This window comes from Streptomyces cadmiisoli (genome assembly GCF_003261055.1).
Lineage (GTDB): Bacteria > Actinomycetota > Actinomycetes > Streptomycetales > Streptomycetaceae > Streptomyces > Streptomyces cadmiisoli.
Map to the genome: position 1 here is coordinate 113038 of NZ_CP030074.1, position 115343 is coordinate 228380.

Annotated in this window: 99 protein-coding genes and 1 pseudogene (2 of these 100 only partly in view); 47 read left to right on the forward strand and 53 right to left on the reverse strand. The window is 71.3% G+C overall.

The window, feature by feature from the left end:
• The 7 genes from DN051_RS41365 to DN051_RS41395 all read right to left on the reverse strand — a co-directional run.
• On the reverse strand, positions 1-427 hold the 5' end (the start) of the coding sequence (locus DN051_RS41365) for a sensor histidine kinase (protein WP_112442981.1). The gene continues 1007 nt to the left of window position 1, outside the view; the window shows 427 of its 1434 coding nt (coding positions 1-427); it begins with the start codon at positions 425-427; its stop codon lies beyond the left edge, outside the window.
• On the reverse strand, positions 424-1089 hold the full coding sequence (locus DN051_RS41370) for a response regulator transcription factor (protein ID WP_112442983.1): 666 nt from the start codon (positions 1087-1089) through the stop codon (positions 424-426). The genes DN051_RS41365 and DN051_RS41370 overlap by 4 nt, the downstream gene beginning before the upstream one ends.
• Before the next feature lie 63 nt (positions 1090-1152).
• Complete coding sequence (locus DN051_RS41375; protein ID WP_053758815.1) at positions 1153-2355, reverse strand: ABC transporter permease; 1203 nt, start codon at positions 2353-2355, stop codon at positions 1153-1155.
• A complete protein-coding gene (locus tag DN051_RS41380; protein ID WP_112442985.1) occupies positions 2352-3101 on the reverse strand; it encodes an ABC transporter ATP-binding protein in 750 nt (249 codons plus the stop codon). Before DN051_RS41380 ends, DN051_RS41375 begins: the two co-directional genes overlap by 4 nt.
• Positions 3098-4204, reverse strand: coding sequence for an efflux RND transporter periplasmic adaptor subunit (locus DN051_RS41385; RefSeq protein WP_112442987.1), 1107 nt, complete (start codon positions 4202-4204; stop codon positions 3098-3100). The genes DN051_RS41380 and DN051_RS41385 overlap by 4 nt, the downstream gene beginning before the upstream one ends.
• Positions 4201-4782, reverse strand: a complete 582-nt coding sequence (locus DN051_RS41390) for a hypothetical protein (protein WP_112442989.1) — start codon at positions 4780-4782, stop codon at positions 4201-4203. Before DN051_RS41390 ends, DN051_RS41385 begins: the two co-directional genes overlap by 4 nt.
• A gap of 320 nt (positions 4783-5102) precedes the next feature.
• A complete protein-coding gene (locus DN051_RS41395; RefSeq protein ID WP_112442990.1) occupies positions 5103-5555 on the reverse strand; it encodes a hypothetical protein in 453 nt (150 codons plus the stop codon).
• 476 nt (positions 5556-6031) lie between these two features.
• Between DN051_RS41395 and DN051_RS41405 the strand changes: the two genes are divergently transcribed.
• A complete protein-coding gene (locus tag DN051_RS41405; RefSeq protein ID WP_162625167.1) occupies positions 6032-6967 on the forward strand; it encodes a hypothetical protein in 936 nt (311 codons plus the stop codon).
• Between the two features lie 72 nt (positions 6968-7039).
• Here DN051_RS41405 and DN051_RS41410 read toward each other — a convergent pair whose 3' ends face one another.
• The 5 genes from DN051_RS41410 to DN051_RS41430 form a co-directional block, all read right to left on the reverse strand.
• Entirely contained in the window at positions 7040-7708 is a 669-nt protein-coding gene (locus DN051_RS41410; RefSeq protein WP_053758809.1) for a DsbA family protein, read from the reverse strand.
• On the reverse strand, positions 7705-9837 hold the full coding sequence (locus tag DN051_RS41415) for a bifunctional copper resistance protein CopD/cytochrome c oxidase assembly protein (protein ID WP_112442993.1): 2133 nt from the start codon (positions 9835-9837) through the stop codon (positions 7705-7707). Before DN051_RS41415 ends, DN051_RS41410 begins: the two co-directional genes overlap by 4 nt.
• Positions 9827-10435, reverse strand: a complete 609-nt coding sequence (locus DN051_RS41420; RefSeq protein ID WP_112442994.1) for a copper resistance CopC family protein — start codon at positions 10433-10435, stop codon at positions 9827-9829. The genes DN051_RS41415 and DN051_RS41420 overlap by 11 nt, the downstream gene beginning before the upstream one ends.
• 87 nt (positions 10436-10522) lie before the next feature.
• The gene (locus tag DN051_RS41425; protein ID WP_053758806.1) at positions 10523-11191 is read right to left on the reverse strand and encodes a hypothetical protein; all 669 of its coding nucleotides are present in this window, start codon (positions 11189-11191) and stop codon (positions 10523-10525) included.
• 300 nt (positions 11192-11491) lie between these two features.
• Positions 11492-12061, reverse strand: coding sequence for an RICIN domain-containing protein (locus tag DN051_RS41430; protein ID WP_162625168.1), 570 nt, complete (start codon positions 12059-12061; stop codon positions 11492-11494).
• Between the two features lie 159 nt (positions 12062-12220).
• Here DN051_RS41430 and DN051_RS41435 point away from each other — a divergent pair, with 159 nt between their 5' ends.
• The 11 genes from DN051_RS41435 to DN051_RS41485 all read left to right on the forward strand — a co-directional run bounded on the left by DN051_RS41435 (position 12221) and on the right by DN051_RS41485 (position 21340).
• Positions 12221-13345 carry a sensor histidine kinase gene (locus DN051_RS41435; RefSeq protein WP_053758804.1) on the forward strand — a complete coding sequence of 375 codons (1125 nt, stop codon included), beginning with the start codon at positions 12221-12223 and terminating at the stop codon, positions 13343-13345.
• Positions 13342-13992 (forward strand): response regulator transcription factor, encoded by a 651-nt coding sequence (locus tag DN051_RS41440; protein ID WP_199315042.1) that lies wholly within the window; start codon positions 13342-13344, stop codon positions 13990-13992. The genes DN051_RS41435 and DN051_RS41440 overlap by 4 nt, the downstream gene beginning before the upstream one ends.
• 361 nt (positions 13993-14353) lie before the next feature.
• The gene (locus DN051_RS41445; protein ID WP_079000837.1) at positions 14354-14764 is read left to right on the forward strand and encodes a TM2 domain-containing protein; all 411 of its coding nucleotides are present in this window, start codon (positions 14354-14356) and stop codon (positions 14762-14764) included.
• On the forward strand, positions 14757-15173 hold the full coding sequence (locus DN051_RS41450) for a DUF2752 domain-containing protein (RefSeq protein WP_079000835.1): 417 nt from the start codon (positions 14757-14759) through the stop codon (positions 15171-15173). The genes DN051_RS41445 and DN051_RS41450 overlap by 8 nt, the downstream gene beginning before the upstream one ends.
• Positions 15174-15415: 242 nt before the next feature.
• Positions 15416-15676, forward strand: coding sequence for a TM2 domain-containing protein (locus DN051_RS41455; protein WP_053758802.1), 261 nt, complete (start codon positions 15416-15418; stop codon positions 15674-15676).
• Between the two features lie 464 nt (positions 15677-16140).
• Positions 16141-17301 carry an ATP-binding protein gene (locus tag DN051_RS41460; RefSeq protein WP_053758801.1) on the forward strand — a complete coding sequence of 387 codons (1161 nt, stop codon included), beginning with the start codon at positions 16141-16143 and terminating at the stop codon, positions 17299-17301.
• A complete protein-coding gene (locus DN051_RS41465) occupies positions 17298-17699 on the forward strand; it encodes a roadblock/LC7 domain-containing protein (RefSeq protein ID WP_053758800.1) in 402 nt (133 codons plus the stop codon). The genes DN051_RS41460 and DN051_RS41465 overlap by 4 nt, the downstream gene beginning before the upstream one ends.
• Complete coding sequence (locus DN051_RS41470) at positions 17696-18073, forward strand: DUF742 domain-containing protein (protein ID WP_053758799.1); 378 nt, start codon at positions 17696-17698, stop codon at positions 18071-18073. Before DN051_RS41465 ends, DN051_RS41470 begins: the two co-directional genes overlap by 4 nt.
• Positions 18048-18641 (forward strand): GTP-binding protein, encoded by a 594-nt coding sequence (locus DN051_RS41475; RefSeq protein ID WP_053758798.1) that lies wholly within the window; start codon positions 18048-18050, stop codon positions 18639-18641. The genes DN051_RS41470 and DN051_RS41475 overlap by 26 nt, the downstream gene beginning before the upstream one ends.
• A 17-nt stretch (positions 18642-18658) precedes the next feature.
• The gene (locus tag DN051_RS41480) at positions 18659-20005 is read left to right on the forward strand and encodes a cytochrome P450 (protein WP_112442997.1); all 1347 of its coding nucleotides are present in this window, start codon (positions 18659-18661) and stop codon (positions 20003-20005) included.
• Positions 20006-20212: 207 nt separating this feature from the next.
• Positions 20213-21340, forward strand: a complete 1128-nt coding sequence (locus DN051_RS41485) for a tryptophan dimethylallyltransferase family protein (protein WP_053758796.1) — start codon at positions 20213-20215, stop codon at positions 21338-21340.
• A 132-nt stretch (positions 21341-21472) separates the two neighbouring features.
• On the opposite strand, the gene DN051_RS41490 is transcribed toward DN051_RS41485, so the two are convergent.
• From DN051_RS41490 to DN051_RS41510, 5 genes and pseudogenes are all read right to left on the reverse strand, one after another.
• Positions 21473-22771, reverse strand: coding sequence for a flavin-containing monooxygenase (locus DN051_RS41490; protein WP_053758795.1), 1299 nt, complete (start codon positions 22769-22771; stop codon positions 21473-21475).
• Between the two features lie 299 nt (positions 22772-23070).
• Positions 23071-24474: a ParB/RepB/Spo0J family partition protein gene (locus DN051_RS47010; RefSeq protein WP_246041262.1), complete on the reverse strand. Its 1404-nt coding sequence runs from the start codon at positions 24472-24474 to the stop codon at positions 23071-23073.
• Entirely contained in the window at positions 24471-25733 is a 1263-nt protein-coding gene (locus DN051_RS41500) for a ParA family protein (protein ID WP_053758793.1), read from the reverse strand. The genes DN051_RS47010 and DN051_RS41500 overlap by 4 nt, the downstream gene beginning before the upstream one ends.
• A gap of 166 nt (positions 25734-25899) precedes the next feature.
• The gene (locus DN051_RS46040; protein ID WP_199315043.1) at positions 25900-26637 is read right to left on the reverse strand and encodes a hypothetical protein; all 738 of its coding nucleotides are present in this window, start codon (positions 26635-26637) and stop codon (positions 25900-25902) included.
• Positions 26638-27133: 496 nt separating this feature from the next.
• Positions 27134-28228 (reverse strand): annotated as a pseudogene (locus tag DN051_RS41510) (IS110 family RNA-guided transposase).
• 200 nt (positions 28229-28428) lie between these two features.
• Between DN051_RS41510 and DN051_RS41515 the strand changes: the two are divergent.
• Positions 28429-28932, forward strand: coding sequence for a hypothetical protein (locus DN051_RS41515; protein WP_112442998.1), 504 nt, complete (start codon positions 28429-28431; stop codon positions 28930-28932).
• 53 nt (positions 28933-28985) lie between these two features.
• On the opposite strand, the gene DN051_RS41520 is transcribed toward DN051_RS41515, so the two are convergent.
• Positions 28986-29144, reverse strand: coding sequence for a hypothetical protein (locus DN051_RS41520; protein ID WP_234388773.1), 159 nt, complete (start codon positions 29142-29144; stop codon positions 28986-28988).
• 1640 nt (positions 29145-30784) lie between these two features.
• Between DN051_RS41520 and DN051_RS41525 the strand changes: the two genes are divergently transcribed.
• From DN051_RS41525 to DN051_RS41535, 3 genes are read left to right on the forward strand one after another with little or no spacing between them, the layout of a single operon-like run.
• Positions 30785-31900, forward strand: a complete 1116-nt coding sequence (locus DN051_RS41525) for a bifunctional DNA primase/polymerase (protein ID WP_112443367.1) — start codon at positions 30785-30787, stop codon at positions 31898-31900.
• The gene (locus tag DN051_RS41530) at positions 31897-33417 is read left to right on the forward strand and encodes a DNA primase family protein (protein ID WP_053758789.1); all 1521 of its coding nucleotides are present in this window, start codon (positions 31897-31899) and stop codon (positions 33415-33417) included. The genes DN051_RS41525 and DN051_RS41530 overlap by 4 nt, the downstream gene beginning before the upstream one ends.
• Positions 33414-33815, forward strand: a complete 402-nt coding sequence (locus DN051_RS41535) for a DUF6009 family protein (RefSeq protein WP_112442999.1) — start codon at positions 33414-33416, stop codon at positions 33813-33815. Before DN051_RS41530 ends, DN051_RS41535 begins: the two co-directional genes overlap by 4 nt.
• A 331-nt stretch (positions 33816-34146) precedes the next feature.
• Here DN051_RS41535 and DN051_RS41540 read toward each other — a convergent pair whose 3' ends face one another.
• The gene (locus DN051_RS41540) at positions 34147-35346 is read right to left on the reverse strand and encodes a L,D-transpeptidase (RefSeq protein WP_112443000.1); all 1200 of its coding nucleotides are present in this window, start codon (positions 35344-35346) and stop codon (positions 34147-34149) included.
• 215 nt (positions 35347-35561) lie between these two features.
• Between DN051_RS41540 and DN051_RS41545 the strand changes: the two genes are divergently transcribed.
• Genes DN051_RS41545 through DN051_RS41565 form a run of 5 tightly spaced genes read left to right on the forward strand, consistent with a single transcriptional unit; the run spans position 35562 to position 41292 of the window.
• On the forward strand, positions 35562-36758 hold the full coding sequence (locus DN051_RS41545) for a lipid II:glycine glycyltransferase FemX (protein WP_112443001.1): 1197 nt from the start codon (positions 35562-35564) through the stop codon (positions 36756-36758).
• Positions 36755-38410, forward strand: a complete 1656-nt coding sequence (murJ, locus tag DN051_RS41550) for a murein biosynthesis integral membrane protein MurJ (protein ID WP_112443002.1) — start codon at positions 36755-36757, stop codon at positions 38408-38410. Before DN051_RS41545 ends, murJ begins: the two co-directional genes overlap by 4 nt.
• A 22-nt stretch (positions 38411-38432) precedes the next feature.
• Entirely contained in the window at positions 38433-39116 is a 684-nt protein-coding gene (locus tag DN051_RS41555) for a response regulator transcription factor (protein ID WP_112443003.1), read from the forward strand.
• Positions 39113-40690: an ATP-binding protein gene (locus tag DN051_RS41560; protein WP_420709164.1), complete on the forward strand. Its 1578-nt coding sequence runs from the start codon at positions 39113-39115 to the stop codon at positions 40688-40690. The genes DN051_RS41555 and DN051_RS41560 overlap by 4 nt, the downstream gene beginning before the upstream one ends.
• On the forward strand, positions 40687-41292 hold the full coding sequence (locus tag DN051_RS41565; protein ID WP_112443004.1) for a hypothetical protein: 606 nt from the start codon (positions 40687-40689) through the stop codon (positions 41290-41292). The genes DN051_RS41560 and DN051_RS41565 overlap by 4 nt, the downstream gene beginning before the upstream one ends.
• A gap of 31 nt (positions 41293-41323) precedes the next feature.
• Here DN051_RS41565 and DN051_RS41570 read toward each other — a convergent pair whose 3' ends face one another.
• The 3 genes from DN051_RS41570 to DN051_RS41580 form a co-directional block, all read right to left on the reverse strand.
• On the reverse strand, positions 41324-41731 hold the full coding sequence (locus tag DN051_RS41570; protein WP_053758782.1) for a DUF6009 family protein: 408 nt from the start codon (positions 41729-41731) through the stop codon (positions 41324-41326).
• A 227-nt stretch (positions 41732-41958) separates the two neighbouring features.
• On the reverse strand, positions 41959-43449 hold the full coding sequence (locus DN051_RS41575) for a DNA primase family protein (RefSeq protein ID WP_112443368.1): 1491 nt from the start codon (positions 43447-43449) through the stop codon (positions 41959-41961).
• 47 nt (positions 43450-43496) lie between these two features.
• On the reverse strand, positions 43497-44564 hold the full coding sequence (locus DN051_RS41580; RefSeq protein ID WP_425471815.1) for a bifunctional DNA primase/polymerase: 1068 nt from the start codon (positions 44562-44564) through the stop codon (positions 43497-43499).
• Positions 44565-46156: 1592 nt separating this feature from the next.
• On the opposite strand from DN051_RS41580, the gene DN051_RS41585 reads away from it, so the two are divergent.
• On the forward strand, positions 46157-47650 hold the full coding sequence (locus DN051_RS41585; RefSeq protein WP_162625169.1) for a cellulose binding domain-containing protein: 1494 nt from the start codon (positions 46157-46159) through the stop codon (positions 47648-47650).
• Between the two features lie 30 nt (positions 47651-47680).
• On the opposite strand, the gene DN051_RS41590 is transcribed toward DN051_RS41585, so the two are convergent.
• Together DN051_RS41590 and DN051_RS41595 are read right to left on the reverse strand one after the other, a co-directional pair.
• Positions 47681-48586: a DMT family transporter gene (locus tag DN051_RS41590; protein ID WP_112443006.1), complete on the reverse strand. Its 906-nt coding sequence runs from the start codon at positions 48584-48586 to the stop codon at positions 47681-47683.
• A 164-nt stretch (positions 48587-48750) separates the two neighbouring features.
• Positions 48751-50421: an ABC transporter substrate-binding protein gene (locus tag DN051_RS41595; RefSeq protein ID WP_053763233.1), complete on the reverse strand. Its 1671-nt coding sequence runs from the start codon at positions 50419-50421 to the stop codon at positions 48751-48753.
• 369 nt (positions 50422-50790) lie between these two features.
• Between DN051_RS41595 and DN051_RS41600 the strand changes: the two genes are divergently transcribed.
• Together DN051_RS41600 and DN051_RS41605 are read left to right on the forward strand one after the other, a co-directional pair.
• Positions 50791-51876 (forward strand): S-(hydroxymethyl)mycothiol dehydrogenase, encoded by a 1086-nt coding sequence (locus DN051_RS41600; RefSeq protein WP_112443007.1) that lies wholly within the window; start codon positions 50791-50793, stop codon positions 51874-51876.
• Positions 51873-52505, forward strand: a complete 633-nt coding sequence (locus tag DN051_RS41605; RefSeq protein ID WP_112443008.1) for an MBL fold metallo-hydrolase — start codon at positions 51873-51875, stop codon at positions 52503-52505. The genes DN051_RS41600 and DN051_RS41605 overlap by 4 nt, the downstream gene beginning before the upstream one ends.
• 136 nt (positions 52506-52641) lie before the next feature.
• Here the strand turns inward: DN051_RS41605 and DN051_RS41610 are convergent, their stop codons facing one another.
• Positions 52642-53256 (reverse strand): TetR/AcrR family transcriptional regulator, encoded by a 615-nt coding sequence (locus DN051_RS41610; RefSeq protein WP_063797408.1) that lies wholly within the window; start codon positions 53254-53256, stop codon positions 52642-52644.
• 929 nt (positions 53257-54185) lie between these two features.
• On the opposite strand from DN051_RS41610, the gene DN051_RS41615 reads away from it, so the two are divergent.
• Genes DN051_RS41615 through DN051_RS41630 form a run of 4 tightly spaced genes read left to right on the forward strand, consistent with a single transcriptional unit; the run spans position 54186 to position 57815 of the window.
• Positions 54186-55094 (forward strand): ABC transporter permease, encoded by a 909-nt coding sequence (locus DN051_RS41615; RefSeq protein WP_053763237.1) that lies wholly within the window; start codon positions 54186-54188, stop codon positions 55092-55094.
• Positions 55079-55999, forward strand: a complete 921-nt coding sequence (locus DN051_RS41620) for an ABC transporter permease (protein ID WP_199315044.1) — start codon at positions 55079-55081, stop codon at positions 55997-55999. The genes DN051_RS41615 and DN051_RS41620 overlap by 16 nt, the downstream gene beginning before the upstream one ends.
• Positions 55996-56994 carry an ABC transporter ATP-binding protein gene (locus tag DN051_RS41625; protein WP_199840437.1) on the forward strand — a complete coding sequence of 333 codons (999 nt, stop codon included), beginning with the start codon at positions 55996-55998 and terminating at the stop codon, positions 56992-56994. Before DN051_RS41620 ends, DN051_RS41625 begins: the two co-directional genes overlap by 4 nt.
• Positions 56991-57815: an ABC transporter ATP-binding protein gene (locus tag DN051_RS41630; RefSeq protein WP_112443009.1), complete on the forward strand. Its 825-nt coding sequence runs from the start codon at positions 56991-56993 to the stop codon at positions 57813-57815. The genes DN051_RS41625 and DN051_RS41630 overlap by 4 nt, the downstream gene beginning before the upstream one ends.
• Before the next feature lie 4 nt (positions 57816-57819).
• Here DN051_RS41630 and DN051_RS41635 read toward each other — a convergent pair whose 3' ends face one another.
• Positions 57820-58827, reverse strand: a complete 1008-nt coding sequence (locus DN051_RS41635; protein WP_112443010.1) for a lytic transglycosylase domain-containing protein — start codon at positions 58825-58827, stop codon at positions 57820-57822.
• 380 nt (positions 58828-59207) lie between these two features.
• Between DN051_RS41635 and DN051_RS41640 the strand changes: the two genes are divergently transcribed.
• From DN051_RS41640 to DN051_RS41650, 3 genes are all read left to right on the forward strand, one after another.
• On the forward strand, positions 59208-60590 hold the full coding sequence (locus tag DN051_RS41640; RefSeq protein ID WP_162625170.1) for a COG1470 family protein: 1383 nt from the start codon (positions 59208-59210) through the stop codon (positions 60588-60590).
• 43 nt (positions 60591-60633) lie between these two features.
• A complete protein-coding gene (locus DN051_RS41645; protein ID WP_112443012.1) occupies positions 60634-61029 on the forward strand; it encodes a PAAR domain-containing protein in 396 nt (131 codons plus the stop codon).
• A 367-nt stretch (positions 61030-61396) separates the two neighbouring features.
• Positions 61397-62866: a multicopper oxidase family protein gene (locus DN051_RS41650; protein ID WP_246041264.1), complete on the forward strand. Its 1470-nt coding sequence runs from the start codon at positions 61397-61399 to the stop codon at positions 62864-62866.
• A gap of 218 nt (positions 62867-63084) precedes the next feature.
• Here the strand turns inward: DN051_RS41650 and pepN are convergent, their stop codons facing one another.
• From pepN to DN051_RS41665, 3 genes are all read right to left on the reverse strand, one after another.
• Entirely contained in the window at positions 63085-65517 is a 2433-nt protein-coding gene (gene pepN, locus DN051_RS41655) for an aminopeptidase N (RefSeq protein WP_112443372.1), read from the reverse strand.
• A gap of 515 nt (positions 65518-66032) precedes the next feature.
• Positions 66033-66962: an aminoglycoside phosphotransferase family protein gene (locus tag DN051_RS41660; RefSeq protein ID WP_112443373.1), complete on the reverse strand. Its 930-nt coding sequence runs from the start codon at positions 66960-66962 to the stop codon at positions 66033-66035.
• 743 nt (positions 66963-67705) lie between these two features.
• Complete coding sequence (locus tag DN051_RS41665) at positions 67706-68305, reverse strand: hypothetical protein (protein ID WP_053763244.1); 600 nt, start codon at positions 68303-68305, stop codon at positions 67706-67708.
• A gap of 459 nt (positions 68306-68764) precedes the next feature.
• Here DN051_RS41665 and DN051_RS41670 point away from each other — a divergent pair, with 459 nt between their 5' ends.
• On the forward strand, positions 68765-69511 hold the full coding sequence (locus tag DN051_RS41670) for a hypothetical protein (RefSeq protein WP_079001887.1): 747 nt from the start codon (positions 68765-68767) through the stop codon (positions 69509-69511).
• 230 nt (positions 69512-69741) lie between these two features.
• Here the strand turns inward: DN051_RS41670 and DN051_RS41675 are convergent, their stop codons facing one another.
• From DN051_RS41675 to DN051_RS41695, 3 genes are all read right to left on the reverse strand, one after another.
• Entirely contained in the window at positions 69742-70242 is a 501-nt protein-coding gene (locus DN051_RS41675; RefSeq protein ID WP_053763246.1) for a YfbM family protein, read from the reverse strand.
• A 649-nt stretch (positions 70243-70891) separates the two neighbouring features.
• Positions 70892-71188 (reverse strand): hypothetical protein, encoded by a 297-nt coding sequence (locus tag DN051_RS41680; protein ID WP_112443374.1) that lies wholly within the window; start codon positions 71186-71188, stop codon positions 70892-70894.
• Positions 71189-71803: 615 nt separating this feature from the next.
• Positions 71804-72082, reverse strand: a complete 279-nt coding sequence (locus DN051_RS41695; protein ID WP_053763248.1) for a hypothetical protein — start codon at positions 72080-72082, stop codon at positions 71804-71806.
• Positions 72083-72161: 79 nt separating this feature from the next.
• Here DN051_RS41695 and DN051_RS41700 point away from each other — a divergent pair, with 79 nt between their 5' ends.
• A complete protein-coding gene (locus tag DN051_RS41700) occupies positions 72162-72917 on the forward strand; it encodes a GntR family transcriptional regulator (protein WP_112443013.1) in 756 nt (251 codons plus the stop codon).
• A gap of 241 nt (positions 72918-73158) precedes the next feature.
• Here DN051_RS41700 and DN051_RS41705 read toward each other — a convergent pair whose 3' ends face one another.
• The 17 genes from DN051_RS41705 to DN051_RS41780 all read right to left on the reverse strand — a co-directional run bounded on the left by DN051_RS41705 (position 73159) and on the right by DN051_RS41780 (position 90479).
• On the reverse strand, positions 73159-73509 hold the full coding sequence (locus tag DN051_RS41705; RefSeq protein WP_112443014.1) for a hypothetical protein: 351 nt from the start codon (positions 73507-73509) through the stop codon (positions 73159-73161).
• Positions 73510-74270: 761 nt separating this feature from the next.
• On the reverse strand, positions 74271-75152 hold the full coding sequence (locus tag DN051_RS41715) for an AraC family transcriptional regulator (RefSeq protein WP_162625171.1): 882 nt from the start codon (positions 75150-75152) through the stop codon (positions 74271-74273).
• 55 nt (positions 75153-75207) lie between these two features.
• Positions 75208-75573: a hypothetical protein gene (locus tag DN051_RS41720; RefSeq protein WP_053763252.1), complete on the reverse strand. Its 366-nt coding sequence runs from the start codon at positions 75571-75573 to the stop codon at positions 75208-75210.
• Between the two features lie 151 nt (positions 75574-75724).
• Positions 75725-76525 (reverse strand): NADase-type glycan-binding domain-containing protein, encoded by an 801-nt coding sequence (locus DN051_RS41725; RefSeq protein WP_112443016.1) that lies wholly within the window; start codon positions 76523-76525, stop codon positions 75725-75727.
• A 749-nt stretch (positions 76526-77274) separates the two neighbouring features.
• Entirely contained in the window at positions 77275-77625 is a 351-nt protein-coding gene (locus DN051_RS45560; protein WP_162625172.1) for a hypothetical protein, read from the reverse strand.
• 444 nt (positions 77626-78069) lie between these two features.
• Positions 78070-78609, reverse strand: a complete 540-nt coding sequence (locus DN051_RS41730; protein ID WP_053762948.1) for a phage tail protein — start codon at positions 78607-78609, stop codon at positions 78070-78072.
• The gene (locus DN051_RS41735; protein WP_281289083.1) at positions 78606-80561 is read right to left on the reverse strand and encodes a putative baseplate assembly protein; all 1956 of its coding nucleotides are present in this window, start codon (positions 80559-80561) and stop codon (positions 78606-78608) included. Before DN051_RS41735 ends, DN051_RS41730 begins: the two co-directional genes overlap by 4 nt.
• 3 nt (positions 80562-80564) lie before the next feature.
• A complete protein-coding gene (locus DN051_RS41740) occupies positions 80565-80993 on the reverse strand; it encodes a GPW/gp25 family protein (protein ID WP_053762949.1) in 429 nt (142 codons plus the stop codon).
• 20 nt (positions 80994-81013) lie between these two features.
• Positions 81014-82879 (reverse strand): VgrG-related protein, encoded by a 1866-nt coding sequence (locus tag DN051_RS41745; RefSeq protein ID WP_112443017.1) that lies wholly within the window; start codon positions 82877-82879, stop codon positions 81014-81016.
• Positions 82876-83508, reverse strand: a complete 633-nt coding sequence (locus DN051_RS41750; protein ID WP_053762951.1) for a CIS tube protein — start codon at positions 83506-83508, stop codon at positions 82876-82878. Before DN051_RS41750 ends, DN051_RS41745 begins: the two co-directional genes overlap by 4 nt.
• Entirely contained in the window at positions 83505-84107 is a 603-nt protein-coding gene (locus tag DN051_RS41755; RefSeq protein WP_112443018.1) for a phage tail protein, read from the reverse strand. The genes DN051_RS41750 and DN051_RS41755 overlap by 4 nt, the downstream gene beginning before the upstream one ends.
• 91 nt (positions 84108-84198) lie before the next feature.
• Positions 84199-84720, reverse strand: coding sequence for a phage tail protein (locus DN051_RS41760; protein ID WP_053762953.1), 522 nt, complete (start codon positions 84718-84720; stop codon positions 84199-84201).
• A gap of 41 nt (positions 84721-84761) precedes the next feature.
• Complete coding sequence (locus tag DN051_RS41765) at positions 84762-87791, reverse strand: hypothetical protein (protein WP_112443019.1); 3030 nt, start codon at positions 87789-87791, stop codon at positions 84762-84764.
• A gap of 39 nt (positions 87792-87830) precedes the next feature.
• Positions 87831-88010, reverse strand: coding sequence for a DUF6760 family protein (locus DN051_RS47640; RefSeq protein ID WP_420709233.1), 180 nt, complete (start codon positions 88008-88010; stop codon positions 87831-87833).
• Entirely contained in the window at positions 88004-88405 is a 402-nt protein-coding gene (locus DN051_RS41770; protein WP_053762955.1) for a hypothetical protein, read from the reverse strand. Before DN051_RS41770 ends, DN051_RS47640 begins: the two co-directional genes overlap by 7 nt.
• Complete coding sequence (locus tag DN051_RS41775; protein WP_053762956.1) at positions 88402-88833, reverse strand: phage tail protein; 432 nt, start codon at positions 88831-88833, stop codon at positions 88402-88404. Before DN051_RS41775 ends, DN051_RS41770 begins: the two co-directional genes overlap by 4 nt.
• Before the next feature lie 26 nt (positions 88834-88859).
• Complete coding sequence (locus tag DN051_RS41780) at positions 88860-90479, reverse strand: phage tail sheath family protein (RefSeq protein ID WP_053762957.1); 1620 nt, start codon at positions 90477-90479, stop codon at positions 88860-88862.
• A gap of 155 nt (positions 90480-90634) precedes the next feature.
• Between DN051_RS41780 and DN051_RS41785 the strand changes: the two genes are divergently transcribed.
• Positions 90635-91258: a Pvc16 family protein gene (locus DN051_RS41785; protein ID WP_159054266.1), complete on the forward strand. Its 624-nt coding sequence runs from the start codon at positions 90635-90637 to the stop codon at positions 91256-91258.
• 7 nt (positions 91259-91265) lie between these two features.
• Here DN051_RS41785 and DN051_RS41790 read toward each other — a convergent pair whose 3' ends face one another.
• On the reverse strand, positions 91266-91895 hold the full coding sequence (locus DN051_RS41790) for a helix-turn-helix transcriptional regulator (RefSeq protein WP_053762959.1): 630 nt from the start codon (positions 91893-91895) through the stop codon (positions 91266-91268).
• Between the two features lie 418 nt (positions 91896-92313).
• Here DN051_RS41790 and DN051_RS41795 point away from each other — a divergent pair, with 418 nt between their 5' ends.
• The 5 genes from DN051_RS41795 to DN051_RS41815 all read left to right on the forward strand — a co-directional run bounded on the left by DN051_RS41795 (position 92314) and on the right by DN051_RS41815 (position 99450).
• Positions 92314-93204, forward strand: coding sequence for a hypothetical protein (locus DN051_RS41795; protein ID WP_112443020.1), 891 nt, complete (start codon positions 92314-92316; stop codon positions 93202-93204).
• A gap of 232 nt (positions 93205-93436) precedes the next feature.
• A complete protein-coding gene (locus DN051_RS41800) occupies positions 93437-95002 on the forward strand; it encodes a phytoene desaturase family protein (protein ID WP_053762961.1) in 1566 nt (521 codons plus the stop codon).
• Positions 95003-95115: 113 nt separating this feature from the next.
• Complete coding sequence (locus DN051_RS41805; RefSeq protein ID WP_079001842.1) at positions 95116-96354, forward strand: metal-dependent hydrolase family protein; 1239 nt, start codon at positions 95116-95118, stop codon at positions 96352-96354.
• 573 nt (positions 96355-96927) lie between these two features.
• A complete protein-coding gene (locus DN051_RS41810; RefSeq protein WP_053762963.1) occupies positions 96928-97740 on the forward strand; it encodes a DeoR/GlpR family DNA-binding transcription regulator in 813 nt (270 codons plus the stop codon).
• Between the two features lie 270 nt (positions 97741-98010).
• Positions 98011-99450: a carbohydrate-binding protein gene (locus tag DN051_RS41815; protein WP_112443022.1), complete on the forward strand. Its 1440-nt coding sequence runs from the start codon at positions 98011-98013 to the stop codon at positions 99448-99450.
• A gap of 81 nt (positions 99451-99531) precedes the next feature.
• Here the strand turns inward: DN051_RS41815 and DN051_RS41820 are convergent, their stop codons facing one another.
• The 3 genes from DN051_RS41820 to solA all read right to left on the reverse strand — a co-directional run bounded on the left by DN051_RS41820 (position 99532) and on the right by solA (position 103182).
• Positions 99532-100659: an FAD-dependent oxidoreductase gene (locus tag DN051_RS41820; RefSeq protein WP_246041265.1), complete on the reverse strand. Its 1128-nt coding sequence runs from the start codon at positions 100657-100659 to the stop codon at positions 99532-99534.
• Positions 100647-101900, reverse strand: coding sequence for a Glu/Leu/Phe/Val dehydrogenase dimerization domain-containing protein (locus tag DN051_RS41825; protein WP_112443023.1), 1254 nt, complete (start codon positions 101898-101900; stop codon positions 100647-100649). Before DN051_RS41825 ends, DN051_RS41820 begins: the two co-directional genes overlap by 13 nt.
• A 100-nt stretch (positions 101901-102000) precedes the next feature.
• Positions 102001-103182, reverse strand: coding sequence for an N-methyl-L-tryptophan oxidase (gene solA / locus DN051_RS41830; protein ID WP_162625173.1), 1182 nt, complete (start codon positions 103180-103182; stop codon positions 102001-102003).
• Between the two features lie 483 nt (positions 103183-103665).
• Here solA and DN051_RS41835 point away from each other — a divergent pair, with 483 nt between their 5' ends.
• The 8 genes from DN051_RS41835 to DN051_RS41870 all read left to right on the forward strand — a co-directional run.
• A complete protein-coding gene (locus tag DN051_RS41835) occupies positions 103666-105849 on the forward strand; it encodes an acetate--CoA ligase family protein (protein ID WP_162625174.1) in 2184 nt (727 codons plus the stop codon).
• Positions 105846-106652: an SDR family oxidoreductase gene (locus DN051_RS41840; protein ID WP_112443025.1), complete on the forward strand. Its 807-nt coding sequence runs from the start codon at positions 105846-105848 to the stop codon at positions 106650-106652. The genes DN051_RS41835 and DN051_RS41840 overlap by 4 nt, the downstream gene beginning before the upstream one ends.
• Positions 106649-108244: a 5-guanidino-2-oxopentanoate decarboxylase gene (locus DN051_RS41845; protein WP_112443026.1), complete on the forward strand. Its 1596-nt coding sequence runs from the start codon at positions 106649-106651 to the stop codon at positions 108242-108244. The genes DN051_RS41840 and DN051_RS41845 overlap by 4 nt, the downstream gene beginning before the upstream one ends.
• A 12-nt stretch (positions 108245-108256) precedes the next feature.
• Complete coding sequence (locus DN051_RS41850) at positions 108257-109414, forward strand: acyl-CoA dehydrogenase family protein (protein ID WP_053762969.1); 1158 nt, start codon at positions 108257-108259, stop codon at positions 109412-109414.
• Positions 109415-109544: 130 nt separating this feature from the next.
• A complete protein-coding gene (locus DN051_RS41855; protein ID WP_112443027.1) occupies positions 109545-111854 on the forward strand; it encodes a helix-turn-helix domain-containing protein in 2310 nt (769 codons plus the stop codon).
• A 300-nt stretch (positions 111855-112154) separates the two neighbouring features.
• Positions 112155-113075, forward strand: coding sequence for a carbohydrate ABC transporter permease (locus tag DN051_RS41860; RefSeq protein ID WP_053762971.1), 921 nt, complete (start codon positions 112155-112157; stop codon positions 113073-113075).
• Positions 113075-114025: a carbohydrate ABC transporter permease gene (locus tag DN051_RS41865; RefSeq protein ID WP_053762972.1), complete on the forward strand. Its 951-nt coding sequence runs from the start codon at positions 113075-113077 to the stop codon at positions 114023-114025. The genes DN051_RS41860 and DN051_RS41865 overlap by 1 nt, the downstream gene beginning before the upstream one ends.
• 58 nt (positions 114026-114083) lie before the next feature.
• On the forward strand, positions 114084-115343 hold the 5' portion of the coding sequence (locus DN051_RS41870) for an ABC transporter substrate-binding protein (RefSeq protein WP_053762973.1). Its footprint extends 81 nt past the window's final position; 1260 of the gene's 1341 nt are visible here — the first part of the coding sequence; the start codon lies at positions 114084-114086; the stop codon falls past the right edge of the window.

Genomic DNA, 115343 nt, shown 5'->3' on the forward strand with positions numbered 1-115343 from the left:
GCAGGAAGTCGTCCTTGGTGGAGATCTCGTACGTCGCCGCCCAGCCGTCCGGGCCGATCTCGCCGGTGGGTGTCACCCCGCACAGCGAGATGTGCGCGCTGCCCTCGTCCCGCGCCATCAGCTTCCCGCGGAGGTTGCGGACGACCTCGCTCAGTGACGGATCGGCACAGTCCTTGCTGAGGGCCGCGCCCTTCATCGGGGGTGCCCAGGCGCTCGCCCCCTCTCCCAGTCCGATCCGCTCGGCGTTCAGCCCGCCGCCGTCGACGGACAGGCGTTCGCTGTAGACCGGGACGTAGGTCATGAACGCGTAGAGCAGCGCGATGAGGGTGCCCGCGACGACTGCCAGCAGGGCGCCGTAGGCGAGGGTCAGCCGGGTGCGCAGGGTGACGCGGGTCCGGGCGCCGGCCCTGGGGCGGACGCCCTTCACCGGGCCTGCGCCAGGTAGTAGCCGACACCGGTGACGGTGTGCAGCAGCGGCGGGTCACCGAGCTTGCGGCGCAGGGTGGAGATCGTGATCCGCACGGCGTTGGTGAACGGGTCGGTGTGCTCGTCCCACGCCTTCTCCAGCAGCGTCTCGGAGCTGACCACTCCCCCGTCGGCCGCCATCAGCTGGTGCAGCACGGCGAACTCCTTGCGGGTCAGCCGCAGGAACCGGTCGGCGCGGTAGGCCTCCAGCCGGAACGGGTCGAGGCGTACGTCCGCGCAGTGCAGCACCGGTGGCGGCGGTGTGCCCGCGCGGCGCTGGAGGGCCCGCAGGCGGGCCACCAGCTCGGGGAAGTCGAACGGCTTGGGAAGGTAGTCGTCCGCGCCCAGGCGCAGCCCGTCGACCCGGTCGTGGAGGGCGGAGGCGGCCGTCAGCATCAGCACCCGGACCCCGCTGTACCGCTCGGCGATGGCCCGGCACACCTCGTCGCCGTGCAGCACCGGCAGGTCGCGGTCGAGCACCACGACGTCGTAGTCGTGGCAGGCCAGGTGTTCCATCGCCGACGCGCCGTCCAGGGCGAGGTCGGCGGCCATCGCCTCGCGCCGCAGCCCCGCGAGCAGCGCCTCGGCTATGAAGGTGTCGTCCTCCACGATCAGTACCCGCACCTGTCGCTCCCTTCCTCGGTCACCCGGAGGTGCCCCTGTGCGCGAACGCCCCTATTTCAGCCTTCATGCGGACGACAAGGCAACGGTCGGCGGAGTGCGGGCCGCTCGCAGGGCCGGGTAGAGCCCGGCGAGCGCACCGATGACGACGGTGGCCGCGACACCGCCCAGCAGGGCCACGAACGGGATCGCGGTGGGCCAGTCCTGACTGATGGCGTAGCCGGCGGTGACCGCGCCGCCCAGCACCGCGCCGGCGACTCCGCCGAGGGCGGACAGCAGCAGCGCCTCGACGAGGAACTGCCGGCTGATGTGGCGGCGGGTGGCGCCGAGCGCACGGCGCAGACCGATCTCGCGGCGGCGTTCGATGACGGAGATGACCATGGTGTTGGCGACACCGATACCGCCGACGAGCAACGCCACCCCGCCCAGGCCGACGAGCAGGCCGGTGAAGGACGCCTCGGCCGCCTGCCGGGCCTTGAGGGCGTCGGAGGGACGGCTGACGGCGACGTGCTGCGGGTTCTCCGGGTTGACGGCGCGCGGCAGCCGGGCGCGGACGGTCTCGACCAGGGCGTCCGGGGAACGCTCGTAGAGCAGGGTCGGATGCCCGTCGTAGCCCAGATACCGTTCGGCCGCCTCCGCGTTGACCAGCACCGCGGTGTCCATCTCCGGTGTCAGCCGCACCGGGGAGAGCACACCGAGCACGGTGAAGTAGCGGTCGCCGATCCAGACCCGCTCCCCCGGTCCGGTCACGCCGAGGCGCTGGGCGGCCCGTTCGCCGAGGACCGCGGTGGGATAGCGCCGCGGCGCCCGGTCGAGCCAGTTACCCGAGGACAGCTCCGCGCGCAGCGCCCGCAGCAGGTCCCGGTCGGCTGCCAGCAGGGCCAGACCGTTGCTCTCGGCCGGGTCCACCCGCTCGTTGCGGTACACGCCGACGTCCTTCATCGCTCCGGTCGCGGACACGACGTCGACGCCGTCGACCCGGGCGGCGGTGCTCGCGGCCGTCCTCGGCAGCGGCAGGACTTCACCGGTGTCCGGGTCCCGGCCGGGAGAGACGGTGAGCAGGTTGGTGCCCAGTTCGTCGAGCTCGGCGTCGAGGTTCGCCTGGCTGGAGGTGGAGATGCCGATGACGGCGAGCATGGCGGCGATGCCGATCGCGATACCGGCGGCGGACAGCACGGCGCGCACCGGCCGGGCCCGCAGTCCGTGCGCCCCCAGTTGCACCAGGTCGGACGCGCGCAACCGGGATCTGCCGAGTCCCCTGCCCCTCATGTCAGCGCCCCCTGCCCGGCACGGACGGGCTCCGGGGCCCCGGTGTCGGCGACGAGTTCCCCGTCGCGCATCCGCAGATGCCGGGGCAGTTGCCCGGCGAGTTGCATGTCGTGGGTGATGATCACGACGGTGGTGCCCGTGGTGTGCAGGCCGCGCAGGAGTTCCACGACGGCCCGGCCCGAGTGGGTGTCGAGGGCGCCGGTGGGTTCGTCGGCGAGCAGCAGGGGCGGGTCGCCGACCACGGCACGGGCGATGGCGACGCGCTGGCGTTCACCCCCGGAGAGCTGATGGGGCCGGTGGTGCAGCCGGTGGCCGAGTCCCACGCGTTCCAGCGCGGCTTCGGCGTGCCGGCGACGCGTACGACGGGGCATACCGGTGTACAGCAGCCCGCCCGCGACGTTGTCGATCGCCGAGGTGTTGTCGGCGAGGTGGAACTGCTGGAACACGAAGCCGATGCGGTGGGCGCGCAGGGCGGACAGCTGCGCGTCGCCGAGCCGCCCCACGTCATGACCGTCGACGACGATCTGCCCGCTGCTCGGACGGTCGAGCGTACCGACCAGGTTCAGCAGCGTGGACTTGCCGGACCCCGAGGGGCCGACGACGGCGACGAGTTCACCCGCGTCCAGGGTGAGATCGACACCGCGCAGCGCGTGGACACGATGTGCTCCCTGGCCGTAGGAACGGCCGACGCCCGACAGTCGTACGAGGGGTTCCGCGGCGGGCGGCGCGTTGCGGGTGCGGTTCACAGCTTCGGCACCCCCACCCGGGTGCCCTCGGCCAGCCCGGGGCCGTCGACCTCGGCGCGCCCGTCGGCGAAGGCACCGGTGCTGACCGGCACCGAGCGGACCTTCGTACCCTCGACGACCTGGACGGCGTAACCGCCGCCTTCCCTCGGCAGCAGCGCGGTGACCGGGACGGACAGCACGTCCTTCGCCTCGACGCGCTTCAGCTCGACGATCACCTCGGTGTTCTGGACCTTCTCGACGTCCTCGGGATCGGTCAGCCGCACCGTCACGGGCACGACGCTCCTGTTCTCCTTGTTCAGCCTGCTCGCGCCGACGGACGCGATGGTGCCGCCTGTGGTGCCGCCGTCCGGGAGTATGACCGTGGCCTTCGCTCCCTTGACGGCGAGATCCTGCTCCGCGAGCGGGACCTCGATCGCCACGTGCTGGTTCGCACCGCTGGTGCGCAGCACCTCGGCGCCCGGTTCGGCGGCGTCACCGGCGCGGGCGAGGACCTGGCCCACCCGTACCGGTGCGGAGAGGAACACCACGCGGCCCAGCTCGATCTTCCCGGTCGCCGGGAGGCCGAGGTTCTTCTGCCAGCGTTTCACCGCGGCGACCGTCTTCTCCGTGAACTCCTCGTCCACGGTGAAGTTGGTGTACCCGAGAGCCGCGAGGTTCTCCTCCAGCGCCAGTACGTCCCGGCCGTCGTCCATCCCCGGCTCGAACGCCCGCCACGCGGGGAGGTCGCCGAGCAGCAGGACCACCGGCTTGTCGTCGACCGCGTACAGCTTCCCGCCGCGGTCGACAGTGCCGTTGACCACGGGGGTCCAGGTGACGATGCCCTTCATCTGGTTCTTGATCGTCCGGCTGCCGGAGAAGCGGATGGGTCCGATGGCGCGCACTGCCTCGACCAGGTCGCCCCGCACCACCTTCTCGGTGGCCGGCGGGAGCCGCGTGGTCGCGGCGGGAGCCGGCGCGTTCGAGGAACCGCCGTACAGCAGGAAGGCACCGGCGCCCACCGCGGTGACGGCGACGACTGCCGCGACAGCGGTCAGGACACGGCGGCGGGTCCGGGGCGGAGCGGCAGTCGTCACCTCCTCCGGCGGGTGGAGATCGGCCGTCACAGCTCGCCCGCTTCCATCAGCTCCTCGAGCCGGTCGCCGGCGGCCTTGTCCTCGGCTTTGCAGGCCTTCATGGCCGTACGAAACGCGGGAGTGAACTCCAGACTCACGCCCCCGTTCTTCTCGTCCGGCTTCGGCATTTCGTAACCGTTCTTCTTCAAACAGGCATCACGCTTCAGTTGCAACGCCTGAAGCTCGGGGTCCGTATCCACCGTGTCCGGGAGGTCGCCGAACTGCGCCCCGCCGGCGGGGTTCTTCCCGCAGACCTTCTCCGCGCGTTCCAGCTGGCTCTGCGGGACGTCGGTGGGGACCTGCACGACACCGTCCGGGCCGGGGTCGGGGACCTGGACGCCGTTGTCCCGCATGCACGACGCATAGCGGAGCCCGGCGTCGTCGCCGTCCTGCGACGAGTTGTCCGACGGGGCCGGGCCGTCTTGCTGCTCGGACTCGGACCGGCCCCCGGATCCTTCGCTGCGGACACCGGTGCCGTCCCCGGACGTGCATCCGCTGCCGGCGGCGAGGACGAGGACCGTTCCGGCTGCGGCCAGCCAGGTGCGCAGGGCATGGGACGGCAGATGCATGCTGTTCCTCCACGGTGTCGGGGGCCGGATCCGCCGGGCTGGGGACGGACCGTGGCCGATCCGGATTCGCACCACGCAGGGTGCTGGGCGTCCGTCCCGGGTCGAGGAGATCAGGCTGGGACTATGGCCGGGATCTGGCTACGGCCATAACTCCGCCATATGTGCGGCGGGCGCCGGCCCGCAGCCCGCCCGAGGGGGGTGGCTGCGGGCCGGCGCACCTCAGAAGCCGCACCGCGAAATGCTCACTCAAGTTGAGCGGTACCGGTCGTCGTTCGCGTCGTGGAGGTCTCCGTGTGTCGGACGCCGGTTCGGGCTCCGTGTCAGACGGCCGGTTCCTCCGCCAGAGCGCGGAGTTCGTCGAGGATGCCCTGGACGTAGCGGGCCCGGTCCGTGTGGTCCTCGTCGGGGAGCGTGCAGGCGCCGTCCAGGAGATGGACGGCGAGCCAGACCTGGCCCGTGATGTGCGCCTTGGCCTGCCAGACCTCCTCCTGCGACCGGTCGGAGCGGCGCGCGGCCTCGAACGCCGCCCGGCCCGCGGCGATCACATCGGCGGCGAGCTGCCCGGTCCGGTCCCCGGGAACGCCCAGGGTGGTCGCCACGTGGAGACGGTCCAGGGCGTCGCGGTCGGCCCGCCACGCTTCCTGGTCACGGCCGGAGCGTCCACGCCGGAAGAACCCCGATCCGCCGTTGTGTCGTCGCACCGTGTCGTACGTCTCCCGGTCCAGCCCGAAGGGGAAGAACCACGCATCGTTGTCCCTGCCCGGTATGCCCATGCCGACGCCTTACCCCGGCCGCGGTGAACCCAATGCCGGGCGGGGCTCGCACGCCGTGCGGATCACGGGCCCAGCACCGCGAGGCCGCAGGCGTGCCGGTGACCGCTGCCCCGCCGATCCCTCTGCGGTACGGCCGGTGGACCTCGACGACGGCCCGGCGGGAGCGGGCTGTGCTGATCCGACCCGTGGCGCCGATGCACGGATTCGGATGCCGCGCCTGTCGCCGCCTTTGCTCACGTGGTCCGAGCATTCGCCGACGGGTGACTCGGGAAGGGGCAGGCCATTTGCCCCATTGCTTCCGTTCGGCTCGGCGAAAATGTCTCATCTGGAGCTGAATTGGCGGGTCCGACGGCGCCACGCGTGGACCCGCGCAACCGGTGCGCCAGGTCTCTTCCCTGTCAGTGCCGCGTGCTCATCTGGGGCGCGGATCCGGTGACGGGATCCGGTTCGCGGCACCTCCGACGATGGGATCAGTCATGCCAAGGACGTACCAGGCCCTGGCCGCCGCCGTGTTCGCGGTCGTCGTGCTGGGGGCCGCGGGATGCTCCGGCGCGTCCGGTGGCTCCGGTGGCTCCGATGGCTCCGATGGCTCCGGTGGCTCCGATGGCTCCGATGGCTCCGATGGCTCCGGTGGCTCCGGTGGCGACATGAGGGCCGGTGGCGAGAACGGTTCCGGCGCCGCGGACGGGAGCGGTGCGGACGGGAGCCGCGGGGACTCCTCGGCGAAGGGCGACGACGGGAAGGGTTCCTCCGGGAAGCGGTACGCGCCGTCCAAAGTGGAGCGGCTCTCCGCGCGGGAGATCCTCGACAAGGCGGTGGCCGCCACCGAGTCGGCGCGGACGCTTCGCCTCCGGATACCCGGCTCGCTCGACGTCACCATGGACCGCGAGGGCAACTGCGCCGGAAGCTTCACCGGGAACGACGAGCAGCCCTACGAAGTACTGCGCAAGAACGACAAGGCGTGGCTCAAGCCGAAGGACGAGGCCGCCTACCGGAACAGCAAGCAGGGACGAGCCCTCCTGGCCGAGATGCCCGAAGCCGGCGGGAAGTACATGCACGCCGACACGTCCGACTCCTTCACGCTCGGTCTGGCGACCTTCCCCTGCCAACTGGGCAGACCAGGCGCCCTGGAGAAGATCTCGGCCGGCGAGAAGGCGACCAAGGGCGGCCTGTCGGAGGTCGGGGGCCGCACGGCGGTGGCGGTGAAGGTCTCGTCCGCCGAGGACGGCGAGATCACCGTCCACGTGGCCACCGAGGGTCAGCCCCACATCCTGAGGCTGGACCAGCCCAGGGAGGCCCCGCGGACGATGCTCCTGTCCGACTTCGACGAGCCCTTCACCGTTCCCGGCAGCCCCCCGGCCGCGCAGACCTACGACGGGGTCGAGGCGGAGCGGCTCCTGTCAGGACTCTGAGCGCTCCGCCCGTCCTACGCCGAGTCGGCCGGCGTTCTCCGGTCGATCGGAAAACCGGGCGGCGCTCTCCGGTCAGTCGGAGAGCCGGGCGTCGATCAGCTCCTTGAACTGCTCGTAGGAGGCCGGATTGGGGATGGCCTCCCCGTCGAAGAAGAAGGTCGGCGTGCCCTGGACGCCGAGGCCGACGCCGTCGCTCTGGTCGGCGGCGACCCGCTCGGCCGTCTCCGGGTCGGACAGGTCGGCGTCGAACTTCTTCATGTCCAGGCCGATCTGTTCGGCGTAGCCGCGGAAGACGTCCTCCTTCGACTCCTGGGACTCGCCCCATTCCTTCTGCGTGGTGAACAGCTTGTTGTACATGGCCTCGAACTTGCCCTGCCGGGCGGCGGCTTCGGCGGCACGGGCGGCCAGCTCACCGTTGCGGTGGCCGGGCATGGGGAAGTAGCGGGCGACGAAGGTGACACGGTCGCCGTACTCCTCGCGGAGCTTCTCCACGGCCGGGTGGTACGCGCCGCACGCCTCGCACTCGAAGTCGAGGAATTCGACGATGGTCAACTCGCTCTTCCTCGGTTCGGAGAGGCGGTGGCTGGACTCGCGCACCGCCTCGGCCCGGGCTGCGGGCCGCACGTCCAGTGCGCCGCGGTCGCGGTCCTCGGGGGCGAGCAGCAGGTAGACGCCGAAGGCGGCGGCGAAGCCGGCCAGGATGACGGCCGCGGCGATCAGGTGTTTCGTCAGTCTCTTCACGGTTCCTCGCTTCGGGGGGAATCGACAGGGGTGTCGGCAGGCGTGTCGGGGTGCGCTGTCGGGCCCGCGGCGGTCGGCGCTCGCCGGCTCGCCGGGCCGGAGTTGCGGCGGTCGGCCGCGTGCAGGGCGGCGAGGTAGGCGTTGTAGGCGGCGAGCGGGTCGTTGGCGTCGCCGCGCTCGATCTGCCGGTCGACGCGTCGGGCCTCCCGCCGGTCGGATCGGACCCACTGGACGGCCAGGACGAGTGTGGTGATCAGGACGGGGATGTCGCCGGTGGCCCAGGCGATGGCGCCCGCGTCGTACTGGTCGTCCAGCGGCTCCTCGACCCAGGGACGGTCCAGCAGGGACCACCACTCCTCGCCGATCAGCGCGCTGGAGCTCATCAGCGAGATGCTGAACCAGGAGTGGAACGGCATCGTCAGGATCAGCACGAACAGCCGTCCCAGGTGGGGCGGTCGGCGCGGGCCGGGGTCGATGCCGATGACGACCCAGAAGAACAGGAGTCCCGTGGCGAGGAAGTGCAGCGTCATGAACAGGTGGCCGAGGTGGCTGCGCATCAAGGTCGCGAACAGCGAGGTGTAGTAGACGGCGAAGGCGCTGCCGATGAACAGCACGCTCGCCACCACCGGGTGGGAGGCCAGTCGCAGGTAGCGGCTGTGCAGGAGCTTCAGCAGCATCTCGCGCGGGCCGTCGGGCGCCCCGTCGCGTGCGACGGGGAGGGTGCGCAGCGCCAGGGTGGCGGGCGCTCCCAGGACGAGCAGGAGCGGCACTGTCATCGCCAGGATCATGTGCTGGCCCATGTGCACGCTGAACAACACCTTGCCGTAGACCCCGAGTCCGCTCATCGTCGCCAGCGCGGTGACCGCGAGCCCGGCCAGCCACGAGATCGTCCGGCCGACGGGCCACTTGTCGCCGCGTGCCCGCAGCTTGCGCACCCCCGCTAGGTAGAGCAGTGCCGCCGCGGCGGTGCCGAACGCGAACAGCGGGTCGAAGTGCCACTCGGTGAGCAGCGGCGTCCACGGGAAGTTCCCGAGGGGCGGCGGCATGGGGTGGCCCAGCAGCTCCTCCGCGGGTGAGAGCGAGGCGTCGCCCGCGCCGGGGGCGGGCGTGCGCGACAGGCCGACCGCGAGTCCCGTCACCGCCGCCATGAGCAGCAGTTCACCGGCGGCGAGCCGGACGAATCCGCGGCTCCTGCCCTCCTGGAGAGCCGGCAGGGTGCGGCGGCGGTGCCAGTGGCCGATGCCGCCCAGCGCGGCCAGTGCCACCGCCTTGCCGAGGACCATCAGCCCGTACCGGCTGCTGAACAGGTCGGCCGGGGACAGCCGTAGGGCGGCGTTGACGAGGCCGCTGGCCGCGACCGCGAGCAGCGCCCAGCCGGCCAGTGCGCTGAACCGCTCTACCGCCTCTACGGCCCGGTCCTCCCGGCGCGCCGCCGCGACCAGCACGAAGACCAGTCCGCCGATCCAGACCGCGGCTGCGACCACGTGCAGGGCGAGGCTGGTGACCGCCGCGTCATGGTTGCTCGCCGAGGAGGAGTGCCCGGTGAAGACGGGTGGCAGCAGCCCCGCCAGCGCCAGTAGGAGCACCAGCCGGGCCCAGCGGGCGGTGCCGATGCCCACGCACAGGGTGGCGGTCAGCGCGGCTCCGGCGGCCGTCAGTGCGTAGGCGCGTCCCCGGGTGTCGGTGGTGGCGAACTCCGTGACCGTGGCGGGGTTCAGGATCTCGCCGACGGGCTGGGCGGACAGGTCGGACAGGGTGAACACCAAGGCGGCCGCCGACGCGGCGGCCCAGAGCCCGGCCGCCACCAGGGCCCAGTTGAGGTAGCGCAGTTGTACGGGGCCGAGCCGGCGCCCGCCCGGTATCAGGACCGCCACCAGCAGCAGGGCGCCGACCGTCGCCACGGACGACACGTCGACGAGCGCACGGGCCACGGGCAGCCCCCACGCGGTGACCGGTCCGGCGTCCGCGATGCCGGGTACCGCGGTGCTCCCGCCACCGCCGGCCCACACGGCGGCGAGCGCGACGGCGACGCAGACGGCGGTCGCCGCGACCGGCAACAGGGGCAACCGGCTGAAGGCGCGCGGCCCGCTCCCCCGGCCTTTCAGCCCGGCCCCGGTCTCAGTCGCCATGCCGGTTCCTGCGGCGCAGCACCATGGCGGCGACCGCGGCGGCGGCCACCGCCAGTGCGCCCGCGCCCGCGGTGATCGCCACCGTCGCGCCGGAGGAGCCTCCGCCGCCCTGACGGGCGACGGGTTCCGCGCGGGTGGTGGGCTCCTCGCCGCGGACCGTTGAACCGGACCCGGCCATGGGTGTGGGTGTGGGCGTGGGGTCGGCCGCCTTCTCGACGGTGAAGGTGTACGAGCCGGAGACGGGATGCCCGTCGGCGGACACCACCCGGTAGCCCACCGTGTAGCGGCCCGCCGGGGCGTCGGTGTCGAGCAAGAGCGTGACGGTCCTGCCCTCGACCCGTGGTTCGCCCTGCGCGGCGGCGTCGCCGTTCGGCGCGGTCACGGCGACCTTGGCGAATTTCTGCGTCATCGTGTCGCTGAAGGTCAGCGTCACGCGGGGCGGCAGTGCGGCGAGCCGGGCGTTCGCGCCGGGGCCGGCGGCCTCGAGTTCGGTATGGGCCGCGGCGGGCCCGGCGGTCGCGGCCAGGGCCGCGAGCGCGGCGGGTACGACGAGGAAGCGTGCCGCCGTGCGGGCGGCACGCCGTCGAATGACGTGCATGGACGGGCAACTTTCGGTCGGCCCCCGGCACCAGGGGCGCCGGGACGGGTGGGACCGGCCGCCGAACCGGTCCGCACGCGGCGCCTGTCAGGGCAGGCAGGGACCACCGATCGGCATCGGCCGGAAGAAGGTGAGGGATGCGCGCCCGCGACGCGGCGGTGCCCGTCCGGCATGGTGGCGCGCCATCACGGCCGAGCGCAGGGGCGAGGTGCTCACCCGGAAGGCGACCCGCGGTCCGGTGCCGAAGGCCCGGCCGAACACGGGCCAGATGAACAGGAGCAGGCGCCGTACGGCCGTCAGCAGCGGCCTCGACTGCCACAGCAGCCGCTCCGTGACGCCCAGCAGGCGGGCGGCGAGCAGCAGTGCGATCAGGTGTCCGGCCGGCAGCCCGCCGGGAGGCAGCTCGGCGACCGGGAGGTGCTCCAGCAGCCACGCCGCGCCGCCGGGGCCGTCGGCCCGCGCCGCCGCCGCGCACGCTCCGGGCAGCGCGTAGGCCAGGTGGTGGACGAGCTGGGCCACCGCGAGTGTCCCGAGGAGCTGGGTGTCGGTGAGCTGTCGGCGGGTGAGGACGGCCGCGCCCGGTACGGCGACCGCGGCCGTCGCCACCACCATGAGCCATCCCGGGGCGTGCCCCTGCGACAGCACGTGTCCGGCCAGGGGCAGCAGCACGCAGAGCACCGCGAGGGCCCCGGCCCGCAGCCCGCGCAGCACGCCGCCGGCCGGGGAGGCGGGGGATGCCGGGCTGAGTACGCGCATGAGGTGGGGTCTTCGGGACGTCCGTCGCACGGACGGGGCGGGAGGGCGGCCGGGGTGGGCCGGTCGCACACGTACGGACCGGAACGCCGTACGTCCTTGGCAGCGTACCCACCCGCTTCCGGCGGGCCCGGCGCCGGGTGGCCCGGTCGCGCGTCCCCGGCTGGTCCGGGGCGCCGGCGCCCGCTGCCCTCCCCCGCGCGAAAGCCGGTGGTGGCGCCGCGGGGTTCCCCTGCCCCCGCGGCGCCACCACCGGCGGTCCCCGCCTCCCCCCGGGAGCGGAGTCCGCGGTGGTACGGCCGGTCAGCCCCAGACGCTGGTGTAGTTGTACTGGCGGTCGTAACGGGGCGTCCAAAGGCTCGGGTACGGCTCGGCGATGTTGCCGCAGGTGCCGAGCCGGATCGCTTCCCGGCGGCCGGCGTCCATCAGGCACTTGCCGCTGGCGGCCTCGACGATCTCCCAGTGGTCGTTGCCGCGGTCGACCCAGCGGAACAGCTGGCCGGGGCCCTGGCAGTGGCCGATCACCATCGGGGTGCCGTCGGCGACGGCGGCGTTCTGGGCGCCCACGCAGTACCTGCCGTAGACGCCGATCATGAACAGGCCCGGGGTGCCGGAGGGCTGGAAGTAGAAGCGCTGGTGCAGTTTGCCCTTGCAGTCGTAGCGCTGGACGATCGCGCCGGGGCTCTGCGACTCACCGCGCACGTCCATGCACTGCCACGAGTACGAGGCCCGCATCTCGTAGATCGCGGCGTTGGTGATCCAGCCGGTGTAGCGGATCGGCGGATCGGCAGCCTGTGCCGCACTGGGGACCAGCAGAACGAACAGCGACACCAGGACCGCGGCTATCCCACCGCGGCGCACACTTCGAGCCACTTTTCCTCCTTTGTTGCCCGGATTCCGACCGGCGTTCTGACCCGACGTGATGATCTGATGGCTCGTCGTGATCGCGCCGGGACGCCCTGAACCTAGTGGGCGCCAGGGCCGGGCTGTACCGCCGTTTCAGGGGGGTTGTGTGGGTGCGGGTGAGGTGCCATGAGCGTGGGTTCGGGTCTGCACCGGGCGCACGCGTTCATGGTGCTGGCGACCGGCCTGTACCGGGCCAGCCATCTGGTGGTCGGTGTCCTCGCGGTGGTCCAGCACCAGCGCGCGAGCGTGCTGTCGTGGCTCGCGCTCGCGGCGGCGCTGGGTTCGAGCGTCGCGGTCTTCGCCCCGGCCCGGTCGCGTCGCCGGTTCGGTGTGCGGGCGGCGCTCGTGGACGTCGGACTCGTCGGCTGCGCGCTGCCGTTCGTCGTGTACGCGGGCGGTGCGGACCGGGCGCCGGGCCTGTCCTGGGTGATGCTGCTCGGCGGGTCGGCGAGCGCGGTCTGCGCGGTCGCGTTCGTCCGGACGCCGGCGGTGGCCGGTGCCGTCGCGGCGCTGGTGGCCACCCACACGGCCGGGTACTGGCTGGCCGGAGCGGATGTCGCGGTGATCGCCTCCCACCTCAACGCCCTGGTGTCGTCGGCCGTGTTGTCCCGGGTGTTCTGGTGGTACCTGCGCCGCCAGGGCGGTCTGCTCGACGCGGCCACGGAGCAGGCCCTCGCCGCCGAGGCCGAACGCGCCCGGTACGCCGAGCGCATCGCCCATCACCGGGCGCTGCACGACACGGTGCTGGCGACGCTCACCGCGATCGCGAGCGGCCGGGCCGACGCCGACGCGCCGTCCGTGCGCGAGCGGTGCGGCCGGGAGGCGGCGTATCTGCGTCGGCTCGTGCAGCAGCACGCCCGCGAGGACGTCGCGCCGGGCACGGCGGCGGCCGTCGAGCGCGCGGTGCGTGCGGCGGAGGGCCTGGGGCTGCGGGTCACCGCGCAGTACGGGCGCCTGCGGGAGATGCCTCCGCACGCGGCCGCGGCGCTGGGCAGCGCGGTGACCGAGGCGTTGAACAACGTGCTGCGGCACTCCGGGACCGACCACGCGTACGTGACGGTCACGGGTGACGGCGAAGGCGTCGAGGTGACCGTGGTCGACCGCGGCTCCGGCTTCGACCCGCGGGCCGTCCGCGAAGGGCTGGGACTGCGTTCCTCGGTCGGCGCGCGGATGCGCGAGGCGGGGGGCGCCGCGGAGGTGGACAGCGCGCCCGGCGAGGGCACTCGTATCGCCCTGCGGTGGCCGGCGTGATCAGGGTGGCCGTGGTGGACGACGACCGGATGCTGCTCGACGGGCTGCGGGCCTGGCTGGACGGCGTGCCCGAGGTGCGGCTGGCTGCGACGGCGGGCACGGTGGACGACCTGCTCGCCGGGGCCGGTTCGGCCGAAGTCGGCGGTCCGGTGCCGTACGACGTCGTCCTGCTGGACCTGGTGCTCGGCGACGGGTCGCAGCCGCCGGACAACATCGGGCGGCTGCGGGCCGCCGGCCCGCGGGTGCTGGTGATCAGCGCTGTGGCCGACCGGCGCCGGATCGTCGCCGCGATCGCGGCGGGCGCGGACGGCTATCTCACCAAGGACCACGATCTGCCGACGCTGGTGAAGGCGGTCGAGGAGGTGGCCGGGGGCGGGACGGCGCACTCCGCCGAACTCGCCTTCGCCTGGGCGCACGACGACGGCCCGGTACGGCCGAGCCTGTCGCCGAAGGAACGCCAGGTGCTGCTGGAGTACGCCTCCGGCCTCACCCTCAAGGCCACCGCGCGCCGGGCCGGGGTGAGTCCGCACACGGCCAAGTACTACCTGGACCGGGTGAAGGAGAAGTACCAGCAGGCGGGCCGCCCGACCTACACGAAGATCGACCTGGCGGCCCGCGTCCGCGAGGACGGGTGGGCGGAGGACTGACCGGGAAAGGCATCCGCAGGTTCCGTAATGCTCAATCGAATTGAGCATTGTGCGGCTCAGAAACGCGTCCGGCGAGTGCTCACCGAGCGCGGTGACTCGCCCTCTTCCGTGACGTCGCAGAACCATTCGGAAAAGGGGAATCCGCCGCCCGGCAATGCCGTACGCACGGCGAACAGCATCTGAACACACCACCGTTGACCAGGAGCGACAGCGGCTCGGACAGGGTCGGGGACTTCCGGTTCCATGCCTCTCGGCGCACCGTGGAAACGCATCGGCGGCCACGGCGCCGTTTCTTTTCGTCGGCCCTCTCCTGTAACCATGGCGCTCAATTCCCCACCCTTTTCGCAGGAGTCGAACGACCGTGAGCGAACAGCCACCCCAGTCGCCCGGAAACAGTCATCCGCAGTTCGGCGCGGCCGGGCGGTACGGCTCGTTCGGCCCGCCGCCCGGCGGCTGTCCCCCGCCCGGCCCCGCCCCGTTCCCGCCCGGCGCCCACCAGCCGCCCCCGGTGGCGTACCCCGTCGACCCCGACGCCCCGTACGGCTACGACCGCTTCGGCCGCCCCTGCTCCGACAAGATGAAGCTCATCGCCGGGCTGCTCCAGATCCTCGTCCCCTTCGGCGTGGGGCGTTTCTACGTCGGTTCGTGGGGCGTGGGCATCGCTCAACTGCTGACCTGCGGGGGCCTGGGCATCTGGTCGCTGATCGACGGCATCCTCTACCTCACGAGTGACGAGCGCACCGACGCGCGGGGGCGTGTCCTGCGTGACTGAGGGGACGGGACCCGCACGGCCCGGACGACGTCTGCTCCGGCATCCCGCGCTGGCGCCGGCGGCGGTTGTGGTGGCGGGAGCCGTGGGCGCCGTCCACCTGTGGGGCACGGATCCGCACGAGCCCGGCGGACTGCTGCCGAAGTGCCCGTTCCGGCTCGTGACCGGGCTGCTGTGCCCGGCCTGCGGGGGCACACGGATGGCCTACGACCTGATGCACGGCGACCTCGCCCACGCCTGGCTGGACAACAGGGCCCTGTTGCTCGCCGCGCCGCTGGCGCTGGCGCTGTGGGGACGGTGGACGGTCGAGGGCCTGCGCGGCCGGAGTTGGAGCCCGCGGATCGCCCGCCGGGGCCAGGCACTGATCCTGCTGACGGCGGTCGTCTGGACCGCCGTACGCAATGCCGTCTGAGGGCGCCCCCGGAACAGTGTGACGGCTCGTCGGAAACACATCGATCACTCAGCGTGAGCGTTTGGCCAGGAAAGGTGCCTCACCGTGCAACCGGGTCCCTACGCTGCCTGAACGTGGGAGGAACGCCCACCTCCGCTGATCCGTGGGCCGCTGTGCGTACGCGCATGCACGTGGTGACCGAGTTCCCCCGACTCCCGGGAAGTTCGTCCCGACTGTCACACCATCCCTTCTGGAGTAACACCATGTCCCACCGTTCCGAGGCCCCCTACGGCTACGACCCGCAGGGCCGCCCGTTCTCCGACAAGTCGAAGATCATCGCCGGCATCCTCCAGATCCTGCTGGGTCCCCTGGGCGTCGGCCGCTTCTACGTCGGCTCCGTGGGTATCGGTGTCGCCCAGCTGCTCACCTGCGGCGGTCTGGGTATCTGGTCGCTGATCGACGGCATCCTCTACCTGACGGGCAACGACCGCACCGACAAGCAGGGCCGTGTCCTGCGCAGCTGACGCCGCCACGACACTCCGGCGGCCGCACGCCGCGCGAGTCGAGGGCCCCGATCCGACCGACGGATCGGGGCCCTCGACGCATGGTGTGGACCGGTGCCTCGCCTCCGCTGAGTGACCGCCCCGGTCGATATTCACCATCAGTCGGGTTATCCCGGAGGAAAGACGACGTTTTCCGCAGCCTTTGCCACAGACCGGCAGAGCCGCATTTCCTACAGCGTTCACGCACCCACCTCATGGGTGTGTCGTCGGTCTCAACAGGGCTCATTGGCACAGGTTCTGACGAATATTCACGTGTTCCGCCGGTGATACCATCACCGCGATTGCGGATCGAACGGATGGGCGAAGAGTGACAAACCGCCTTCGGGACAGCCCAGGGCGGCGGTCCCGGTACGGGCGGCACTGCCCGGTCGTCCGCATTGACGGGAAATCAGCAAGCCGGCCGTCAGTCGCCTGAAGAGAGTCCTATGACCGAGTACACAGGGAACCCACTGCTCTGGGCTCTGCTCGTCGCCCTCATCGCCGCCGTCGCCCTCATCGCCCGCCAGCGCAGGGCATCGCGTGCATTGCGGCAGGAAGTCCAGGACCTGAAAAGTCATTACACAGAGCTGGAGACCGATTACGGAAAGTCTGTGCAGGCCGCTCAGGAGCGGGCCGAGGAGGAGACTAAAACCGTCCTGAAATCCGCGATGCGGACACTTCAGGGCCTCGCCGCGGAGCAGCAGTTGGTGCTCTCCCGGCTCCAGTCCAAGTACGGCGACTCGGCCATGTTGCAGGACCTGCTGGAAATCGACCACACCAACTCGCAGTTCGGCCGGCGCGCGCAGTCCATCGCGGTGCTGTGCGACGGCTGGCTGGGCGGCCGGCGTGACACCGCGTCCGTGTTCGACGTGGTCCGCAGCGCCCAGGGCCGCATCCGGCACTTCCGCCGGGTGGAGATCCTCTCCCAGGTCGACTTCGGCATCACCAGCCGGGCCGTGGAGCCCGTGGCCCTGGCGCTGGCCGAGCTGCTCGACAACGCCACCAGCTACTCCAGCCCCGACACCGTGGTCGAGATCAACATCCGGACCGTCCCCAAGGGTCTGTGTGTCATCGTCGACGACGCCGGTGTCGGTATGAGCAACGAGGAGCGCGTGCGCGCCGAGAAGCTCCTGTCGAGCGAGCGCGCCACAGGTGTGGCCGGGCTCGGCAATCCCCCGCAGTTCGGCTTCGCCGTCATCGGCCTGCTGTCCGAGCGCTTCGGCTTCGAGGCGTCGGTGGACTCCTCCTCCCCCTACGGCGGTGTGCGCGCGGTCGTCCTGCTGCCGCACGACCTGCTCACCGCGATGCCGGAGAAGAAGGCGCCGGCCGCCGCCCCGGCCGCGCGGACGGACGGCGGCCCCGAGGCCGCGCTCACCGCGCCCGCCTCCGACGACGGTCTCCCCCGCCGCCGTCGCAAGCGGCCGATGGCCATCGTTCCCGGCAGTTCCTCGCCCGCACGCTCCGCGGGCCGCTCCGATGCCGAACAGGCCCAGATCATGGGTGCCTTCCAGCGGGGCACGCAGTCCGGCAGGGCCGCGCGGCCCGGGGCCGGAGACCAGACGAGCAGCACACCTGGTGCAAGCAGCGAAGGACATGAGGTCTCGTGAACGACGATCTGTCATGGATGCTCGACAGCGCCCTGGAGATTCCCGGGGCCCTGCACGCGGTCCTGATCTCCGCCGACGGCCTGCTGATGGCCCGCACGAAGGACATCGGCAAGGACGACGCAGACCGGGTCGCCGCGGGGATGAGCGGTGTGCAGTCGCTCAGCCGCGCGCTCGGGTTCTTCTGCGGTGACCCCAACCATGGGTGGCGGCAGACCCTGGTCGAGTTCGACGGCGGCTGGGTCTTCCTGATCTCCGCCGGCGAGGGCGCCTACCTCGGTGTGTCCGCCTCCCCCGACGTCGACATGGCCGACATCACGTTCCGTATGCAGCAGCTGGTCGCGCAGCTCGGCAAGGAGCTCACGACACCGCCGCGCGAAAACCTCGGCGCGCGCTCATGACGCGGCACGACGGCTGGGAGCCGGAAGCCACCGATTTAGTGCGGGCGTACGTCATCACTCAGGGACGCGCCCTGCCCGACGAGGGGAAGCTGTCCCTCATCACGCTGGTCACGGCGTCCCCCGAGCACGCACAGCGGCCGATGCGGCTGTCGCCCGAGGAGCAGAGCCTGATGGACATCTGCTCCGCGGGCTACCTGTCCGTCGCCGAGATCGCCGGGCACACCCGGCTGCCCCTGGGAGTGGTACGGATCCTGCTGGCGTCCCTGGCGGAGGGCGGTTACGTCCTGACCCGCCCGCCGGTGGCCCGTGCTCCTCTCGCCGACAGGGAGATCCTGGAGGAGGTGCTCAATGGTCTCCGCGCCAAGTTTGGATGAGCAGGCCTATGTCCGCGGCGGGGAGACCCAGACCGCGGTGAAGATCCTCGTCGTCGGACACTTCGCGGTGGGCAAGACCACGTTCATCGGGGCGATCTCCGAGATCGAGCCGTTGTCCACCGAGGAGACGATGACGCAGGCCGCCGAGGCGGTCGACGACCTCAAGGGCGTCCAGGACAAGACCACCACCACGGTAGCCATGGACTTCGGGCGTCTGACCATCAGCGAACGCGTGGTGCTGTACCTGTTCGGGACGCCCGGGCAGCAGCGCTTCGTGCAGATGTGGGAGGACATGGCCCGCGGCGCCCTCGGGGCGCTGGTCCTGATCGACCCCGAGCGGCTGGCGGACTCCTTCCCGGTGATCGACCTCATCGAGCAGTACGGCCTGGACTACGCCATCGCGGTCAACCACTTCGCCGGATCACCGCCGCGTGACGAGCAGGCGCTGCGCGAGGCGCTCGACCTGCTGGACGACACACCGGTGGTCACCTGCGACGCACGCGACGAGCGCTCCTCCGCCGACGCACTGATCACCCTGGTCCGCTTTTTGCTAGACCGTTCCCACTAGTGAACTAGAGAGCAGACATGGACGCTCACGACAACGCCCCGGTGCCACCACCCGGATGCCCCGCCCACGGCTCCGGCGGCCGGGTGCCGCTGTACGGGCCGGAGTTCGCCGCATCACCGCAGGCCTACTACGAGTTCATGCGGCATTACGGCCCCGCGGCGCCGGTCGAGCTCGCCCCCGGCGTCGAGGCAACGCTGGTCACCGACTATGCGGCGGCCCTCCAGCTCCTCCAGGACTCTGTTTCCTTCCGTAAAGACGCACGCCACTGGAGGGCCTTCAACGAAGGCCGGATCAGCGAGGACAGCCCCGTCGCGCCCCTGCTGGCGTACCGGCCCAACGCGATGTTCGCCGACGGCGCCGACCACCAGCGGCTGCGGCAGGCGGTCACCGACAGCATGGCGCGGGTGGACACGCGCCGGCTGACCCGTATCACCGAACAGGTCTCCGGCTACCTCATCTCCCGGTTCGGCTCGCTGGGTTCGGCCGACCTGCTCGCCGAGTACGCCAAGCAGTTGCCCCTGTTCGTCTTCAACGAGCTCTACGGCTGCCCCGCCGACATCGGCGACCGGGTGCTGTTCGGCATCTCCGGCATGTTCGACGGCATCAACGCCGACAAGGCGACCATGGTGCTGTTCGAGGCCGTGGGCGAACTCGTCGCGATGAAGCGGCGCCGGCCGGGCGACGACATCACCTCCTGGCTGATGCAGCACGAGGCGAAGCTCACCGACGAGGAGATGGTCCACCAACTCGCCCTGCTCATGGGCTCCTCCGAGGCGCAGCGCGGCCTCATCGGCAACACGCTGCACCGGCTCCTCACGCACGAGCGCTACGCGCACGGCGGCGGTCTGATCGACGAGGCCCTCGACGACACGCTGTGGGAGAACCCGCCCATGGCGAACTACGCGCCGCACTACCCCACCTCCGACATGGAGTTCGCCGGGCAGCAGCTCCAGGCCGGCGACCTGGTCCTGGTCAGCTTCGCCGCGGCCAACACCGGTCCGACGCTGACGGCCGCGCGCCAGGCCGGCAGCAACCGCGCCCACCTGGCGTGGAGCGCGGGCCCGCACGCCTGCCCGTTCAAGGACCAGGCCCGGCACATCACGGTCATCGCCATCGAGAACCTGCTCAACCGGCTGCCGGACATCCAACTCGCCGTGCCCGAGGAGAGCTTGAGCTGGCGGCCGGGCCCCTTCCACCGCACGCTCACCGCGCTTCCCACCCGTTTCACCCCGGTGCAGACCGCCGATCGGCCCGGCCGGGCCCCCGCCGCGCCGGAGCCCGCGCGCGCCCAGGAAACCTCGACGGCCCCCCAGCCCCAACGCAGTGGAATGTGGAGCCAGTTCCTCAACTGGCTGACAAGGTGACGTGCTTAACGTCCTCCCACAGCACCTGCCCGGCATGGAGGTTGATCGGCAGGGGTAGTGAGCAACGCGGCATTCGAGTTGCTCACGAAGCAAAGGAGGTGTCATGGACCACATATCCATCGACGCCGCACATCTGCCGAGACTCCCGATACCCGCCCTACGGGGCGGGTATCTTCCTGTCCGCGTCCCGCACCACCGGACGAGCCGGTGAGCGGGGCGCGGGTCGGCGCTGAGTCGCCCGGCATACCCACTCTCGGTTCCTTCACCGGCGGCCAGTCGCGCAGGCTCTGCGCGGCCGCCGGTCTGTCCCAGGACGACTGCGACACCTACGCCCAGGTACTGAGCGAATCCCTGGGCACCGCCTCCGTACGGTCGTTGGACCTCCCGCCCCCGAACCGCACCTTCCTGTCCGACGACCACACGCCCGTGGAGTTCTCCCTGTCGTTCCGGCCGGGTGCGGCACCCGCGGTACGGGTGCTGGTGGAACCGGGCTGCGGAGCGGCCGACCTGGCCCGCAACGGGCGTACCGGACTCGAGGCGGTCCGCGCCATGGCGAGCCGCTGGCGCTTCACGACCGAACCTCTCGACGCGGTCGCGGACCTGTTCCTTCCGTCGTCCCCGCAGGGCGATTTCGCCCTGTGGTGCGCCCTGGAACTGCGCCCCGGCGGCATCCCCCAGCTCAAGGTCTATCTGAACCCGGCCGCTTCCGGCCGCGAACACCGTGCCGAGACGGTACGGGAGGCGCTGCGGCGGCTCGGCCACCACCAGGCCTTCGGCGCCATGCCCGAAGCCGACGGATACCCGTTCCTCGCCCTGGACCTCGGGGACTGGGAGCAGCCGCGGGTGAAGGTCTATCTGAGCCACGACGACATGACGGCCGACCGGGCCGCACTCCTGTCGCGGATGGACCCCGGCCCCGACCCCGCGGACCTCGAGGAGTTCTTCCGCGCGGCCGCGGGCACCCGCTCCGAGGCGGACCGTCTGACCAGGCGGCCCGCTCTGACCTGTCACGCGTTCACCGACACCGCGGCCGCACGGCCGAGCGGCTTCACTCTGCACATCCCCGTCAGGGACTACGCGCGCCACGACAAAGAGGTCCTGGCCCGCGCCACCAACCTGCTGCACCGGCACGGCATGGACGCCGGCCCGCTGGACCGCGCGCTCGCCGCCCTCACCCGACGGCGGCCCGAGGACGGCGTCGGTCTGATCTCCTACCTCGCACTGGCCCACCAGCACGGTCGGCCGGCCCGGGTGACGACGTACCTGTCCTGTGAGGCGTACGCCGTCAGGCCGCCGAACGTGATGGCGCCGGACCCGGTGGAAGCGATGCGCTGACTCAGGTGCCCACCCGAGGCCGAGGGCGCCGCCGACGCGATGCGTGGCGGCGCCGGACCTCCGAGAGATCCGCCGAGACGAGGACCGCTTCAGCCCTCGCTTCCGGCCGGGCAGTGCCTCCCGGACGGCGGATCACACATTGATCAGCCCCCGCAACTCCCCCAGGTACGGGCCTACGTCGACCTGGATCGAGGCCCCCTGGGTACGGCCGTAGCGCTCGGCGATGTCGTCCAGGTACGCGGAGATCTCCGCCCGCATCACATCCCGCGACGGCAGCGTCACCTCACCCTCGATGATGCGGGTGACCCACTGCGCCTGTGCCTCCACCAGTCGCGTGATCGCCCCCACCGGCCTGACCAGTCCGACGAAGTACAGGCCCGGCCGGCCCGGGGCGACCACCCTCCGGTACAGCTCCACCGAACCGTCCGGACCGATCGGGCAGCCCGGGGGCAGGAACGGGAAGGCCATGTGGAATCCGGTGCAGTAGACGACGGTGTCCGCCTCCACGTGCGTCCCGTCGGTGAAGACCACACGGTTGCCCTCGAAGCGGTCGATCGCGGGCTTCGGCGTCACCGCGCCGTGCCGGATACGACTGAGGATCTCGTCGGAGATGGTCACCGCCGAGGAGAAGATCGGGTGGTCGGGCTCGGGCAGCCCGTAGTCCCCCAGTCGGCCCCGCGCCACCAGCAGCGCCTGCTCCACGAACCGGCGCTTCTCACCGAGGGACATCACGTTCCACCAGGAAGCCTCGGCGATCTCGTCGACCGATGTCCCGAACAGCTGCTTGGGGACGATGTGCAGTCCCCGGCGTACCGAGACGACGGTCTGCGCGGCATGCCTCGACAGATCGGCCGCGATGTCCACCGCCGACGCTCCGAGGCCGACGACGACCGTCCGCTGCCCGGCGTAGTCGCTGCCCTGGCGGTAGTCCAATGAGTGCAGAATCGTTCCAGCAAAAGCGGCGGCACCCGGCGGAAGAGGATCCGGCAGGGCGGGCTCGGAGTGATGGCCCGAAGCGACGATCACTCGCTCGAAGCGCCGCGACACCACCGCACCGTCCGCGCCACGGCTGACCACCGTCCACATGTGGTCCGCCTCCTGCTGCACCGACAGCACCTCGGTACGCAGTTCGACATGCTCCAGAACGCCCGACCACTGGGCGAACGACCGCAGATAGGCCGCGACATCACTGTGCCGCGGGTACAGCGGATAGGAATCCGGCATCGGAAAATCGGCGTAGCCGGTCAGCTGCTTGGCAGTGTTGAGGTGCAGTGACATGTACCCCGGGCCCCGCTCACCGGCTTCCGGCTGACGCCAGACCCCGCCGACATCGGGAGCCTTCTCAAGACAGACGACCTCGATACCGCGGTCCTTCAGGGCATACGCCACCGCCAGCCCTGACAGCCCCGCACCGATCACACACGCACGCACGGCTTCCCCCCTTCCTCCCCAAGCCGGACACCACCTTCCTCCGGCTCATTCGAATTCTCTGCACATTCGTTCCCTCCCACACACTGGCCCGCCGCCCATGCGTCGAAACACCGCACAGCGACCACCCCTGTACTCGGCGAAGCAAGGGGGGTGCGTGGAGGCAGACGAGGAGCACGGCCAAAGGTGGGGCTCGGGAGGAAACTGAGGCGCTCTAAGCTCCGGGCTCACGGCCGAGCGGGCGCCGAACACAGGACGGGAGCCCTCCGCACGTCACGGCAGAGGGCTCCCCTGGTGGCCTGTCACTGGCCGACGCGGTCGCCGGCCCCGGCGTTCCTCTGTCGCTGATGGTCATTGAGAATCCGAAGCATCCGGTCGAGCTCGACGTCACTCATCTTCTTGATGAGATGCATGGCGATGAACGTGCCGTCGTCGTAAGGAAGATTCGGCGGGGTGCGGCCTTCTGCCTGAGCGGACGCCGAGGCACCGGTCCGCTCCTCGCCACGCGGACCCGAGGGGTCGGCGGTCCCCACATCGCCGCGCGAACCTGAAGGAGCGGAAGCGGCGGTCACATCGCCGCGCGGACCTGAGGGCGTCGCGGGCCTGCTGTCGCTGCGCGGCTCGGGAACACTCTCCGGCCGCCGGGACGTCTCACCACTCCGGCTCTCGGCGGGCGCGGCAGGTTCGATGGGCTCGGCATGCTCAGCGGTTGCGGCCGGTTCGGCGGGCTCGGCGATGTCCGTTTCCCGGGCCGGGGTGATTACGCCGTAATCACTCTGCCCGTTGAGAGGCGCGGTTTCTGACTTGGGTTCGGGCTCGAGTACGGGCTCAACCGGTTCCGGTTCCGGTTCCCGTTCCCGTTCCGGGGCCGGGGCCGGGGCCGGGGCCGGGGTGATTACGGCGTAATCACTCTGCCCGCTGAGTGGCCCGGGTTCCCGCTCGACGGCGACCGATTCGACGGGCTGCGGCTTGGGAGCCAGCGCGGCCTGCCGCTCCGCCTCCTTCCGGGCCCGCTCCGCCTTGAGTTCCTCCAGAGCCGCTGCCTGCTCCTCGTGCGGCCGGTTGCCGACGGCACGCAGCAGCTCGATCGGTTCCTCGCTGATCCGCGCCTGGAGTTCCGGGGTGAGATTGAGCAGCGCCAGCCGCTGCGACACCCAGCCCTGGGAACGGTGCAGCCGCTTCGCCAGACCCCGTTGGCTGCCGTGGATGGCCAGCAGCCGTTGCAGGGCGCGCGCCTCGTCGAGTTCCTCCAGGTCCTGACGGTGGATATTGGCGACGAGCGCGGACTCCAGGAGTTCCTCGGAGGTGGCTCCCTGCTCGTCGCTGACCATCACCTTGACGGCGGCGAGGCCGGCTTCGCGCGCGGCGGCGAGTCGGCTGCTGCCGTCGATGACGACGTACGCGGTGTCCGGCTCGATGTCGCTCTCACGATCGGGGTTGGCCTTGACGTAGGCGTCACGGTTCATGACCGTGATGGCCTGCTTCTGGCCGTGCGTCTTCAGACTGCCCGCGAGATCGGTGAGGTCCCCGAGGGTGGAACGCGGGTTGTCCGGGTTGAGGCTGACACGGTGCGGGGGGAGTTCGTTCGGTGGTGCGACCCCCTCGGTGGGGACACCCGTGGCCGCCGCGACGGCCTGGCGGCGGGCGCTGACCGGGCGCACTCCCCCACCGAACCGGCCGGCACCCAACTGGTCGGCCTTGCTCACAGCACCTCCCTGGCAAGGGCGCGCATCCCGATCGCCTGTTGTGACTTGGGGGCATACGACAGCAGAGGCTGCTTCACTCGGACGGCTTCCTTCTGTTCCTTCAGGTCGCCGATGAGACCGACGACCCTCGGATCCTTTATGTCCACCCACCCCTGAAGGGATGATGTTGCGATGTAACCACGGCGGGAGTCGTACAGGTTGACGACGATGCCGAGGTAGTCGATGTCGACATCGAGGTCGCCGCGCAGGTCGTCGATCTGGGTGGTGAGCAGGTCGTAGGCGTCCGCGGAGCTGTCCTCGGCCTGGACGACGATCAGGGCGCCCGACTGGCCGGGCCGCTCACCGTCGCGGCGGCGGCCGTAGTAGGCGGCCGCGTCCATGCTGAGTCCGAGGCTGGGCGGGCAGTCGACGATGATTACGTCGTAATCACTCTCGAGCGGTGCGAGCGCCCGCTCGAGCGCGGCCTCACGGGCTCGCACCGCGGAAAGGCGTACGTCGAGAAGGAAGGCGTCGTGGCACGCCGGAAGCAGGTGCAGCCTGCCGGCGAACTTCTCCTCGTCGACGGAGACCACGAGGTCACGGAGATCGCCCTTGGGGTCACCCGCCATGTGGTTGGTGAGGCTGTCGCCGTTCATCGGCAGGGGAGTGGCGCCCAGTTGGTTGGTGAGGTGGCACTGCGGGTCGAAGTCGACCAGGAGCACACGCTGACCGAGCCCGGGGAGGTTCTCGATGTCGAGCGGGTTCTCGTTCTGCTCCGCCTCGTCGGCCTGGACATTGCTCTGCCCGAGAGCCTTGGCGAGGGCCTTGGCGACCTGCACGGGGTGAAGGGCGTTGGAGTCCTCGGCGAGGGCTTCACCGACACCGGCGGTGACGGCCGTCTTGCCGACCCCGCCCTTCTGGTTGCAGACCACCATGCGGCGAGTGATCTCGGGCCGGGTGACGTCCGGTGCGGGGTTGGTGTCGAGCCAGAGCTGGACCGACTGGGCGAGACCCTGGATCAGCGAGACTCGCCGGTCGGTGACGGTCTGCCGGAACTCCTCCCACTGACCCGGAGGCAGGAAGGTGGAGAAGGAGTCGGCGCCCGAGGTGTCGACGGCCGCGATGGTGGAAGCGAGGTCGCACCAGTCCCTGATGCCCTGCTCGACCGCCGCTTGGATCTCGATGCCGTGCTGGGCGGCTCTGATCTTCAGGTTCTGCCGGAGCCATCCCGGCAACTTGCTGACGACCTTTTCGCGGTCGCTGGTTGCTGGCGAGTTCATGAGGGAAACCATACTAACGTCCATGATCTTTTGAAGCATCGACACGTTAGTTATGGAAGGTTCCCGGCCCGCAAACCCTCTCTCAGGGAGCCCAGAGGGTGATTACGCCGTAATCACCCTCTCAGCACTCGGCACATGAGTCACGGGTCGGCAGGGTCCGTCACGGTCATTGCTCAACGAAGTGAGCGGCCGCGGACAGGGCGAGACCGGCCTCATCCGTCATGGTGACCGGTCGGGCCGTCCGCTGCTCCAGCCGGCTCAAGGCGCGGACCGCGGCACCGAGATAGCGGTGGAGGCTCACCATCTGAATCCCGGTGACGCAGTTGGGGAGGACTTCGGCGACCTCGTCGAGCCAGTACTCGGCGTCCTCGTCCAGGACCAGACCCTCGCGGTGATCCAGGAGGCGTTGCGCCACGGGCATCAGGAGACGGTGACGTTGCCGAGCGGCTTCCTCGGCTCGCTGGGCTTCCTGCTTCTGACGGGCGATCCGGAGTTCGGCCGCGATGACGGCTTCCGGTGTCCGGCGCAACGGGTCACCGTCCGGCACCTCGTCGTCCAGAGCGGCGGCCCGGAGCCGCTTGGCCTTGTTGTAGGCGGCGCTGGGTGCGTTGACCGCGAGAGCGGGGGCGAGCTCCACCCACTCCGCACCCGCGGCACGTGCGTCGGCGACGGCTCGGGCCTGATGGATCTCGGCACGCTCGCGCAGGTACTCCCAGAGCTGGACCCGCCGGGCAGCCGCCGCCCGCTGCTTCTCCAGAGCGAGCTTCCGCAGAGCGCCCGCGTGCTTCTCCGCGTACAGCAGCGCACCGTAGACCTCGTCGTCGGCCGGCATACGTTCAACGCTGGGATCCTCGGCCTCCTCGTGCAGCTGCCGCAGCTCACCGACGACGGCCGCGGCGTCCATCCTGCCGATCCTTACAGGCGGCTTGACGAGGGGTTTTGTGGGAGCGGGTGCCTTACCGGTGCGACGAGCCATACGACAGATTCTGCCCGCTCAACCTCGATTCACAGACTGTGAATCGAGGTTGATAACCGATTAGATGAGTGCGGGGGAGTCCGCTGGGACCTGAACCGAGGGCCGCTGACCAGGGGTTTTATGGTCCGCCGTGCCAGGGTGATTACGGCGTAATCACTTGCCGCCCCGCCAGGAGGTACCGCTGCTGTGGCTGTTCACGTTCCGCCCGCCTGGCAGCCGGCCCGGGGGTGCCCCTATGTGTTTGGTCAAGGTGGTGGGTGCCGGGCGGGAGTCCGTCTGGCACTCTGCCGGCCATGAGTGATGAAGCGCGCGTGCAGGAATCAGCCGATGAGGGCATGCGTCCGTGCGTCTTCTGTAGTCACCCAGTTGTGATCGACTGTCTCGACGAATGGGACTGCCCGGTGTGCGGTGCGCGCGATGAGGATCAGCCTGAGGTGGCGGGCCGGGATTCGTAGAAGGTTGCGTCGCGGAGCATGGCGAAGAGGACGTCGGCTCGTCGTCGGGCGAGGCAGAGCAGGGCCTGGGTGCGGTGCTTGCCCTGGGCGATCTTCTTGTCGTAGTAGGCCCGGGACGCGGGGTCGCCGGGGCGAGTCCGGCGTCGGCGGCGAAGTGGCCGGAGGTCGGGAAGGTGCTGCCGTCGCCGACCTCGATCAGGATCCTGGCCCCGGTTCTGACACCGACTCCCGGCATGGACGTCAGGACCGAAAGAGGGTGAGCCTCCAGCAGTTCCTCGATCCGTCCCGCCAGGAGTTTTCGCTGGTCGAGCACCGCCGCCAGCGAGGCGGCCAGGCTCGCGGCGATCAGCGCGGCCGCCTCGGTGCCCGGGACCGTCACAGTCTGCTCGTCCAACGCGGCGAAGATCTCTTCGACCAGCCGGTCGGCCATCACGGTGCCTTCGGCCGCAGCAGAGTGACCAGGCGCCGTCTGCCGGTCTGGCGGATCTGAGCCGGTGACCCGAACCGTTCCAGCAACGTGAGGACGGCCGGGTGCTGCAACCGCGGCCCCAGCACCCGCTCCAGCGACGGATGGATCTGCGTCAGCAGGCCGTGCGACCGGTTCGCGACCCGGGTCGTCTCGCCGGCCAGGTCGTCGTCGAACCCCACGATCATCTCCAGCTCGGCGATCGTCTCGTCCACGCCGTCGATCGCCCGCAGCGGGTGCGGCAGGGCCCGGGCGGCGTCGGCGATGATGATCGCGTCCTCCGCATCCGTCTTCGCCTCGCCCGGATAGAGGTCGGCGATCCGCCGCATCGTCAGCCCCGGCAGATAGGCGACCGGGCAACCCATGTCCCTCGCGACCGTCAGCGGCAGGGCCCCGATCGAGGCCGGCTGGTCGACCACGACCAGAACGGTCCCGTGCTTGGCCTGGAGTTGGGCGAACAGTTCGCGGAGCTTGGGTTCGATATTGGGCAGGCGTTTGTCGAACGCCTTCTTCCCGGCCGGGTGACGGCCGTGGCGTGGTGTTCGCCCTTGCCCACATCCAGGCCGAGGAAGACGTCGATGCCGTCGGCGTCGATCACGTGCAGGCCCCTCGGGGGGCGTCGTCTCGGCGCGTAGTGATTACGGCGTAATCACTTTCGCCGGGGTCTGGCACTCGCGGGGCAGCTCCGCACTCGACATCACCACGCCGCCACGCCGTCCTGAAGTGACCACACGGCGATCATTACAGGCAGGCTGACTGCGGCGGCGGATGTCGCCGCCGCACCACGGGAGACTGCGCATGACTGACTACTACCCCTACCGCATCTCGAGCAGAAGCGGGGAGCTGATCCTGATCTGGCGGCCGGGAGAGGAGGACGCACCCGATGAACTCCTCGTGGACGACAGTGGTCGGCTCCTTGCGTTCCACGACCTCAAGACGCTCCAGGACTACTGCGCTCACAACGGCTGGGAGCTCGTCATGGAAGAGGCCGCCGCTCTCGATCTCGATGCTGTCCGACGGTGGGCCGAGCACCCTCACCGTGGCCCCGTGTCCGCCGGGCTGCTGCTGGACGCGTGGAACTTCTTCGACGATCTGTCCCGCAGCTTGAAGACCGGCTCACCGCTTCCCGCACCAGGATCGGTCCACGACAACGCCTACGAAAAGGTCTTCAGCGGCGACCCTCTAGCAGCCGACGTCAGCCGGGGAGCCTGGACGGACGAGGAGACGGAAGCCATGAGAGAACTCCTCCGCGCGGGCCTGGACCTGTGGGAACAGGCGGTACAGGGATCCGCCTCCGGCTGACTGACGGACCTGCAACGGCTCCACCCCTGATTCCTGCCGCCGAGGTCGGCGCATCAGATGCCGGGGTCTGGGCCGTACCGAGGCTCGGGGCGTTCATCGACTGACATCGGAAGGTGCTGCAGTTTCACCGGACCTGGGTAGTAGGCGGAGCTCTTGGGGCCGGCCAGGTCCCCGCCGATCAGGTAGCGGTAGAGCCATTCGGCGAAGCTCATGGTGTACCGCGACCATCCGCCTGCCTGTCTTCGGCCATCAGGCATGGAGCGCCAGATTCCACCACTCGGTCGCCGGGTGGCGAAGATGCAGATGACCGTTGAGCTGAACCGGTGCATAGGCGTCGACAAGAACCTGGTAGTCGAATGGCAGATGCACCCCGAGTCGTTGATGGAGACGGGCCCAGGCGGAGGGGTCCGCGTAGCGGTTCTGGGCCGGTCCGAGCCTGGGCCGGTCCGAGCATCGCCAGGGCGGCGGCTGCCGATAGCTGTGTCGGTAGTGATTACGGCGTAATCACTCAGCAGCCCGCCGAGAGACGAGAGCGATGCGGCCTGCCCTACGGCGGGCAGGCCGTGGGTGATCCCACCGAGGTCCGCGCAAGTGGCGTCCTTGTGCTGGCGTCGTGTGCTGTCGCGCAGGACCCCACCAGCAGATCCCGTCACCCAGCACCGGTCCGCCTTTGCTGCTGGGTGATTACGGCGTAATCACCATGGCGCGGCCGGGGGAGGAGGACCGACCCGGTACACAGGGAGGCCACACACGTGGGGGAGACCTCACCGGGCATGCCCGGCCCGGGCATGCTCTCCCCGGATTCCGCGCTCATCGGTGTGCCGGCCGGTAGGGCATCATCGACACCCGGGCGGCGTTCAGGATCGCTCGGTGATGTTCGAGACCCAGTCGCTTCAGTCGCTTCGGTCGCTGGATCCAGGCCTCGGTTGCGCACTTCGGTCGCTGGATTCGAACCCTGGCATCGCGCTTGAGTCGCTTCGGTCGCTTCAGTCGCTGGATCCGGCGCGCCCGGCCAGGGGCTCATGTCGAGCGGATCAGCCCAGCGGAGACCGTGCGCGGCCCAGGAACTGGCGGGGGAGGGGCCTCCAAAAGTACCTCGCTATATATAGGGGACAGGTGCGGGCGCAGTCGGCGGGGATCGTCTCCGTCCCGATGCCAGGCCTTGAGTCGCTTCAGTCGCTTCGGTCGCTGTCGAGAACAAGCCTGGCTTCCCATAGGGTGGTTCTCGGTCAGGAGTTTGCAGGCGCTCGACCTGGCGGGCGATCCAGCCTGAATCGGGGCGTAAGTCCGGAGGTTCAACCCTGAAGCCATGCCGGGAGCCCCGCCGCGGGCGCGCCCCGGCAGCGCACTTCGGTACCGCTCCACCCCGTGTCTCATTCTTGGTCGCTTCAGTCGCTCGGGTCGCTTCAGTCGCTGGCGGAAATACGGCGGTTCTGGGGCAGCGACTGAAGGTTCAGCGACTCAGCGACTGTTCAGTCGCTGCCCCCAGGGGGGATAAAACCGCAGGTCAGAGGCCTATGGAACAGAATCAGCGACCGAAGCGACTGAAGTTCCGGGTATATGAAGACATTCATGTGCGCGCGTGTGCGTTATATATAGGAAGCTTGAGTCGCTTCAGTCGCTGTTCCAGGTATGGCTACCTGTTTGACCTGCGGTTTTGTCCGCGTGCCTGAGCAGCGACCAAAAGCCCCTCGGTCGCTGACAGGCTCGTTCGGTCGCTCGAGAGCCTTCCGACCGTCGCATCATCGACACGGCGGCAACGCAACTTCGCATGTGCTCCACTACCTCACCAGCCACGTTCGCTAGTCTGTGTCCGTCGTTGAGTCGCTTCGGTCGCTGATAGGGGGTGCAGATGCCTGTTGAACTGCGGTTTCCCCGCAGCGACTCAGGGCAGCCCGCCCCTGGTCCTTCAGTCGCTGAGCTGTCACTCGCCACCGCGCGCTGGTGTACGCGCCGTGGCTGGCCCGTGCATCCCCTCTCCGCGGGCCGCAAGACCCCCGCAGGCAACTGCCCCGACTGCCGGGAGAACCCGCACCCGCCGGCCGACTGCGCCTGCCTGCCTGCCGGCCGCTGGTGCCACGGGTTCCACGCTGCGACCCTCGATCAGGATCGCATCCAGCAATGGTGGGGGACACACCCGGAGTTCGGTATCGGGGTCTCCTGCGGTCCGGCCGGGCTGATCGTGCTCGACGTGGATGCTCACGCCGCAGAGCCGCCCATCCGGGACCGGCTCCTGCCCGGCATCCCCATCGCCGACCACATCGACCTCACCGGACTGGCCAACGGCTTCCACACCCTCGCCATCCTGGCCGCACTCCGCGGCCGGCCCAGCCCCGCCGCCGACGAGACCACCTTGCGCGTCCGAACCCCCTCCGGGGGCCTGCATGTCTGGTACCGGGTCGGCGACGGCCGACCCTGGCAGTCCTCCGTCGGCTCCAGTGCGGGCCGTGCGCTGGCCTGGCAGGTCGACATCCGAGCCCACGGCAGCTACATCATCGCCCCGGGCACCACCACCCGGCAGGGCACCTACACACCGATCGGTGATGCCCGTGAGCCCGCTGCGCTTCCCCTCTGGCTGGCGCAGGAGCTGGAGCGCACCGGTCATCTGCCCGCCCCCAACCTCCCCGGGCCCAGGCCGGTCCCGCCCCGTGCCCGGCAGGCCGTGCTCGCCGCCGGCGGCGGCCGCGACCGGGTGCGCCCCGTGCTGGCCTCGGTACTGGCTCCCGTCGAAGTGTGCGGGCAGGTGAGTGAGGGCGCGGGGTTCTCCGACGCGCTCAACCGTGCCGCCTACACGCTCGGCGGGCTGATCGCAGCCGGCCGCCTGCCCCGGGAAGAGGCGGAACAGGCCCTGAAGGAGGCCGCGACCGTGGCCCGTCCCGGACAGGAGCGGCGTATCGAGCAGATCATCCGCAGCGGCCTCGCCGCCGGCCTCAAGCGCCCCCTCCACGACAACGGGGGGCGCGCATGACGTCGCCCAGGCCCGAGACCCTCTTCGAGTTCGACCCCGAGGCGGTCGCCGCCCAGATCCGGGCTCAGGGGCCCGCCGCCGTGCCGCGTCCGGCGAAGTCCGACACGGACCGGGCCGCGGCCGGTGAGGCGACGGCGGACGGGCTGCTGCCCGACACGCTGTCCGACCGCGGCAACGCCAAGCTGTTCGTCAGGCTCTACGCCAACGACTACCGGCACGTCCCCGGTATCGGCTGGTACCGGTGGGACACCACCCGCTGGCAGATCGACGAGGACGACACGGTCCTGTGGGCCGCCGGTGACCTCGCGGAGAACATCGCCACCCACGATCCGCGAGGCGTCTACACCACCACCGCGCTCCAGCGGCACCGCCAGCGGGCCCTGTCCACCACCGGCATCAACGCCATGCTCTCCCAGGCGAAGTCCGCCCCCGGAATGGTCCTGAACGCCGCCCTACTGGACGCGGACCCGTACGCGCTGTGCACGCCGGCGGGCATCGTGGACCTGCGGACCGGTCTGCTGAAGGTCCCCGACCCGAACAAGGACTTCCACTCCCGCTCCACCACCGTGGGCCCCCAGCACCTGCCCACGCCCCGGTGGGAGAGGTTCCTCAGCGACACCTTCGGCGAGGGCACCGAAGGCCGGGAGATGATCGACTACCTGCAACTGCTGCTCGGATACTCCGTGACAGGCGACGTCGGTGGCCAGATCCTCCCGTTCCTCTTCGGCTCCGGCAAGAACGGCAAGTCCGTTCTGCTCGACGTCCTGATGAAGTTGCTGGGCGACTACGCCGACGCCGCCCCGCCCGGCTTCCTGATGGCCCGTCCCTACGAGGGCCACCCCACGGACCTCGCGGAGCTGCACGGCCGCCGAGTCATCGTCTGCTCCGAGGTCAAGCCGGGCGACAAGTTCGACGAGGCCCGCGTCAAGCTGCTGACAGGCGGCGACCGTATCAAGGCCCGCCGTATGCGGCAGGACTTCTTCAGCTTCGAGCCGACCCACAAACTGTGGCTGCTGGGCAACCACCGGCCCGAGGTCGGCACCGGAGGCTTCGCCTTCTGGCGCCGTATGCGGCTGATCCCGTTCGAGCGCGTCGTCCCCGACCATCTGAAGATCGACAACCTGGCCGACATCCTCGTCACCGAGGAAGGGCCCGGGATCCTGGGCTGGCTCATCGCCGGTGCACGGCACTACCTCGCCGGCGACCGCGACCTCACCGGTCCCGAGTGCGTCCGTATCGCCACCACGGCCTACGCGGAGACCGAGGATCACACCGGCCGTTTCTACGAGGAGTGCTGCATTCTGGACCCGGATCTTCGAGCGGAGCAGACGGCGCTCTACGCCGCATACAAGTCGTGGTGCCAGAATGAAGGGGCGCCGGTCATGTCCTCACGGGCGTTCGCGGCCCGGACCCGTGAACTCGTGGGGCTGGCCTCGCCCAAGGAGATGATCCTGTCCAACCAGCGCAAGCACTACCCGGGCATCGGACTGCTCACCGACCAGGAAAGGGACGCATGAGCTCCCTGATCACCGAGGACGAGGTCAGCCACGAAACCGAGTTCGTATGGCTGGAAGACATCGCCGACCTGGATTACGTGCGCCAGAGTCTGGACAGGCTCCCGACTCGCAAGGGCAGGCCTGCGTACCACCGCGACGGCCGTATGGTGGGTTACGCCCTGCTCGGGCCCACCGCCAAACCCTCACGTACCTCGGGGACGTTCCGCCGTCGGGTCTTCTGGCTGCTGCCCCACGATCGCGACACCGAGCCGGACGGCCTCTACGCCAAGAGCGCTCCGGCCGAAGCCGTCGACCCGCGCACCCTGGAGCCGCGCGTGAAGGGCTACAAGACGGAGCGGTCCGAGGGCGGGCCACCCTCCACCGCGATGCAGCAACTGGGGATAACGCTGCCGCTCTGAACGGCACGCCCGCGGTCGCCGATGGCGGAGACCGGTGAAGGCCGGTGAGGGAAGCGGGTCAACCGCAAACCTTCGGTGAGCACTTCGCACCGGTGGCGGTGGGTGCGGTGCCTGAGGGATTCCGCTGATTTTCCCGCTCCGCCACCTTGTCCGCGCCGGAAATCCTTCGTCCGGCGATCTCCGCGAAAGCAATCCCCGCCGTCGTGCCGGCTCCGCGCCCGTCCCCGGGGGTGCGGGACGGACCGTCCCGTATGGCACCGTGGATGTGGGTTTGGCCCGTGCTCCCCCGAGCGGGCCAAACCTTCCCCACAGCACCTGTGCCGCCCGCGGCTCAGCGCAGGGCGCTCCTGCGCTGCCACGCGTCCCAGGACAGGTTCCACTCGCCGAAGCCGTTGTTCGGCGCGACCGTGCCCTTGGTGTCCTCGCCCTCGATCTCGAACGGGTCGCCGGGCCGCACCTGCCCGTAGAGCCATCGCGCGTCGGCGTCGCTCATCCCGATGCAGCCCGAACTGCGGTTGGCGTTGCCGAGATACCGGGCGTTCCACGGCGCGGCGTGCGCATACGTTCCGGACCAGGTCAGTCGCATCGACCAGTCGACCATCTTGTTGTAGGCGTCACCGAGGCCGACGGTCTCGGAGTTCATGTTGATCGTGCCCTCCTTCGCCATCAGCACCGTGGTGCCCCGCCAGGAGCGTTTGTCGCCGCCGGGTGTGCCCCCGGAGACCGGGATCCGCCGGACGGTGCTGCCGTCGCGCACCAGCGTCAGCTCGTGTTCGTCGAGGTCGACCCGTACGACCTGGCGGTCGCCGATGGTGAAGTCGGTCGAGTAGTCGCGGACGAACCAGCCGCCGTCCGGCCCGGAATCGGTGCCGTTCAGCTCTGCCTTCAGGGTGACCCTGGTGCCGGGCTTCCAGTACGTCCTGGGCCGCCAGTCCACCCGGTCCTTGCCCGACCAGTCGCGCATCCAGCCCCAGGAGCCCTCGGTGCCGTTCGACGTGGTGACCTCGAGCTGCTTCTCCACCTCGGCACGGTTCTCGACGGGGTGGTCGAAGACGAGCGAGATCGGCTGGGCGATTCCGACGGTGGTGCCGGTGCCGGGCCGCCAGTCCACCTTGTTGACCTTGTCGGCCTCCGCCGTGGTGAAGGAGGCCCGCCTCGTGCCGGCGGTGCCGCCCTTGCTCCGGGTCGCGGCCGTGACCCGATAGGCCGCGCCGGGCACCGTTTTGCGGTTCGAGATCCAGGACGTGCGGTCGGCCGAGAACCGGCCGTCGAGTCTGCCTCCTTCGGCGTCGGTGACCGTGACCGAGGTGAGGCTGCCCCGCTCGGCGGTGACCTCGACCGGTTCGCCGGCCGTGACCCGCCGTCCCTCCGGGGCCACGGACACGACGGCGGGCCGGTCGTCCGCCACCCCGCCGTCGGCCGGTGGGGGAGTGGTGCCGCCGGAGCAGGCGGCGAGCGGTGCCAGCAGGGCGGCGGCGCCGGCAGCCCGCAGGCCCGAGCGGGCAAGGGCAGGTACACGTATGCGCTGCAACAGGACCTCCGTGGGTGGGACAGCGGCCCGGACAGGGCGGCTGCCGTGACCCTAGAGTCGGAAAATCCCAGGTGAGCGCCGCGACGGCGATGTGACAGCGACTGGTGGGAAACGGTCATGGTCCGGTCACATACGCCGCGCGGCCCGGTCACAGGCGGCTGTGAGCATCTCGGCACCCCCGCGACAGGACGGGGAGGAACAGAGAGGCCCACACCGTGTCAGCGCTGCTCGTGCCGCCCGGCCGCGGTCACCCGGCCCGGAATCCGGATGTCCGGCTGACGTCCCTCCCCGCCGGGACCTACCGCGCGTTCCTCGCCTCCCCCGCCGGCACCGCGCTCGGTGCCGGATTCCTACAGTGCCCGTCCTGGGCGGCCGTCAAGGAGGGCTGGCGGGCCCTGCTGCTCGGCTGGGGACCGGACCCGGAAGCCGGTGGGCTGAACGGCGTCGCACTGGTCCTGCTCCGCCAGTTCCCCGGCACGCGCAAGTACTTCGCCTACCTCCCGGAGGGGCCCGTCGTCGACTGGGCGGACCCGGACCTCGACGGCTGGCTCACGCCGCTGCTGGAGCGTCTGCGCGCCGAGGGCGCCTTCGCGGTGCGCATCGGCCCGACCCCGCCGTACCGGCGCTGGGACGCGGCCCTCCTGAAGTCCCGCACCGGCCCCGGCCGGAGTCTGGGTGACGTCCTCGCCGCCGAGGTCGACCCGCTGGGCACGGCGGTCGCCGAACGGCTGCGCGCCCGCGGCTGGCACCGGTGCGGCGGCGACGGCCCCGGCCAGGACGGCGACGCCCAGCCGCGCCATGTCTTCCGCATACCGCTCACCGGACGCGACAGGGACGACCTGTGGGCCGGACTCAACCAGGAGTGGCGGCGCAATGTCCGCCGCGCCGGGAAGGAAGGCGTGGAGGTGGTGCTGGGCAGCGCCGCCGACCTGCCCGAGTTCCACCGGCTGCTGCGGATCACCGAGGAGCGCGACGGCTTCCGGCTCGGGCGGTCGCAGGCGTACTACGAGCGCCAGTACGCGGCCCTCAACGCCGAGGAGCCGGGCCGGATGAAGCTGTATCTCGCCCGTCACCACGGTGAGGTCCTCGCCGCCCACACGATGATCACGGTGGGCCGACGGGTCTGGTACCAGACGGGCGCCTCCGCCGACCACCGCCGTGAGGTGCGGCCCTCCAACGCCCTGCAGTGGCGGATGCTGCTGGACGCCCACGCGCTCGGGGCCGACGAGTACGACATGCGCGGGGTACCCTCCACACTCGACCCCGACGAACGTGCGTACGGACTGCTGCGGTGGAAGCTCGGCACCGGCGGACAGGTCGTCGAGACGCTGGGGGAGTGGGAGAGACCCTTGGGTGGCACCGCCAATCACACGCTGTACCGCGCCTTCCAGGCGTATCTGGCCCGCCGATGACGACGGTGACACCGGGCGCGGGACGTGCCGTGCCCGATCCGCGGGCCGAGGCCGCGGACACCGAAGGGACGGCTGAGCCGCCGTCGGCGCTGCGCAGCAGCGCGGTCATGGCCGCCGGGTCGCTGGTGTCCCGCGTCACCGGGTTCGCCCGGTCCGCCGTGGTCGCCGCGGCACTCGGTATCGGCCTGACCGCCGACGGCTACGCGGTCGGCAACTCCCTGCCCACGATCGTCTACGTCCTGCTCCTCGGCGGCGCGCTCAACGCCGTCTTCGTGCCCGAACTGGTCAAGGCCGCCAAGGAACACGACGACGGCGGCGCGGCGTACACGGACCGGCTGCTCACCGTCTGCGTCGTCGCCCTGCTCGCCCTCACCGCAGGCGCCGTGTGGGCGGCACCCGTGATCGTCGACGCGTACACCGACTACAGCGGCGACCAGGCCGCCATGACGGTCGCGTTCGCCCGCTTCTGCCTGCCGCAGATCTTCTTCCTCGGGCTGTTCACGCTGCTCGGCCAAGTGCTCAACGCGCGTGGCCGGTTCGGCGCGATGATGTGGACCCCCGTCCTCAACAACGTCGTGGTCATCGCCGTCTTCGGCCTGTTCCTCGCCCTGGGCGCCGGGGATCCGCTCACCGCCGGGGAGACCGCGCTGCTCGGCTGGGGCACCACCGCCGGTATCGCCGTCCAGGCGCTGGCCCTCGTCCCCGTCCTGCGCGCGGTGCGCTTCCGCTGGCGGCCCCGCTTCGACTGGCGCGGCAGCGGACTGACCCGCCCGCTGCGTTCGGCGGGCTGGCTGGTGCTGCTGGTCCTCGCCAACCAGGCGGCCTACTGGGTCACCACCCGGCTCGCCACGACCGCGGGCCTGGCGGGCGGTCCCGGATTCAGCGCGTACAACAACGCCTACCTCCTGTGGGTCGTCCCGCACGGCATCATCACGGTCTCCCTGGTCACCGCGCTGATGCCACGGATGAGCGCGGCCGCCGCCGACGAGGACACCGCGGCCGTCCGGCGCGACGTCTCCGCCGCGCTGCGCAACAGTGCCGCCGCCGTCGTACCTGCCGCCTGCATGCTGTTCGCCCTCGCCCAGCCGCTGATGTCCGTCGTCTTCGGCTACGGCAGGACCGGCGCCGCGGACACGGCGGCCATGGCCGGGATCCTGATGGCCTTCGCGCCGGGACTCGTCGCCCTGTCCGGCCAGTACGTGCTCTCGCGCGCCTTCTACGCGCTGTTCGACACCCGCACCCCCTTCCTGCTCAACCTGGTGGTCGTCTGCCTGAACGCGGGTCTGTCCGTGGCCGCCTGCATGCTGCTGCCGAACCGGTGGGCCGTGACCGGCATGGCGGCGGCGTACTCCCTGGCCCTGTGGGCGGGTTGGGCGGTGACCGGCCGGGTGCTGGGGCGGCGGCTGGCCGTGGCCCGGCCGCTGCGGTCGTCCGCGGCCGGCGCCCATGTACGGCTGCTGCTCGCCGCGCTGCCGGCCACCGCACTCGGTCAGCTGGCCGCCCGCGGCGCCGCTCCGGCCGGGGCCGTCGCCGCGCTGGCCGCCGGAGCGGCCGTCATCGTGCTCACCTTCGCCCTGCTCGCCCGCCCGCTGCGGCTCACCGAAGTCCAGGCCCTGCTCACCGGCGCCCGCCGGCGACTGGCCCGGAGCTGACCCCGACCGAGGGAGGTACCTGATGCCCCGAGTGCTCCTGGTGGAGGACGACCCGTCCGTACGCGAAGGGGTCGAGCTCGGCCTGCGCCGCCGCGGCCACGACGTGCGCTCCGCCGCGACGGGGGAGGCCGGACTCGTCGCGCTGCGCGAGTTCCACCCCGATCTGCTCCTGCTGGACCTGATGCTGCCCGGGATGAACGGCGTCCAGGTCTGCCGGCAGGTGCGGGAGAACAGCCAGCTCCCGATCATCATGCTCACGGCCCGCGGCGACGACTTCGACGTGGTGGTGGGACTGGAGGCCGGGGCCGACGACTACATCGTCAAGCCGGCCCGTACCGAGGTGATCGAGGCCCGGATCCGCGCTGTGCTGCGCCGTATCGACGACCCCGGCCAGGGCCGCCCGGCCGTCGAGGTGCACGGCGACCTCGCCATCGACCGGGCGGGACTGACGGTGACCAGGTCCGGGCACCGCCTGGCGCTCGCGCCCTCCGAACTGAAACTGCTGCTGCACCTGTCCGCCGCCCCCGAGCAGGTGTTCAGCAGACAACAACTGCTGGAGCACGTGTGGGAGCACAGCTTCCACGCCGACGCGCGGCTGGTCGACGCGTGCGTCAGACGGCTCCGCACCAAGATCGAGGACGAGTCGCAGCCGCCGCGCTACATCCAGACCCTGCGGGGTTTCGGCTACCGCTTCGGACCGCTGTGATCACCCTGTCCCGTTCCGAGGCCGGCCCCGCGCACGGCGCCCGCACGGCCGACGGCTCCCCGGCGGGCGACGACCCCGCACCGGCCGTGCGCCGCGCGAGCCTCGGGCGGGCGCTGCGCCGGGCCCGGACCCTGACGTTCGGGCTGCGTACCCGGCTCGTGCTGGCGTTTCTGCTGATCGCCGCCGTCACCGCCGTCACCACCGCCGCGCTGACCTACCGCGAGGCCCGCAACGCCCTGCTCAAGACGACCCAGGACACAGCCGTCTCGTCGTTCCGCGACCAGGTCCAGCAGACCGCCTTCTCGCTGCCCGTGGAGGCCGTCACCCTCCAGGAGCGGTTGCGCGAGATCGCCGCCAAGGGCAAGCCGCGCCCCTGGGTGGTCTTCGCGGAGTACGGCGCGGTGCGGGCCTCGTCGGGCGCGAACCCCGTCTCCACCGTGATCACCCCCGAACTGCGCCGCGCCGCCGGCGCCGACCCCCACGGCACCTTCCAGCGGGTCGTCAAGGACGGCGAGCCCTATCTGACGATCGCCATGCCCACCGTCTTCGCGGCAGGCCCGGACACGGTGCTGCCCACCCGGCTCGTGGTCTACGCCGTCATGCCGATGACCGACGAGCAGACCAACGTCGACGCGCTCCTCGTCGCGGCCCGCAACGGCGCCCTGCCCGGCCTCGCCATCGCCCTCGTCCCCGCGCTGCTCACCGCCCGCAGTGTCCTGCGCCCGGTGCGCGAGCTGCGGCGGGCCGCCCGCAGCATGGGCAGCGGCCGGCTCGACACCCGCATCCGGCCGCAGGGAAACGACGAACTCGCCGAACTCGCCCACACCTTCAACGACTCCGCGAGCGAACTCGAGCACACCGTGCGCGAGTTGCGCCAGGCCGAGGCCCGGGCCCGCCGTTTCGCCGCCGACGTCTCCCACGAACTGCGCACCCCGCTGGCCGGGATGCTGGCGGTCACGGAAGTCCTCGACGAGAGCGCGGAACAGCTCGATCCCGACACCGCGCGGGCGGTACGGCTGGTCAGCACCGAGACCGGCAAGCTCGCCGTGCTCGTCGAGGACCTCATGGAGATCTCCCGCTTCGACGCGCGCGCGGCCGAGCTGAACACCGACGAGGTCGATCCGGCGGAGGCCGTCCGCAAGACCCTTCAGGCCCGGCACTGGACCGACGACCGGTTCCGCACCGAACTGCCCGAGGGCCTACGGGCGCTGCTCGATCCGCGTCGCTTCGACATCGTGATCGCCAATCTCGTCGGCAACGCGCTGCACCACGGCGGGGCGCCCGTCACCGTACGGCAGCGCACCGGCGTGCGCTCCGACGGCAGCCCCGTGCTGATCACCGAGGTCGCCGACAGCGGCCCCGGCATCAGCCCCGAGGCCCTGCCGCACATCTTCGACCGCTTCTTCAAGGCGGACGCCGCCCGCACCCGTTCCGCGGGCAGCGGCCTCGGGCTGGCGATCACACTGGAGAACGTACGGCTGCACGGCGGGACGATCCACGCGGGGAACCTGCCCGGTGGCGGTGCCCTCTTCACCGTCGAACTGCCGCTGCACACGGAAGGCCACGTCGGATGAGAGGCACGCGCGCGAGCTGCCGGCGCATCGCCGCCGCGCTGCCGGTCGCGCTGCTGCTCGCCGGGTGCGGTATCCAGCGGACCGGTGTCGTGGAAGCGGGCGGTCCGGCCACGATCGAGATGCCACGGGACCGGCGTGCCGCGATGCTGCTCTTCTTCCGGTCCCCGGACGGCGGGCTGAGCCCGGTGTCGCGGCCCAACTTCCAGGGATCCGCGGCGGATCTCGCGCAGAACGAGGTTCCGCCCCGGTTCGCGGAGAAGGCGATCATGGCGCTGCTCGCCGGTCCCAAGGGTGCCGACGAGACCGCGGCCGGGCTCAGCACGTCACTGCCCCGTGCCACCGGCGGGGAGTCCGTGGGGGTCAAACCCGTGTCGGAAACCGAGGCTTTGGCCCGGGTGCCCGTCGCGCTGGACGAACTCGACGACACCGCACTGCGTCAGCTGATCTGCACGATCGCCTACGCCGTGGACGACGACGGCCGCGCTCTGGTGCGGATGACGGGAACGTACGACTCCGCGGCGTCCGGCAGCTGCGATCTCGACGTCAAGGGCGGGACCGAGCGCGAAGCGGTCGGGACACGGCCGCCCACCACGACCGGGTAGACCACCGGTCCTGTGCCGGGCCCGGCCCGTTTCAGCCGGGCAGGCTGTCCACGGCGGGCTTGGCCGGAGCGGTCAGCGGGGCCGGGCCACGCTGTGACCGCGGGGTCTTCTCGCCGACCTTTCTGGGGCGGATGGTCCGCGGATCGACGGCCTCCCCGGGGGCGCCCTCCTGGTAGAGCCCGTCGGGCTGGTTGTCCCGGTCGTGCGGGAGGAGGAAGAACACGCGCCGCCGGTACAGTCCGCTGTCCGGGTCGGCCGGGGCCGAGTCGTCGAGCTCCGTGTATCCGACCATGCGGCCGTCACGGGCGTAGCGCGGCTTGTTCCGCCGGCGCGGCGTCTTGTCGAGGGCTTGGCGTACATAGTCGAGGCCGCCCACGTTCTCCAACCACACCACTTGCGCTTCGTGGGCGAGATCGCTGTCGCTCAGCAGCGAACTCATGGGTGGGATCCCTTCCTGGTCCATCCGGCCGGGGGGCGGCCACAGTTCGTGTTCGTCAGAGGGCCCGACAAGGGGGACCTGGTACGACGCACGTCGCCGAAGCCCGCCGGACCTTGCCGTCCGGAGCCGGGCCCGGTGCCCCACATGATGCCATCGTATGAGGCACGGGCGAGAGCTGCGAGGGGTTCTGCCCCCCGTGCTCTCCGATCGCGATCATTCAGGGACACCTAGTCCACCACCAGGGCGATGCCGGGGTAGTACTTCCGGCCGTTGGATTTGATCATGTCTGCGGGGGTGGTGAGGCCGACTTCTTGTCGGACGCGTTGGGCGAAGACGCGGGCGTTGGCGGGGCGGATGCCTTCGGTGGTGCTGCACCAGGCGCTGTAGGCGGTGTAGAGGTGGCCTTGTTCGGTGCGGAGTTCGGTACCGTGTCCGGTTTCTGTGTTGGTGTTTTGGGTGCAGCATTCGGTGAGGAAGCGTCCGATGTGGTCTTCGGTGGCTGCGTAGGCGTGGGTGGCGATGCGGACGCGGTCGGGGCCGGCGAGGGTGTTGCGGGTGGTGAGGTATCGGTGTGCTCCGGTGAGGAGCCATTGGAGGATGCCGGGTCCTTCGTCGCGGACGAGTTCGAGGGCGAGGTTGTCGATTTTGGCTTCGTCGGGGACGACGCGTTCGAAGGGGATGAGGCGTATGCGGCGCCAGAAGGCGAAGCCGCCGGTGGAGACTTCGGGGCGGTGGTTGCCGAGGAGCCAGAGGTGGTGGGTGGGGGTGAAGGAGAAGAAGTCCTGGCGCATGCGGCGGGCTTTGATTTTGTCGCCGCCGGTGAGGAGGCGGACGCGGGCTTCGTCGAATTTGTCGTTGGGTTTGAGTTCGCTGCAGACGATGAGGCGTCGGCCGTGGAGTTCGGTGAGTTCGGTGGAGTGTTCGGAGAAGGAGCCGCGGTCCATGAGGAAGCCGGGTGGGGCGGCGTCGGCGTAGTCGCCGAGGATCTGCATCATCACGTCGAGCAGGACGGACTTGCCGTTCTTTCCCTCGCCGTGCAGGAACGGGAGCACTTGTGCGCCGACGTCGCCGGTGACGGAGTAGCCGAGCAGCAGGTGCAGGAACTCGATCATCTCCCGCCCTTCCGCGTCCCCACCGAACGTGTCCGTCAAGAACCGGTGCCAGCGGGGGATCGGCATGTCCTGGGGAGCGACGCTGGTGGCACGGGAGTGACAGCCCTTCTCCGGATCGGGATCACTGAGCAGACCCGTGTACAGGTCGATCACCCCCGCCGGGGTGCACAGGGCGTAGGGGTCACCGTCCAGCTCGTCGGGGTCGACGGACAGGCTGGGAGAGGCCTTCGCCTGGGTCAGCAGCGCCTTGACCCCGGCGGTCGACAGCGTCCGCCTGCGGTGCATGTGCAGCTCCCGCTCGCTGAAGCGACCGCTCGGGTCGCGCAGCGGCATGGCTTCGGCCATTTCGCCGGCCGCCCACAGTGCGGCCTTCTCACCGCCGGTGCGCTTCCACCGGTAGCCGTCCCACGCGAACCAGCCCAGCCCGTCCACATGCCGGAACCGCCCACGGAACCGCTCCACGAACAGCTTCGCGTTCCCCCGGTCCGTCAACGTCCCCGGCAGATCGCGGTCGTTGACGGCGTGCGCCGCGCCGGTCGGCGGGGGACCGCCCTGGGCGGGCACGGAGGGCGTCAGGGGCCCCTCCAGGCTCTCGAACTCGAGCATCTGCTGTGCGGCCGCCCCCGCGTCGAACCGCACGCTCCTGCCGCCGCTCACGGGCTCTCCCGGAGTCGGAACGGATGCCGGTGGCCGGCGTCGAGCCCGCCTTCGATGATGCGGTCGTTGCGCCGGGACTGCCACGGCCGCGCGGCCTCGGCGGCGTCGTGCAGCAGCCCGCGGGCCTCGTCGGCGGCGAGGGAGCCCGCGGCGACGAGTCCCCCGGCCGTGTACGCGGCCCGGTTGAGCTTCTCGCTGAACCCCGCGCCCTCGGGTGTCGCGGCGCACTCGCGCACCTCGTCGAGCAGGGGCCCGAGCACCCGCCGCGCCTCTCCGGTGCCGGCCGCCCCGGCACGGGCCGTGGCGGGGGCTGTGGCGGCCGTACGGCGGGGGAGCGGGTCTTCCCCGTGGCCGGTGCGCAGCAACTCGTCCGCCAGCCAGCCCGGCAGGGGCGCCGGAGCCCGCGCCGGGCCGACGGGGCGGTAGTCGCCGTCCTGGGTGCGGGTGCCGGGGGCGACGATGTACCCGCCGTCCGCGCGGACGTCCACCTGCCAGGCGAGGGCGGCCCGGGAGCCGGAGCCGGTCGAGGAGCGGAACAGCGTGGGGTGGGCGGAGGCGTCGTACCAGACGTGCAGCCCTCCGGAGGGTGTGCGGACTCTGAGGGTCGACACGTCCTCGGCGGGATCGGGGCGGCCGCGGTAGGCGGCGAGCAGGGCGAGGGTGTCGAACCCGGTGGTCATGCCGGACAGGTCGACCCGGTCGTCGATGCGGATCCCGGGCAGGAGCCTGGCCCGCTCCGGGACCGGCACGGAGTGGGCGTCGACGTCGACCACCACCAGGCGCGCGGCCCCGCAGGAAACACCCACCCCGAAACCGGGGTTGGCCGACCACCAGCTGTCCAGGAGCCGCGTGTCCGTGGTGGCCGCGTGGAAACCGTGGCACCAGCCTCCCCGGGCCAGGCACGGGCAGTCCTGCGGCCTGTGGGGGTGCGCTCTGCACGCCGCGCAGTTCCCCGCGGGCGTCTTGCGGCCCAGGGCGAGCGGATGGACGGGCCAGCCGCGCGAGGCGCACCAGCGCGCCACCTCCACCGGTGCGGCAGGGGAGTTGTTCGCGGTCGTCAGCACGTGGTCGTCCTTGTGGGGTTTGCCGGCCCACCGCCCGGCACCCGGCAGTCGCCGACGCACAGGCGAGAGGACCACAGCGGCAGGGACGTCGGGGACCGTTCTGCGCGGGTGTGGTCGAGCCGGGGGACGGAAGGAACAGTGCATCGCACCACGTTCTACCAGCTCTCCGGTCCCTTGAGTCCCTTACGAAAGTTCCAGCAAGAAGCCCGCCGGAGCCGGTCGGGGGCACATGCCGTCTTCCATCGGTTCGGCGGAAATCCGGTTGCTCCGAGCCGACGGAACGAGGGACCCGGCCGGACAGGGTCTGAACCCGGTAGTGCTTCAGTACCTTCGGTCCCTGGGGTGTTTTTGCCGGTCAGAGGCCTTCTCGACGGCTGAACAGGGTCTGAAGGGACTGAGATCCCTATTTATCAGCGGAGTATGCATTGTTTCGTATGTGTGTACGCGCGTGTGCATACATACACAAGTATGTATATCTTACCTATGCGTATGTGCGCTGATAATAGGCGAGTTGAGTCCCTTCAGTCCCTCAGAAGAGGCTGGACAAGGCTCTGACCTGGGTTTTTATGCCAGGGACCGAGCAGGGTCCGGTCCCGGTCCCTGCCCCGGGTTCCGTCCCTGGACCCTCCGCCTGGCGGGCGGCGGCCACCCGCTCCGCTCGGGGTGTCCGTCCTGGAGGGGCGGTCGAGGGTGTCGCCCGGTCGAGGCGAATTCCAGTCAGTGCCCGGGTGGGTGAGGCCGAAAAGTGGTCCCGAGGGACGCGCGACGCCTCTGTTCTGCGGGAAATCTTTTTCACGGCGAAAGGGCTTGCGTTATCAACCCCCCGAAAGAGCCTTAACCCGCTCCCGGGTCCCCGAGCTTGGCGCGCGCCGAAAAACCCGCGGGCGCTTTTGTCCCCTTGTAGCTGGCGAGCGATTGCTCACGCAGGTTGAGCATTTCTGGGGCGAACAGATATTCCTACTCTCCAGTACGGGAGTTGGGAGGGGACGGCAATCTTCGAAAGGGGTGCACCCCGTACCCCGTGCGCGCTCTGGATCCGGCTGGAAGCACCGCGGCCGCGGTGCGGGATCACCCCCGGGCGACCGCGACTGGCGAACGGCGCGGCCACGCACGGCTGTTGCTCAGGGTTACGGCCGGAGCGTCGCCCCCGTAGGGGCGGCGGTCGACGCGGAGAGCGGGCGAATCGGCGGGGTGCGTCCTCCCACCTGGGGTGATGCCCGCCGGGTGCCCGCAGCCACGACCGGACCGTGGCCGGTGGATTCCTCGGGTCGTCACAAGTGCCGCTCACTGGCTGTTTTCCCGCCCGGAACGACGACATGCCGACACGATCGACGACCGCGCGCCGCGGAGCTGCTTTCCGCGGGCCCGGTGTGGTGGCCGCGCACGTTCGGAAGCGCCTTTACAGCCCGGGCAGCCCCGGGAAATACGGCCCCGAAGTGAATCTTGTTCCGGCGGGGTTCGTCGTGCCAGTCTCGACGCCGCACGAGCGCGCACGGCGAAAAGGATCGGGGCCACCGCGACCCACGGTGACTCCCTCGCCGTACGGCGGACGGTCACCGGCCTCCCCGGGAAGCACGGCTGAAGGAGGATTCTTGTCGCACCTGCTCACCCGCCGCCCGCCGGCCCGCCGGTCAGTCGTCGACTCCGCGCCGCTCACCCGGCAGATCGGACGCGAGCTGTGGGACGGCGAGCCGGGCCCGGCGCTGACGTACGCGGGACTGTGCACCCGTGACGCCGCCTCCGCCGAACGACTTGCCGCGCAGGCGGACGAACGGGCCCGGAGCACCCCCGGGCAGGGCTCCTCCCGCGGGCTGCCCTCCGTCCCCGTCGCGCTGAACGCCGTCCTCGACACCGCCGTCGCGTGGGCCGCGTCGCCCGAGGAGCGGGACCGGCTGTCCGCCGGGCTGCTGGACCGGCTGGGCGACGCCGGGGCCGGGCGCGGACCCTGGGAGGACGCCGGAGAGCCGCTGGCCCTGCGCAGCCTGCGCGCGCTGGACGAGCCGGACGGCGAACTGCTGTGGTGGGCCTGCGTCGAGGGGCTGCCCGACACGGTCATCGCCCGGCGGCTGGGCAGCAGCCGTACCGACGTCGCGGAGGACGTCCGCAGGGTGACGGCCGAGTTCCGGGAGCGCGGCTGGCTGGCGCACAACCTACGGCTCCAGAACCCCGTGTGCCGTACCTACGCCGGTCTGCTGGACGCCACCGCCCGGCAGAGCGCCCCCGCCACGCCGGTCGACCTCCTGGAGCACCTCAACCAGTGCCGCGACTGCACCGAGGCCTTCGCATGTCTGAGGATCGACAGCAATCTGCTGCCCTCGGTGATCGCCGAGGCCGCGCTGCGCTGGAACGGCTCCGCGTACGCGGCGAGAAGGCGCAGGCAACTGGCGGAGGTCCCGGCCGCGACGGTGCCGCGCCCGGCGGACCGCAGCGCGGCACCGCCCCGCCCGTCCGGCGGGCTGCGGGACCGGCGGCACGCGCTGCGCGCGGCGGGTGTGGCGGTCGGCCTGGTGCTGCTGGTGGCCGCGCTGTACGTGCGCGGGGACGACGCGCCGCCGCGGGCCGACCGGCCGCCGGGCGTGACGGAAGCGCCGGGGCAGATCACCCCCGGCTTCCCCGAGCAGCCCGGAGCCGGGGCCGACGAACCCGGGCCCGCCGACACCGCCGAACCTCCCGAAGAGTCTTCCGGCGCCGAGCCGTCGTCCACCGGGTCCGCACCGCCGCCGAGTGCCGCGTCCGATCCGCCGCCCCGTGGGCGGGCGCCCGCCGCGCCACCGGCCTGCACCGCGACGTTCGACGTGCAGAACACGTGGCCCGACGGAGTCCAGGCCGACCTGGAACTCTCGTCGCGGCACGCGCTCGAGCGGGGCTGGGTCGTGACGTTCCGGGTGCCGGACGGCGTCGACGTCGAGGTCTGGCACGGCACCTACACCCGGCAGGGCGACCGCGTCACGGTGACCGCCGCGGACTACAACCGCGCGTACACGCCGGGCGAGACGGTCGTGATCGGGCTGGTGCTGCGGGGCCGCGCGGCCGGGGACACCTGGCTGTCCGACATCCGCGTCGAGGGGCGGGCCTGCCGGTCGTAGCCCAGCGTGGAACTCCCGTTTCCACCGCTGTCAGACCGGCTTTGACTCCTCGGCCGGACGTGAGAGGACCAGATACATGGCGAACAGGATGAACAGGCCCCCGATGAGCGTGCGGGCGCCCGGCGGTGTGCCGACCAGGAAGCTGAACGCGGAGACGAACAGCGGTTCACAGGCCAGGACGACGGCCGCGACCGCCGCCGGGATCCGTGCCTGCGCCCATGTCTGGACCCCGTACATGAACAGGGTCGCCATGAGGGTCAGATAGACCAGCCACCACCAGCCGGCCGGGGTGTCCGGGAGATCCAGGCCGGAGCCCGGCAGTCCCACCGAGGCGATCAGTCCCGCGCTGAGCAACTGCACCGCCGTCATCCCGTAGACGGCCCGCCGGTCGCCGAACTGGGACAGCAGCACCATCTGGGCCGCGTAGCCGAGGGCGCCCGCCAGTGTCAGCCAGCTGCCGACGCCCACGCTCACCCCGTTGAAGGAGATGATCGCGAGTCCCGCCGTCGCCACCACCACGGCGGCCCACACCGCGGCGGACACCCGCACGCGGAAGGCCGCCCGGGCGACCAGCGGGGTGAGGACGACGAACAGCGAACTCAGGAACCCGGACTCGGCCGCCGACAGATGGTGCTGCCCCTGGATCTGGAGGAGGGTGGCCGTGCCCAGGCAGGCACCGGTGAGCATCCCGACGACCGCGGGGCGGCGCCCCACCGACAGCACCGCGCGGGGCCGCAGCAGCACGAGCACGGCTCCCGCCACGGCGAAGCGGACGGTCACCATGCTGGAGACACTCATCTCGGGCAGCAGCCAGACCACGGTGAGGTAGGCCCAGCCCCACACGGCCGTGGCGGCGGTGAGGGCGACGAGGGCGACGTGGTACTCCCAGCGCCCGGGGGACAGGCCGCGCGCGGGCGCCGAAGGGGCGGTGACCATGACACTTTCTCCTGGGGTGGCAGCAATGGTGTTCGCCGGAGGCGTGCCGTACGACGCGACGGCCGGTACGCGGGCGAGCGGGCACGGCCGACCGGCCACGCAGCAAGGCGAGGCGCCCGGCGGGAGGACCGTCGCCCCGTGGTGAAGAAGGGTGCCGCGCTCGGTCAGCCCAGCCAGAGACGGTCGTAGTAGGTGCCCGTCTCGCCCCTGGCCCGGAAGTTCTGGAGCAGGGGGGTGCGTGCGGTCACGATCCGCTTGGACGACAGGAACACGCCGGGCGCGTCCTTGACGAGGACTTCCTCGGCCTCGGCCAGGATCGCGTTGCAGCGCTTCTCGCTGTCCTGGCGGCGCGCCTCGGCGAGCAGCGCGTCCACCTTCTTGTTGCTGTAGCCGGTGTAGTTGCCGGAGCCGTCCGAGCCGAAGCACTGCGCGGCCAGGTCGAGGCCGTTGGGCATCGCCATCAGCCACTGGGTGGGGTAGACGTCGCCCTGCTTGGCGTACGTGGCCTCGTCGAAGGCGCCCTCCGACATCAGGTTCAGGTCCAGCTCGATACCCGCCTGCGCCCACTGCTGCTGGAGGACCTGGGTGATGTTCAGCCAGGGGTCCTTCCGGGTGTAGAGGTAGCTCAGGCGCAGCTTCTTCACCCCGGCGTCCCGCAGCAGCCGCCCGGCCCGGTCCGGGTCGTAGGTGTACGGCTCGGCGGTCCGCTCGTAGTCGGTGAGTCCCTTGGGCAGCGGGAGCCCCCAGGGCAGTTCCGTGCCGTAGGTGAGCTTGAGCAGGTTCTCCCGGTCGGTGGCGTGGTTGAGGGCCTGGCGGACGCGCCGGTCGCGCAGCTCCGGGCGGTTGAAGTTGACGGCGAGCCAGCCCGTGCCGAGCACGGGTATCTCCTGGGTGTACTTCTCGCCGAGGCTCGGGTCGGCGCGGATCTGCGGGGCGAGCGAGCTGGGGACCCCGTCGCCGAGGATGGACGTCTGGCTCTTGCGCAGCTGGAGGAGGCCGAGTTCGCTGCTGGTGCCCCAGCGGAACTCGACGGAGTCGATGAACGGGGTGCCGGTCCAGAAGTAGCGGGGGTTGCGGCGGAACACCGCCTTGCGCCCCGACCGGTCGTACGAGGCGATCATGAAGGGACCGGTGCCCACCGGCCGCCGTCCGAAGTCCTTGCCGAGGCGCTCGACCTCCTCGCGGGGCACGGCTGCCGTGTAGGGCTGGCACAGCACGTACGGGAAGGTGATGTCGGGCTCCTCCAGGCGCACCCGCAGTGTGTGGTCGTCCAGCCGCTGGAGGCCGGTGACACGTTGGGCCTTGCCCTCGTTGTACGCCCGTGCCCCGCGGATGCTGGAGAGGAAGCTGCTCGCCCACGACGCCAGGTCGGGGTCCAGTACGCGGCTCCAGGAGTAGATGTAGTCGTCCGCCACGACGGGGCGGCCGTTGTGGAAGCGCACGTCGCGGCGCAGCCGGATCGTGTAGGTGCGTCCGTCGGAGGAGACCGAGGGAAGGGCGGCGGCCGCGCTGGGCGCCGGGCCGCCGCTGGCCCCGTCCAGTTGGAGGAGCGGGGTGTTGAGGACCGTGCTGATGGCCTCCCAGGCTTGGAAGTCCCAGGCCAGCGCGGGATCGTAGGTCAGCGCCTCCTCGGCCCAGGACGTGATCACCCGCCCGCCGCGGCGGACGAGTCCCCGCACCTCGGGACCCGGGGCCAGGCGGGAGGGGGGAGTGATGTCGCCCCTGCGGGGCGTCACCGCCACGTCGCTGCCGCGCAGGCAGCCGGACAGCAGCGCCGACGAGGCGCCGAGCCCCATGCCCAGCAGAGCGGTGCGGCGTTTCACAGGCGCAGACATGTATTCCTCGATCCGGTCCAGAGGTGGCGCCCTGCGAAGGAGGTGTGCCTCCGGGGTCAGGACTACGGCTCAGCGGAGAGAACGGAACATGATATTGACCGTCGATTCAGTCAATCGATGCCTCCGTTCTGTGTCAAGGGTCGGGCCGGAGGACCCTGAATACGAGGGCCTCTGCGCAATTGCGCACGGCGCCGGACGATGATTTCGCCTCACCGCGACGGCATCGCCGACGCCGAATATTGACTCGCGAATCAGTACAGCCGTACGGTCCCCTGGGTCGGCGCCCGCCCGCCGGGGCCGACATCCGGTGACGGCCGGGCGCGACGGCGGCGGGCGTACGGATCACGGACGGCGAGGAAGGAACGTGCGATGACGCAGCGCGTGCAGGGGGTCGTGGCCCTCGGGAAGAACGAACCGGTACGGGTCGAGACGGTGCTCGTGCCCGACGCCGGGCCGGGGGAGGCGGTGGTCCGGATCCAGGCGTGCGGGGTCTGCCACACGGACCTGCACTACAAACAGGGCGGTATCGGCGACGACTTCCCGTTCCTGCTCGGCCATGAGGCCGCCGGTGTGGTCGAGCAGGTCGGCCCGGACGTCACCGACGTCGCGCCGGGCGACTTCGTGATCCTCAACTGGCGTGCCGTGTGCGGCCACTGCCGGGCCTGTCTGCGCGGACGCCCCTGGTACTGCTTCGACACCCACAACGCCCGGCAGAGGATGACCCTGGCCGACGGACGGGAACTGTCGCCGGCGCTGGGCATCGGCGCGTTCGCGGAGAAGACGCTGGTCGCCGCGGGCCAGTGCACGAAGGTCGACGCCTCGGTGGCGCCGGCGGTGGCCGGTCTGCTCGGCTGCGGTGTGATGGCGGGCATCGGCGCGGCGATCAACACCGGTGGCGTCGAACGGGGCGACACCGTCGCGGTGATCGGCTGTGGCGGGGTCGGCGGCGCGGCGATCGTCGGGGCGCGACTGGCCGGGGCGGCGAAGATCATCGCGGTCGACATCGACGCCCGCACGCTGGAGACCGCCCGGTCCATGGGCGCCACGCACACGGTCGACTCCCGGGCGACGGACATGGTCGACGCCGTGCGCGAGCTGACCGGCGGCTTCGGCGCGGACGTCGTCATCGACGCCGTGGGCAGGCCCGAGACCTACCGTCAGGCCTTCTACGCCCGCGACCTCGCCGGCACCGTCGTCCTCGTCGGTGTCCCCACCCCCGAGATGCGGCTGGAACTGCCGCTGCTCGACGTGTTCGGCCGGGGCGGCGCGCTGAAGTCGTCCTGGTACGGGGACTGTCTGCCCTCGCGGGACTTCCCGATGCTGGTCGACCTGCACCAGCAGGGCCGGATCGACCTGGACGCGTTCGTCACCGAGACCATCGGGCTCGGCGACGTCGAGGACGCCTTCGCGCGGATGCACGACGGCGACGTGCTGCGCTCGGTGGTGGTCCTGTGAGCGGCGCCCTCGTCGACCAGCTCGTCACCTCGGGCACGTTCTCGCTGGACGACGGCGTCCGGCAGGTCGAGAACAACGTCTGGGTCGTCGGCGACGACCGTGAGGCGATCGTCATCGACGCCGCCCACGACGCCGACGCCGTCCTCGCGCTGCTGGCCGGGCGGGAACTGCGGGCGATCGTGTGCACCCACGCGCACAGCGACCATGTCGCGGCGGCTCCCGCCCTGGCCGCGGCCACCGGCGCGCCCGTCCTGCTGCACCCCGACGACATGCCGCTGTGGAAGCTGACCCACCCCGAGGTGCGGCCGGACGGCGCGCTGAGCGACGGGCAGAGGCTGAGCGTCGCGGGCGTCGATCTCACCGTGCTGCACACCCCGGGGCACGCGCCGGGGGCCGTGTGCCTCCACGCGCCCGAACTGGGGGCCGTCTTCACCGGGGACACCCTCTTCCACGGCGGACCGGGCGCCACGGGCCGGTCGTTCTCCAGTTTCCCCGTCATCGTCGAATCCATCCGGACCCGGCTGCTGACCCTGCCCCCGGAGACGGTGGTCCGTACCGGGCACGGCGAGAACACCACGGTGGGTGCCGAGGCGCCGCAGTTGGAGGAGTGGATCCGGCGCGGGTTCTGACCGGGGTCAGGTCTGCGGACGGGCCGGGGCCGTGTCCGTGAGCGGGCCGCCGGGGCCGTGCCGGCGCCGGCTCGCCCGCGACGACGCTCACGCGTGCGCCGCTCGGATCGTGCCCGGGGCGCGGCCCGAGCCGTGGTCAGCGGCGCGAACCCAGGACGTCCGGGTCGATCCCGAGCTCCGCGGCCGTGTGCTCCCGCATCCAGGTGATGGCCTCGTCCCGCTTCAACGGACCGCGGCGGGCGACCATTTGGACGGCCAGGCCGTCGAGGAACAGGGTGATCCGCCACACCGTCCGCCGGGCGTCGGCGCAGTGGAAGTCACCGCTCGCCATGCCTTCCTCGACCAGCGCGGTGAAGATCCTCTTCCACTCCTCGTCCATCTCCTGCATGACCGTGCTCAGACCCCGGTCGCGCAGGCCCGCGGAGTAGCCGTCGATCCACAGCCGCCATCCGGGAACGGTCTTGGCCGTCGGGCTGTAGAGCCTGAGCAGTGCCTTGAGGCGGGTGACGACCGGGGCGGGGCGGGACAGCACCGCGCGGGCCGCGTCCAGTTCGAGGCGTGCCGCGTGTGCGAACGTCGCCTCGATCAACTGCTCTTTGGTCTCGAAGTGGTAGTAGATAAGGCCGCTGCTCACGCCCAGGGAACTCGCCACATCGGTGATACGGGTCGTCGCGATACCGCGCTGTTCGATCTGCTCCACCGTGGCGTCGAGGATCTCCTCACGCCTCAGGACCACCTTTTTCCTTACCACGCGGTCACCTTATCCCTCGTGCTGACTGAGGTGTCAGCCGGAAGCCGTACCTGGCCAGGCCGTCGTACGGCTCCGTCGAATCCACTGAAAACCTACGATTTCACTGCACCAAGTGATTGATACATCAGTCAGCAACGAGATCGCGACTGCGTCCGCCAACCCTACTCGGGGATCACCGTTCGGTGTATGCCTTCAACGGCTTGCATCTGATGTGACCTGCGCAAATGATCGCCATCGTGTAGTGCGCGGGATCGGTGATCAAAGGATCGCCGCCGATCCACTGACTTACGTATTGGTCAGGCAAACACCGGCGCAATGGTTACCGATGCCTTGACGGCGTCCGAACGGCGTCTCTACTCTCGCCATGTCTGCAGAGCCTGCCCGCCGAGCGCAGTCGTTGCGGGCCGGTGAGAGTGCGCCGGTTCCTGCCGCAGACGAGACAGCTGCCCGTCCCGGACGCTCATCGGCTCCCACCCCGTCGTAGGCGCCCACGTTCCGACCCGAATCGGCGAGCCGACCGCTCACCGGACCTGGGCAGGACCGCGCAATGCGTACAGCCTCCCCCTTTTCACATCCAGCCCGCACTTCCTCTCAGGAAATTGTCATTTCGACCCGGGTACGGCCGGTCGGCGATTTCCGGGAAATGCCGTGCGGCAGCGGAGACCACAGCCCTCAGGGAGAAGACCATGCGAGCCGCACTCGACCCCGCGACCGGATCCCGCACCGGTCTCCGGGACGTCCGGTCCGGCGGCCCGCACCGAGACGCGCCGCGGCGACGTCAGGAGAGGACCAGCGATGCCCCATAACAGAGAGACCCACGGCGGGTCCTTCGCGCGGAGCGGGGGAGCGCGGCTGCGGCCCGGCCCCGGCACACCGCCCCCGCGCCCCCGCCGGGACGGGTCCTGTACCAGGTGGGCGGGCGAGCGGCGATGACCGGACTCGGCGTCACCACGACCGTCACCCCGAAAGCCGCCGCCCATCGGCCCGCCGCCGCACGCGCGTCCGCCGGCCGCGGCCTGTGGGTGACGGGCCTGCTGCTCCTGCTGGCGCTCGGTCTGCTGGCCCTGCTCGCACCGCTCACGGGATCGCCCTACCGCATCCACACCGAATCGCTCACCGCCCAGGGACTGCCCGGCGGCCCGGGGACGCCCGGCCATCCGCTCGGTACCGACGCCATCGGGCGCGACATGCTCGCCCGCGCCGCCCACGGGCTGCGCTCCACCCTCGTCATCGCCGCCGTCGCCAACCTCGCCTCCGTGGGCCTGGGAACGGTGGTCGGACTCGTCGCCGGCTTCTACCGCGGGTGGATCGACCAGGTGCTGATGCGCACCGTCGACGTCTTCCTGTCCGTACCCACCGTGCTGTCGGGTCTCGCCCTGGCGAGCATCGTGGGCCAGGGCCGCACCGGCGCCGTCGTCGTCATCACCGCCCTGTACTGGGCCTGGACCGCCCGCCTGGTGCACGGCGAGGTGACCCGGCTCAGAGCCCGGGGCTGGGTCGAGGCGGCGCTCGCCCACGGAGTCCCCCCGCGGACCGTGCTGCGGCGACACGTCCTGCCCCATCTGTCCACGATCCTGCTGAACATCGCGGCCCTCAACGGCGCGTCCGTCGTCGTGGTGGGCGCGGGGCTGTCCTTCCTCGGCGCGGGCATCCAGCCGCCGACACCCGAACTCGGCAACCTCCTCGCCGACGGCTCCAACAGCATGATGTACGCACCGCACGCCCTGGTCGTCCCGCTCGTCCTCGTCATCGCGACCGTCCTGTCCTTCGTGCTCATCGCCGAAGGGCTCAACCGGCGCAACCCCCTCTCGAAGAGACACTCATGGCTCGACGCATAGGCATCCGCATCCTCCTGGGCCTGCTCACCATCCTGGCCGTGCTGCTGCTCACCTTCGTGCTCCAGTACGTGCTGCCCGGCGACCCGGCCCGCAGCATCGCCGGTCCCAAGGCGAGCCCCGAGGTCCTGGCCCGCATCCGGGAACAACTCCACCTGAACGACCCGCTGCCGGCGCAGCTGGGCCACTACCTCGCCGGGGCGGTCACCGGTGACCTCGGCACCTCCTACGCCAAGGACGCCCCCGTCCTCTCCCTGATCCTCGACCGCATCCCGGCCACCGCGGTCCTCGCGGGCGCCGCGCTGCTCATCGAACTCGTCGTCGGCACGGTGTGGGGCACCTGGGAGGCGCTGCGCCCCAAGCGCAGCTGGCTGCTGGCCACCTTCCACGTCGGCCTGCTGTCCGTCCCCGCCTTCTCCCTGGGGTTCGCCCTCCTGCTGCTGTTCGCCTACCAGATCCCGCTCTTCCCGATCGACGGCGGCACCGGCGCGGCCAAGATCGTGCTGCCGGCGGTCACCCTGGGCATCCTGGGCGCCCCCTTCTACGCCAACGTCGTACGCGACAGCATGCGCGACGCCCTCGCCTCCCCGTATGTGCGCACCGCGGTCTCCAAGGGGCTGCGCCGCCGCCGGATCCTGCTGCGGCACGTCGCCCGGAACACCGCCTCGCCGGTGGTGACCATGCTCGGGATGGACGTGGCGGTCTTCTTCTCCAGCGTCGTCTTCGTCGAGAAGATCTTCGCCTGGCCCGGGGTCGGCCTGCTGCAGACCGAGGCGTTCGCCGACCTGGACCGCCCCCTGCTGACCGGCACGGTGGTGGTGGTCGCGGTGATCGTCGTGCTGGGCAACCTGACCGCCGACGTCACCCGCATGTTCATCGACCCGCGCGTCAGGACGGAGGCGCTGTGACTGTGCTCGACGACCCGACCCCCGTCGCGCTCGGGGACGCTGTGTCGATCAGCGGCCTGACGGTGTCCTACGGCACCACCACCGCGCTGCGCGACGCGCACCTGCACATCCCCGCCGGGACCACCACGGCCCTGGTCGGCGAGTCCGGCTCCGGCAAGTCCACGCTCGCGCTCGCGGCGAGCCGGCTGCTGCCCCCCGACGCGAGCATCACCGCCGGTTCGGTACGGGTCGGGGAGACCGACCTCGCCGCGCTGACCGGCCGGCCGCTGCGCGAGGCCCGGGGCAGCGTCGCCGCCTATCTGGCCCAGGACGCCTCCGTCGCCCTCAACCCCGTCCTGCGGGTGGGCGGGCAGATCGCCGAGGTCCACCGGGTCCGGCACGGAGCGGGCCGCCGCGAGGCCGCGGCGCTCGCCGAGCAGAACCTCGCCGACGTCGGCATCCCCGACCCCGCGCGGGTCGCGCGCCGCTACCCGCACGAACTGTCCGGCGGGATGCGCCAGCGCGCCGTCATCGCCATCGCGCTGGCGTTCCGGCCCCGGCTGCTCATCGCCGACGAACCGACCACCGCGCTCGACACGACCGTCCAGGCGGACATCCTCGCCCTGGTCGGCCGGCTCCAGCGCCAGTGCGGACTGACCGTCCTGTGGATCACCCACGACATGTCGGTGGTGGCGGAGATCGCCGACCGGGTCGCCGTGATGTACGGCGGACGGATCGTCGAACAGGCCGACGTCCTCACCCTGTTCGAGTCCCCCGCCCATCCGTACACCCGGGCTCTGCTCCGCTGCTTCCAGGAGGGGCGGACCGCCCGGCCCAAACAGATCCTCGCCGCCATCAACGGCTCCCCGCCCGTCGGGGGCGTCCCGGACGGCTGCCCGTTCCACCCGCGCTGCCCGAAGGCCGACGACAGCCGCTGCCGGACCCTGCTGCCCGAGCCGCGCCCCATCGCGCGGGACCGGCAAGCGGCCTGCCACCACCTGGAGTTCACCTCATGACGACCGAAGAGAAGGAGCCGCCGCTGCTCAGCGTGCGGGACGTCACCAAGCGGTACGGGTCCTTCACCGCGCTCGACGGCGTCACACTCGACATCCGCGCCGGCACCACGGTGAGCCTGGTCGGCGAGTCGGGCTCGGGCAAGTCCACCCTGGCCCGCGTCATCGTGGGCCTCGAGGCGGTCGACGGCGGCAGCGTGCACCACCGGGGCGCGCCCGTCCGGGGCCGCGGCGCCCGGCTGGCGTTCCGCCGCGGCGTCGGCATGGTCTTCCAGGACCCCTACGAGTCGATCGACCCCCGCTTCACCCTGCACGAGGTGGTGGCCGAGCCGCTGCGGGCGCACGGCATGTACGGGCCGGGCGGCAAGCGGCGGGTGGGCGAACTGCTGGAGTCGGTCGGGATGGGCTCCGTGGACCCGGAGGCCTATCCGCACACACTGTCCGGAGGGCAGCGCCAACGGGTGTGCATCGCACGGGCACTGGCCACCGGACCGGACCTGCTGGTCTGCGACGAGCCGACATCGGCCCTCGACGTGTCGGTGCAGGCGCAGATCCTCAACCTCCTGCTGACGCTCCAGCGGGAACGCGGGCTGGCCTACCTGTTCATCACCCACGACCTCGACGTGGTCCGGCGCATCAGCGACGACGTCCATGTCCTGTACCGGGGCACGGTCGTCGAGCACGGCCCCGCCGCGCAGGTCATCGGTGAGCCCCGGCACCCGTACACGCAGAAGCTGCTGGGGGCGGTGCTGTCCGACTCCCCCCGGACCCGGCGGATCGGTACCGTGCCGGGCCCGTCCGACGCAGACAACACGGGCTGGTGAAGCGCTACTTGAAGAGGAAGTCCCAGTCCCAGAAGTCCGAGGGCGCGGGCGGCGGTGAGGGGGACGGGGACGGGGACGGACCGGGCGGTGGGTCGGACGACTCCGAAGGGCTCGGTCCGTCGGGATCCGGCGGCGGCTGCGACGTGGACGAGTCGGGGGAGGGGCCCGTGGTGTCCTCGGGTCCGGGGTCCTGCTCGGACCCGGTACCGGACGTGGATTCCGACGGGCTCGGGGACGGGTCCCGGGTCGTGTCGGCGACGATGTCGGGCTCCGGCGTGCCGGCGTAGCGGGCGATCCAGCCGAGCACGGTGTCGGCGTAGGTGTCGGACCGGTTGTAGCTCAGCAGCGCCTCGCGCAACTGACGCGGGTCGGCCAGGTCCCGGCCGCCCGCGCACAGGTAACGGCCGGCGCTCAGGGCCGCGTCGTACATGTTGTGCGGGTTCGCCGCCCCGTCGTCGTTGCCGTCGCTGCCCCACACCGCCCAGGTGGTGGGGATGAACTGCATGGGGCCCACCGCCCTGTCCCACCGGGTGTCCCCGTCCAGCCGTCCGCCGTCCGAATCGGGCACGCTCGCGAACCCGTCGCCGTCGAGCGCCGGTCCGAGGATCGGTTCGACGGTCGTGCCGTCCGCGGTGAGTGCCCCGCCCCGCGCCTGACCGGACTCGACCTGGCCGATCCCCGCGAGCACCGCCCAGCCCAGCCGGCAGCCCGGCAGGCTCCGCGCCAGCCGGTCCTCGGCGTTGCGGTAGGCCTTGTACACCGTGGCCGGAAGGGTGAGCCCGGAGGGCAGCAGGGTCTCCGCGGTGTCCGGAGCAGGTGACGGACCCGGCGACGGTGGCGTGGTGGGCGGTGTGACGAACGGCCGCGGCACGTCCTGGAATCCCTCGTCGGCGGCCCCGGCCCAGTCGGTGGGCTGCCGGCTCTCGTACACGCCCGCCCCCACCGTCACCAGCGTGGCCGCCACCGCCACGGCCGCGAAGCCCTGTGTGGCGCGCTGAATCGGTGACGCCATCCGTCCGTTTCCCCTGCGGTCGCCTGATGGGCGCGGCACACGGGCCACGGCCCGCCCCGGTCCCGGCACCGTGCCGGCCACGGCCCCTGCCGGGTGATGCTCGCAGCCGGTCCGGTGCGGGTCGGCGTCCATAGGGGAGGGCGTGGGGGCACGTCCGGTGCCCTCGCGGTCCGGCGGGACCGGGACCACGCCCGGCGGCGGGGTCGCTCCGGACACCCACCGGCGTTCGCAACGCCGCCTGTCGCGCGCGGGTACGCCCGGGAGCGGGCGGGGTGTCCCCACGGGACCGCGGATCCGGCCCTTTCGTGCAGCGCCGCGGGACCTGAACGACGCCCCCGGGCCGCTACGGCCCGCACGTCCCCGGAGCCATGCTGGGCCGGGTGGGAGCCATCGTATTGCTGCTCGAGGACGACACCCCGGCCGTACCAGGAGAGGAGACCAGGCGAGCCCTGCAGATCTGCAACGCCGGTTCCGTCGTCGACCGTTTCGAGCTGGACGTCGTCGGCGACGCCAAGGACTGGATCCGCGTCGAGCCGGCCGAGGTCAACGTCTTCCCCGACCAGTCCGCCGGCGCCGAGCTGGTCTTCACCCCGCCCCGCTCCACCGACCTGCCCGCCGGGGAGGTGACCTTCGCCCTCAGGGTGATGTCCCACGAGGACATCGAGGGCTCGGTGGTCGAGGAGGCCACGGTCACCGTCGGCTCCTTCACCGACTTCGGCGTCAAACTGCTGCCGAGGACCAGACGGGCACGACTCGGCGCCCGTTTCCACGCGGTCGTCGACAACCGCGGCAACGCGCCCCTGCGGGTCCAGCTCTACGCCGCCGACCCCGACGCCGGACTCGGCTTCACCTTCTCCTACAAGGAGATCGAGGTCACCCGCGGCACGGGTTCGGTCGTCCCGGTCAAGGTCAAGCCCGCGGCCCGGCGGTGGCGCGGCGCCGATCTGACCCTGCCCTTCCAGGTACTCGCGGTGCACCGGGCGGAGGGCGGCGAGGAGGAGCAGACGGCCGACGGGGCGGTGGTGCAGGCCGCCCTGGTCTCCGACGCCGTGGTGAAGTTCGTGATGGCGGTGGCCGCCGCGGTGGTCGCGCTGATCGCGCTGTGGCTGTTCGTCCTGAAACCGAGCGTGGAGTCCGAGGCGCGCAGGCAGGCGTCCGCCGTCGTCGGCGAGGAGTCCGGACCGCCCGGGAACGGCACGGGGGAGTCTCCCCCGCCGGACGGGGCGACGGAGAGCCCCGGCGCGGGGCAGGCCGGGGGGCCCGGAGCCGACCGGAGTCCTCCGCCGTCCCAGGACACCGGATCCGGCAGCGGCGGCGGTGCGGGTGGCGGGGGCGGCCGGGACGACCCCGGCGACCAGGAGTCGCAGTCGGAGGAACCGCCCGGCGACCAGGGCGGCGGAGGCGAGGCCTTCGACTTCCGCCTGGAGGCCGACGCGCCGGTCTCGGCCGAGTTCGACGCCGAGGCCACGTACACCGTGCCCGAGGGATCGACGCTCTACCTCATCGACGTGGTGTACGAGAACGTGGCCGGGGACGCCGGTGTCGTGCGGCTCCAGCGCGGGAACTCGGTGCTGCGCCAACTGGCCCTGGACACCTTCCGCAACCTCGACGAGAGCTACGAGCAGCCGATCGAGTTCGGACCGGGCGAGAACGTCGTCCTCGCGGTCCGCTGCCAGGACCCGGCTGCCCAGTCCGAGGCACCGGCGCAGAACTGCACCCCCGCCGCCTACTTCTCCGGCCGCCTCGTCAAGGCCGGAACGTGAACCGTCGAGTGCGCTCGCGCACGCCACGAGGAAGGAGACGAACATGCCCGGACCGGCCGCGGCGGCCCTCGGGGACCGGATCGTCGGCATCGACACGCACATCGTGCTGGTGCCCTCCCCGGGCGGCCCGGTGCCGACTCCGATGCGGCTGCCGTTTACGGGACCGATCGTGCACGGCTGCTGCCCGACGGTGCTCATCGCCGGACGGCCCGCCGCGACCGAGGGCAGCGTGGCGCTCAACACCCCGCCGCACGTCCCGCCGACCGGTGTCTTCCAGACCCCGCCCGACAACCGGGGCACGGTGTCCCGCGGCAGTACGACGGTGTTCATCGGCGGCAAGCCGGCGGCCCGCACCGGGGACCCGGCCACGACCTGCAACGACCCCGCCGTGCAGCACACCTCGAAGGTCGTCGCGAGTTGCACTGTCCTGATCGGCTGAGGCGCGCCGAGCGCCTCGGTGGACAAGTGCTCTGCTGAAGCGGGTGTCAGTCACTCGCCGAGCTGGGCGATGCGAGCGCCGCATCAGGCGTGGGAGTGGTCGGGGGCACGGAGTCGCGCCCGGCGCCGGTTCTCCAGCGACCACAACCGGTCCAAGTCGGTGGCGTCGGCTTTCTCCGGTTCAAGTTTCCCTCGGTGTTCTCGCACCATCCGTGATTTCGGCGGCTGCGAGGACGCCACGTATCGGGATTGAACTTGTGTCCGGTCAATCGCGGGTCGCTGCTCTCCAGGGGGTTCTTCCAAGGCAGGATGGCGTGCGACGAATCTCGTCCGCCCGCCAGGGATTCTCGCTATGGAGTCAACCCGGAATGTATTCGCGTTTCATGTGGAGTTGGTCCACCGTCGTATCTCTTCTCGCCGTCCTCGCTCTGATGTCGGGCTGTGCCGGAAGTCCGGACGTCGGCACGCACTCCCATTCGACGCCGCCACCGGCGGGCCTGGCCACGGTCTCCCCGTCGGCCGCCCTCACCGCCCCGGCCACGACCGAACTGCGTGACCCCGCACAGGTGGCGAGCAGAAACGGGCTGCTCCGCACACGCATCGTCGTCGAGCAGAAGAAGGTCGACCTGGTGGGCCGCCGCCTGTGGGCCCTGACCTACAACGGCCAGTACATGCCGCCGACGCTGCGCCTCAAGCCCGGCGACCGCATGGAGATCACGTTCGAGAACAAGCTCGACAAGCAGACCAATCTACATGTGCACGGAATGCACGTATCACCGGCGGCGAATTCTGACAATGTCTTGCTGGCGACCGAACCGGGAAAGACCTTCCGATACTCCTACCGTTTTCCGGAGAGCCTCGAGCCCGGCACGTACTGGTACCACCCACACCCGCACACGCAATCGGCGGCTCAGACCGCCGGTGGACTGTCCGGCATCATCGTGGTCGACGGGCTCGACAAGTATCTGCCGCCGTCCCTGCGTGGTATCACCGAACACGTCATCGCGCTGAAGGACTTCCAGATCGTCGGTGACCGGATCAAGACCCAGGACCTGAAGATGGGCGCACCGACCACGCGGACCGTCAACGGGCAGCTCAATCCCCGGATCCGGATCCGCCCCGGTGAGACGCAGTTGTGGCGGATCGCCAACATCGGAGCCAACATCTTCTACAAAGTCGCCCTGCCGGGCCAGAAGTTCTACGTGGTGGCCCAGGACGGTTATCCGGTCAACAAGGTCTATTCGGCCGACTCGATCGTCATTCCCGCAGGTGCCCGCTACGACGTGCTCGTCCAAGGCGGCCCTGTGGGCTCCCGGGAACTGCGGACGCTCCCCTACAACTCCGGAAAGGCCGGCAACCAGTTCCCGCAGGCGACCCTCGCGACCGTCGAGTCCGCCGGCGAGCCGATGACCCCCGAGCCCATGCCCACCACCTTCGGGCCCACCGACGACCTCGCCAAGGCTTCCGTCGCCGCCCGCAAGACGATTACATACACCGAAAACGCGGCCGGTACCCAGTTCTTCATCAACGGCAAGCAGTTCGACCACAACCGCGTCGACTTCCGGGTCAAGCTGAACACGGTTGAGGAGTGGACCATCCGTAACGACACCGACGAGGTGCACTCGTTCCACGTCCACACCAACGACTTCCAGGTGATGAGCATCAACGGCAAACCGAAGACCAATTACGGCTTCCAGGACACCGTGGACATTCCGCCGCGCGGCACCATGGTGATCCGGTCCCGGTTCCTGGACTATCCGGGCAGGACCGTGCTCCACTGCCACATCCTCAACCACGAGGATCTCGGCATGATGTCCGTGCTGCAGATCGAGAAGTAGGCCGGCCCGCTGGCTCAGGTGGGGCGCCGGCTCCCGATCAGCGTGTCGGCGAAGCCCGCCGGGGCGGCGGGAGCGCACCACGGAGGGCAGACGCCTCCTCCGGCCGGAGGGGCGTACGGAGGATCCGGACTGCTGCCGCCGACTGTCTGATGACCCTTGTCGTCAGCTCAGCAGCGGATCAGAGCGTTGATCGATCAGGCGGCCGCAGGTGAAAGCCTTCAGCCGCGGGAGTGCAGCATGCGGCGCATCCGGTCGGCCTGCTCCAGGAGGTTCGTACGGACGACCGGGACAGCCTGCGCCGCCAGGTCTTCCGCTCGTCCCACGAAGGTCAGGTCGATACCGAACAGCGGGAAGAGCCATTTGGTGTAGGTCCTCGCCGGCACGGTTCCGCTGCGGTGGATGGTCGGCACGAGATCGAGGTAGGCCTCCGTGTGGGGCCTGAGCAAGTCGTCCTGGCCGGCGCTCCAGAACAGTGCCGCAACTGAGTGGACCGAAGCGATAGGCACCGCGCGGTCCGTCACCAGCGTCTGCCACACCGCTTTCTTCTCTGCCGCGTCCGGGGTCGCAGCGCGGACCTGGAGCCTGCTGACCCACGCTTCGGGATCCGGGTCGCGGTCGAGCAGAGCTTGAGCCTCGGCTGCGTTCGGGCTTCCGAGCTGAGCCTTGCGCACCAGTGCTCGCCACTGGAGATCAATGTCCTCCCCAGCCTCGGTCTGGAGCCACGCAACATCCTCCACCTCGGCGGCAGTGCGAGCGAAGCCACGCAACGCCGCTTTGCGGTAGGCGCCGACGCCGGAGAGGCTGCGGCACACCGCGGCCACTGCCCGCAGCAACTCGTCCCGCTCCGACTCCGGGCTCCACAGATCTGCGGCCTCGACAGCCAGGTTGAGATACGGCTCGATCACCGACGCGGACGTCTCGACAGCCAGCACTCCGGTCAGGCACTGCACAGCTTCGGCGGCTGTCGCTTCGCCGTTGATCAGCATGTCCCAGGCCGTGGTGACAGCGACACCCCGCGCGGTCGCAGTGGGCAGGCGGGCGGCGTTGCGGAAGAACGCGTCCCTGGTCGCGGCGTCAGGTCTCGTCGAGGCGAAGGTCAGGTCTTCATCGTTGACCAGATACAGGTCGGCTCCTGCCGGCAGGTCGAGCCGCGTCCGTTCGCCCGCTACCTCGACTCCGACGAGTGCCATCCGCTCAAGGCGGTCCCCTGAACGCTCGTAGGCGCCGACGGCAAGCACATGCGGGCGCGGCCGGCCACCCGGACCCTGAGCGACCAGGGCAAACCCATCTTCGTCGTGGTCAAGAGTCAGCCGGTCGGTGCCCGCTGTTTCCAGCCATCCCGCACGCCACTGGTCCAGGTCACGTCCGCTGGCGTCGGCGACCGCATCGATCAGGTCCTCCAGCGTGGTGCTGCCCCAGGCATGCGTGGCGAAGTAGCTGGTCAGACCCGCGGAGAACTCTGCCTCGCCGACATACGTCATCAACTGCTGCAGCACGGACGCGCCCTTGGGGTAGGTGATGGCGTCGAACGTCGCCGCGGCCTCGGAGACGTCGCGGACCTGCTGGCGGATCGGGTGCGTCGTCGGTCCCTGGTCCATGAAATAGGCTTTGAGTTTCTCGCCGGCCAGATGCGCCGTCCAGGCGTCGGTGTACGACGTCACGCTCACCGCGGCCCAATTGCTCGCGAACTCCGCGAACGCCTCATTCAGCCACAGGTCGTCCCACCAGCGCATCGTGACGATGTTGCCGAACCACATATGCGCGAGCTCGTGCAACAGGTACCGCGCGAAGATGTCCCACTCCGCCCTGGTCGGCGTGCTCCTGCGCAGGAACCAGTCCATCCAGGTGACGCAGCCGAAGTTCTCCATCGCGCCGGGGAACTCGGGCGTGAAGACCTGGTCGTACTTGTGCTGCGGAAACGGCATGCCGAACTTGCCGGCGAAGAACTCGAGCCCCTGGGTGGTCAGGGTGAACAGTTCGTCGGCGTCCCGGTCCAGGATCGAAGCCAGCGACTGCCGGGCGAAGAGCCCGAGATCATGACCAGCTCCGCTACGACGCAATTCGTAGTACGGGCCCGCATTGATCACAGTGTTGTACGCCGCCAGCGGCGGCGTCGGCGGGAAGGTCCAGCGTCGCACCGAGCCGAGGTCTTCGATCTGCGGGTCACCGCTGTTGCTCAACACCCGCCAGCCGGCAGGAGCGGTCATGGTGAACGCCCACGGCGCCTTGAGATCCGGCTGATCGAAGCAGGCCAACACGTACCGGGCGTAGTCGGGACTGAAGTCGGTGTAGACATACGTCTCGCCGTCGGCGGGATCGACCGCCTTGTGCACGCCCCGGCCATCGGCCGAGCACTCCGTCACCGAAACCACCGTGAGGACGTTGCGCTCGGCAAGATCGGGCAGCGCGATCCGGCCCTCAACAGCCGACCGCAACACGACCCCGTTGAGCGTGGCGCTCTCGACCATCGCCGCACAATCGACAAAGGTCTCGGCCCCGGGCCGGTGACACGTAAAAGTGATCGTCGACGCGCACCGGACCCGCGAACCGGTCATCAACTCCGAAAGGTCCACGGCAACGTCATACCGCTCGACCGTCAGCAGGCTCGCCCGCCCCTCGGCCTCAGTTCGGGTCAGACTCCTGCCGCTCATCACGTTCCCTCTCGAAGATTCGTTCATTCGCTGCGAACCACCCGCTCAGCAGCAAGAGGCACACGTGCACCGCGTGTCTCCATCGCGTCGCCCATCGAAGGACACGACTGGTCCTTCGCCGCTACAGCTCAGCTAAAGGTCGGCTCCACGAGGGCCCCGAACCCCAGTCGCTGCCGGCGGAGGTCCAGCTGATCGGCGGCTTCCTCCCAAACCTTGGAGGACAGAGCACCCAGAAACAGTAAATGATCGCCTTTCCGCCGAGTTTGAGCATCTCCTACTCATCCGATGCCGTGGAACCTGGTGATCACCCGATTGGGAATAGGGCGTCCAGTCGCCTGCTAGTAGGCTCGTCTGGCCTCCTCGGAAGCACCCGCTCATACCCAGAGCCGCTGCTGGAAGGCTGTGGGGACGGAAGCGTGGGTTCGCCCGTTGGCAGCGGCCGTTACAGAACGTCACTGATCGGCGGATCTGACTCAGCTTCTCACAGAGAGGTGATCCGCATCAGACCGCCGCGTTCAGAACGCTCCCCAGGAGTCGCGGCCTTCGCCAGTGCGCAGTGACCGCATGCGTCGCGCGAACTCCGCGGCGTAGCGCTCGCTCGTGCCGACCTGGTGGCCGATCCACGCCACCATCATCAGCTCCCGCAGGTCGGCCAGTGTCTCGTACCCCGGCCAGTTCATGAGGTCGAAGCCGTACCGGTGGACGAACTCTGCGTACTCCGCCTTGCTGTGCCAGCCGTAACGGTCGTAGTAGATCGCGGTCAGGATCAGGTCCCACTCACGCGGGGCGAGGGTGAGCCCGTCGAGGTCGATGAGGACCGCGTGGCCGTCCCGGTGCCGGAGGACGTTCCCGATGTTGGCGTCCCCGTGGATCAGGCCGAAGGGGAGGGCAAAGTCCAGTCGGTCGTACTCCTTGGCGAGCGTGGCCGCCCGCTCCTCCAGGAAGGACCGGTCCTCCGTGGAAACGGCGGTCAAGCCGTCCAGCGAGGCCGACAGCTTGGCCAGCGGGTCGAAGTACGGGAGACGCAACGACTCGGGTTCTTCGAGCCAGTGGAAATGGCGGAGCAGGTCGGCCAGCTCTCCGACCGTCGCGTACTCCTCGCGCTCCTGGACGCTCTCCCAGAAGGTCACCACCCGCTTGTGCACGACCAGGGGCTGAGCGACGCCGGCCAGCACGCGCGTCGCCGGGAAGGCGACCGTCTCCAGCCATCGGGCCACGGCCACGGACCGTTCCATATCGGCGAGAAGAGCCGGGGCACGGGCGATACGGACGATGACCGGTAAGGACGCCAGCCGGTACACCGCGTTCGATCCCAAGCGCAGGAGCTCTGCCCCGGTCGGGTCCAGTCCGGCCGCCTCGCACGCCTCGCGGAGGACGCCTTCCATCCCCTCCGCCGTGAACTCCGTACCGCCGCCGTGCGCCGCCCCGCCGCTGCCCGAGTTCATGCCTTCGACCATACGGCGCGGCCCCGACGCCGGACAGGGCGTCCACGTAATAGGGGCGTAATGAGCTTCGTCCGTGCTGCCCTATGTCGCCGCTCCTCCGCAGCTCAGGGCACTGTTCACCCCTCACCTACCCCTGGCGTCCGGAGCCGTGTGGGCAGGTTCGAATCCTGCCGGGGGCACACTGTGTAAGTGGATCAGAAGGTTGTGAGGGGGGTGGGTGCGGAGCCATTCGGAGTCCCGGGACCCACTGGTCCGGAGACCCCTATCCGGCCATCCCCCTTGGCCGTCGTGTTCTTCGGCGAGAACATCGAACCGGCTCATCTCTGCCACGGAAGCTAACAGCCCCCACTGACAACGCTTTTGTTCCTCTGGGCGGCGCTCCCGGCAGACGTGCCAGAACCGTGTCAGGCAGGCGGGAAGCCACGGGGAACACCGGGGAACTCAGGCCGCACGCTTCAGGCGCCGACATCGTTCCGCCGCAAGTCAGCACGCTTCCCGCCCATGAGGCACACGAGCTTCCCAAGCTGAGAGCGCGAGGCAAAAGGCTGGCCCGCCCTCAGTCTTCCCAAGCCTCTTCGCCACCGGGTCCCACAGTGACAGCGCTGACGCCAGTGCCGATCAGGTATCCCGACTCCGTACAACTCGGGGCAGGCCGGAGCCTCTACCCGACCCGGGGCGGTTCAAAGAGCCCGTCAGCAAGCTGACGGGCTCCCGCGAAAGACCGAGGCTAACCTGCCATCAGGTCAGATCGTCGGTGTCTCATCGACTACCTCTTTGTGCGGTTCGACAATGAACCTCCAGCCATCGCTGGGCTCCATGAACCGCACTCGGGTCGGGTAGATGTCCAAGGCGCGGCGGTCGCGGATCTGGCTGCTCGCGTTCTTCCGCCCCCGGGCCGGCTCCTCGAACAAGTCGACCTTGACATCCGGCACCGTGACGACTTCCTCACTCCAGCGCTGAACGATCCCCGCGCCGAAGGCGTCCCGGGCGGCGGAGTAGAGCGACTCCAGAGATTCCTTGTTGCCGTTGGGCACGAAGAGGGCGAGATTCAGGAGGACGCCGGCATTCTGAAGAACGTCGATTTCTTCCCCTGCCTTGTCGGCAACCCAGATCCCGGGCTCTTCGGCATTGTCCGGGAGGACGCGGATTTCCTGACCGAATATCGTCCTTGCGGTGAAGGACCCTCCCTCAAAATTCTTACCCGGCCCCGTAAGGGAAGCCGGGGCGTAGCAGTCGAGAGGAAGGCCATCCATCTCTGCCGAGACGAAGATTCCGTCCTGGGGACTCAACTCTGAAACCTCTTCGGCCGTAAGACGTCGAGCCGTGACCTTCTCGGTATTCACGCCATTCCCCTTTTTTCGCGGCGTCCTGTGAATTCATTGAACTCTACCACGAAAACGATCACTCAACTCCCGTTCAATTCCCCCTGGGAGAACAGCAGAAGAACCCTCCCACCGTTACCGGCGAAACGTGCCAAATGGCCAATGATGACCAATGACGATCGCTCTGCCACATGTGCACGCCGACTTGACCAGCAAACACCGAGCTCACCAAGATTCCCGGCAAGACCCAGGGCAAGAAGAAGTAGCACGCACTGATCGAGCCCCCTGCCTGCGGGTTTTCCGTCGGTAGGGGGCTTGTCGCTGTGCTGTAGCCGTCTCTGGGCCCTCAACTGCTTGGTTGGGCCGTCACACGGCAGGACCAGATGACTGAGTGATACAGCAGCGGCCTGCTGTAGGACCGCAGACCGAGTAACTGGTCTGGAAGGGCGTGGTGTCGGAAGTCTGGTCTAGGTTTGGCCCGTGACCAGCAGTCGTTCCCATGCCGGGGCGCCCCGCGAGCCTGACTTGCCGCCCTACCAGGTTGTCCTGGCGGAGACCGACTGGGGGTCGCTCCAGACGGCTTTCGGGTCCGGTGAGGACCTTCCCAGGGTTCTGACGCAACTCTTGGAGCCCGATCCCAAGGTCCAGGTCACCACCTTGTGGGAGCTGGGTGAGCTGGTCGGCCATCAGAACACCATTTACGAAGCCACCGCCCCCGCCGTCATGTACGTCGCCGGCATCCTCACCCACCCGGCGGCCATGACACGACGGCCCTATCGCGACGTCCCCATCCGCGCGACGCTGCTGGGCTGGCTGGCCTCCACGCTTCACGACGCCTCCGACGAGATCGTCGCCCGCAACAAGGAGTACTGCCCCGGCTTCCTCGCCCCGGGCACCACTGTGGCGGCCTTCCGGGAGTTGCGGCCCATGCTCTATCGGGCCGTCGCGCCCTTCCTGCGAGACAGCCACGAGGATGTGCTTGAAGCCGCCGTCATCGCCGCGCTTCTCCTCGCCGAACACCCCGCGCTCGCCTGGCACCGTGCTCACCTCGCCGTGCACGCCCGCCGCATCCTGGACGCCAGCAGCGACGACCCCAACCGTCGCGTCGCGTGGAGGGCCCTCGCAGCATGGGGTCACAATCCGCCCGGCCCGGAGCCTCTCTCGGAGGAGGCCGAGGACTGGGGACCGCACAGTGATGGCCGCGGCGATCTCGAACCTCCCTTCTGACCGATACGCGCACGGCACATCTGCGGACCATGGCAGCAGGTGAGCGACACACCGGCTCAAGGTCGCGCGTGCCACATCCGTGCCAGAACGGGCAGGGAACCACGGGGAATGGCGGGGACCAGGCCGTCGATCAGCCAGGCTCCGCGTCCGCTCCGCCGCAAGTCGGCCAAGCAGCCTCACGCCGAGAGCCCGAGCTTCCCAAGCTGAGGTTTCAACGCTGACGTGGCCCGTCAGTCCAGCCAGACGAGCATCGCGTCGTCCGCCCTGGCAGCAGCCTCGAAGAACTGTGTGAGGCCGTCGTAGCAGGGACGCCCCCATTCCAGCGAGCCGGGTTCACCCCATCCGAGGGGATATACCTTGGCGCTGATCAGTTCAGCAGGATCCACGCTGCTGATGAGCTGGGCATAGCTGGTGGCCCGCAGAGCTTCCGCGGCGAGCCGGACGCGCTCAGGCTGCAGGTACCTCGGTGGCCCGTATCCCCAATCCTCATCCTCTGCGAACGGCTCCTCACCATGGATCACGTTAACGGGAAACTCGGCGCGCGCCAGCAGGAAGCGGAGCATGTCCCAGGTCTTGTACGTGCTGAAGTGGCGTGCTTCCGCCGACACAGGCTCCGTCTCCTCCTCCACGTCCTGGACCTCTTCGACGAAATCCAATGCCCAGTCCGGGTCTTGGATCGCTCTGTCCAGCTCAGCAGCCGTGACACGCAGGTATTCACCGATCATGCTCATACCCGGAAGCTAGACGAGGCCACTGACAACGGCGTCGGACCGGCCGTCTCATTCAGCCCTGTTCACGGCTGTTCAGCGAGACCCTGAGCCGTTCCCACACGGCGGCTACCCGCCCCTGGACCCGAGTGAACGCACCCGAACGACACCCACCGCTCCACCACCACAGTCGGAAAGCGTGAGGGGATCTCAAGCGATGCCGGCGGCTTCCCTCACGGAGGATGAGGGGGGTGGGGATCCATGGCCTGCAACATAGTCCCGAGGTGGCTCCCGGGGACCTTTGTGCCCACCCCCCTTGACCGCGGACCTCGAAGGTTCTCTGACCGGTCTCACTCCACCAGGCAACCTAGCAAGCAGCACTGACAACGCTCCGGCGCCAGGAGGACCGACCTACGAGGTCGCCAAGCGGTAGGCCGTCTCAGCTCCCCAGGTTCGGCCAGACAACTTGTAGACCCCCTCGTAGGTCCTGACTGCGGCATCCTCGAGTGCGGGTGCTACGGCGTCGATTTCCGCGGCCACCTCGAGGCCGTGCTTCACGCCCTGCCGAGGAAGAGCGCGCGTGAGCTGCGCGCCCGTTCGAGGGAGAGCTGGGAGTCCCGGACTGTTTCCGGGACTCCCAGCTGCGCTGCACGCGGCTGCCGTTCCGTTGCCGTCAGGAGCGCCCAGGTGCTACCTGGCAGCGGCCGCGGCTGGTCGCCACGCGCAGGACATCGCGTAATGCGCTCGCCAACTGAGTGGCGAGCAAGTTCAGCTCCTCCGGATCCTTGGTCTCGTCGTCGAGTACCTGGCTTGAATGTTCCAGGAGCTGGTACGCCAGCCCGAGTTGGAATGCCTCGATGTGGTCCGCCAGGCGGGATACGTAGCCGCCTGGGTTGTCGGTGCTCAGGTAGCACGGTTTGCCGTCCCGCCCCGCCCATGGGAGCAGCCTGAGTTCGTCGTGTGCCGTCATCCCTGCGTATGCCTCTCGGCGACCTTGGCATTGGACGCCGGCGTGCCACCCGATGCCGAGCCGATCCCCGAGGTAGCCGACGTCGTCTCCGACCGGCCGGGCCGGGGCTGGCCTGATGCCGAGTGGCACGTGCAGTCGCAAGCCTCGTAGATCAAGGGGAGGTCGACCGGGGCCGAGTCCGGAGAGGACTCCGCGCAGGCGCGGTGCGTGCCGATCTGGCAAGCGGTCGAGCGATACGAGGTGGCTGGGGCGTCCGGGCCGCGAGTCTGTTGCTGCGAGGGCATCAGTGAACCCCAGGAGTGTCGACCAGGCGTCGGTCGGCAGGTGGGGAGCGATGACGACCGTCGGGTGCCGTTGTGTGCGCGCTTCTTGCGCCAGTACGTACGGACGGACGAGCGCGGTGTCCTCGCCTCGGAGTGACGGCCGGTGACTCGCCGACCTGTCGCGGGGGGTCTGGCCCAGGACGACCGCCCGCTCGTGAATGCGTGCAGAAGGCGCGGGGGCGATCGGTGGCCGCGACTGAGTCAAGGGGCGGCGGTGCCTGCCCTTGGGGAAGTATCGCGCTCTGGTGAGCGAGGCGGCCTGGCGGATACGGTTGAGCATGCTGGTCAGCTCCTACTGCTGATGGCTCGGTCCCCCGACATCGCCCGTCGCGGGGACCGTTCTGTTGACGACCGCCCAGAGAGTGCGGCTGTTCAGGCTGGTGGCGAGGAGCCCGAACCGATCGGCCTCGGCCACCAGGGCCAGGACCTCCCTCCATGCGTCGGCGGAGAGCGATTCCGGCACCTCGGCTTCGACTGATGTGAACCGGGCGTGTTCCTCCAGGCGTGTGGGAAGCCCGAGGTCGGACAGCCGGGCAGCGATGGCTGCCGCGCGTACTCCCGAAGCGGGCACAGGGCAGCCTCCGTCACCGCCGATCACTTTAAGTGAAGCTAGTTAACTAGGATTAGAGTTAGTGGACTAGATTTTCCATATGCCTGAGCAACCGCCCTACCTCCGCATCGCCGACGAACTCCGGCGGCGGATCGCGGAGCACGAGTGGGAGCCGGGGGACCGGCTTCCCTCGCGCGCCCAGATCGGTCAGGAGTGCGGTGTGGGCGAGAACGTCGTCCGCCGGGCGCAGGAACTACTGATCTCCCAGGGTGTCCTGGAGGGCCGCGCCGGATCGGGTACGTACGTCGCCGAGCCCCGGCAGCGTGTGCGGGTCGTCCGGTCCTCGGCGCGCGAGCAGCCTCAGGGGTCGCCGTTTCGCGCGGACATGAAGGCCGTCGGCAGGCAGGGCGACTGGGAGAGCCGGACCGACGCCAAGGTGCCGGCCCCGGCGGACATCGCGGCGCGGCTGGGTATCGCCGAGGGCGACCTGTGCGTCCGGACGTCGTACGAGTTCCTGGCCGACGGCAGGCCGGTGCAGTTGTCCACGAGCTGGGAGCCCTACGACCTCACCGCCGGCACACTCGTCGTCCTCCCGGAGGGAGGGCCGCACGCCGGGGCGGGTGTCGTGAATCGCATGGCCGCCATCGGCATCACCGTCAGTCATGCGGTGGAGCAACCGGAGCCCAGGCAGGCGACCGCCGAGGAGGCGTCACTGCTCGGCATCCAGAAGGCCGCACTCGTGACGCGCATCCAGCGGACGTACTACAGCGACCAGGGGCGGCCCGTCGAGACGGCGGACATCGTGCTGCCGGCCGCTCACTGCGAGATCGTTTACGAGATCCCGATCAACCGGTAGGCGCAGGCTTTCGAGGGCGGGCTGTGGCACCGCTTCCGGCGCGTCTACGGCCGCCAAGCGGCGTGCACCGTCACCAGCTCAGCGGAGTGTCATGATCAGCTGATGGAAGAAGTGTCCAACTGCGTGACGACGTGGGCGAAAAGCGGCGGGCGAGCGCGAACGTCTGCGGACCATCAGCACAGGTGAGAGACACACGAGCCCAAGGTAGAACTCCCACCCAAGTTGCTTCGGGACGAAGGAGTCAGTCGTCCATGTCTTCTGGACCGATGTCGCGGAAGACAGTCCTGTAGTCACCGCTGCGTACAAGGTCGTCGACGACGTCGACCATCCCGGGAATTCCTCGGTCGCGGACGATCAGCCCGTCCCAGACGTGGAAGTACCTGCCACCCAGGCATTCACCGGTCCGGCGCCAACGGTCCATGACGCGGTGGACATTGTCCAGGGTGCAGATCGTCCCCGACCAGCGTTCCCCGTGGTCGAAGACCACCCACATGTCGACGTCATCGATCTCGTCGAGGGGTACCCCGGCATCGGGGACGAAGCAGATCTCGTAGCCGTCGCGCTGGACGCGGTAGAACGCCCCATCCCACACTGAGATGACTCCCAACAATTCGGCCGCTCAACGCGGATGTCAGCCCACTTGGCCCGGCTCGAACGGGCTGGCCCCCTCCACAGCGGGCCGGTGCTGCGGGTCTACAGCTGCCGGCCGACGCAAGCAGGGCGATCGTAGAGCAGCGCTCAGCACTCCCGCACCGCAGTTTCCCGCACGATCACCCATGGCGAGCGCCCATCCAAGTTGCTCCGGAACAAAGGGGTCCGTGCCCTATGCGTGCCAGTTCGTGCGGGAAACCATGGGGAACACCGGGGAAACCAGTCAGCCGGCCACCAGCGCCGACGCCGCTCCGTGCCAGGTCGGCAGAACAGTCGAGGCCGAAGCTACGAGCTTCCTGAGCTGAGAGCGTTTATAGCCCTGAGTCGCGGATTCGGGCGACTGCATGGCTGTCGGAGCCGACGGCTACCGTCCGACCGTGCTGCTGCCACAACCTGTCGAAGGCGCCGAAGGTCCGTACGACGCCGGCTATCTCCCTCGGTTTGAGGTGACGTTCCACCCTGCCGAGGAACCCATCACTGAGCCCAGCGCCAAGCTGGGCGGTGATGCCGTATGGCTGGGCGAGCCCTGCTGGCCAGTGGACCCCGGCGCGGGGGAGCCAGTGGACTTCATCGGACATGGGCCGTGACCGTCGGGACGACTGCTGGCTCGTCGATGCATTCCGGACGAGCAGGGGTGATCGGTGGTCGGGACAGGGTTGAGGGGCGCGGTGGTGCCTGCCCCTGCTCTCGATCACGTCCGGACTAGCGGCTGCGGTAGTTCTGCGGCGCGACCCCCATGACCGCCTTGAACTGCCGGCTGAACAGGAACGAGTCGGTGTAGCCCAGGGCCGCCGCCACCTGCGCCACCGACCGGTCCGCCTGGTCGAGCAGGAGGGCGGCCCGCTGGATGCGCCGCCGCACGATCCACTCCCGCGGCGGCATGCCGAACGTCCTGCGGAAGACCCTGGTGAAGTAGTCGGGCGAGAGCCCGGCGACCCGGGCCAGATCGGAGACCCGCGGGCGTTCGGCGATGGTGGTGTCGACGTAGTCCTCGATGGCGTGCCGCGCCGATGAACTCAGCGGTCCGCCGTTCGGCCGCCGGCCCGCCCGGCGCAGCAGCGCCGTGAACAGGACGAGCAGCAGTCCGCGGATGTGTTCGTCCCGGTGCGGCAGCGTCGACGGCAGCTCCGCCGCCAGCAGATCGAACGTGCTCCGCAGGTCCCAGGCGTCCTCGACGTACAGCAGCGGACCGAGACAGGCGTCGCCGTCCGGGTCCCCGGTCAGCCGGAAGCCGTGCAGCACCGTCGGCCGGTCGTCCGCGCCGCGCAGCAGGAAGGGGGCGCCGGGGCGGGTCCACAGGACGCTTCCGGCCGTCAGCCGGTGCTGCTCCCGCCCCGCCGACACCGCGCAGGTGCCGCTGACGACGAAGTGCACGAGGTGTTCCGGCAGGCCGCGGGGATGGTCCAGGCGCCATCCGCTCGCCAGCGTGCGCGGCCCGTACAGCGCGGGCGCACGGGTGACCACGCGTTCCGCTCCGATACGGCCGAGCCAGCGGCGGACGGCGTCCTCATCGGGCAACCGTCCGGCACCGGGCGGGTGCGCGCGGGGGACGGCCGTGGTGTGCCGGGTGGCGAGTCTCAGCATGGTTCTTCCCATGCTGGTCATGCGCCGCCGGAACGCACTGGAACTATCTACTAGTTCATGCCCCGGTGCGCGGGGCGGCCGCTCTCCGGGCGGCACGCTCCCGGTCGGCCCGGGCGATGGCGCGGGCGAACTCCGCGCAGAACATCGGGAACCACGAGTGGAACAGCTCCTCGACCGCGGTGCGGTAGTCCTCCGTCCTGGTGCCCTCGGGTTTGCGCAGCGTTCCGCTGAAGCGGACGCATTCCCCGAAGTACCAGGACAGGCAGTCGAGGAAACCGTCCGTGAGCGGGTCGGGCGACGCCGCCAGGGAGTAGCCGCGGTCGACGCGGAACCGCTGCCAGTACTCCTCGAAGTCGGCCACGTGGGACAGTTCCTCGCGCCACGGCTCGGCCACGAGATCCCAAGCGACCGCTGTCTGCATCGGATTCCTCCAAGGGCGGTGGACGTGTGCGGTACGCCGTCGCGCGCCACCACGATGCACCGTCCCCGTTCGGGCGCGCAGCATTGCGGGGGCACTCTCCCGTCCGCCCGCGGATGACCGTACGGTTGCCCGATCGTGCCGCGGCGCACGGTCACGCCAGCAGCGAGAAGAACTCCAGCTCGGCGACGGACACGTCCTTGTTCTTCTCCGAGGCGTACACGTCGGTGACCTCGATCCGCACCGTCTTGATGCCGGTCGCGTCGTCGAGGGAGAACTTCTGCGGCTTGGCGGTGTCCTTCAGTTGCAGGCGCATCTGCTTCTCGTTGGTGAAGGTCAGCATCATCTGACGCGGCCTGCCGTGTTCGGTGAACGCGTCCTGCGCCCCGGCCGTGACGATGAGCTGGTCGAGGCGGACCACGCGGTCGAACTCCACCATCACCACGACCTTCTCCGGTCCGCCCTGGGCCCGTGCGTCGTAGGGGGCGGACCAGTACGTCGCGGTGTTGAGGTCGACGAGGTGCTTCGTGCCGTGACCCTTCACGGAGCGCTCCGCGGTGACCTTCGCGGGCCGCACGGGGGAGTACTGCGACTCCAGCAGGCCCCGGGCCGTCGCCCGGACCTCGGCGGCCTGCTCGTTGACCGTGTTCCGGAACGGCGCCCAGGTGGCGTAGAGCATCATGGACAGGCCGAACACGATGCCCGCGACGATCTTCACCTGGGTCCAGAAGGCGGCGAAGCCCCCGCCGGGCGCGGGCACCGCTTCGCTCTGCTGTCCGTCGACGGTGCCGAGCGCCACGACCCGGGGGCCGCGCCTACGACGCAGCCGGCGCCACCACGGGATCCGGGCCACCTCGGCCTCGCGCAGCTCGTATCCGCACCGCGCGCAGAACCGGCGGGTGGGGGAGTTGCCCTGCCCGCAGTCACCGCAGATCAGGTCGCCGGGGCGGATCACGTTGGTACGGGCGGTGAGCCGGTTCCGCCGGGCGGGGCGGGGCCGCGGCGCCTGCGGCAGGACCGCGTCCGGTTCGTCGTCCAGCAGATCCTCGTCGTCCGCCGACGTGACGGCCGGCAGCGGGGCGATGAGGGCGGCGTCCCGGACGCGGGCGGCCTCCTCGCTGACGGTCGGCAGCGGGATGGTGTCGTCGTGCCGGGGGAAGTCCCGCCCGTCACCGCCGCCGCCCGTCCTGCCCGTCCCGGCCGCGCCGGTACGCCGAGACCGCTCGCCCGCTCCGGCCGCCGGGAGGCCGGTTCCCCCGCTGGTGGGGGGTGCGGGGGTGCTTGCGGCGGGCGTGGGTGCGGGTGGTGCCCCGGTGCCGGGCGGAGGTGCCGGTGGTGCTCCCGCGCCGGGTCGGCGGGGCGGGCCGCCTACGCCCGGTGGGGGCGCGGGAGTTGTCCCCGGGGCGGGCGGGCGTACGGGTGTGCCGCCCGTGCCCGGGCGCGGTCCGTTGCTGGCGCCGGGGGGTGTGGGGGTCCTGGGGCCGGGCTGACGTGGGGACGGGGGTGTTGCCCGGGGACCGGGTGGGCGGACGGGAGCACCGGCGCCGGGGATTCCCGGTGTCCCTGGGCTCGGCGGGCTGCCCGCGCCGGGCGGGGTCGCGCGTGTTGCGCCGAGCCCGGGCGGGCGTGGTGGGCCACCGGCGCTGGGCGGTGGGGATGTTCCGAGACCAGGTGGGCGTGCGGGACCGCCCGGCCGGGGTGCGTTCACGCCGGGTGGGCGTGGCGGGGTGCCACCGGCACCGGGTGGGCGTGGCGGCGTGCCGGTGCCGGGCGCGCGTGGCGTGCCACCGGCGCTGGGTGGTGGTGGTCCTTCGGGGCTTGATGGGCGCGGTGGACCGGGCGGCCGTCGGGCGCTTCCCGTTCCGGGTGGTTGAGGTGTTCCGAGGCCGGGTGGGCTCGGCGGCGCGCCGATGCCGGGTGGGCGTGGCGGGCCACCCGCTCCGGGTGGTGGAGGTCCCCCAGGGCCGGGCGGGCGCGGTGGGCCGGGTGGGCGTGGGGCGCCTCCCGCTCCGGGCGGTGAGGGTGCGCCGAGGCCGGGTGGGCGTGGGACGCCACCGGCACGTGGTGGTGGGGGTGTTCCGAGGCCCGGTGGGAGTGGTGGGCTGCCCAGGCCCGGTGGGCGTGGCGGCATGCCGGCGCCGGGTGGGCGTGGGACGCCACCGGCACCGGGCGGTGGGGGTGCGCCGAGGCCCGGTGGGCGGAGTGGGCTGCCCAGGCCCGGTGGGCGTGGTGGGCCGCCCAAACCGCCCAGGCCGCCCAAGCCGGTCGGGACGTCCACCGGTGCTCCCGTGGCCGGTGGGTTGGTCAGGCGGGCCGTGCCCTGCATCATCCGGCGGAGCAGGGGGACGCGGGGAGGTGTCGAGGTCTCCTCGGCCTCCGCGCGGACCTCCTCCGAGATCTCCGGGGTGACGCGCGAACCCGACCACTCCAGGAACGCGCCGCAGGAGCCGCAGAAGTCGTCGGCGTCGTGGTTGCGGCCCCCGCAGCGGCGACAGACGATCATCCGCGTACCACCTCCGTACGGTAGGGAACGTGCGCCGGCATGCACTGCTGCGTCAGCGAATCCAGATCGACGAAGCCGGTCTCCTCGTCGCTCCGTACCGTCACCCGGACCTCCACGGTCGAGGGCAGGTCCGGGGGGAAGGGCGTACCGGGCGTGCGGGAGGTGAACACACCGCCGGAGTCGACCAGTTGCACCGTGCCCCCGGTCGCCAGCGCGATCCGCTCACGCACCCCGCCGACCGTGCCGCGGTCGCGGTGGCCGGGCAGCGCCCCCGCGGTGGCGGCCCGCTTCCGCGCCTCCGGCCACTTCTCGTCGAGCTGCGTGCCCAGCCGCTCGGCGAGCCACGCGAGCACGTCCTCGGGTGCGAGCCGCGGGTCCAGGTAGGCGTCGAGGCAGTCCAGCGTGCTGATGACCGGGGCGATCACCGTGTCCCAGCCCGCGGTGAGCCGCACCGTGAAGGGGTCCTCCTGGTAGACCGCGGGCAGCAGGTCGACCAGGGAGTACGGGCTGCCGAGCCCGTCGACCGCCGCCCTCACCGCCGCTCCTCGACACGTATGTGGTGGTCGTAGGAGACCACGAGGCTGTTCGGCGGCAGATCGATCCGCCGGCTCTCCTGACCGCGTTCGCCGGTCACCGGGTTGGCCGCGAACAGCCGCACGTCGTCGACGAGATCGACGCCCGGTACCCGCTGGAGGAGCGCGAAGATCTCCCCGACCTGCACCGGACGCCCGAACGGCCATCCCGTGCCGTTCGGCCCGCCGCCCGGCAGCGGGTCGAGGAACCGGTACAGGGCCTCCTCCGCGTCCTTGCGCACCCGGTCGCCGGTCGCCCGGTGATGGGCCGTCATCCGGCAGACCACGGTGACGCCCCGGTACAGCGGCGGCTCGATCATGACCCGGGTGCCCACCAGGCGTACCTCGTCGAGCCGGGCGGCCACCCGATCGAGGGTCTTCCGCGCCGGCACCAGGTGTTCCAGCCGGACGCGTTCACCGGCCGGCGCGGCCGGCACCACCAGGAGCCGTACGGCGCCCGGCTCCCCGTCCGGCATCAGCCGTACGCGGGCCAGTTCGGGCGCCGCCTGCTGGGCCAGCGACTCGAAGTCCTCCGCCGTCACCGCTCGGCTGCTGCTGCGCAGCATCAGCGGGGCGCGCGCCACGGCCTCGGCCAGCGTCTCGCCGTCGGCGCCGCCCCGCCCCGGCGCGCGGTTCTCCACGCCGGCGACGAACGGCAGCGACGACAGCAGCGAGCGGACCGCCCCGGCCGCGACGTTGCCGCGCGCGCCGCCGCCCACCGCGAAGCGGCGCAACCGGACCGCGGCGCCGTCCGGCGGCACCGCCCCGTACCGGCGCAGCGTGCCGTCCGGCTCCCGCACCGCCGGGCCGAGGTGCACCTCGCGGGCCATCGCGTCGAGCACGAAGTGCCGGTCCCGCGGTCCGCTGCCGGCGAAGTCGTCGACGCGCGTCCAGGTCTCCCACTCGGTGTCGTCGCCGCGCGGGGCGATCTCGAGGACCGGTTCGCCGTACGGGGCGAGCACCGGGCCCCGCGGGACGGCGAAGCGCTGACCGGGGACCCCTTCGGCGTCGTCGAGGTACTCCCGGTCGACGACCTCGACGTTCGTCGCCGTGACCGTGACCCCGACGGTCACGGTGCTCAGGCCGTGCACGACCGGGCTGGAGGTGTACCCGGGCAGGCCGTCGGCCGGTTCGACGACCCGCGCGCGCAGCCACGCCGCCGTCCGGCCGCCGAGGACGGCGGTGTCGTGCGCCTCGGGCACATGGACCACGATGTCGCCGGCCCGGTTCAGGCCGCCGGTCCCGTCCGTCGACACGTCGCAGCCGGACCACACGGAGCCGTCCCACGCCTCCCACACCAGCGGCGGCGCGCCGGGATCCACGCCCACCCCGTCGATCCGGCCGTCGAAGCCGACGCGGACCGCGCAGCCCGGTACGGCCTTCTCCAGTCCGAGCAGCAGGGCGTCCCCGTGCCGCGGCGGCGCACCGAACGCGGCGAACGGGACGCGCACCCCCTGCGGTCCGAACTCGCGGTCCAGCGGCCCGTCGTCGTCCGGGCCGTGGGTCAGTACGTGCGTCAGCCGGCCGGGCACCATGGAAGCGTCGTGGTCCGTGCCGAAGGTGACGGCCTCCTCGGTCTCGGTGCGCAGGGTCCCGACGCGGGTTCCGCCGCGGACAACCAGCGGCGCCTCCGTGACGGCGGACGTCGACCAGAACGTCACGGGTGTGCGGGCCGGGGCGGGCGGCACCATCCGCAGCCCGATCAGGTCCAGGAACTTCACGTACAGGCGGTCGGGGACCTGGTTGAGCCGGTGGATGATCTGGTCCGCCATCATCGCGAACGCCTCCAGGAGCGTGCTCCCGGGCTCGGAGGGGTTGTGGTCGGTCCACTCCGGGCAGCGCCGGGCGATCAGCCGGCGGGCCTCGTCCATCAGATCCTGGAAGCGCCGGTCGTCGAGGTCGGGTGTGGGCAGCACGGTCTACTCCCCTTCCGGGTCCCGGTCGGCGGCCGGGACCTCGTCCGGCAGCGAATAGAACGGGAAGACCATGTTCCGGGGGTCGTTGCTTCCCTTGGGCGCGTATGTGATCACGATGTTCACCAGGGTCGGATCGCGTGGATCGGGTTCGGCCCGCACGGCCTGGACGGTGACGCGCGGTTCGCAGGCGGCCAGCGAGGCGGCCACCTCACGGGAAAGGTCGTCGAGGGTGTCCGGGTCGGTGCCGGCGAACACCCAGTCGCGCAGCCGGGATCCGAACGCGGGGAGCATCGGCCGCTCGCCCGGATAGGTCGTCAGGATGAGCTTCATGGACTGCTCCAGCAGCGCCTGTCCGCTCACCGTGCGCAGGGCGCCGCCGGCGCCCGCGCCCAGCGGGAAAGCCCAGCCCGTTCCGATGTGGTCGTTGTGCACGAGCGCCGTCCTCCGGGCAGTCAATTGAGTTCGATCCTGGAGCCCTTGATGGCGACGGTGCCGGCGCTCTCGATGGAGATGGACGTCTGCGCGCGCATGCTGAGGGTGGCTCCGCCGTCGACGTTGACGTGGCCGCCCGCACCGGCCGAGATGTCGACGCTGCCGCCGTCGCCGCAGTCGATGTGGATCCGGCCGGCGGCGGCACCGCTGTCCGGCCGCCCTGGCCGGGAAGTGAGCGTCACCGTTCCCGCGACCTGGTCGACGGCCAGCCCCAGAGCGCCGTTGCCGGTGCCCAGGACGACGGAGGAGACGGTCGCCGGCCGGCCCGCGCCGGCCGGCATCTTGTCGTGGAAGGCGAGCATGTTCCCGGAGGGCGAGACGATGCCGCGCCGTACGACCTCCGCGGTCCGGCCGGTCGCCTCCACCGCCGGGCCGCCCGGCGCGTACGTGCTGGAGTCGCTCAGCACTCCGCCGACCACGTACGGCCGCCGCGGATCGCCGAGTTCGAACCCGAGCAGCACCTGGTCCCCGATCTCGGGCAGCAGCAGGGCTCCGGCCCGCCGGCCGCCGGCCGCCTGTACGACCGGCGCCCAGTCCGTCTCGTGGTCGGGCCCGAGCCAGGGCAGGGCGACCTTGACCCGGCCGATGCCGACCGGGTCGTGCACGTTCGTGACGACCCCGCAGACCATGCCCTGCATGCGCGGCGCCGAGTGCGCGGCGCCCGGTGCCGTGGTCAGCCCGAGGAGGCTGCGGTCCTCCGGGGTGCCCAGGTCCAGGTGGGTGCGGTAACCGCCCTCGGTCAGGTCGAACACGTGCCGGGCGGCGGAGACGGTCCAGGTGCCGGCGAAGGGCCTCGGCGGTCCCGTCACCCGGACCGTGCCGCCCGGCCGCAGCCCCGGATCGCCCCAGGCCGTCGCCTGCGCCTCGGCGAGGCTGCCGGCCAGCCGCTCGGCCGGTCCTTGCAGAGACTCCAGGGACGCGGCGGTGATGGCGGCGCCCGTGGCGGGGGCCGTGTCGGTCACGATCCGTCCCTCGGTGCTGGGGGCGGGTCCCAGCGGGGAGGGGGCGGGCGCCGGCGTCGGCGGCCGGGTGCGGTCGCGCACCGCGTCGAGTGTGCCGGCGACATTCGCGCCGGTCAGCTCCACGGACGGGTCGGCCGCGGTGTCCGCCTGCGTGGACACCGCCCGTGCCCGGAGCGGATCCCACACCCGCATCTCGACCTCGGGCACCAGTGCCGCCGCCGTCACCCGGGGCCGGAACGCCCGGAGGTTGCGCTGGAGTTCCAGCTCGACCGGCGGTGTACCGCGCGCCGGTCCCGGCCGGAAGAAGAAGACCCCGTCCGGGTCGACGCCGAACTCGTAGCCGATCTCCCGGCACCGCCAGCCGAGGAACTCCCAGTCGGTCTGGTTCATCTGGCCCAGATGCGTGTGGGACGTCCGGGTCGGTTCGATCCGTACGTCCCGCAGCCCGGCCTCCCGCGCGATGCGTTCGGCGATGCCGGAGTCGGTCATGTTCACGAACGTCCGGACCCGTGAGGCGCGCTGGAGCCGGTGGCTGGGGTCGTAGGCGCGCACGGTCGTGTGGAGGGACAGGTCGACGTAGTCCCCTTCGAGCGCGGTGACCTCCCCCGCTCCGACCAGGGCCTCGGGCGTCGTACCGGACGGCGAGGTCCACACCTCGACGCGGCTGCCGAGGCCGATGCCCGCCCGTTCGAGAACGTCGGCCCCGGCGTCACGGAACATGATCTCGATCATGGTGGGGGCGTTGCGCCGGCCGTCCACCACGGCGAGCGTCACCTGGTTCTGGAGGTCGTCGTCCAGGGCGACGCCGCCACGGCCCACCCGAATCGAGGCCAGGGGCGCAGGCGGAGCGCCCGCCGTGCTCATCGGTTCCCCTTCTTGAGCAGTGTCCGGGTCGGGTCCGCGTTCGCGTCCGGGGCGGTTCCCGGCGGGAGTCCCGCCGGGCCCCCGTCGGAGGCGACCGCCGGCGCGGTGCCGCCCGTGCCGGCGGGCGCGGGCGTCGCACCGGTGTGGCTCAGCACATGCAGGGTGAGGTTGCGGACCTCCGCCCGGACGGGGCGGCCGCCCCGCGCGAAGCGGGTGTACGTGCAGTCGAAGCGCATCAGCTCGACCTCGTAGTCGAAACCGCTGCCCCTGGTACCCCACTGGAAGCGCAGCCGCTCGCGTTTGCCCTTCTCCTTCGTGCCGTCCGACCGGGTCACCGTGTCCTCCGTGACCCACTCCAGCAGCAGTTCGATCTTGTGCTGGATGTCCTCGCCGGTGAACGTCAGCGTCGACATGACGAGCCGGGTCGATCCCCGGGTGGCGATGGACGACACGATGCTGTGGTCGTCCTTCCTGCCGTCGCGCCCCACCGGGTCGGCCAGGCCCTCGTCGTTGTGGGAGATGGTGATCTCGGTCGGGTTGTACTCGAACGGGAACTCATCGCCCGTGAGGCTGCGCAGCACGGCCCGGCTGACGTTGCGCTGGAGGGAGGAGCCGGTGGACACGGTCACGGCGCCACCCCCACCGGTGCGTCGTGGCGGAGGAAGCCGGTGTGATCGAAGGAGAGCTTCTCCAGCGCCACGGAGTTGCTGCGGGCGTCGAGGTCGGGGCCCGTCCACTCCTTGGGCACGGCGTGCTGGAGCACCCACGCGGTGACGAGCAGCCCCTGATGGTCGAACAGCCGGATCGTCACGTTCTGGCCCGGGTACGCGCCGGCCGTCCCGTTGTCGTACTCGTAGCCGGTCCACTGCGCGGCGACCCGCGCCAGCCACGCCTGGAGCCGGGGCGAGTCGGCCTGCGTCATCATCCGTTCGAGCGTGACGGTGCTGTACTCCACCCGTTCGGGCAGCAGGGTCCGGTCGCAGTACTGGCCGCCCTCGGTGATCTCCTTCGACGTGAACTGGACCTGCAACCCGTGACAGCTGGACCACATACCGAGGTTCGTGTCCGACTCGTCCAGGGAGACATGGAACCGCATCGCCATGCCGGCGCGCGGATACGCGGCGGGGGAGCGCACCGGGCGGGCGTCGAACGCCTCCGAAGGCCCCGGAGCCCAGCCCGGACCCTGTCCCGGACTGCCGGACGTGTGGTTCGCGGGTGCTGTCGTCATACGGTTCCTCGGCGAGTGTGAGGTCCCGGCCGGATGGGCGGCCGGAAGAGGTGGGGCTGCGGCATGGAAGGGTCGCGGCCGGGTGGGCCGGTCAGGAGGCGCGCCGGGGCGGCGGGCCGGGATTGCCCGGCAGGAGGTCGTCGTCGAGGAACCCGGTGTGCACGAGGTCCAGGGTCTCCAGGGCCACGCTCCCGCCGGCCGAGTCGAACGCCTCGATGCCCCAGGCGGCGGGGAAGAACTCCTTCAGCTCCCAGGTGATGGTGGGTTGCCCTTCCCAGTTCACCAGGGAGATCGCGCCGGTCAGCGGCTCGTTGCGGATCGACGTCTCGCTCAGCCACTCCTGCACGATCCGCGAGTCCCGGCACGCGGCCCGGGAGAGCCGGATCTTCTCGTACTGCGGTACGCCGGGGAACACGAGCGGGTGGTTCCAGTGGTCTCCGGAGCGGTACTCGGCGACCTGCCACGAGACGCTGAGCCCCGAGGCGGTGGCCCAGGCGCCCAGTTCGTACCGGGAGCGGTCGATGGCCACGGTGAAGTTGTGGGCCATGCTGACCGCACCGAAGAACGTGTCGTTGTCCATGGCGAGGCCGCCGGCGGCCGGGCTCGTGTCCACAGGTCCTCTCCTCTCGTTGCGTTGTGTCGCGTTCTGTTCCGTCAGGTGCGGGGCACCAGCAGGCCGCTGCGCTCACGGTCGACGACCAGTTCCCGCCGGATGCGGGCCAGGACCCGCTCGTGGAGCCGGCCGGCCAGTGCGTCCAGGACCGCCGGGTCGTCCAGGAACCCGAAGGGGCGCTGCCGCCGGTGGGCGGCCAGCAGGGCGAGCAGTTCGGCCCACTCCTGGGTCCGGTGGAGCGGCACGCATTGCTCGTGCCCGGGGCCGTCGCCGGACCCCCCGGCAGTCGAGGGCCCGGAGGACGCCGGGCCGGAGGGTGATGGGGGCGCGGGCCCGGGACGCCCCTGAGCTGCGAACCCGGGCGGGAGCGTGCCCGTCCATGACGCGTCCGGGGGCCGGACCTCCGGAGGGCCGCCGTCGATGGTCCACGACATTCCGGGTTCCGGGAGCGAGACCGCGTCGTGGCCCACCGCGCGCGCGGACAGCACGTGCGGCAGAACCATGGGCGCGGCGGTGGGTTGCGCCAGGGGCGCGACCGAGGGTGCGCCGAACCAGCGTCGGGCCGCGCGGCTCCGGGCACTGCCGTACCGCCCGGTGAGGAGGTCGTCCGGCGGCGCGGTACCGCCGGCGCCCGCGCTCCACGGCACCGGGTCCATGGTGAACGGCTCCGTGGAGCCCTCCTGCGGGAGCGGAAGGGAGGTTGTCCGGCCGCTGCCGCGCGGGGCCGGGGCCGTGGGGGGCACGGCGTACTCCAGCGCCGGTACTGCCGGTCGGCCGGACGATTCGAGGCTTGGGGACCTGTCGGCGGGATGCGGTACGGGTACGGCCGTGGACCGGAGCACATACGACGCGGCGACCGCCGGGACGGTCGCGGCCACGTCCGGAGCCGTCCCGGACACGTCCGGAGCCGGGAGGCTTACGGGGAACGCACCGGCGAGGGGCGGCGGCGCGTGCTCCGCGGCGGCAGGGCGCGGGCTGCGGGCCGTGCGGACCGGCAACTTGCGCCGGAGCGCGGTGGTTGCGGCGCCGGGGTCGACGGCGGTGCCGGGGGCGGGCGGAGCTGTGTGCAGTGCCGTGTGTGGGGCCGTGCGCGGTGCCATGTGCGGTGCCGGGTCGTGGGTCCACCGCACTACGGGCAGTCCGGCCGCCCTCGCTGGTTCCCCCTCCGAAGCGAGGGCTTCGTCGTCGCCCGCCGACGGAGTTCCCTGCCCGGGATCCCGTTCGGACGTGCGGGTGTACGGCGTGGCACGGCCGTCGGCGTGGGACGTCCCGTCGCGATGTCCACGGGACAGCCGCAGACTCCAGGCGGCCTCCCAACCGGGCTTGGACAGGGACGACTTGGGCCTGGCCGTGGTGGCCGCGGGTCCGGCAGGCGTGCCGGGGTCCGGACCGTCGTCGGGTGTGGCACTCGCCCCGTGAGGCCCCGGCACGGCCGAGTCCGCGGCGGACCGCTCTGCGGGAGACCCGGGGACGGCACTGGCTCCGGGGGAGTGCGGCGGTGCGAGTACGCCGGTGGGACCGGTGACGTCGGCGGGGACGGTGGGCAGGTCGGTTCCCGGGGTGCCCGGGATCCCGGGTGCTTCGAGGGCGGGGGCGGGTTCGGTGGGTGTGTCTGCAACAACCAACTCACCTGAATCAAGGTCGAGTTGGTTGTCCGGGGCGGAAGGCTGGGGTGCCGAGGGCAGGCCTGGCGCGCCGGGGGCGGAGGCGACATCCGGTGCTTGGGGAGCGTGGGCCGAAGGCGCTGCGTGTGGTGTCGGCGCGGGCTCGTGGAACGGGGAGGGCCCGTTCGCCGCGGCGGGCAGGCCCGGTGAGGTCGGCGCCGTGGCGCGTTCGTACCCCTGGGGGTGCCGGCGCGGTCGGCGCGGTACCAACGGCCGGGTCCCGTCGGCACCGGCACCGGCACCGGCCGGAACCGACGCCCCGCCGGGGATCCGGCCCCGTGCGGCACCGGGCATCGGTGCCTGTGCCGCGCCCGGGATCCCGCCTTGCACCGCACCGGGCACTCCGCCTCGTACCGCACCGGGCCCCGCGTCCGGTATTCGACCCCGTACGCCGCCCGGCAGTCGGCCGCCCATGGCATCCGGTGTCCCGGCTCCCGCGTCACCCCGCGACGGGCTCTCAGTTGCCGCGGTGGCCATGTGCCTGCGGGCCTGGACGTAGGACGGCAGCTCGTCGTCGGCCGTGACCTGCGGGAGGAGCCAGTCGGGGCGGTACGCGTCCAGCGCCCGTTCGAAGTCCGAGCGGGTCCGCACCGGCGGCGGTGTGACCGGCCGCGGCGTCCCCACGCGGTCGTCGGTCGCGTGGGTCAGGGCGGGGCGCCCACCGCTCGTTGCGGTCCGTGCGGCGGACAGACGACGGACGGCCATGACCGGCAGCCCCGAACCCTCCGCCCGCGCGGCCTGCCGAGCGGCACCCGCTTCTCCGGCCGCCAGGCTCGATGCCGCGCCCGCGCCCGCACCGGAATGCGTACTCGCCCTCGCAACACCCGTACAGGCACTCGCACTCGCGCCCACGACCCGCGCATCACGCACCACGCCCCGCACCCGGCCCTCGGGCATGCCAGGCGTACCGGGAGTGCCGGGAGTGCCGGCCGTCCCGCGCAGACCGTCCGTCACCCGGGGCGTGGCCGGTACGGACGCACCCCGCACAGCGCCCCCGCCCGCTGTCCCGTAAGCCGACTCCGGCTCCCGGCCGCCCTGCTCAGCGCGTCCCGCCGCCCGGGCCGTCGGTGCCGGGGCGGCCGGGAAGGTGCCGCGTACCGCCCCGACCAGGGCGTCGGCGCGGCCGGCCGGTACGGGCGGCAGTCCGGTGTTCCCGTACGGTGCGCGGACGCCGAACCGGCCGGGGGCGGTGGACGGAACCAGGTGGATCAGCGGCCGTGTCCCCGCGCGGGCGACCGAGTCCCGGCCCAGCGCGGCCACGGTCCAGGGCGCGGCCGTGGGGCGCAGCCGGGGCAGCCGTCGCCACGCCGTGATGTCGCTGTCGCGCCGGTCGGCCGTCCGGGCCGCCGTCCAGGCCGAGTGCCACGCACGCAGCCAGGCACGCGGGTGCTTCCACGACCACTGCACGGGTCGCCTCCTTTCGGCAGGACCGGCTCCGGACGTCGCTCAGTCGTCGTCCGGGCCGTCGTCGGGTGCGGAGATGCGCTTGTTGATCCGACCGATCTCCTCGATCACCCGCTGTCGGGCCGGGTGCTCCAGGTCGAGGACCGAGTCGGCGGACCAGTGGAGGTAGTAGGCGACGTAGACGACCTCCTCCCAGAGTCGGTCGGCCGTGTACGTCAGGATTCCCCCGGCGCCTCACCCGCCACGTCGACGAGGAAGAGGTGCTCGCAGGACGGGCAGGTGACCTCGGCCTCGGTGCGTCCCTCCTGGTTGATCCGCCGGTAGAGGTCCTGGAGGAACGCCAGGTCGGAGGCGAAGAGGTTCTCGACGGTGTGCGTGGTCACGTCGGTGACGTCGCCGAGCCGGGTCACGGTGCGGCTCAGCAGCAGCACCGTCAGATAGGCGGCGTTCTCCCGCACCTTGGGATCCGCCTGGGGCGCGATCTCGTCCCGGGCGGTGGCGAGCCGCATCAGGCCCTCGCGGTGCACCCGGCCCTGCGGATCGACGTAGCCGCGGGGCAGGACGAAGGGGTACTCGGTCGGCATGGTCGCGCCGGTCACCTGCTCGGACCGGCTCATATGGGCAGTACTTCCTCGCAGGTGAAGGTGACCGTCTCCAGCACGATCTCGGACATGCCGGCTTTCAGGTTGCCGACCTCGATCTTGCTCGGCCACGCGTTGATCAGGCGGAAGGTGGCCTGCGGCTGGCCGCTGGCGTTCTGGAGCTCCAGCGTTCCCGTCATCCGGGCCCCGGGGTTCCCGGCGATGACCATGGTGTGCCACGCGAGGAGGTGGGCGGTCCCGTCGACACCGCGCTTGAGGGTGACGGTCGGCGGCTTGGTCTTGCCGAACTGCTTGGTGTGGACGATCGCGCCGGTCCGCGCGTCGGCCGCGATGTACTCCGTGGGCTCCACCTCGCTGGTGATGCCGCTGAGTTCGGAGAAGTAGGACGGCGCCATCTGGTCGAAACTCACCACGAAGCGTGCGGCGGATATGGCCTGGGGCATGCCTGGAATCATGGTCTGGTCGCCTTCTACTTGTCGGTGTCAGCGCCGGGGGTGTACTGCGAGAGCCGGAACACGACGAACTCGGCCGGCTTGACCGGCGCGATGCCGATGTCGATGGTGAGCACGCCGGCGTCCCGGTTCTCCGGGGGGTTGTTCTCCTCGTCGCAGCGCACGAAGAACGCCTCCGCCGGGCTCCGGCCGAACAGCGCCCCGCTGCGCCACACCCGGGTGAGGAAGGCGGTGACGGTGCGGCTGACGCCTTCCCACAGGTAGCGGTCGTTGGGTTCGAACACGACCCAGTTCGTGCCGTCGAGAATCGACTTCTCGACGTAGTTGAACAGGCGGCGCACATTGATGTACCGCCACTCGGGGTCGCTGGAGAGCGTGCGGGCGCCCCAGATGCGCACCCCCTGACCCGGGAAGGTCCGCAGGCAGTTGACGCCGATCGGGTTGAGGATGCTCTGCTCGCCCTTGGTCACGGCCAGCGCCGGGGACAGCACGCCGCGCATCACCTCGTTGGCGGGGGCCTTGTGCACTCCGCGCGTGGCGTCGTTGCGGGCCCACACGCCCGCGATGTGTCCGCTCGGCGGCACGGTCTCGGCCCGCTTCTCCACCGGGTCCATGACCTTCACCCAGGGCCAGTACAGGCCGGCGTACTTGGAGTCGAAGCCGGAGTACTCCTGGCGCCAGTCGCGCACCTGCTGGGCGTTGAGTCCGGGCAGCGGGTCGAGGATGGCGACCCGGTCGCCCATCGACTCGCAGTGGGCGACCAGCGCCAGCTGCACGGCCTTGACGCCCTCGGCGTCGATGGCGCCCCTGCGGTAGGCCGACATCAGGTCGGGAGCGGCGACCATGGTGATGTCGTCGACGGCTTCCAGACCCGCGAGACCGGTACGGGCCGCGGTGTCCCCGATGTAGAGGCCGGGGGACGGCCGCGCCGGGGCCCGCACCGGGGCGCCCTGCGCCACCACGGACACGGTGGCGGGTGCGGCCGGGGCGAGCGTGACCCGGGTGCCCTTGGCGGGGCGGGCGAGCGTGGCGCCCTTGACCTCCTCCAGCGTGATCAGGGCGGACTTCTTCAGTACCGTGCCGATGAAGGCGGGGCCGCGCTTGGCGGAGACGTTGTCGTACTCCTCCTCGACCTTGCCGTCGCGGCGCACCACCAGCTTGAAGGTGTCCTCGTCGCCGGCGTCGCCGGGATCCTCGACCTCCACGGTGACCGGTGAGGTGCCGTGGGCGGCGCCCGGTGCGAGCCCCACGGTCAGCGCGGGCCTGCCGCCCGCCGCGGCCAGCTGCCCGCGGACCGGGCCGGCAGTCCCGGCGTTCTCTCGCGGCCCGTCCTGGGGCAGTTCGGCCGGGGCGGCGTCCGCGTCCGCGTCGGTTCCGGTGCCCAGGCTGACGATGTACGCGTTGCCGCCGCCGTTGAGGAAGTAGCCGTAGACGCTGTGCGGCAGGTACGCGTCGGCCGTGAACTCACCGAACACATTGGTGAAGTGGGTCCAGCTCGTCACCAGCACCGCTTCGTTGAGGGGTCCCCTCGCGGTGAAGCCGATGAACGCGGCGGTGGCGGTTCCGACACCTTGGATCGGCTTGATACCCGAGGACGTCTCCTCCACGAAGACGCCCGGAGTCAGATAGTTCGGCACACGCTCCTCGCTTTCTGTGCGATGTCTCACGTTTTCATTCGGCCGAATACGGGTGGGAGAGCGATCAGCCACACGCGCGGACATCTCTTCCTGCCCCATGGGGAATCCGTCCGGCCGTGGCCGGCCCCGGGATCCGCCGCGACGATGAGGCGGTGATGGATTCCGTGACGCTGTCGCTGGAGGCGTGGCTGCGCCGGTGCGTGCCCGACGCCGCGCTCTCCTGCGAGGAGGCCGGACCCGACGACGCCGGAGCCGACGCGACCGGTGTCGTCCTGCGGGTCTGCCTCTACGACGTGCGGGAGGAGGACCGCAGCCGCGGCGGCCGTATGTTCTTGCGCGATGCCGCGGACGCGCCGGTCAGCGCCCGTATGGAGCCGGTGCGCATCCTCCAGTACTCGTACCGGCTGACCGCCCACGGCCCGCGCTGGTCGGCCCGGCAGCGTGTCCTCGGCCAGGTCATCACGGCCGGGGCGGCCACGCCGTGTCTGCCGGACGACACCGTCGACGCCTCGTTCTCCGGGTTCGGCACCGGTGCGCTGCCCCTGGTGGTGGCCCCCGCCGCACCGGTGCCGTTCCCGCAGGCCGTGTCCGACGCGCCGCCGCCGTGGCCGGTGCTGCACGTCGTCGTGATGGCACCGCTCCGGCCGCCCGCCGACACCGCGCTCGCGCCCGCGCCGGACCGGGTCGACCTCGGAGCGCGCCGGTCCGGCTCGCCCGGCGGCGGCACCCGGCGCACGGTGCCCCGGCAGCGCCCGCGTATCGAGGAGCAGGGCCGCTGAGGCCGCGTCAGATGAGACCCTCCCGTATCGCGTAGGCCACGGCGTGCGACCGGTTGCGCAGCTGGAACCGGTGAGTGACGTCGTGCAGCACGTTCTTGACGGTCCGCTCCGAGTACGACAGCCGCTGGGCGATCTCCCGGGTGTCGAGGCCGGCGGCGACCAGTCGCAGGACGTCGCTCTCCCGGTCGGTGAGGCCGTTGAATCTCAGTCCGCGCGGCGCCAGGATCTGCTGCTGCACCTGCGACACCTGCTTGAGCAGCCGTCCCAGTAAGTCCGGCGGTACGACACCTGCGCCGCGGTGCACGGACTCGATGACCTGCACCAGACGGTCGGCGGTGGCCTCGCGCCGGCGCACCAGCCCGGCGATCCCCGATTCGACGGCGAGCATCAGACCCGCGTCGTCCAGTTCGGACACCACGGCGATGACCTGCTGCATGCCCTTGCCCCGGACCGTCCGCAGCAGGGTCAGCGCCTCGTCGTTCATCTCGTCGGCGACGATGAGCGCGACCGTGCCGGGGGTGGTCTGGCCGCCGTCCGTGATCCAGATCTCGGCCCGGGTCTTGAGCGCGGCCACGATGCCCGCTTCGGAGATCGGGTCCGATGTCCTGACGTGAACGAAGATGCGATCCGGTGGCATGGGGTCCGTTCCTCGTGGTTCCGGCCGCCGGGTGCCCTCACGTACCGGCCCCGTGCGGACTCCAGTTCGATGCCTGCCCGAACAGCCTCCCCCTCGGGTCAGGGTGAAGCCATGGCCGCTGTCGGCTACTTCATGGACCGAACCGGTGTTACCGCGCGTACACGGCCTGCGCGGATGCCGCACCGCGCCCCGGGTCCTCCCCGCGCGGCCCGCGCGGGGCTGCCCGGACGGCCGTTCGTGGCTGCCCGTGCGGCCGGCGCCCGCCGCCGGGGCGGCGCGAAAGGGCAGCCGGGCATGCCGCGATGCCCTCCCGTGCGCGTACCCCGCCCGCTTTCCCGTCCGCGGCGGCCTGCCGGGACGCGAGGATGCGGACGAACCGCCGCCCGGGCGGGCCGAGGGACAGGGAGGTGACCGGGCGATGCCGAGCGCACGGGACGCCGTCCACGACGGTGTGCTGCGGGCCGTGGACAGCGCGATCGAACGGGCCTGGGAGACGGACCGGTTCGCGCTCGAGGGGGGCCTGCGCGCGGCGCTGGCCGAGGAGACCGGACTGCCGCACGGCGACGCGGTGCGGAGTGTGTTCCAGCGGTACGGCCCGGTCCTGGCCGGTCTCGTGGTCCGCTACACGGGTCCGGGCCCCGGTCGGCTCCCGGACGCCGCGGTGCGCGAGGAGGCGGCCGCCGCCCTGCACGAGACCGTCGCCGCCCTGATGAGGGACCTGACGGAGGTGTTCCCGTGGCTCGCGGGCCGGGCGGACCCGGCCGACGACTACGAGTCCCCGGCCGTGCACGAGTCCGTCCACGAGGTCCCCCACGTCGTGCTGACCAAGGGTCCCGCCGCGGCACGGCCCGTGTTCGTGGAGGCGGACGGTGGAGTGGGGGCGCGCGACCGGTCACCGGGCTCCGCCGCCCGGCGCCGGGCGCAGCGCGCCGAACGTGCTCTGGACGGGGCCCGGCGCACCATCGACGACCTCGACTGGGTGTCCGTGGACGAGTGGAACGAGACGCAGCTCGCCCGGCTCCGGATCGACGAGCGGATGGCCGTCCTGTGGGTCGAGGACCCGGGCCGGATCGTCGTCGGCCGGGACAACCCCGCCCACCCCTTCCTCGCCGAGCTGACCGGCGTCCCCGGCGCGGGTGTCCACGCGGGGTCCGTGCAGCGCCTGCCCGACACAGGGGCGCTGCGGCGGACACGCGCCGTACGGATCACGGGGCTGCCGACGGAGGTGACCGGTGCGGTGGGCGCCGAGTTCGCGGTGCACCGGTTCCGTACGTCCTTCGCCCCTCCGACGCGGTGGGACCGACCGTGATCCACCCCTCATGCTGACTGGCAGGTCAATCAACAGCAGGTGAGGGTCGATGCGCCCGGAAGAGGACGTGGGTGAGCGGTCAGGTGTCCAGGAGCAGCGCGGTGAACAGCGGAAACAAAGCTCCTCCGGCTGTCTCGGGGGTGCGGTGAGGAACTGATCCAGTAATCAGTAAGAGGGTCGAGTGCGGCGCAGAACCCTTGTGGCCGCGGGGCGCGGCGTGTTAGCAAGGGGCATGCCTCGGAATGCCGCGTTCTCAAAGGACGTCTACGACGTCGTCATCGTCGGTGGCGGCCACAACGGCCTGGTCGCCGCCTCCTACCTGGCCCGTGCCGGGCGCTCCGTGCTCCTGCTCGAACGGCTCGACAAGACCGGCGGTGCGGCCGTGTCGACCCGTGCCTTCTCCGGAGTCGACGCACGCCTGTCGCGCTACTCCTACCTGGTGTCCCTGCTCCCCGAGAAGATCGTGAACGATCTCGGACTGCGCTTCCAGGTGCGCAAGCGGTCCATCGCGTCCTACACGCCGGCCGTCCGAGCCGGCCGCCACACCGGCCTCCTGGTCGGCGGCGGGGAGGACCGGACCCGGGCGGCCTTCCGGGACTTCACCGGCTCCGACGCCGAGTACGCGGCCTGGCGGGAGTTCTACGGAACGACCGAGCGGGTCGCCCAGCGGGTGTTCCCCACCCTCACCCAGCCGCTGCCGACCCGGGACGAGCTGCGGGCCCGCATCGGTGACGACGAGGCCTGGCGGACGCTGTTCGAGGAGCCGCTCGGCGTCGCCGTCGAGGACCGCTTCAAGGACGACGTCGTCCGCGGTGTGGTCCTCACCGACGGACTCATCGGCACGTTCGCCGACGCCCACGACCCGGGGCTGGCCCAGAACATCTGCTTCCTGTACCACGTCATCGGCGGCGGCACGGGCGACTGGGACGTCCCGGTCGGCGGCATGGGCGCCCTCACCGGCGAGCTGGCCCGGGTGGCGCGCGAGGCGGGCACCGAGATCGCCACCGGCCACGAGGTCGTGCGGATCGAGCCCGACGAGAACCTGACGCTCGTCACCTACGACAACGGATCGGGCGAGGCCACCGTCGGCGCCCGCAAGGTCCTGGTGAACGCCTCGCCCGAGGCCCTGGCGGCGATGCTGGGCGACACCGTCGCCGAGCCCGCCGAGGGCGCGCAGCTCAAGGTCAACATGCTGCTGCGCCGCCTGCCCCGGCTCAAGGACACCTCGGTGGACCCCAGGGAGGCGTTCGCCGGTACGTTCCACATCGCCGAGGGCTACGGCCAGCTCGCCACCGCCTTCCGCGAGGCGGCCGGCGGACGGCTCCCGTCCGCGCCGCCGTCCGAGATCTACTGCCACTCGCTGACCGATCCGACGATCCTCGGCCCCGAACTCACCGAGCGCGGCTACCAGACCCTGACGATGTTCGGACTGCACACCCCGGCCCGGCTGTTCGTCGAGGACAACGACGCGGCCCGGGAGGCGCTGACCAAGGCGGCCCTGGCCGAACTCGACTCGGTGCTCGACGAGCCGATCGCCGACTGCCTCGCGCTGGACGAGGACGGCCGCCCCTGCATCGAGGCCAAGACACCCATCGACCTGGAGAACGACCTGCGGCTGCCGGGGGGCAACATCTTCCACCGCTCGCTGGCCTTCCCCTACGCCACCGAGGAGACCGGGCGCTGGGGCGTGGAGACCGCCTACCCGAGCGTGCTGCTGTGCGGCGCGGGCGCCGTGCGCGGCGGCGGGGTGAGCGGCATTCCCGGACACAACGCCGCGATGGCCGTACTGGGCGAATGACCCGGCCGCGCGGCAGCCCCGGCCCCGGGCTGCCGCGCGGCCGGCGGTGACATCGGCCGCCCATCGCACACGATCGCCACCCGCCCCGGGTGGCGGCGGACGGAGGGAAGAAGATGGCAGTTGCATTGCGTTGCGCCGGACTCGTGGATGTCGAAGGCGGCGCGGTGCTGCCCGACCGCACCGTCATCGTCGAGGACGATCGCATCGCCGAGGTGCGGCCGGGGAGCGAGCCGGTCCCCGAAGGGGTGCGGCTCATCGACCTCGGCCGGGCGACGCTCGCCCCCGGGCTGATCGATCTGCACACCCATCTCGTGGGCCCGGCCGGCTGCGCCGACTTCCTCCAGGAGCTGCGGGAGTCCAGCGCCCACCAGGCGCTCGAAGGGGTGGCGCACGCCCGCGACACCCTGAACGCCGGCTTCACCACCGTCCGGGACGTCGGCGCCTTCCACGCCTTCGTGGACGTGGCACTGCGGGACGCCGTGGACAACGGCATCGTTCCCGGACCGCGCATGGCCGTGGCCGGCGCCTTCGTCTCCGTGTCCACCGGCGGCGGAATGATCACCGGCCTCACGCACGGCATCGACCTGCCGCGGGAGTACCGGTTCGGCTCGGTGCGCGACGTCCCGGACGTCCGTGAGCGCGTCCGCGAGATCCTGCACGGCGGCGCCGACGTCATCAAACTCGTCGCCACCGGCGCCGTACTGACGACCGGCACGGTCCCGGGCGCCCCCGAACTGACCGAGGACCAGATCCGCGCCGCTGTCGAGGAGGCGCACTGGTACGGGGCGTACGTCGCCGCGCACGCGCACGGCACCGAGGGCATCAAGCGCGCGATCCGCGCGGGGGTGCGTTCCGTCGAGCACGGCACGGAACTCGACGACGAGTGCGTCGAGTTGATGCTGGAACACGGCACCTATCTCTCCGCCGACATCTGGTGGAGCGACTGGATCACCAAGCACTCCGAGGAGTTCGACGAGGAGCAGCGGGCCAAGAACGACGCGGCGACCGAACGGCAGCGGCAGAGCTTCGCCAAGGCGGTGCGGGCCGGCGTGCGCGTCGGCTTCGGCACCGACGCGGGCTGTTTCCCGCACGGACTCCAGACCCGGCAGCTGCGCACCATGTGCGACTACGGCATGAGCCCCCTCCAGGCCCTGCGCGCCGCGACGCTCACCAGCGCCGAGTGCATGGGCTGGGAGGACCGCGTCGGCTCCGTCACCCCGGGCAAGTACGCCGACCTCATCGCCGTCGCCGGTGACCCGCAGGACCCCGCCTCCTACACCGACGTCGGCTTCGTGATGAAGGGCGGCGCGGTCTTCCGCGACGATCTGTCCGAGGCGCACGGCGCCGCCTGACGCCGCCGGCGCGGGCCCGAGGGGCGGCGACACCGACCCGCGCCGGGCCCGCGCCGAGTTCCTGGGGGTCCTGGGGCGGGGGGTCCTAGGGGCCCTGGGGTTGTCCTAGGGAGTTTCCCTGTTCCGCTGGGGGGCCGGCCGGGTGAGTCTTGCTTATGGCCGTGAAACGCTCAGTTTCGTTGATCACTTCGATGAGAAGTGCACGACTGTGCGATAAGTCCCCAATATAGTTGCCCAGAATCCTCGCCCTCAGTCCGCTGTCCGGGCAATGCGAGAGGAAATGCTGGGCGAACGAAGGAGTATGAGCTGGATCTCGGCTCTCCATCGCCACGACCGTGCCCCTTTCCCGGGCCGCACGGCGTTCGTGAAACCTGAGAGCGGCCGACGGCCAACTCGTTCTTTCACGGCCTTATGACCGAAACGCCGGTACAGCCACACGGAACTTTCCATGAAATTGGACAACCAAGATTCGATTCCCGTCCCTTCGACACCTACGGCCCCGAGCGGGTCGGGCGCGGGATTGTCTGGCGGAACCGGGCAGGTACGCGGCCGAGCGATGTGGCGGAGTGAACAATGAACGACCGGACACGTGACGCGCGTATTTCGCTCATCCTGACTCTTCTGTCGCAGCGCGGGGAATTGCAGGTCCGTTTCCTGCCCTCCATTCTCGGTGTCTCCGGGGCCACGGTCCGCCGGGACGTCGCGGTCATGGAGGACAAGGGCCTCATCCGCCGCTCGTACGGCAAGATCGCCGCCGCCCGGCGCGGCGCCGAACTGCCCGTGAGCCTGCGCCGCTCGCAGAACACCGAGGCGAAGCGCCGCATCGGCGCCCTGGCCTCGTCCCTGATCCCGTCCCGGCCGCTGACCATGGCGCTGAGCGGGGGCAGCACGGTCGGCTTCGTCGCCAGGAGCCTGGCCGGCCGACCGGATCTCACCGTCGTCACCAACGGCCTCGACACCGCGACCATGCTCATGGCGCGCCAAGTGGTCAAGGTCGTGGTCACCGGCGGGACGGCGAGCCCGCTGTCCAACGACCTCGTGGGCAGGACCGCCGAGAAGTCGCTGCGCTCCTTTCAGTTCGATTTCGCGGTCGTAGGTGCGGACGGTGTCAGTCCGGAGGCCGGATTCACCCGGCACAGTGCCCGCGGCGCGGAGATCGACCGCATCATGCTGGAACAGGCGGAACACAAAATAATCGTGGCCGACAGTTCGAAATTCGGCAAAGTGCATCACGCCAAGATCGCCGATGCCGGGTCCATACAGACCCTTGTCACGGACTCGCATGCCAACGCGGAGATAGTGGCCTCGCTCCGGAAGTTCGGGGTGACGACGACTCTGGTTGTCATTCCGTCCGCGGTCAAGACCAACCGCATTCGCTTCACCTGATTTCCCGGCTTTCCCCGCGCGCTCGGGCAGACCCTTCTAGCATGGACCCGTAAAGCGTGGTGCCGTGGGCATGGCACCGTGAGAACGGACGGGCAGGGCGACGAGAGGGCGGGGCGTTGGGCATCGGCGGTAACGCGGTGGACTGTGACACGCGTCCACCGCAAACGGCGGACGACCGGTACGACGTTTCCCGCGGCTCCCGCCGACCAGCCGTGTCATTACCCGGCGCCCGCCCCGACCCGCCGCACCCGCGGTGAGGTGATCCCTGCCATGCCACGGACCACCTTCGCCGCCCGCGGCAGGGCGGAGGCCCGAGGGGACGCCGAACTGCTCCGGGCCGTCCGCGCCGGCCACGGACCGTCGTTCGACGTCATCCGCCGCCGCCACCACGAAGCCGTCTTCGCCTACGCGCTGACCTGCGCCTGGTCCGCCCAGGTCGCCGCGGATCTGGCCGCGGCCGCCTTCGCCCAACTGCGCGACCGCGTCGCCTCCCCCGTCCCGCTCGACCAGGGCCGGCACAGCGGATGCGTCAGACTTCAACTGCTCGAGTCCGTACGCCTGGGAGCGGTGACACGAGCCCTGAGGTCCCCCCAGTCCTTCCACCGCGAGTTCACCGACTGGATCAGAGGCGGCTCGATGTGGCCGATGCTGGAGGACGGCCAACTGGCCCTCGCCTTCGAGCAACTGCCCGCCATGGCGCAATGCCTGCTGTGGCACGCCCTGGTGGAGGCCGACGACGAGCGGGACATCGCGGCCGTCACCGGGCTGTCGGGCGAAGACCTCACCCTCGCTCTGCAACAGGCCGACCGCGCGTTGCGCCGGTCCCGCACGGACCTCTACTGCGAACGGCTGGAGAACGCCGACTGCCTCGACATACTGGCGGGCGCGCCGGACTTCCCCGCCGCGCCCCTGGACGCGGCGGTCATCGAACACCTCAAGGCCTGCCCCCGCTGCCTGGCCCTGCACGACGACCTCGTCGGCCTGGAAGCCCGTGCCGCACGGCATCTGCCCCTGCGGCTGCTGGGCTGGTGGCCGATCCAGGAGTACCAGCGCACCAAGGACGAGTTCCGCAGCCCGGCCTTCGACTCCTTCGAGGGCACCCGGGGCACAGCCGCTCCCGCCGCCCGGCCCGCCGCACCGTCCGGGGCGCGTCACCGCAAGACCCGGACGCCGGGCCAGGTCACGGCCCTGCGGAACCGCAAGGGGAAAGCGGCACTGGCGGTGGCGGCCGTCCTGCTGGCGGCCGTGCCGGCCGTGCACCGGGTGACCACCGAGGGACCCGGTTCGCCCTCGGCGGACCGGCCCGCCGCCGAGCCGCTGGTGCTGTCGTCCGGCGGTGTGCCCGCGGACTCCTTCGCCCACGCCCGGGGGACGGTGCGGCCCCGGTCGGGGGACCCGCGGGCCCGGCCGCTCGCCGAGGGATCCGAACTCCTCTATTCGCAGGTGGACTTCGGCACCCGGGCGTCCGCCCGGCTTCAGGTCCTTGTCTCGGACGTCACCGAGCGGGCACGACGCCTGGAACTGCGGATCGGGGACGGCGCCGACGGCAGATCGTGGGCCACCGTCGAACTGCCGCCCGGCACCGGCGAGAAGTGGGTCGGTGTCCGCGTCGAGCCGCTCACCGGGCGGCACGACGTGCGGGTGATCGGCCGGTGCGCCGGCCAGGACCCCTGCGTGAACCTGCACGCCTTTCGCGTGAAGACCGGTTGAGCCGGCCCGGTCCGGCACGAGCACGCCACACCGGACCGCCGACCCTCGCGACGGAAGCACGCACGCGTGGACGTACGGAGGTCAGCCCTTCGCCGAGCCCAGGTGCGCGGCCAGACGGAACCGCTCGGGCACATCGCCCGCACCGGTGACCAGGCCGGTCGTGAGCTCCCCGATGAGCGGCGCGAACTTGGCACCGTGCCCCGAGCACGGCGAGCACACCACGAGCGCGCCCACCTCGTCGAGGAGGAAGTCCTCACTGGGCGTGCTGGTGTAGAGGCAGGTCGCCTCCCCGCGCGGCGTCGGCGCACAGCCCGGCATCCACCGGCTGACGTACTCGACCATCGCCGCGCGGGTCTCGGGGCTGACGACCCGGTCGCGATGGTCCGGCCGGGTCGGACGGCCGCCGTAGTGGACACCGATCTTCCGGTCGTCGCCCGGTCCGCCGTCGCGTCCGCCCTGGAGGTGGTAGACGCCACCGCCGTACTCGTGCACGACGCTGGGCCACGGCGGCGCGTCCGGATCGAGCCGTGGAAAGTGGAACACCTCCTGCTCGGTCACGGTGAGTTCGGGCAGCCGCACCCGGTCCCCGAGCAGGTCCGACAGCCAGGCACCCGCGGCCACCACCGCCCGCGCCGCGGTCACGGCCGAGCCGTCGGACAGCTCCGCGCGGACACCGCCCGGCACCTCACGCACCTCCACGACGGCCGTCTCGAACCGCAGCACCGCCCCGTGGCGCGCGGCACCGGACTCGAAGGCGGCGACCGCCGCGGCGGCGTCGACCGTACCGCCCTGGGGGTGGTGGATCACCGGGCCCTCGAAGCGCAGGCCCGGCCAGCGCCTCTCCGCCTCCCCGGCGTCGAGGATCTCGTGCGTCACCACGGCGTCCCGGAACTGGGCGGCCACACCGTCGATGTAGTCGCGCTCACCGAAGTCGAGGCCGCCGAGCATACGCAGCAGCGCGGTGCCCGAGTCGAGTTCCAGCTCGCGCCACAGCTCGAACGCCCGGCCCGTCAGACGTGTGTAGGTCGGGTCGTCGTAGCTGCGCCGGACGATGCGGGCGCTGCCGTGGGAGCTGCCCCGGTCGTGGTCGGCGGCGAACTGCTCGACCAGAGTCACGGACAGACCGCGCCGGGACGCCGCCCAGGCGGTGGCGGAGCCCATCAGGCCGGCCCCGACGACGAGCAGGTCGGTGTCCGTCAACGCGCGCACTTCCCTTCCTGGCGCCGGGGTGCCGGTACGGGGCCGGCGAAGGCGGCCTCGATGGCGGTGAGATGCCGCTCGACGACACTCTGGGCGGCCTGCCGCGGCGTGATGCCGTCCTTCTCGGCCGTGTCGAGCATGCTGTCGGTGATCCGGCGCATGGCGCCGCGCACCATGGCGTGGGCCTCGTCGGAGTCCGCGGAGATGTCGCCGAACAGCGTCCACCACCACCAGGCGTTGGTGGCGGAGTTGGCCACGAAGTCCGGCAGCACCGTCACCCCGCGGGCGTGCAGCGCGGCCTCCGCGTCCGGCAGGGTCGGCATGTTGGCCGCCTCGGCGATCACCCGGGCCGTGACGCGCCGCTGTTCGGCCGGGCCGATGCAGTACGAGACCGCCGCCGGGACCAGCACCTCGCACTCGACGTCCAGCCAGGCGCCGCCGTCCGCCTCGATGTCACCGGGCCGCAGCCGTGTGCGGTCGACGGCGCCGAAGGCGTCGCGGGTGAGCAGCAGCCGCTCCACGTCCAGGCCCTGCTCGTTGACCACCAGACCGTGCGCGTCGGCGATCGCCACCACCTTGACGCCGGCCCGCGCGAGGTAGCGGGCGGTGGCGCCGCCCATGGAGCCGAAGCCCTGCACGACGGCGCGGGCCGAGGCACGGTCCAGACCGGCGTGGTCCAGAGCCGTCAGGGCGGACTCCGCGACGCCGAGCCCGCCGACCAGTTCGGGCAGCGGCACACCGTCGACGGTGACGGCGAACGCGTCCGCGAGCCGCGTCCGCGCCGCGGACGGATCGTCCAGCAGCGGGTAGATCGCCTCGATGGTGCTGTCCAGTCCCAGCTCGGCGACCGCCTCCTCGATGGCGTCCTGTCGTACCCCCAGGTCCTCCCCGGTGGTCCAGTAGTCCCGCAGCAGCGGTTTCACCCCGTCGAGGAAGCGCCGCAGCAGAGCGGGTGCCTCCGGGTCGTGCGGGTCGCAGTCGATACCGCCCTTCGCCCCGCCGAGCGGGATGTACCGCCGGGCGGGGTCGTAGTGCAGCGCCTCCTTGCGGGTCATTCCGGCGGCGAGGCCGCGGACCTCGTCCAGCCCGCAGCCCTCCCGCATCCTGAGCCCGCCGCTCGCCACCCCGCGGACCAGCCGGTCGATGACGACAAAGCCCTGGCGGCCGGTGACCGGGTCGGTCCAGACGACCTCCAGCTGGGGCTTGCGGGCCGTGGTGGCGGCGGGGGTGCTCGTGGCAGTGGCAGTCATGCGGTCCGTCCCAACACCCGTCGAGGGCGAGTGATGTCGAAGGGGAATGAGTGTGTCGTGGGCCCCGTGCGCGGGCCGGCCGGGCGCGGCGCGGCGCCGGTCAGGTCATCCAATTGACGGGATGGCCGGGGTCGGTGAGCGCCGGCCGGTCGAGGCGGAAGGTGGTGTAGGGCTCGGTGGCGGCGAGGGCCGGGTCGTCGGCGAGTTCGGCCAGCATACGGCCGAGGGTGGGGGCGAACTTGTAGGCGTGCGCGGCGCCCAGGCCGACCAGGATCCGCTCGGCTCCGGGGACCGTGCCGAGCACGAAGTCCCGGTCGGGTGTGAGGGTGTACAGGCACCGTCTGCTGCGTACCGGTGCGCCGCTGCCGGGGAAGCGCTCGGCCATGAAGCCGGACAGCCGGTCCAGCATCGCGCCGTCGGTGGTGCCGGTGCGGCGGTCCGGGCTCACCTCGGGGCCGCCGCAGTCCTCGCCCGCCTTGACCGTCGCCTCTCCGTAGCAGGGGAAGCCGAAGAAGCTGGGCTCGTCGAGCCAGATCCACACGGGGAAGGTCGCGGGCGCGAACCGTTCGGGCTCGGGCGGTTCGAAGTAGGTGACCTGCTGGTCGAGGACGGTCAGCGGGACGGTGCGGCCGAGCGGGGTCAGCAGGGTGTTGGCCCAGGCGTCGGTGCACAGCACCACCTGCCCGGCCGAGTACCGCGCGTCCGGGGTGACCACTTCCACGCCGTGGGCGGTCGGGTGCACGGCGGTGACGGGGGTGCGGTCCAGCAGGGTCGCGCCGGACGCGCGGGCCAGGCGCTGCATCGCGGCGACCGACCGGGCCGCCGGCACGATGGAGGTGCGCTCCTGGTAGAGGGCGGTGGTGCCCTCGGGGAGGCTGATCTGCGGCCAGCGGGTGGTGACCTCCTCGCCGGTCAGGAGCTCGTAGGGGATGTTCTCGCTGTCCAGGCTTTTCCAGTAGTCGTCCAGGGGGAGGGACGAGCCCTCGGGGCGCAGGTCGACGCCGCCGGTGGTGGTCACCAGCCGCTCGCCGGAGGCCTGCTCGAGGTCGGCCCAGTCGGCGTAGGCGTGGTGGGTGAGCCGGACGTAGTCGGGCCGGTGGTAGCTGTGCCGGAGGATGCGGGAGGTGTCGTGGGAGGCACCGTTGCCGTGGCCGAACTCGAACTGCTCCAGGCCGAGGACGCTGCGTCCGGAACGGGCGAGGTGCCAGGCGGCGGCGGACCCGAGTCCGCCCAGGCCCACGACGACGACGTCGAACGACCGGGTCCCTGCGTGAGCGCTCATGGTGAACCCCTCCGGGCGCAGAAGCGGTGCCGGCACGCGACGGGCCGGGCGATCAGGTGCGTCATTCCGGGTGACGGCTACTGAACGACGATGTAGGAGGCCCATCGGGTTGTCAAGGGTCCACCTCGTGATTGTTGACTCGTCAGTCAGTACGTTCACCGGTGTCCGGACAGTTGTCGGGGCAGGCGCGGCCGGCAGCCGCATCTCATGACCGGCACCTGGTGTCCCGCCTTGGCCCAACGGGTGCGGCACATCCCCGTGGGGAGAGACAGGCGAACCCGTACCAGGCATTGACAGCCCCTCGCGGCAGGGCTCACGATCGGAGTTACTGACTGGCCCGCCAGTCAGTAATGGTCTTGAGGGGTCACCTCGCGGCTTCTGCTCCGCCGTCGGGGCCGGCCCCTTCCGCGGCCGGGCGCACGCTCCCTCACCCGGCCCGCTCCCTTGCTCCACCCCGCTCCCACGAGAGGAGTCGATGCACTCATGCCCACCGCAGTCCCCGCCGGTGCCGGCACCCACCCGCTCTCCGTCTTCCGGGATCCGGCGTCGGTGGCAGTCGTCGGGGCGTCGGCGAACCCGGCCAAATGGGGTCACTGGCTCGCCCGCGGCGCCCTGGCGGGCCGGGACCGGCGCTCCGTGCACCTGGTCACCCGCGGGGCCGACGAGATCCTCGGCACGCCGACGGCGCCCTCGCTCGCGGACCTGGGCGAGGTGCCCGAACTCGTCGCCCTGTGCGTGCCCGCCGCCCAGGTCGCCCCGGTCGTCGACCAGGCCCTGGAACTGGGCGTGCGCGGCTTCCTCGGCATCACCGCCGGAGTGCCCGGCGCCGCCGCCCTCGCGGCCCGGATCACCGCCGCGCGGGCCCGGCTGATCGGACCGGGCAGCCTCGGGCTGTTCGACGCCGACACCTCGCTGCACATCGCCTGGGGCGACTTCCGGCCCGGCGGACTCGCGGTCGTCTCGCAGAGCGGCCAGGTCGGCAGCGAGCTCGCCCAGCTGGCGCGCCGCGCGGGACTCGGCATCTCCCGCTTCGTCTCCGTCGGCGGTCAACACGACGTCACCATGGCGGACTTGCTGGAGGACCTCGCCGACCACGAGTCCACCGAGGCCGTCGCCCTGTACGCGGAGGGCTTCGACGACGGGCAGCGGATCTTCGACGCCGTACGCCTGCTGCGCCGGACCGGCAAACCTGTCCTCGTGCTGACCGCGGGTGACAGCGAGGCCGGCGCCCGTGCGGCCCGCTCCCACACCAGCGCCCTCACCTCCCCGACCGATCTGGTCGACGCGGCCTGCCGGGCCGCCGGAGCGCTGCGCGTGCCGACCCCCGCGGCCCTGGTCGACGTGGCCGCCTGCCTGACGGCGCGCGTCCCGCCCCGGGGGCGGCGCGTCGCCGTCCTGAGCGACAGCGGGGGACAGGGCGCGCTGGCCGCCGACTGCGCCCACCGCGGCGGCCTCACGGTCCCGCGACTGAGCCCCGCACTGTCAGCCGCTATCGGCGCGCGGCTGCCGGACTCGTCCGGCACCGACAATCCGGTGGACCTCGCCGGAGCCGGCGAGCAGGACGTGAGCAGCTACCGCGACGTGGCCCGCCTGCTGCTGAGGTCCGGTGAGGTCGACAGCGTGCTGCTGTCCGGCTACTTCGGCCGCTACGGGCTGGACAGCGCCGTCCTGACCGATGCCGAGCAGCGCACCGCCGGTGAACTGGCCGCGCTGCCACAGCGGTACGGACGCGCGCTCGTGGTGCACTCCATGGGGTCGGACAGCGACACCGCCGCTCGGTTGCGCGGCGACGGCGTACCCGTGTTCCCCACCGTCGACGCCGCCGCGGCCGCGCTGGCCGGCGCGGTGGAACTGGACGCCCGCCCCGGCCGCCGCATGTCCCGGACCGTCACCGACGACGCCCCGCCGCGGGGCTACTGGGAGACCCGCGCGCTGCTGATGCGCGCCGGCGTCGCCTTCCCCGAGGCACGGCGGGTGCACAACCTCCGCCAGGCGCTCGCGGCGGTCGCCGAACTGCGCGGCCCCTACGTGCTCAAGGCCTCCTGGCTGGAGCACAAGACCGAGGCGGGCGGCGTGCGGATCGGTCTCGGCGACGCCACCGCGGTCACCGACGCCTTCACCGCCATGCACCGGCGCCTCGGGGACGGTCCCTACGTCCTGGAGGAACAGGACGTCCGCGACGGGGTCGTCGAACTCATCGTCGGCGCGCGCTGCGACCCCGGGCTCGGACCCATGGTCACGCTCGGCGCGGGCGGCACCCGTGCCGAGCTGCACCGCGACGTCGTCACCGAGTGCGCGCCCGTCTTCGCCGGTGACGCCCGCGCGATGCTCGGGCGGCTGCGCTGCGCCCCGCTGTTCAGCGGCTGGCGCGGAGCGCCGGCGGCCGACATCGAGTCCGTGGTGCACATCGTGGTCGCGGTGTCCCGCCTTGTCGCGCGGTACCGGGACCAGCCAATCGAGCTGGAGATCAACCCGCTGCGGGTCGGCCCCGGCGGATCCCTCGCGGTGGACGCGCTGCTGCTGGCCACGCCCGACGGGCCGGGTCACGACGCAGACCACGCAGACCACGCGCACCGAGCAGACCACGCGCACCGAGCAGACCGAGCGCACCGAGCAGACCGAGCGCACCGCGCACGCCGAGCGCGCCGAGAACAGGGAGAGCCATGAAACCCGACGTATCGACCGCCGAGTTCGCCGGGCGGGTGGCCCTGGTCACCGGCGGCGGGTCAGGCATAGGGCGGGCCGTCGCGCGGCGCTACGCCGCGGGCGGCGGCCATGTCGCCGTGCTGGGCCGCCGCCAGGAGGCGCTGCGAGGGACCGTCGAGCTGATCGAGGCGGCCGGGGGCACAGCCGACGCGGTCGCCTGCGACGTCCGTGACCCCGCCGCCGTGGAGGCCGCCGTGGACGGTGTGGCCGAGCGGCACGGCCGGCTCGACGTGCTCGTCAACAACGCCGCCGGCAACTTCGTCGTCCCCGGCGAACGGCTCTCGCCGGGCGGCTGGAAGGCCGTGATCGACATCGTCCTCAACGGCACCTTCCACTGCACCCGGGCCGCCGCCCGGCACATGCTGGACCGGGGCAGCGGCGCCGTTCTCAACGTGATCGCCAGTTACGCCTGGCACGGGCATCCCGGCACCGTGCACAGCGCCGCCGCCAAGGCGGGCGTCCTCGCCATGACCCGCACCCTGGCCGTCGAATGGGCCCCGCGCGGCGTCCGCCTCAACTGCATCGCCCCCGGCCCGACCGAGACCGAGGGCGCCTCGGCCGTCCTGTGGCCCACCGCATCCGCCCGCGCCCGCGTCCTGTCCAGCGTGCCGGCCGCCCGGTTCACCACCCCGGAGGAGGTCGCGGAGTCCGCCGCGTTCCTGATCGGCGACCGGGCCGCCTACGTGACGGGAGAGGTGCTCACCGTCGACGGCGGCCAGTGGCTGGGCAAGTCCGTCTACACCGACCCGGGAGCCCAGGCGTGACACAGGAGCTGACCGGCGGCGAGGCGCTCGTCGCGGCGCTGCGGGCGCACGCCGTGGACACCGTCTTCGGTATCCCCGGCACCCACAACCTGCCCGTCTACGCGGCGCTGTCCCGGTACGGCGTGCGGCACGTCTCCCCCCGGCACGAGCAGGGCGCCGGATTCGCCGCCGACGGCTGGGCCCGCGCGTCCGGGCGGCCCGGCGTCTGCCTCACCACCACGGGCCCGGCACTGCTCAACGCCGCCACCGCCGCGGCGCAGGCCTACTCGGACTCGGTGCCGGTCCTGTTCGTCTCGCCCGGCCTGCCGCTGCGCCACCCCGGCCGGGGCAACGGCTTCCTGCACGAACTGAAGGACCAGCGCGGCGCGCTGGACGCCGTTGTCGCCTACAGCCACCGGGTCACCAGCGTGGCGGAGATCCCCCTCGCGGTCGCCTGCGCCTACGCCGCGATGGGCACCGGACGGCCCCGCCCCGTACACCTGGAGATCCCCCTGGACCTGCTCGACGAGCGCGCCGCGGTCCGGATCGCGGCGCCCGTCCCCGTTCCGCCGGCCGTCCCGGCCGAGCCGCAGATCCGGGCCGCCGCGGGGGTGCTGGCCGACTCGGTGCGCCCGGTCGTGATCGCGGGCGGCGGCAGTGCGGGCGCCGCCGCGGCACTGGGCGACCTGGCCGAACGCCTCGGCGCGCCCGTCGTCACCACCGCCAACGGCAAGGGTGTGCTGCCCGACGACCATCCGCTGGCCGTGGGCGCCGGGCTGCACCACGAGGCGGTGCGCGACCTGGTGCGCGACAGCGACGCCGTCGTCGCGGTCGGCACCGAACTCGCGCCGAGCGACCTGTGGTTCGGGCCGCTCGACATCCCCGGGAAACTGATCCGGATCGACGTCGACGCCCACGCGGTCACCACCAACGCCCTGCCCGACACCGCGATCGTCGCCGACGCCGCGCTCGCGCTCACCGAACTGCTCGCGCGCCTGCCGCGGCAGGGCGTCTCGGCGCGCGGCGCCGAGCGTGCTTCACGGGCGCGCGCGGACCGTACCGCGCAGGCCCGCACCGAGGGCGCCGCGCACCTCGTCCTGACGGAGGCACTGGCCAAGGTGCTGGGCCGCGACGGCGTCCTGGCCGGGGACTCCGCGATGGCCTGCTACTACGGCGCCCTGTCCAACCTGCCCGCGTACGCGCCCCGTTCGTTCCTGTACCCGACGGGCCTGGGCACCCTCGGCTACGGCCTGCCCGCCGCCATCGGGGCCAAGCTGGCCCGTCCGTCGGCACCCGTGGTGGCCGTGCACGGCGACGGCGGCCTGATGTTCACCGTGCAGGAACTCGCCTCCGCCGCCCAGTTGCGGCTGCCGCTGCCCGTGGTCGTCGCGGACAACGGCGGATACGGGGAGATCCGCGACGAGATGGCGGACCGCGAGGACCCCGTGCACGCCGTGGACCTGCCGGCGGTGGACTTCCCGATGGTGGCCCGCGCGATGGGCTGCCACGGACTGACCGTCGGCGACGGGACCGAACTGGCCCGTGCGCTGGACGAGGCCCTCAGCGCCGACCGTCCGACCCTCATCCACCTTCCCGACTCCGCAGCCGGCTGAGATTGGAGCACCATGACACCCCTGAACGAGCCCTGGCCGCTGAGCGACGAGCAGCGCGCCGTCGTCGAGCTGTGCCGTGACTTCGCCCGCAACGAGATCCGGCCGCGCGGACGCGAGGTGGACGAGGCGGACGTGGAGACGCCGGTCGACATCTGGCGCCGGGCCGCGAAGATCGGCATCACCGACTTCATGCTGCCGAGCGAACTGGGCGGAGGCGGCTTCACCGACGTCTTCACCCAGTGCCTGGTGCAGGAGGAACTCTGCTTCGGCGACCCCGGCATCGGCAACCTGCTGTGCTCGAACGGCTTCTTCGCCGATCCGCTGCTCGCCCTCGGCACCGAGGAGCAGCAGCGGCGCTGGCTGGGTCCGCTGGTCGGCCCGGACGCCCCGATGACCTCGCTGGCGACCACCGAGCCGGGCGCCGGTTCGGACGCCGCGTCGATCACCACCCGCGCCGTCAGGACGGAGGGCGGGTACGTGCTGAACGGGCAGAAGGCGTGGATCTCCAACGCGGGGGCCGCGCGGTTCTACGTGATCTTCGCCAAGACCGATCCGCACCAGCGTTCCCGGGGCGTCACGGCGTTCCTGGTGCGCGCGGGCACCGAGGGCCTGACGGTCGGCGAACCCATGCGGAAGATGGGCCAGCGCGCCATCGTCTGCCGCGAGGTGTTCCTGACCGACGTGTTCGTCCCCGAGGAGGACCGGCTGGGTCCCGAGGGCGCGGGCTTCGTGGGACTGATGCGGACCTTCGACATCTCCCGCATCGTGCTGGGCGCGGCCGCCGTGGGTGCGGCGCGGGCCGCGTACGAGTACGCACGTGACTACGCCCGGACCCGGGTGCAGTTCGGCGAGCCGATCATCGAGCACCAGGCCGTCGCGTTCCGCCTGGCCGACATGGCGAACCGGATCGAGGCCGCCCGGCTGCTCGTCCTGCGGGCCGCGCGGGCCGTCGACGCCGGACAGGACGTGACCGGTCTCGCCGCGATGGCCAAGCTGACCGCGTCCGAGACCGCCATGTTCTGCACCTGGGCCGGTCTCCAGACCATGGGCGGCTGGGGCTACTCCCGCGAGTATCCGATGGAGCAGTGGATGCGCGACGCGAAGCTGGAGGAGATCGAGGAGGGCACGTCCGACATCATGCGGCTGGTCATTTCCCGCAATCTTCCCTGAAGGGAACCCCGCGGGCCGTATCGCGCAGGCCCGCTGAGCGATTGAGGGCCGAGTCGGCTCCTCACTGATCCACGCGGCCGTTGCGTTCGTACAGGCAAGTGACGCGTTGGACGAGGAGAGGGGCGACCGTATGCGTGCGGACACCACGCCGGTGACCCGGCCGGTGCTCGCGGAGCCCCGGGGAGACGACCCGGGGGACCCCACCGGGTCCCCCGGGACAGCGGCCCTCCGCACCTTCCCGGGCCGCCCCCGCACGGGCACGCCCGCCGCACGCGCGGACCAGGCGGTGGACCGGCCGGTCGAATCCGCCGTCCCGCCGCGGCCGGAGGGACGCCGCGCACCCGGGGCCGAAACCCGCGCCGCGACACTCGCACTGCACCCTCCGGCCGACCGGGACCCGAGGAAGCGTCCGGCCCGGACCTCCCCGGGTCGAAGACCGGCCGGGCGCCCGCCGGGGGCGCAGGACGACGAGGACGGGCCGCTGCTGAGCCTCCCCGCCTCCGGTCGGCGCATCGTCCAGTGCCTCGCGGTGCTCGGCGAGGAGGTCCCGCTCCAGCGGCTGCGGTCGCTCACCCGGCGCGACGAGGACCCGGTCGGTGCCGTGGAGGCCGCTGTCGCGGCGGAGCTGCTCAGCTGGGATCCCGGCGAGGGCCGGGTGGAGGCCGCCGAGGCGACGCGGGAGTCGGTCATCGCGGCGATGAGCGCCTCCGAGACCCGCGCGGCGCACCGCTGGGCCGCCCGCTGGACGGGTGGGGTCACCTCGCTGCTCCACCGGGCGGCGGCGGCCACCGGTTTCGACGAGGACCTGGCCAGACGGCTGGAGTCCGAAGCCCGGCGGCTGGGCTTCCTCGGACGGTCCCAGCAGGCCGCCGAACTGCTGCGCCGGGCGGCGGCGGTGTCGGCCGACGCGGAGCTGGCGGCCCACCGGGAGGCGGCGTCCGTCGAGTTCGCCCTGCGCGCCCACGATCTCGCTCCCGCCCGCCGTGCGGCGCCGGCCATGCGGCAGGACGGAGCCCCCGCGGCCCACCGCGCCATGGCGGGACGCCTGGCCGTCCTCGAAGGCAGGATCGGCGAGGGCGCGCGGCTCCTCGGCGAGGCCTGCCGGGAGCTGCGGCTCGCCGGCGGCGGCGCCCGCGACGAACTCGGTGCCGCCGCGCTGTGGTCGGCGAAGGCGCAGTGGCTGGCCGGCAGTCCCGCGACGGAGATACGGCAGCAGCTCGCCGAGCTGGACCCGCCGGGCTCCCGCGACCCGTACTGGGCGGGCGAACGGCGCCGTCTGGACGCCGTTCTGACCTCCTCCGTCCACGGACCCGCGAGGGGCCTGGGCGAGCTGGCCGCGCGGCCCGGCGCCGGGTTCCTCACCCCCGCGGACGTGAGGGGCCGCGCGGCCGTCACCGAGGCGTGGCTGCACCTGGAGGCCGGTGACCCGGACCGCTGCGAGACCGCGGTGCGCGCCGCCCTCGCCGCGGCGGCCCCCGTCGAGGACGACCACATCGCGACGGCGGCCCAGACGGTGCGGGGACACGCGCTCTGGCTGAACGGCTCCTGGACCCTGGCGGAGGCGACCGCCCGCGGGGTCGCCGCCTCGTCCGCGCCGCTGTGGCGTTCCCGGGCGCGGGCCCTGCTGTCCTTGGTGGCGGCCGCCCGGGGAGAGCGCGTGCCGGAGGCGGCGGCAGACGACGAGGATCCGGGACCGTGCGTATTCGGTGCCGGGGAGCGGCTGTTCACCGCGCTCGTCGCCGCGGAGGCGGCGGGGCGCCCGGACGTGCCGGCCCTGCTGACGGCGCCGGAGCACCGGCCCGGACTGGAATTTCTCTCCGGCCCGCTGCTGCCCTGGCGGAAGGTGGAGGTGGCCCGCGCGGCGGTGGAGGCCGGGCATACCGCGCTCGCCACCGCGCTCATCGCCTCGCTGCGGGCGGACGCGACGGGTCTTCCGTCCTGGGTCGGGGCCTGCGCGTTGTGGCTGGAGGCCCGCGCGTCCGCCCGCGGTGGCAGCCGGGACGTGACCGCCCGCCTGTACGCCGGGGCCGACGAGGCGGCCGACGGCTTCGAGGCGACCGCGCCCTGGTACTACGCCAGGTACCAGGCCGACCACGCCGAGTTCCTTGCCGCCGTGGGCGACCGCCGTGCCGCGGTCGACCGCTTCCGGGCGGCGTGGGCCGTCGCCCTACGGATCGGTGCGCAGCCGCTGCGCAAACGGTGCGCGACCGGTCTGCGCGCCCTGCGGCTGCCGCAACCGGCGGGTGCGTTCGGGCTGACCGCACGGGAGACGGAGGTGGCCCGGCTGGTCAGTACGGGCCTGACCAACAGGGAGGCGGCGGCCCGTCTGTTCGTCACGCCCGCCTCGGTCGCGTTCCACCTGGGGAACATCTACGGCAAGCTCGGCGTCCGGACGCGGTACGAACTGCGCCGCTGGTGGGCCGAGCAGCAGACCGGCTGATCCGGCGACGGCCCCGTGACCGAGACCCACAGCGACGGGACGAGTCTTCGGTCGCTGTCCGGTGTGCCTCACAACACCCAGGTCAGAGCGTTGCACTGACGTACCCAGCGACTGAAGCGACTGTTGTTCGAACTTGCCCGGTCGGAGGTTCGGCGGTCACATCGGCGATGGCATGAAAAAAATTATCACGCAAGCTATCCAAGCGACCCTTGCGTGAAATAAATTTGAGCAACCGGTTGGCCGTCGCCTCTCTCGGGCGCCCATCGCGCCGGTACATCCCACAGCAGCACTGGAGCACCTATGAAGCAGAGGTCGGCTTCACCGCCGCCGGCCGCGCCGGTCGTCCGGCGGCGGCCGTTGAGGCAGCGATTGACCGGGTGGGCCTTCGTCCTGCCCTTCGCCATACCGTTCCTCCTGGCTGTCGTGGCCCCGATCGCGTACACCGCGGGCCTCAGTCTCTTCCAGGAACGCCTCATCGGCGGAGTGACTTTCGTCGGACTGGACAACTATCGTGAGCAGTTGAGTGATCCGCGCTTCTGGGACGGCGTGATCCGTGTAGGGATCTTCCTCGTCATCCAGGTCCCGCTCATGATGCTGCTGGCGCTCGGTGCGGCCCTGGCCCTCGACAGCGCGCGGCTGTACGCCCCCTCGATCTTCAGGCTCGGCATCTTCCTCCCCTACGCCGTGCCGGGCGTCGTGGCCTCCCTGTTGTGGGGCTACATCTACGGGGCGCAGTTCGGCCTGGTCGGCGACCTCAACGAGATGTTCGGCCTCGGCCTGCCCGACCCCCTGTCGAGCGCGCTGATCCTGCCGTCGATCAGCAACATCGGCCTGTGGCTCTACGTGGGCTACAACATGCTCGTCTTCTACGCGGCGCTTCAGTCCATCCCCTCGGAGCTGTTCGAGGCCGCGACGATCGACGGGGCCGGCACCTGGCACGTCATCGTCGGCATCAAGCTGCCGGCCATCCGCGGAACCCTGGTCTTCACCACGATCTTCTCGGTGATCGGCGGATTCCAGCTCTTCAACGAGCCCAACATCCTGCGCGACATGGTGCCCAACGTGATCAGCACCGACTTCACGCCGAACATGTACGCCTACACCCTGTCCTTCGCCGGCCAGCAGTACAACAGCGCCGCCACCGTCGCCATGATCATGGGCGTCGTCACGGCGGTGGTCGCCTTCGCGGTGCAGCGCCGCGGCATGAAGGGGGCCGTCTGATGCTCACCCGTGAACAGACGGCCGAGGCCGTCCGCCCCGCCCCCCGGCGCCGGGGCGCACCGAAGCGACGCGCCACCGCCCGCCGCCTCCGGACCCGCAACCAGCCCCGACGGCAGCGCTCGGTCGCCCTGACCGTGCTGATGACACTGCCGCTGCTCTACAGCCTGTTCCCGCTGGTCTGGCTCGTCATCAACTCCACCAAGTCACTGGACGAGCTCTTCTCCGGCTTCGGACTGTGGTTCGGCGGCGACTTCGCCCTGTGGGACAACATCGTCGGCGTCCTCACCTACGACGACGGCATCTACGGCCGCTGGTTCGCGAACTCCCTGCTCTATGTCGTGATCGGCGCGGGCGGCTCGACCCTCCTGGCGGCACTCGCCGGATACGGACTGGCCAAGTTCGACTTCCCCGGCCGCCGGGCCGTCCTCGCCGTGGTGCTGGGAGCCGTCGCGGTCCCCGGGACCGCCCTGGCCGTGCCCACCTTCCTGCTGTTCAGCAACATGGGGCTGACGAACACCCCGTGGGGCGTCCTGATCCCGCTCCTCGTCACGCCCTTCGGCCTCTTCCTCCTCTACAGCTACGCCAACGAGGCCGTGCCGAACGAGGTCATCGACGCCGCACGGGTGGACGGCGCGGGCGAGTTCCGCATCTTCTTCACCATCGTGCTGCGCCTGCTGTCACCGGCGCTCGTCTCCGTCCTCCTGCTGGAGGTGGTGGGCGCCTGGAACAACTACTTCCTGCCGCTGATCATGCTCAGCGACCCCTCCTGGTTCCCCCTGACCGTGGGCCTGAACCAGTGGAACGCCCAGGGGTCCAGCGCCGAGGGCGACTTCGTCGCCCACCTCGTCCTCACCGGCTCCCTGCTGACGATCGTCCCGCTCGTCATCGTCTTCCTCTGTCTTCAGCGCTTCTGGCGGTCGGGTCTGGCCGCCGGCAGCACGAAGGGCTGACGTCCGCTCCCGGAATCCAGCGAAAAAACGCAGAACAACCCAAGGAAAAGAGACCACAGTGAACAGATGGCCGCGTCACCGCAGAACGACCTCGCTCCTGCTGGGCGCCGTGCTCACCGCCGTCACCCTGTCCGCTTGCGGTGGGGGGACCGAGGAGGGCTCGGGATCGAATTCCATCACCGAGGAGGACATCCAGGCGGCACTCGACAAGCCGACGACACTGACCGTCTGGTCCTGGTCCGGGAGCCTGCCCGACGTCGCGAAGGCGTTCGAGAAGAAGTACCCGAAGATCAAGGTCAAGGTCGAGAACGTCGGCACCGGCGCCGAGCAGTACGCCAAGCTCCAGAACGCGATCAAGGCCGGGAAGGGCGCGCCCGACCTCGCCACGGTCGAGTACAACGCCATCCCGCAGTACGCGCTGACCGGTGCGCTCGTCGACCTGAAGAAGTTCGGCTTCGACTCGCTGGAGGACCGGTTCGACCCGGCGGTGTGGGCGAACGTCAACGTCGACGGGGGCCTGTTCGAGCTCCCGCTGAACGCCGGCCCGATGGCGCTGTTCTACAACAAGAAGACCTTCGACAAGTTCGACATCGAGGTGCCGACCACGTGGGATGAGTACATCAAGGCGGCCCGCAAGATCCAGAAGGCCGACCCCGACTACTACATCGGCGCCGACACCGGCAACGCGGGCCTGACCGAGAGCCTCATATGGGCGGCCGACGGCCGTCCCTTCAAGGTCGACGGCGCGAGTATCTCCATCGACCTCCAGGACGCCGGCAGCAAGAAGTACGCCGAGATGTACCAGCAGCTCCTGGACGACAAGCTGCTGTCCTCCGTCGGCGACTGGAGCCCCGAGTGGTTCGAGGGCCTGGCCTCGGGCCGGATCGCCACCCTGTCCTCCGGCGCCTGGATGGCCGGCATCCTCAAGGGCAGCGTCGCCAAGGCGTCCGGTGACTGGCGGGTGGCTCCCATGCCGTCCTATGACGGTGAGTCCACCACGTCCATCAACGGCGGGGGCAGCCTGGCGATGCCCGAGCAGGGCGACAACCAGCTCGTCGCCGCCGCGTTCCTGCGCTACGTGAGCGCCGAGGAGGGCGCGGACATCACCCAGGCGAGCGGCTCCTTCCCCGCCCGCGCCGAGGTGCTCGAGTCGGAGAAGTTCCTCGACGCCAAGGACGAGTACTTCGGCGGCCAGCGGGTCAACCGCGTCTTCGCGGAGTCCCTGCGCAACGTGGCCACCGGCTGGCAGTACCTGCCCTACGACGTGTACGCCGTCAGCATCTTCAATGACAACGCCGGCAAGGCGTACACGGGTGAC

Bases quoted from the DNA above. Each gene is read 5' to 3' on its own strand.
- DN051_RS41795 (WP_112443020.1), top strand. From the start codon at position 92,314: ATGCCGAGCGCACGGGACGCCGTCCACGACGGTGTGCTGCGGGCCGTG.
- DN051_RS41515 (WP_112442998.1), top strand. From the start codon at position 28,429: ATGACTGACTACTACCCCTACCGCATCTCGAGCAGAAGCGGGGAGCTG.
- solA (WP_162625173.1), bottom strand. From the start codon at position 103,182: ATGAGCGCTCACGCAGGGACCCGGTCGTTCGACGTCGTCGTCGTGGGC.
- DN051_RS41565 (WP_112443004.1), top strand. From the start codon at position 40,687: ATGAGAGGCACGCGCGCGAGCTGCCGGCGCATCGCCGCCGCGCTGCCG.
- DN051_RS41470 (WP_053758799.1), top strand. From the start codon at position 17,696: ATGACGCGGCACGACGGCTGGGAGCCGGAAGCCACCGATTTAGTGCGG.
- DN051_RS41420 (WP_112442994.1), bottom strand. From the start codon at position 10,435: ATGCACGTCATTCGACGGCGTGCCGCCCGCACGGCGGCACGCTTCCTC.
- DN051_RS41755 (WP_112443018.1), bottom strand. From the start codon at position 84,107: ATGACGACAGCACCCGCGAACCACACGTCCGGCAGTCCGGGACAGGGT.
- murJ (WP_112443002.1), top strand. From the start codon at position 36,755: ATGACGACGGTGACACCGGGCGCGGGACGTGCCGTGCCCGATCCGCGG.
- DN051_RS41700 (WP_112443013.1), top strand. From the start codon at position 72,162: ATGCCTGAGCAACCGCCCTACCTCCGCATCGCCGACGAACTCCGGCGG.
- DN051_RS41480 (WP_112442997.1), top strand. From the start codon at position 18,659: ATGGACGCTCACGACAACGCCCCGGTGCCACCACCCGGATGCCCCGCC.
- DN051_RS41525 (WP_112443367.1), top strand. From the start codon at position 30,785: ATGCCTGTTGAACTGCGGTTTCCCCGCAGCGACTCAGGGCAGCCCGCC.
- DN051_RS41595 (WP_053763233.1), bottom strand. From the start codon at position 50,421: ATGTCTGCGCCTGTGAAACGCCGCACCGCTCTGCTGGGCATGGGGCTC.
- DN051_RS41415 (WP_112442993.1), bottom strand. From the start codon at position 9,837: ATGGCGACTGAGACCGGGGCCGGGCTGAAAGGCCGGGGGAGCGGGCCG.
- DN051_RS41805 (WP_079001842.1), top strand. From the start codon at position 95,116: ATGGCAGTTGCATTGCGTTGCGCCGGACTCGTGGATGTCGAAGGCGGC.
- DN051_RS41650 (WP_246041264.1), top strand. From the start codon at position 61,397: ATGTATTCGCGTTTCATGTGGAGTTGGTCCACCGTCGTATCTCTTCTC.
- DN051_RS41835 (WP_162625174.1), top strand. From the start codon at position 103,666: ATGCCCACCGCAGTCCCCGCCGGTGCCGGCACCCACCCGCTCTCCGTC.
- DN051_RS41615 (WP_053763237.1), top strand. From the start codon at position 54,186: ATGACCGGACTCGGCGTCACCACGACCGTCACCCCGAAAGCCGCCGCC.
- DN051_RS41555 (WP_112443003.1), top strand. From the start codon at position 38,433: ATGCCCCGAGTGCTCCTGGTGGAGGACGACCCGTCCGTACGCGAAGGG.
- DN051_RS41375 (WP_053758815.1), bottom strand. From the start codon at position 2,355: ATGAGGGGCAGGGGACTCGGCAGATCCCGGTTGCGCGCGTCCGACCTG.
- DN051_RS41660 (WP_112443373.1), bottom strand. From the start codon at position 66,962: ATGAACTCGGGCAGCGGCGGGGCGGCGCACGGCGGCGGTACGGAGTTC.
- DN051_RS41855 (WP_112443027.1), top strand. From the start codon at position 109,545: ATGCGTGCGGACACCACGCCGGTGACCCGGCCGGTGCTCGCGGAGCCC.
- DN051_RS41775 (WP_053762956.1), bottom strand. From the start codon at position 88,833: ATGCCCCAGGCCATATCCGCCGCACGCTTCGTGGTGAGTTTCGACCAG.
- DN051_RS41675 (WP_053763246.1), bottom strand. From the start codon at position 70,242: ATGAGCATGATCGGTGAATACCTGCGTGTCACGGCTGCTGAGCTGGAC.
- DN051_RS41590 (WP_112443006.1), bottom strand. From the start codon at position 48,586: ATGGTCACCGCCCCTTCGGCGCCCGCGCGCGGCCTGTCCCCCGGGCGC.
- DN051_RS41475 (WP_053758798.1), top strand. From the start codon at position 18,048: ATGGTCTCCGCGCCAAGTTTGGATGAGCAGGCCTATGTCCGCGGCGGG.
- DN051_RS41575 (WP_112443368.1), bottom strand. From the start codon at position 43,449: ATGCTCGAGTTCGAGAGCCTGGAGGGGCCCCTGACGCCCTCCGTGCCC.
- DN051_RS41395 (WP_112442990.1), bottom strand. From the start codon at position 5,555: ATGGGCATACCGGGCAGGGACAACGATGCGTGGTTCTTCCCCTTCGGG.
- DN051_RS41720 (WP_053763252.1), bottom strand. From the start codon at position 75,573: ATGCAGACAGCGGTCGCTTGGGATCTCGTGGCCGAGCCGTGGCGCGAG.
- DN051_RS41840 (WP_112443025.1), top strand. From the start codon at position 105,846: ATGAAACCCGACGTATCGACCGCCGAGTTCGCCGGGCGGGTGGCCCTG.
- DN051_RS41630 (WP_112443009.1), top strand. From the start codon at position 56,991: ATGACGACCGAAGAGAAGGAGCCGCCGCTGCTCAGCGTGCGGGACGTC.
- DN051_RS41635 (WP_112443010.1), bottom strand. From the start codon at position 58,827: ATGGCGTCACCGATTCAGCGCGCCACACAGGGCTTCGCGGCCGTGGCG.
- DN051_RS41865 (WP_053762972.1), top strand. From the start codon at position 113,075: ATGCTCACCCGTGAACAGACGGCCGAGGCCGTCCGCCCCGCCCCCCGG.
- DN051_RS41800 (WP_053762961.1), top strand. From the start codon at position 93,437: ATGCCTCGGAATGCCGCGTTCTCAAAGGACGTCTACGACGTCGTCATC.
- DN051_RS41390 (WP_112442989.1), bottom strand. From the start codon at position 4,782: ATGCATCTGCCGTCCCATGCCCTGCGCACCTGGCTGGCCGCAGCCGGA.
- DN051_RS41530 (WP_053758789.1), top strand. From the start codon at position 31,897: ATGACGTCGCCCAGGCCCGAGACCCTCTTCGAGTTCGACCCCGAGGCG.
- DN051_RS41435 (WP_053758804.1), top strand. From the start codon at position 12,221: ATGAGCGTGGGTTCGGGTCTGCACCGGGCGCACGCGTTCATGGTGCTG.
- DN051_RS41745 (WP_112443017.1), bottom strand. From the start codon at position 82,879: ATGAGCACGGCGGGCGCTCCGCCTGCGCCCCTGGCCTCGATTCGGGTG.
- DN051_RS41460 (WP_053758801.1), top strand. From the start codon at position 16,141: ATGACCGAGTACACAGGGAACCCACTGCTCTGGGCTCTGCTCGTCGCC.
- DN051_RS41860 (WP_053762971.1), top strand. From the start codon at position 112,155: ATGAAGCAGAGGTCGGCTTCACCGCCGCCGGCCGCGCCGGTCGTCCGG.
- DN051_RS41815 (WP_112443022.1), top strand. From the start codon at position 98,011: ATGCCACGGACCACCTTCGCCGCCCGCGGCAGGGCGGAGGCCCGAGGG.
- DN051_RS41850 (WP_053762969.1), top strand. From the start codon at position 108,257: ATGACACCCCTGAACGAGCCCTGGCCGCTGAGCGACGAGCAGCGCGCC.
- DN051_RS41715 (WP_162625171.1), bottom strand. From the start codon at position 75,152: ATGCTGAGACTCGCCACCCGGCACACCACGGCCGTCCCCCGCGCGCAC.
- DN051_RS41825 (WP_112443023.1), bottom strand. From the start codon at position 101,900: ATGACTGCCACTGCCACGAGCACCCCCGCCGCCACCACGGCCCGCAAG.
- DN051_RS41570 (WP_053758782.1), bottom strand. From the start codon at position 41,731: ATGAGTTCGCTGCTGAGCGACAGCGATCTCGCCCACGAAGCGCAAGTG.
- DN051_RS41770 (WP_053762955.1), bottom strand. From the start codon at position 88,405: ATGAGCCGGTCCGAGCAGGTGACCGGCGCGACCATGCCGACCGAGTAC.
- DN051_RS41405 (WP_162625167.1), top strand. From the start codon at position 6,032: ATGCCAAGGACGTACCAGGCCCTGGCCGCCGCCGTGTTCGCGGTCGTC.
- DN051_RS41645 (WP_112443012.1), top strand. From the start codon at position 60,634: ATGCCCGGACCGGCCGCGGCGGCCCTCGGGGACCGGATCGTCGGCATC.
- DN051_RS41520 (WP_234388773.1), bottom strand. From the start codon at position 29,144: ATGAGCTTCGCCGAATGGCTCTACCGCTACCTGATCGGCGGGGACCTG.
- DN051_RS41620 (WP_199315044.1), top strand. From the start codon at position 55,079: ATGGCTCGACGCATAGGCATCCGCATCCTCCTGGGCCTGCTCACCATC.
- DN051_RS41680 (WP_112443374.1), bottom strand. From the start codon at position 71,188: ATGACGGCACACGACGAACTCAGGCTGCTCCCATGGGCGGGGCGGGAC.
- DN051_RS41600 (WP_112443007.1), top strand. From the start codon at position 50,791: ATGACGCAGCGCGTGCAGGGGGTCGTGGCCCTCGGGAAGAACGAACCG.
- DN051_RS41790 (WP_053762959.1), bottom strand. From the start codon at position 91,895: ATGCCACCGGATCGCATCTTCGTTCACGTCAGGACATCGGACCCGATC.
- DN051_RS41810 (WP_053762963.1), top strand. From the start codon at position 96,928: ATGAACGACCGGACACGTGACGCGCGTATTTCGCTCATCCTGACTCTT.
- DN051_RS41425 (WP_053758806.1), bottom strand. From the start codon at position 11,191: ATGCGCGTACTCAGCCCGGCATCCCCCGCCTCCCCGGCCGGCGGCGTG.
- DN051_RS46040 (WP_199315043.1), bottom strand. From the start codon at position 26,637: ATGGACGCCGCGGCCGTCGTCGGTGAGCTGCGGCAGCTGCACGAGGAG.
- DN051_RS41785 (WP_159054266.1), top strand. From the start codon at position 90,635: ATGGATTCCGTGACGCTGTCGCTGGAGGCGTGGCTGCGCCGGTGCGTG.
- pepN (WP_112443372.1), bottom strand. From the start codon at position 65,517: ATGAGCGGCAGGAGTCTGACCCGAACTGAGGCCGAGGGGCGGGCGAGC.
- DN051_RS41535 (WP_112442999.1), top strand. From the start codon at position 33,414: ATGAGCTCCCTGATCACCGAGGACGAGGTCAGCCACGAAACCGAGTTC.
- DN051_RS41500 (WP_053758793.1), bottom strand. From the start codon at position 25,733: ATGAACTCGCCAGCAACCAGCGACCGCGAAAAGGTCGTCAGCAAGTTG.
- DN051_RS41455 (WP_053758802.1), top strand. From the start codon at position 15,416: ATGTCCCACCGTTCCGAGGCCCCCTACGGCTACGACCCGCAGGGCCGC.